We start from the raw sequence: 115,343 nt of genomic DNA, 5'->3' as shown, positions 1-115,343 counted from the left end.
ATGTGAGGCAGCTGTACTTGAGAGTGATCGCGATCGATCGCTGGGGCGGGAAGCGGTATCTGCTTCTTGCTTCGAATATGAACAGAGAATCCTGGGAGCCGCGCTACGCAGAAGCGCTGAGCCAGCTTCGAAACGGCGATGTGCCGCCATCCTTGGCAGCCTCGCTCAATTTAACTTTTACGAATCTTTGGCAGAAGCAGTTCAGCAGTCCGTGAAACGGTTAAAATAGTAAGTGACAGGCATGTACGTGCCCGGAACATGTGTTATAATAGATTGGATTGTTGGCTCAATAGACCATAGAACATCAAGTGCACGGAGGCTGAGGATGAAACCGTATCGCGTACCAGAACTGGCAGAGAAATATATAAATTATGATATGATCCAGAATCACACGGAACTACCGGACTTTCCGGACGCCCGTGTTCATTTGCTATACATATTTTTGAAGGACTCGGGAAGAAATATTGCCGGACTCGAAGAATTATACGCGCTGGTCGCCTCGCTGGTTCAGATGGGTCTTGATACGCATGAGAGCATCGACGTTGCCGAGGGCAACCAAGGGGAGGCCATGATGCGCTCCCGTCAATTAAAGGTGCTCGCCGGGGACTACTTCAGCAGCCGGTTTTACCAGCTTCTTGCACAGAAGGGCGAAATTGCGGTCATCTCGCTTTTGAGCCGGGCGGTAAGCAGTGTTAATGTGATGAAAATGAACCTGTATGGCAAAATGAAAGATACGCTGGTGCCTTCTGAAGAATATTTACGGCAAACGGTACAGCTGAATATGCAGCTGTTTCTTTCTTTTACCCCCCTGCTAGAAAAATCGGTTCACGAGACATGGAGGACGCTGCTGAAGGAATTCACGCAGTGCGAAACCCTGGTTCAAGAGATGAAGCGCTGCGTCTCTCCGGATTCGGGAAGATGGAGCTACAGTTATTGGCACTTGATCGAAACGGCAAGCGAAGAGGAACGCAGGCTGCTGGTCGGGAAGAAGGCGGACCCGAAGGATTGGAAGAAGCTGATTCTGAAGTACAAGGCTGCCGAGCGGCTCCTGGACAAGCTGCGGGAGACGGTGGCCAACCTGCAGCAGCTGCTTGCGGGACGGTCTGGGGATTGCCCGTACAGTTGCTTGCTGGAGCCGTTCCTGCACCGGCTTGGCACCGTTTCGTCTGTTGTAAGGGGAGGATAGGTGATGTCAGTGGATAAACAAACGATGACGCCGGATTCCCGGCGTAACGGCAGCACGCCGAAAGAGGAGCATGTCCATTCCGTATTTGAGAGCATTGCCGGCAAATACGATATGATGAATGACATTCTCAGCTTTAGAAGACACAAGGCCTGGCGCAGGTTCACGATGAAGAAGATGAATATGCGCCAGGGCGATACCGCAATTGACTTGTGCTGCGGAACTTGCGACTGGACGATTAGCATGGCCCAGGCAAGTGAAACTGGACACATAGTCGGGCTGGATTTCAGCGAGGGGATGCTGAAGGTCGGCCGGGAGAAGGTTGCCAGGAACGGTCTTGAGAGGCAGATTAGGCTTGTGCAAGGCAATGCGATGGAACTGCCGTTCGAGGACAATCAATTCGATTATGCGACGATCGGTTTCGGACTGCGGAACGTTCCGGATTATATGCAGGTTCTTCGCGAAATGCAGCGTGTGGTGAAGCCGGGCGGGATGGTTGTATGTCTGGAACTGTCCAAGCCGACCTGGCAGCCGTTCAAAGGACTTTATTATTTCTATTTTCAACAACTGCTGCCACGCATGGGACAACTGGTGGCGAAGCGCTATGAGCAGTATAAATGGCTGCCCGACTCGCTGAAGCTGTTTCCCGGCAGAGAGGAGTTAGCCGAAGCTTTCCGTCAGACCGGACTTAAGGAGGTCCAGGCCTATCCCTTGACTGGTGGCATCGCAGCCTTACACATTGGGATCAAGGAGAATCGGAATGTTTAAGAAAATTGGGACTTATCTGGAAATGATCAAAGTGGAGCATACCTTGTTTGCTCTGCCTTTCGCATTTATGGGGGCGATTCTGGGGTCGGCCGTGGTGTTCGATCACCTGCCTTCCTGGGGAGACATCGGATGGATTTTTCTGGCCATGTTCGGAGCGCGCAGCGCCGCGTTCGGACTCAACCGGCTAACCGATCAATATATTGACGCCAAAAACCCGCGGACAGCAGGACGGGCCATCCCGGCTGGACTGCTTAAACCGTTTGAAGTCATCATTTTTATTATTTTATCGTTCGCCGTCTTTTTCTGGGCGACCTATGAGCTGGACCCGTTTGCTTTCCGGCTGCTGCCGATCGCTATCTTTTTGCTTATTATTTATTCCTTTACGAAGCGCTTTACCTGGCTGTGCCATGTCGTGCTTGGCTTGACCACCGCGCTTGCGCCGCTGGGAGGCTGGGTCGCCGTTACAGGTCAGGTGGATTGGAAGGCGCTGCTCTTTTATGTCGCGCTGGCGTTCTGGACGGCCGGATTCGATGTGATCTATGCATGCCAGGACCAGGAGTTCGATGAGAAGGAAGGCTTGTATTCGATCCCTTCCCGTTTCGGCTTGCATCACGCGTTATGGTTCGCCCGCGGCTTTCATGCCGTTACTGCCTTGGGCTTTATCGTTCTATTTTTCATCACACCGCTCAGCTGGTGGTATCTCATCGGGATGATTATCGCTCTTGGCATTCTGTTCTATCAGCATTACATTCTGTCGCCGAACGATATGAGCCGCCTGCAGACCGCCTTCTTTACGATGAACAGCACGCTGAGCATCGTCCTGTTCGTCTTTACTCTGATTGATTTGGTGGTGCGTTACCTGTGATGGAGGCCGTGCGGAGAAAAAGCTGGGTTGTCGGAATAACGGGCGCAAGCGGAAGCATATACGGCGTGCGTCTCACGGAAAGCCTGCTGTCGCTTGGATATGACGTTCACCTCGTCATTACGAATGCCGGATGGCGTGTGCTGAAGGAGGAGATGGGCTTCGAAGCGGCGAGCCGGGAGGCTGCCGTTCTCGAGCGTTTCGGAGGGTACGAGGGACAGATCGTTTATCATCCGATCGCTGATATCGGGGCCACCATTGCCAGCGGCTCCTATCTGGTCGAGGGCATGATCATTATGCCATGCTCCATGGGCACATTATCTTCCGTGGCCCACGGCGCTTCCGATAATTTGATGGGACGGGCCGCCGACGTCATGATGAAGGAAGGGCGCCCGCTCGTGCTCGTTCCGAGGGAAACGCCGCTGCATGCGATCCACCTGGAGAACATGCTGACGCTGGCCCGGCTCGGGGTGAAGATCATTCCGGCGATGCCGGCATTTTACTTCGGGCCGCAAACGCTCGATGATATCGTGAATTTTATGGTGGGCAAAGTACTGGACAGCTTGAGAATCGAACATCATTTGTATAAAAGATGGGGTGACTAATATGCCGGGGGAAGACAACAAAACCATCATCGGCAAGATCAGTTATACCAACGCTTGGCCCGTGTTTCATTACGTGGATCCTGCAGCGCTCGGCACGCCGGCGGATATGGTCGCGGCCGTTCCGGCCGAGCTCAACCGGAGAATGCACGAGGGCAGCATCCAGATCGGCGCATTATCCTCATTCGCCTATGCGGAGGTAGCGGATCGCTTGCTGCTTCTGCCGGATTTATCCGTGAGCGCGGACGGGGCGGTTAACTCGATCTTCTTGTTTACGAAGGTGCCGCTTCAGCAGCTGAAGGAAGCTAAAGTCGCGCTTACGAATACGTCGGCAACGTCGATCAACTTATTGAAAATATTATTGGAGAAATCGCTCGGCGGTACTTACTCCTACATCACCTGCGAGCCGGATCTGACCGAAATGATGGCCCAAGCGGATGCGGCCCTTCTGATCGGCGATCATGCGATCCGGGCTTCATGGAGCAATACGGAATATTACAGAACGGATCTTGGCCAGTGGTGGAAGGATTGGACGGGATGCAGCATGACGTTTGCCGTCTGGGCGGTCAACCGGGACGCCGTGGAGCGCAACCCGGAGGGCATGGCGGAAATCGCCGATATGTTCCTTGAGAGCAAGCGACGAAGCTTGAGCGATTTGACCCCGATCGTTGAGGAGGCTGTCAGCCGGATCGGGGGAAGCGCGGCATACTGGAAGCATTACTTTACGAACCTGTGCTACGATTTTGATGAACGACAACAGGAAGGACTTCGCTTATATTTCAAATTCGCTTATGAGCTCGGCCTGCTGGATCATGTCGTCGTGCCGGAGCTGTGGAATGAGAAACGAAGCGTGCGGGTGAAGAAATGAAACGATTTGATATATTCGGAACTCTTAAAAAAGATATGGATGTCATCGAAAAAGAGCTTTACCGCAGTGTCGAAGGCGACAGTCCCGAACTGACGGAGACCTCGCTGCATCTGCTCCGGGCGGGCGGCAAGCGGCTTCGTCCCGTATTTGTTCTGATGGGCGGCAAGTTCGGCAGCTATGACATTGAGAAGCTGAAGCATGTCGCCGTGCCCCTGGAGCTGATTCACAGCGCTTCTCTGGTGCATGACGATGTGATCGACGATGCCAGCACGCGCCGTGGAAAGCCGACGGTGAAGGCGAAATGGGACAATCGGATCGCTATGTACACCGGTGATTACATATATGGCAAAGCGTTGGATTTGACCACCCGGCTAAAGCAGCCGGAAATTCATCAGATTCTGGCGAAAGCGATGGTGGAGATGTCTATCGGCGAGATGGAGCAAATCCGTGATTTCTTTAACGTCTCGCAGGATGTCAGAAGGTATCTGCTGCGTATCCGGCGCAAAACCTCTCTTCTGATCGCGATCAGCTGCCAGCTTGGAGCGCTGGCTGCCGATGCGGACCGGAGAATCGCTGCCAGTCTGTACCGTTTTGGATACAACGTCGGGATGGCTTTTCAGATCCAGGACGACCTGCTGGACCTGTGTGGCAGCGAGAAGCAGATCGGCAAGCCGCCGGGAAGCGACATGCGCCAAGGGAATATTACGCTCCCGGTCATCTATGCCCTCGAGGATCCCGAGCGCAGGGAGCCGCTGCTGAAGGAGCTGGACCGCATTCATGCGATGAACGGCCAGTGCGATGTCTCCGAGGCCGTTAAGCTTGTGACGTCGAGCAGCGGAATCGCCAGATCGGAAGCGCTGGCGGACCGGTATATTACGAAGGCGCTTGACGCCTTGTCGGACCTCCCGGACATCAAGACGAGAAAACAGCTGAAGGATATCGCACATTTTATAACCAAGCGGTCATATTAGTCATATCGACACGAGAAGCTTTCTGTTAAAATAAGGGTACACATGTAACATCACATGAGCATGATAAGATTGTTCAATATCCTGGCAGGAGAGGAAAGTGATGAGGGCTATGGAACGTACTTTTTTAATGATTAAGCCGGATGGTGTCCAGCGGGGACTGATCGGCCGCATTGTCGGCCGTTTGGAGGATAAAGGCTTCAAAATGGTCGCGGGCAAGTTTCTGCAGATATCGGACGAGCAGGCGAAGCGCCATTATGCCGAGCATGAAGGTAAGGATTTTTACGATAACCTCGTCGGCTTTATTACGTCGGGACCGGTATTCGCGATGGTATGGGAAGGCGATGACATTATTGCCCTGTCCCGTCAGGTCATCGGCAAAACGAATGTGAAGGAAGCGCAGCCGGGAACGATCCGCGGCGACTTCGCCTCCCACACGCCGCATAATCTGATCCACGGATCGGATTCGCCTGAAAGCGCTAAGCGCGAGATCGCCAACTTTTTCGATGAGTCGGAGCTCGTTCAATATGAGAAAACGCTTGCTCCTTGGCTGTAGCCGATAAGCGGAAGTTAAGCAAATTATAATAATTTACAGTAACAGGATGATAAGATGACGGAACATGGATTATTGCCGGAGGACCAGGATTATGTCGGCTTTGTTCGCAGCATCGAGCGGAGCACGGGAATTAATCTGGCGGATTACAAAGAAGCGCAGATGAAACGGCGGCTGACGACGCTGCGCAACAAGAAGGGCTACTCGACCTTTGCGGCATTTTATGAAGCGATGATGAAGGACAAGCCGCTATTTCATGAATTTCTGGACAGGATGACGATCAACGTGTCAGAGTTTTGGCGGAACCCGAACCGGTGGGAAATTTTGAAAGAGAAGATCCTGCCCTCGATTACCGAGCAGAACCCGGGTACGCTTAAGCTGTGGAGCGCTGCCTGCTCCACGGGCGAGGAGCCGTATACCCTGGCGATGATCTTGGCGGAGAAGAAGCTGCTGAACCGGGCGCGCATTATGGCAACCGATATCGATGAGGGGGCGCTGCAGAAGGCGAAGGAAGGAATGTATCTTGAGCGCTCGTTAAAGGACGTGCCGCCGGAGGTAGCCTCACGGTATTTCACGGAAGAAGGCGCCTTGTACCGGTTCAGCGACAGCTTGAAGAAGGAGATCGTTTTCCAGAAGCAGAACCTGTTGACGGACCGGTTCGAGACCGGCTTCGATCTGATCGTGTGCCGGAATGTCATGATTTATTTTACAGAGGATGCCAAGCATAAGCTGTATATGAAGTTTGCTGCAAGTTTGAAGCCCGGCGGATTTCTGTTTGTGGGCAGCACCGAGCAAATCTTCAATCCGGGCCAATACGGCTTGGAGAGCAACGAAACGTTTTTTTACCGGAAGCTCTAGTTCACTGTGTGCGAAGCGGCAGCCGGAGCGAACAGCCGGCATAAGGATCGATAACATCCAATCATGGCCCGCATCGCTATTGCGAGCAGGCTGACCGTATAGGCGAAGCGCTTTTCCATCCGGGGATGAGAGGCGCTTTTGCTGTATAGAGGGATTCTTGTCAAAGCGTATTAGCTATACTATAATGATCAGAAGATATTTACGGATTTTAGCGTTTTAACGCTTAAAAGTTTAAAGGGGGAAAAGCATCATGAGTTTACGTTTTCTAACGGCGGGAGAAACGCACGGGCCTCAGCTGACTACGATTATCGAAGGGCTTCCGAGCAATATGAAGATCGATTTCGATGCGCTGAATTTTCAGCTGCACCGGCGCCAGAAGGGGTACGGCCGCGGACGCCGCATGCAGATCGAGAAGGATACGGCCCAGATTCTCGGGGGGGTGCGCCACGGATATACGACCGGTGCGCCGGTTGCGCTTGTCGTGGAGAACAAGGACTGGACGCACTGGAGAAACATCATGAACGTGGAGCCGATCGAAGGCAATGACGAAGCGAAGCGGCGTGTGCACCGCCCAAGACCCGGCCATGCGGATCTGAACGGCGGGCTGAAATATAATCTGAAGGATTTGCGCAACGTGCTGGAGCGCTCCAGCGCGCGGGAGACGACCGTACGGGTAGCCGTCGGCGCCATCGCCAGACAGTTTCTGGAGCAGTTCGGCGTGAAGGTAGCGGGACAGGTCATCCGAATCGGCGAGATTGAGGCGCCTCCGCACAGTCTCCCCATTGACGAGCTGATCGAGCGCACGGAGGCCTCCTCGGTCCGTGTCGTCGACGCTGAGACGGAGAAGAAGATGGAAGCCTACATCGACCAGATCAAGCAGGAGGGCGATTCCATCGGCGGCGTTGTCGAATGCATTATCGAGGGATTGCCGGTCGGTCTTGGCAGTCATGTGCAGTATGACCGCAAGCTTGACGGCCGCATCGCCCAGGGCGTGATGTCGATTAATGCCTTTAAGGGCGTCGAGGTCGGCATCGGATTCGAAGCCGGAGAGCTTCGCGGTTCCCAAGTGCATGATGAGATCATGTACAGCGAGGAGCGCGGCTACTACCGCGCAACCAACCGCTTGGGCGGCTTCGAAGGCGGGATGACCAACGGCATGCCGATCGTTGTCCGCGGCGTCATGAAGCCGATCCCGACGCTGTACAAGCCGCTTCAAAGCGTGGATATCGATACGAAGGAGCCTTTTACCGCCCAGGTGGAACGCTCGGATGCATGCGCGGTTCCTGCGGCTAGCGTCGTCATGGAGCATGTGGTGACTTGGGAGGTAGCAAAAGCGTTCCTGGAGAAATTCGGCGGCGATTCGATGGAGGAGATCCATGCGAATTACCAAAACTACCTGAAGCAGCTGGAGAGCTACTAAGATGAGGACGCTGCGAGTTGAATTGGGAGAGCGCTCATACCCCATTTACATCGGCTCCGGGATTTTGGATTCGATCGGTGAACTGAGCAGAAAGCACGGCATTAGCGTCAAGAGCCCCCAGCTGATCGTGACGGATGACAAGGTGGCGCCTCATTACTTGGCCCAGGTAGAACAAGCGCTGGTGTCGGAAGGCTATTCGGTTGTTACGCATACCGTACCGTCCGGGGAATCCTCCAAATCGCTGCAAGTGTATGAAGAGGTCATGACGACCGCGATCCGCGGTAAGCTGGACCGCAGCTCGGCGGTGTTTGCCCTCGGCGGAGGCGTCGTCGGCGATCTAGCCGGCTTCGTTGCGGCTACGTATATGCGCGGAGTCACGTTCGTGCAGATCCCGACGACCATTCTCGCCCATGACAGCAGCGTGGGCGGCAAGGTTGCGGTCAACCACCCGCTTGCCAAAAACATGATCGGTGCCTTCCACCAGCCGGCGATGGTGCTCTACGACGTGGATACGCTGAAGTCACTCCCGCCGCGCGAGGTCTCGTCCGGGCTCGCCGAAATGGTGAAGCACGGACTCATTTTGGACCGTGATTTCGCGTATTGGTGCAGGGAGCATGCCGAGGAGCTGCTCGCCCTTGTACCGGAAACATTGATCTACGGCTTGGAGCGTGGCTGTGCCATTAAAGCCGATGTCGTCTCCAAGGACGAGCGGGAAGGCGGCCTTCGCGCCATTCTGAATTTGGGCCACACGATCGGCCATGCGATTGAAGCAGTCGGCGGTTACGGGCGTTTCCTTCACGGGGAGGCGATTGCGATCGGAATGGCCGGCTCGGCTAAGCTGGCCGGCATGCTGGGAAGAGACCAGAGCCTGTATGCCGAGACGGTCGGCATGCTGCAGGCATTGAATCTCCCGGTGACGCTTCCTGCCGATATCAAGGTCGAGGACATTATGGACGCGATGCAGCACGACAAGAAATTCGCCGAAGGCCGGATGGTGTTTATCGTCCCCGAGGCCATCGGGTCAGTCAGCATCGTCAAGGATGTACCGGTCGATGCTGTTCGAACGGTCGTTGAACAGCTGAAGGGAGAGGTTAATACATGATGAATCGGGGAATCCGGGGAGCCACGACGGTGACCCGCAATGAAGAGCAGGAGATTTTGCAGGAGACGCTCCGCCTGTTGGAAGAGATCGTTAGGCGCAACGACCTTCAGCCGGAATATATAAGCAACATCTGGATTACGATGACGCAGGATTTGGACGCGGCGTTCCCTGCTCGCGCCATCCGCCAGCTGGAGGGCTGGGACCTCGTGCCTTTGATGTGCTCCGTCGAAATACCGGTGAAGGGCAGTCTTCCGCGCTGTATCCGCTTCATGGTGCAGGTCAATACCGACAAGAGCCAGAGCGAGATCAAGCATGTGTATTTGAACGAAGCGAAGCGGCTTCGCCCGGATTTGTCCGGCGCGGGCGCCGACAAGCAAAATTAAGGGTTGCAGATTACCGCCATCATCCTGTATAGTGGTATCAGAATATAGCTGAGTAGAGTTTAGGTTTCACAGATGAGTTGAGTTGAGAAGAGCAGAGTTAAGCATCCTAGGCAATTTCATATCGGGATTAGGAATCCGTGGTTCATTGATGATGATTGGGCTATTCTACCTTGTGCGGAAGGGATGCCGGCAGATGCCGTATTCTATGACGCGTCAGGTATACGAACAGCACGGCATTGGATTTGGTGAAGCCTTTGGGGATTTCTGTACCGTGCTCTTAATAAACAATTCTCATATGCAGACGAACCAAACCTCTACTTCGGTAGAGGTTTTTTTTTGTATTTGATAATCATGAAGGAGGGTTTGGCATGGCACATCCATCGATGGAGCAAGTGGTGGCAATGGCAGGCGAATATAATCTGATTCCGGTAGCGATCCGGCTGTTGGCCGACATGGAGACGCCGATTCGCTTATTTCAGCGGTATGCGGAGCGGAAGCGGGCATTTTTACTTGAAAGCGTAGAGGGCGGCGTGCAATGGGCGCGCTATTCGTTCATCGGAACAGATCCCTTCTTGATGATTCGGGGCAAAAAAGGCGGCATCGAAATCGAAATGAACGGCGAGCGTTCCGTGCTAAAGGGAAAGCCGGTAGAGGAGCTCAAGGCGCTTCTGCGAAAGTACCGCAGCCCGCAGCTCAAGGATATGCCTCCGTTTACAGGCGGGGCGATCGGATTCTTCGGATACGATCTCCTGCAGTACTACGAGAAGCTGCCGGCCCATGCGCTGGACGATTTGGGCATGGATGATATCAGGTTCATGTTCTGTGACCAGGTGATCGTGTTCGACCACGTGAAGCAGCAGATCATGCTCATCGGCAACGTGCACATCAAGCCTGGAGATACGGACGAGGACATCCGTCAGAAGTATGACCATGTACGGCGCAAGCTCGAGGCGGCAGCGGAGCAGCTGCAGGAAGACGGGCCGAGGGAGAATGTAAATTCCAGAAGCATCCCGGCAGATATCGAGCTGGGAGATATTCAATCGAACATGACCAAAGAGAAATACATGGACAACGTAGAGAAGGCGAAGGAGTATATTCGGGCGGGCGATATTTTTCAGGTCGTGCTGTCCCAGCGGTTTCATATTGAGACGGACGTATCGCCGCTTCACGTCTATCGCGTGCTCCGCACGCTGAACCCTTCGCCGTATATGTATTACCTCAAATTGGACGATGACATTATCGTGGGAACCTCCCCGGAAGCTCTGGTCAAGGTTGACGGCCGGCGCGTAGAGACGAGACCGATTGCAGGAACCCGGCCAAGAGGCATCGACGAAGCCGAGGATCAGCTGCTGGCGGAGGAGCTGCTGCAGGACGAGAAGGAGCGGGCGGAACATCTGATGCTGGTGGATCTGGGGCGAAACGACCTCGGGCGCGTGTCGGAATTCGGCTCGGTGAAATGCGACACCTTTATGGAGATTGAAAAATACTCGCATGTGATGCACATGGTATCCGGGGTCTCTGGACGCCTCGGCGAGAATAAGGACTTCTTCGATGCGTTCCTTTCGTGCCTTCCGGCCGGAACCGTGTCAGGCGCGCCGAAGCTGAGAGCGATGGAGATCATTGCGGAGCTGGAGCGGGAAGCCAGGGGCGTTTATGCCGGAGCGATCGGATATCTCGGCTTTGGCGGCAACATGGATTCCTGCATTACCATCCGGACGATTATATTCCGCGGGGGAAAAGCATATGTTCAGGCCGGCGCCGGCATCGTATGGGACTCCATACCCGAGAAGGAGTATGAGGAGACGGTCAATAAAGCCAAAGGGATGCTGAAAGCGATCCGGGTGGCGGAAGCGATGTTCCCGGCAAACAGCGGCGCTGAGGATTTCATTAACCAGGATTATCTGTATCAATACACACCTTAACTCAGAGGAGGAGAATGAGATGAACGTTATGGAACCGATGCAATCCAGCATTTCCAAGCTGATTGAAGGCCAAGACCTGAGCCGTGAAGAAGCGCGCGGGGTGATGCAGTCCATTATGGACGGGCTGGCCACTCCTTCTCAAATCGGAGGACTGCTGACCGCCCTGCGGATCAAAGGGGAGACTGTCGATGAAATCACCGGCTTTGCCGAGGCGATGAGAGGAGCCGGCGGGCGAGTCGTCACGGAGCGCAACCGGCTGCTGGACACTTGCGGAACCGGGGGATCGGGCATTCATAAATTCAACATTTCAACGGTATCGGCCATCATATCCTCCTCGGTATCGGTCCGGGTGGCGAAGCACGGCAACCGCTCCGCCTCCGGGCGGGCCGGGAGCGCGGACGTGCTGGAAGCGCTGGGGGTAAACATTCACCTGACGCCGGAGCAGGCCAAGGCTTGCCTTGACGATATCGGCATCTGCTTCCTGTTCGCCCAGATCTACCATCCGTCGATGAAGCATGCGGCCGCGCCGCGGAAGGAGCTGGGGGTCCGGACGGTGTTCAATATGCTGGGGCCGCTGACGAATCCGGCAGGGGCGGACCGGCAGATGCTCGGGATATATGACATGAGCAAGACGGAAACGATCGCCCATGTGCTGAAGGAGCTCGGATTGAAGAGAGCGATGGTTGTCACAAGCCATGACGGTTTGGATGAAATCAGCGTTTCGGCTCCGACCCGAGTATCCGAGCTTCGGGGCGGAGAAGTGCGGACCTATGATATACATCCTGCCGACCTTGGTTTGCAGGTCCATCCGATGGACGCGATTCTCGGCGGTGACGCCAAAGAAAATGCCGCGATTATCGGCTCGGTGCTCCGTGGAGAGAAAAGCGCGTACCGGGATATCGTCCTGGCGAATGCGGGAGCCTGCATCTACGTATCCGGGCTCGCCGACAGTCTGAAGGAAGGTGTGCAGCAGGCTGCGCACGCTATTGATTCAGGGCTTGCCCAGGCAAAACTGGAGCAGCTTATTATACGGACGGGGGAATTAAGCTATGTATCTTGATCGAATCGTAGCCACGAAGAAGCAGGAGGTCGCGAAGCTGCGCGAAACATTTTCCGCTGCGGAAGCGGAAAGCCGGATTCAGGAGCTGCCGCCGACTCGCGGATTTGCTAGGGCGCTTGCGGAAGGACGCAAACGCAGCATGGGCTTGATCGCCGAAGTGAAAAAGGCTTCGCCGTCCAAGGGGTTGATCCGGCCCGATTTTGATCCGGTCATGATCGCGAAGGCCTACGAGGCCGCCGATGCCGATTGCCTTTCCGTCCTGACGGATCGGGAGTACTTTCAGGGGAGCGGAGAATATTTAAAGGCCGTTCGCGAGGCCGTCCGTTTGCCTCTGCTTCGCAAGGATTTCATTATCGACGAGACGCAAATTTATGAAGCGCGCTTGCTTGGCGCCGATGCGATCCTGCTCATTGCTGCAATTCTTACGCAGGAACGAATGGCGGATTTTATGGACCTGGCCGCTTCTCTAGGAATTGACTGCTTGATTGAGGTCCATGACCGCGAGGAGCTCCAGACGGTCCTTAAGCTGAATCCGTCTTTGATCGGCATTAACAATCGGAATTTGCGTACATTCGAAACCTCGCTGGAAACGACGGCCGATCTGGCAGGCGAGGTGCCTAAAGGCGTGACGCTTATCAGTGAGAGCGGCATATCGCGGCCTGCGGATATCTCGTATTTGCATTATGTTGGCGCGCATGGCGTGCTGGTCGGAGAACATTTCATGAGACAGCCGGATGTTTTCCGTGCCGTGAATGATTTGATGGGACCGCTGCCGGTGGCCGCTGACTCGGAGTAAAGGGGAGCAGCTGGATGAAAGATACGGCCGTAAAAATATGTGGACTTCAAAGCGTTGAAGTGCTAAAATCTATGATAAACTTACCTGTGGATTATATCGGATTTGTATTTGCCAAGAGCCGGCGGAAGGTGACGCCTCAGCAGGCCGGGGAGCTGATCGGCATATTAAAGGAGTGGAGCCCGGGACAGGCACCCGCCGCCGTCGGCGTGTTGGTTAATCCTGATTGGAGCGAGCTTGAGGAGCTGCTTTCGCATGCCCCGCTTGACGTCATACAGCTGCACGGTCAGGAAACGCCGCAATTTTGCCGGGAAGTGAAGGAGCGCTTCCCGGTTTCCGTTTTTAAAGTGGTATCGATCGGCGGGGAGAAGAGCGATGAAGCACGAATGGCTGCGCTGGACTCGTATGCAGGCTGCATTGACGGCCTGCTCGTCGATACCTTCGATCCGGAATATGGCGGGGGATCGGGCAAGACATTCGCCTGGGATATCATTCCACCATACCAAGACTGGGCCAAGAAGCATGGAATTCCGCTCTTCGTGGCCGGAGGGCTCGATGCGGATAATGTACCGCAATTAATCAGCCGGTACGCTCCCGATGGCGTGGATGTATCCAGCGGCGTCGAGAGAGAGCCGGGCGTGAAGGACATACAGAAAGTGAAAGCATTCGTGGAAAGGGTGAAGGGCATATGAGAACAAAGCTGCCTGACGTCAATGGACGTTTCGGGGTATTTGGCGGACGGTTTGTGCCGGAAACGCTGATGAACGCCTTAATCGAGCTGGAACAGGAGTATAACCGCTATGCGGAGGATGCTGATTTCAAGGAGGAGATTGCCTATCTGCTGAAGCAGTATTCCGGGAGGGAGACGCCGCTGTATTACGCCGAGCGGTTCAGCCGTCATCTCGGCAAGGCGAAAATTTATTTGAAGCGGGAGGACCTGAACCATACGGGCGCCCATAAAATTAATAATGCCATTGCCCAAGGCGTACTTGCCAAACGGATGGGCAAGACGAAGGTAATCGCAGAGACCGGCGCCGGCCAGCATGGAGTGGCGACGGCCACCGTGGCTGCGCTGCTTGGACTGGAATGCAAAGTGTTTATGGGCGAAGAAGACACGAAGCGGCAGCAGCTTAACGTGTTCCGAATGAAAATGCTCGGAGCCGAGGTTATACCGGTAACGTCCGGCAGCCGCACGCTGAAGGATGCCGGCAACGAAGCGCTCCGATACTGGGTCAGCAACGTGGAGGACACGTTCTACGTGCTCGGATCGGCTGTGGGACCGCATCCGTACCCGATGATGGTTCGCAATTTCCAGCGAATCATCGGAGACGAGACGCGCAGGCAGATTCTGGAGAGCGAAGGCCGGCTGCCGAGCATGATTTTGGCACCGGTCGGCGGCGGCAGCAATGCAATCGGTATGTTCTATCCGTTCCTGGAGGATAGCGAGGTCCGCCTGATCGGCGTCGAGGCGGCCGGCAAAGGGGTTGAGACCGAGTTCCATGCGGCTACGATGACCAAGGGGACCCAGGGCGTATTCCAAGGCTCGATGAGCTATCTGCTCCAGGATGAGTACGGCCAGGTTCAGGAGGCCCATTCGATCTCGGCCGGCTTGGATTACCCGGGCGTCGGCCCGGAGCACTCGTATTTGAAGGATATCGAGCGGGTTCAATATGAGCCGATCACGGACGCGGAGGCGCTTGAAGCCCTGCAGCTGCTGTGCCGGACCGAGGGGATCATTCCGGCGCTGGAGTCCGCGCATGCGCTGGCGCAAGCCGTGAAGATGGCCCCGCAATGGACCGAGGAGGACCTGATCGTCATCAATTTGTCGGGTCGCGGGGACAAGGACGTAGAGTCCATTATGGCATACACGGGAGGGAAGACGATATGAACCGGATCGATCAGACGTTTGAAACATTGAAATTGCACAACAAAACGGCGCTCATCCCATATCTGACCGTTGGCGATCCCGACCCGGAAACGACCCTGGACATCATCGCCGAGCTCGAAAGCGCCGGCGCCGACATCATTGAGCTGGGCGTGCCGTATTCGGATCCGCTGGCGGACGGACCGGTGATCCAGCGGGCTTCCGAGCGGGCGCTCAAGAACAAAGTCACGATCCGGACCTGCATGGACATCGCGCTGAAGGCTCGGGAACGCGGCAGCCAATTGCCTTTCATCCTGTTCACTTATTATAATCCGGTGCTGCAGATGGGGCTGGGCACATTCTTCGAGGAGGTGCTAAAGCACGATATCAGCGGCCTGATCATACCGGATCTGCCCGTGGAGGAATCGTCGGAGATCCGAACCCGTGCAGCGGCGGCGGGGGTTCACCTCATTCCGTTAGTTGCTCCGACCTCCCATGAGCGGATCGCTACCATCCTGTCGGAGGCGACCGGTTTCGTATATTGCGTATCCTCGCTCGGAGTAACGGGCGAACGTACGGATTTCTATTCCGGCGTAGAGGCGTTCCTTGAGACGGTAAAGGAATACAGCCGTGTGCCGATCGCGATCGGCTTCGGTATTTCTACGGGGGAGCAGGTGGCCAGATTCTCCAAGATCTGTGACGGCGTCGTTGTCGGCAGCGCCATCGTGCGTACGATCGAATCGAATATTCCGCTGCTGGATTGTGAGGAGACCCGCAGCCAAGGGCTTTCGCAAATCGGACAATTTGTGGCACAATTAAAAGGTGCGAAGCTTGCCCTTGACCGATAGGGTGTTTACAGAGTTAAGTTGTAGAGATAGATATGAAAGGTGAGGCGAATATCAAATGAAACCAAAAGCGCAAATCGTGGATCTTCCCGTCTATCAGCCGGGAAAACCGATCGAAGAGGTGAAGAAGGAGCTTGGGCTGGATCGCGTGATCAAGCTGGCTTCGAACGAAAATCCATACGGCTGCTCGCCGCTTGCTAGAGAAGCGATCACGGCGGAGCTGGAAACGCTCAGCCTGTATCCGGACGGCAGTGCAGCGGAATTGACAGCTGCGCTGGCGGAGCATTTGAACGTTGCAAGCCCTCAGATTATTTTCGGCTGCGGCTCCGATGAGATCATCGCGCTCATTATCCGGGCGTTCCTCGTTCCCGGCGACGAAACGATCATGGCCGATCAGACTTTTTCGGTATATAAAACCAACGCCGAGATTGAAGGTGCCGTCAGCATTGAAGTTCCGCTTGTCGATGGAAAGCACGACCTCCAAGGCATGCTTGACGCGATCACGGATAAGACCAAAATCATCTGGGTATGCAATCCGAACAACCCGACCGGCACCATTGTTTCGGAGACGGAGCTTGTACAGTTTCTGGACTCCGTTCCTGAGCACATTATGGTCGTTCTCGATGAAGCTTATTTCGAATATGTTACCGACGCTTCGTACCCGAACAGCATCCCGCTGATGGGTCGCTACCCGAATCTGGTCATCCTTCGCACCTTCTCCAAGATTTACGGGTTGGCGGCGCTGCGGATCGGATATGGGGTTGCTCAAGAAGAGGTGATCTCCCTCATCAACCGTGTCCGGGAGCCGTTTAATACGGGTCGTCTTGCCCAGGCAGCGGCTAAGGCTGCACTGAAGGATCAAGCGTTCGTGGCCGAGTGCCGCAAGCGGAATGAAGAAGGGATCAAGTATATTCAAGGAGAACTGGACCGTCTCGGGCTGTCGTATTTCCCGGCACACGGCAACTTCATCATGATCGATGTGAGAAGATCCGGAAAGGATGTCTTCCAGTCCCTCCTCAGAAAAGGCATCATCGTCCGCCCGGGATTCGAGCGGTATCCGAATTGGATTCGGGTGACGGTCGGGTCGAAGGAACAGAACGATGCCTTTATCGGGGCGCTTGAGCAGGTAATCGCTGAAGTGAGTCCTGTAGTATAACATTTAAGGAACAGATTGGAAATAACCATAATCAGCTAAACATCGCAGTTTGAAACGAGTGAGAGAACATGACCATGCATATATCCATATTTGGTGTCGGCTTGATCGGCGGATCGTTGGCATTATGCTTTAAAGGCAAGCCGGGGATCACCGTTACGGGTTACGCGCATACCGAAGCTTACGCCGATCAGGTAAGGGCCAAAGGCGTAGTAGACCATGTTACGTTATCAGTGGAGGAGGCAGCCCGGGACGCAGACGTTATATTCCTCTGCGTTCCGGTGGGCAGCCTGGAATACTATCTGAAACAGTTGAACGAAATTCAATTAAAGCCCGGCTGTATCATAACCGATGTGGGAAGCACCAAAGCAAGCATTGCCGAGTGCGCCTCACAGCTTGAGCTAAAGGATGCCTGCTTTATCGGCGGACATCCGATGGCCGGTTCGGAGCGCTCCGGCGTCGGGGCGGCTTCGACGCTGCTGTTCGAAAATGCGTACTATGTGCTTACCCCGGCGGATAACGTCCCGGAGGAGAAACTGGATACTCTTGCACGTCTTCTGGCACATACCCGGGCACATATCGTACGGGTAGAGCCTCGGCTGCATGATGAAATTGTGGGCGCCATCAGTCATCTGCCTCATATCATTGCCGTTGCGCTTGTCAATCAGATCAGCGCTTATAACGACGATAATGCGCTGTACCGCACACTGGCTGCCGGAGGCTTCCGCGATATTACGCGGATTGCATCGAGCGACCCGGTCGTTTGGCGGGATATTCTGCTGAATAACCGAAGCGTCATGCTGCCGCTGCTGCGTGATTGGAACGAGGGAATACAGCGCTTTATGGACATGCTGGAGGTTGGCGACGGACCTGCCATAGAAGAGGCCTTCCGCAGAGCGGGCGAATTCCGCAGCGTGCTGCCGGAAAGACGTAAAGGCATGATTGTATCCCAATATGACTTGTATCTGGATGTGCCTGACCATCCGGGAATTATCGGACGCATTGCGACCGAGCTCGGGGCCAACAGCATCAACCTGAGCAATATTCAAATCATCGAAAGCCGGGAAGACGTGCCGGGTGTAATGAGGCTGTCCTTCCGGAACGAAGTGGATCAGGAACGGGCGAAGGAGCTGCTGTTATCGAAAGGGCATCCCGTTTATCAATAGCTGCTGCGGTTGTTTTTAAACAACCGCAAATAAATACGTTTACAGTATTGACAAAATGAAAACGTATACATATAATAAAAGTACAGTATGGTTTCTCTCCACTCCTATCCAAAATATTGCACTATGTGCGGCCGTCTTCGGATGAAGGCGGTTTTTTTTTGTCATTTTCCTGGTCATGCCATGAAATCTGGCATAAAACTGATTCTTTCTCCAATATGTGCTATAATGCTAGAGTGCTAGTGTAGAAGATTTGGGGAAATTGCCAAATACATAGAATAGTCAGTCACCAAGAGGCGTAACTATATATGGTTTGACGGTACTTTTACAGATCCTAATTGATCGTTTCCTTGGACATTCAAGGAAGTTGAGGCACCGATGGGAGAAGGAGGAACGAAAAATCATATGACGGATTCCCAGTTAATACAAGAAATTAAGCAGGGCAATACCGAATTGTACTCGGAGCTTATGCGGCGTTACCAGAGAAAAATATTGGCATTTGTCTATCATATGTTAAAGAGCTCCAACATGGAGCTGATGGCGGAGGATTTATGCTCCGAAACATTCTATAAGGCTTTCCGCAGCCTGCATTCGTTTCGCGAGGTGGATGCATCGTTCTCGACATGGCTGTATACCATTGCGCGAAATACGGTGCTGAGCGAGCTCCGGAAGCATCGCAGCGGTACGCTGCCGCTGGAGGAGAGCGGTGTCGTTCCCGTGGCCCCGATTGAGGTCGCACCCGAACAGGCGATTTTACGAAGCGAACGCGTACATATGGTAAGGGAAGCAATAAATAATTTACCGGAGAAGCAGCGGTCAGCGCTGATTCTCCGGGAATACGATCAGCTGGACTATCAGGAAATCGCAGACATATTAGGTCAAAGCGTCAGCTCCGTCAAATCCCTTCTATTTCGAGCCAGAGGCAGTGTCAAAATTCAGCTCGAGCCTTATTTCTATGAACCGGTCATGGAAGAGCTGAGAGGGATGAAGAGCAATTGAATTGCGAAGAAGCCCGAGAGCTGATGGAAAGTGTCTGGGATTTGCCTGACGAAGATCCGCGGCGACAGCGGCTGAATGGGCATGTAAAAACCTGCAGCGCGTGCGCGGCGGAGTACGAATTGTGGCTTCAGAGCTTGAACATGGTCCATGCTTTGGAGGAGGAGGATATTCCGGGGATCGATAGCGAACGAATCAACCGCAATGTCATGGACCGTATTTATCGGGATTTTCCTTGGCTGGTGGAGGAAACCTCAAAGAGCCGCGCAGTAAGCCGAGTGTTTCGCAAGCGTTTGACCTTATGGATTGCCGGATTTTTGGCACTGTTCGTGTGCAGCTTCATCTATTTTGCCGTCATAGGAAGTCCGGCCGAGCCCAAGCCCGAGGCAGACGCAACCGGAATTATCCCGACAGGGATCGCCGATACCGGTCAAAGCCTGACAGCGAAGGATTATAACATTCCGAAGACCAACAGCGGAATTATCGATCCGTTTGTGGTTGGAATGAGTCCTACCGAGCCGCAGTATTGGATGCTGCTGTCGCTTTTGGGTGTGGGGCTGGCCATGTATTTCCTGATGCGGCTGAATCGGGTCAGACGATAGCGAATGCATTGAAATATACAAGAGGAGGAAGATCATGCTGATAGGGTTGGTTCGCCACGGTTTAACGGACTGGAATGCGATGGGCAAAATACAGGGACAGACGGATATTCCGCTGAATGAGGAAGGACGGCGGCAGGCACGGCTGCTTGGCGAGCGGCTTCGCCAGGAGCCCTATCATTGGGACTTTGCGATCAGCAGCGGCCTTTCCCGTGCGGAAGAAACCGCGCAGATCATCGCGTCCATGCTCGGCATTCCGGTAGCTGATCCGGATCCCCGTGTAAGGGAGCGGAGATACGGCCAGGTAGAAGGGCTGACGGCGGAGGAGCGGGAGGCCCGGTTCGGAACCGACTGGCATCAGCAGGATTTGGGCCAAGAGTCCGATGTGGAGCTGATGTCCAGAGGACTTGTCTTTTTGGACGATATGGCGATCAAGCATCGGAACAGCAATATCCTCGTTGTAAGTCACGGCGGTTTTCTGGCACAGCTGTATAAGCTCGTCTGCCGCGGTCAGCTCAGCCAGCGCATCGGCAACCTGTCGCTGACGATCGTGGAACGCAAGGACGATGACTGGTCGCCGCTGCTCTATAACTGTACCAAGCATTTGTTGACGGAGCCGGCGGAAGGCCAGGGAACGAATGTGCTGCCGACGAAGTAATAACCCCCGATACAGAATATGCCCCTGATCCGATGATTCAGCAGATCATCGATCAGGGGCGATTTTTTATTTAAAATGAGTTCAGCCGGGGGAAACCTTCCACAATATCAGATTACAACGAGGCAATCATAATAAAACGATGCTGCCTTACCTCGAAGTAGCCCTGCAATTGGATCCACTCGTGTATGTGATTCAGCTCATCCCTATAACGATCCACCGTAAAATCCGGGACCTGCCACGGAATGGCTGTAAGATAGTAAATAAGCGCACCGACATCGTAAAACCGCTGGACGGGGTAATCCTCGCGCGCGAACGTGACGTTGAACCCGTGATTCCGAAGCTCTGAGGCTGCGTAATCGAGGTTCCAATGGGCAAACTCGGCATTGAGCGGAACGCCGAACAGATCATTGATCTGGTAGCAATCGGTTCCGCCGACCTGCTGGGTAATAAAAACGCCCTGATCGGCCAGGATTCTCCGAATCTCGGACGGCGCATACGATTCGTGCTGGTTCATGACCACATCGAACAATCGATCAGGCAGCGGAAGCTTCTCATCGTCTTCTACATATACGACTTGAACGCCAAGCGGCTCCAGCTTGCGGCGCGCAACGGGCACATTCGGTGGGTACCCTTCCGTGGCATAGGTGATCTTCGGGAACGGCTGCAGCGTCGATAAAAATTCACCGCCTCCCGTTCCCATATCAAGCAAGCTCTTCGCGCAGCGGATATAAGGGATCAGAATGCTTCCCAGCGACCAAGGGAGCAGCTGCAGCTGCATGCGGCCTGATCCGGTAATATAGGAGAAGTCCCAACCGGAGAATGCCTGCCGGGCTTCATTGATATAGTGTTCAAAACGATCATCGACCTTCATTTTATTCGAACCTCCATATGTTCATTTGTTGATAACGATCGGCTTGTCGCCTTATGGAATACAAAGCGAGTGCCGTCAATCGGAGGTCCTCGAATCCATAATCCGCGTTGTTATGTTTCGTGTTCCCGGGTCGTCATGACCGATCACCTCTTTCGTTCGCTAACCGTATCCGTGCATCTCATCGTTAACCATTCGTTGAGACAGATATCCGTTACATGCACGAGCAGACGTTGTAATCCAGTTTAACATATATTCCCTTTCATTGAGAATATCGCAGATTCTATCATGGATTAAGAGGGCATAGAAATAGTATAAAAAAATACGCAATCTCACGTTTATGGAGCCGCTATTCCGTTAAAGATGATAAAACCACCATGCAGATCAGTTGATTCCGACGCTTACTAGGGACATGAAACTTCATGAAACGAGAGAGAACAGGTATCAAATGATCGAAACATTCCCATAATGGATGTAAAACGGCGAGGCGATGAACGATGAATCTAGCGGATATGCTCACTTATGCCGATATCGGTCAGCTCAGCAGCATCGCGAATCACTATCAATGCGACGCCAAGAGAAACTCGAAGCATGAATTAATCCAGAGTATCTTAAGCAAGCTTGGAGGAAGGGAATTTTTAGAGGAGCAGATCGGCAGCTTGTCCCCGAGCGATCTTCGCTTTCTGAACCATCTGGTATTTGACTCCAGGAGTGGTTACAGTCTGGAAGAGCTGACGGCGGCTATCCGCCAAGCTGCGGAGGTCAACAGCGACAATCAGAAGGGGAAGAGCTCTGCGGGACAAACCGAAAGCCCTCGCGAAGCCGTAGCGCGCTACCGCAGAAGCGGCTGGCTGTTTAACGGATTCACCCATTCCACGAAATATATGTTCCAGGTTCCTTCCGATCTAAAGCTGCGCTTCAGGGAAGCGCTGCGCGAACGCCTTCTTGAACCGCTGCAGCGATTGCCGGGTGATCCGGAGGCCTACCGGGACGAGCAGGGACTGATCGTGGAAGATTTGCTGCTGATGCTCAAGTATATCGGCCGCCATGACATCGAGCTGAACCTCGAAGGTTTTATGTATCGGCGGAACCAACAACAGCTAATGGGCATGCTCCACATTGATGAACCGCTCATAGCCAAAGGGGCGTGGAGGTTCGGATACGGCCGATCCTGCATTGCCTATCCCGACCGGCTAGCTTTGTTATACGATTATGCGTATGCAAGGCAATGGGTCAGGGAGAACGGCAGCCGGCTGGTGCTTACCGACAGCGGGGCCTCGCTTCTCGATGAAGGAAATCAAGTTAGCGTGATGCAGATATTCCGCTTTTGGTTAAGACTTTATAAAGGCGCAATTCCCAACATTACCTCGCTCGTATACTGGATCAGTCAATGCGCGCGCGATTGGGTGAGTGCCGCGTCGCTCTACGAATCACTGGGATGGCTCGTCCGCCCGTTCTATTATGACAGCCCGCAAAACATCCTCGAACAGCGGCTGATTCGGATGCTGATGCATCTGGGCTTGCTGCGGATCGGGGAAAGCGCGGCGCACGGCACAGCGTACAAGATGACAGCGCTCGGCTTAAAAGCAGCGGAGACTTGCATCCACATCAACGATTCGAAAGAGCTGAAGTAAAGGCAGCAAATGGCCGTCCGGGTGACGCATGATATGGTGGTTGAAGGAAATGAGGAAAGCGAAACACGAGGCAAGCTACTTAGTTAAAATTTGGTTTGGAGGTGCATCCTAATGGATAAAATGAAGGTTACTTACGAAGTTATGTTAGGTCTGGCTGCTGAAATGGTATGGGACGAGGCATTGCGTAAGCATCGGAGTGAAGAACTGTATAAGGAAATTGACGCAGCGCTGGCATCCGGAGATGAAGTGGCTTTCAAAAACCTGACGGATGAACTGAGGACTTTGAACTGAAGAAATGCCTTCATGCATTTCTTCTTTTTTTTGCCTTATCCGGGCTCTCACTCGTATAATGATGTAAAAAAGCGATTGGCGTGAGAGAAAGGATGTAACGTTACATGAAATTTAGTGAAGTGGACGAGCAGACTTGGCCGGAGCTGCAGCCTTATTATGACACCTGTTTAATACCGTTCACCGGTTTGACCGGCCAGGAGCCTCCATGGGAAGCGACCAGCGCGCTCGAGAGATTGCGAGACTTCATGGATTTGGCTGAAATTCCGTTTAAGGGCAGAATCGTTACATATCCTGCCGTGCAATATGGAAAGACTGAGGATACGACGCTTTTAAATGAAGTATGTCACAATGTTAAAAAGGCCGGATTTAAATATGTCGTCGTTATGACGGCGGACGGTGATCTTAGCCCGGAGGATGTCCCCGAGAGCACGCTTGTGCTGTCCCGGCGCAGGATTGAGGCGGATGGAAGCAAGGCCTCCGCAGCCGTTTCAGCGGGCATCAGTGAAATGTGGCAGGGGTAGTGAAAAACGGTGCATGAAATTGTGACAAAATACCAACAATTTATGAGAGGCCTGTTGGAAGCGAACCCATTTTTGGCCTTCACATTCTTGACGGTCTTGGGTGCCTAATATATTATTAGTATGTCCTAGTACGTCGTGTGATTTTAATCATTGATGACACTTAAGAACGGTTGACAAAGGGGGTTGAACACAGAATGAGCAGCAACCACAATGACGAGCATGAAGAATCGCACAATCCACCCCGCCGGAAAGAGATGTCCCGCAGACAATTTCTTACATACACGTTGGGCGGTGCCACAGCTTACATGGCTGCTGGGGTAGTTTTGCCAATGCTCCGTTTTGCCGTGGATCCAATTCTTCAGAACAAGGAAGAGGGAGCTTTCGTTAAGGTCGTAGAGGAGAGCAAAATTACCAACGAACCACAAGAGTTCCATTTTGAGCTTCAGCAGCAGGATGGCTGGTACAACAGTACAGCTACGCTGACGGCGTGGATTCGCAAGAATGATCAGGGTGAGATTATAGCGCTTTCGCCGATTTGTAAGCATCTGGGATGCCTTGTCGGATGGAACAGCAACAAGAATTTCCCGGATGAGTACCACTGCCCTTGCCACGGCGCACGTTATACGCCGGACGGCAAGAACCTTGCAGTCGCGCCGAAGCCGCTTGACCAGTACGAGACGAAAGTGGAGAACGGCTGGATTTACCTCGGCGAAATTGTACCAAATACCGTAGTATCATAGGAGGCGTAGATTCGGATGTTGAAGAATGTCTACAACTGGATTGACGAGCGTCTCGATATCACGCCGATTTGGAGAGATGTTGCGGACCATGAGGTCCCTGAGCACGTAAACCCTGCGCACCATTTCTCCGCGTTTGTGTACTGTTTCGGCGGTTTGACGTTTTTCATCACAGTCATCCAGATTTTGTCGGGAATGTTCCTGACGATGTATTATGTGCCCGATATCATCAACGCGTACAACAGTGTTGAATATCTGCAGACGCAGGTCGCCTTCGGGCAAATCGTCCGTGGTATGCACCACTGGGGCGCGAGTTTGGTTATCGTCATGATGTTCCTGCATACGATGCGCGTGTTCTTCACAGGCTCTTACAAAGCGCCTCGTGAAATGAACTGGGTAGTCGGCATGCTTATTTTCTTTGTTATGCTTGGCCTCGGCCTGACAGGCTATCTGTTGCCATGGGATAACAAAGCTTACTTTGCAACAAAGGTTACACTCGAAATTGCGAACTCCGTGCCTTGGCTCGGTCCGATCATTAAAGAATTGCTGCAGGGCGGTACCATTGTAGGCGCCGAAACGCTCACACGTTTCTTCGCCATCCATGTATTCTTCCTCCCGGCTGTGCTCCTGGCCCTACTGGTAGGACACTTTATCATGATCCGCAGACAGGGTATTTCCGGACCACTATAAGAAGAAGGGAGGCGCAAATTTATGGCACATGGTCATAAATCTGATGAGAAAGTTGTTTTTGTCGGTGATTCCCGTGTACGCAAGGGCAACGGCTGGGTCGTACCGCCGGATTACACCGCTTACCCTGGCAAATCAGAAGCGTTCATTCCCAACTTCTTGTTGAAGGAATGGATGGTTGGTGTTGTCGTTCTGGTCGGTTTCTTAGTGCTGACCATCTCGGAGCCGGCTCCGCTCGGTTATCCGGCTGATCCGGGGGCATCCGTAATCCCGATGCCTGACTGGTACTTCTTGTTCCTTTATGAGTATTTGAAGCTTCCGTACGCTTCCGGCGATTATGTGGTGCTCGGAACGATCGGCGTGACCGGTATCGCATTCGGCTCGCTGCTGCTTGCGCCATTCCTGGATACAGGCAAGGAACGCCGCTTCTATAAGCGTCCGATCGCTTCGTCGCTCATGATTTTGTCACTGATTTCCATCGTCTATCTGACGAACTCGGCTTGGACGCACTATCAGCACGAGCTGAAAGAATCCGGTCAGAAGCCTGAGCATATTCAGCGGGAAGAAGAGGCTGAAGAGAAGCATGCCGCAGGACTGCCGACTTCGAATGCGAAGCAGCCTGAGGACAGCGTGGTTGCGATCGTCGATAAGGACAATCCGGCCATGGAAACGTTCAAGACGGCTACATGCATCTCATGTCACGCAGCCGACTTGAAGGGAGCATCCGGTCCATCGCTGCGCGGTGTCGGTGATACCCATACGAAGGAAGAGATCGTTGCCATTATTGAGAAGGGTCAAGGCTCGATGCCTCCGATGAAAGACACTGCACTTAATGCTGGTGTAACGGAAGAGGAACTCGACCAATTGGCCGAATGGCTTGCAAGCCAGAAGGCTGAAGCGGCTGAATAGCAATAGCCAGAACCTGATCGCATCTTGCGGTCAGGTTTTTTCTTTAGAGGCAGGTTAGAAGAATCGTGCAGCTGAATCGAACACGCTTTTACTACAGATGAAAAAGGCAGTAATTTAGGTTATAATACGCGTTAGTCGCGAACAGCGAATGAACGTTAACGATTTGAGGGGGACGGAGTTTGTCATTATCATATTTTTGGAGCAGGGAATTCATCGGAAAACGGCCGTTCCTGTGGCTGCTGCTGATATGCAATGTGCTCGGTACGATTTATGGATACATATGGTATGGCCATCAAATTTCCGACACGGTGAGCCGGGGCCAGTATTGGCAGGTCATCTTCGTGCCCGACAGTCCGACGGCCAGCTTGTTCTTCAGCATTGCGATCTTGCTGCTGCTTTATCCACCTAGGACGGCTTTAGGCGCGATGGTGCAGCAATGGATCGAGGCGCTGGCGGTCGTTACGTCGGTGAAGTACGGGATCTGGGCGGTCGCGATCATCTTCGCGGGACAAGCCCAAGGGGATGTGCTGGTGTGGCAGGACTGGATGCTGGTTGTATCCCATACGGCGATGGCGGTGGAAGCGCTCCTGTTCGTAAGGCTGTTTCATTATCGTTGGACCGCCCTTACCGGGGCGATTGCTTGGACATTCCTGAACGATACGGTGGATTATTCTTACGGCGTCTTCCCTTGGCTGCCGGGTCAGCTGTACGACAACTTGTCGGCCGTTGAGCTGTTCACCTATCTGCTTACGCTGGTCAGCGGTCTAGCCGCCTGGCTGTCCAGGAAATACGCATTGCATAAATCAAGCATGTAACGCACATTACCTTTCGGGTTCTATGGACATCCCTCCTGCCATAACATATACGGTAGGAGGGATGTCCCATGTTACGAAACATGCCCAAACTGAGCCGATACGTGCCTGCTGTTCTTATATTGCTCATATTAGCGATCGGTACGGGGAATCCGATATGGGCGGGGTCGGCCGCTGTAAAGGATGCAGACGAATCCTCACCCGCTGCCCCGATACAAGCGAAGGCATTCAATAAGGAAGTAGAACTGCTGTACCGCTACGTTGAGGAGGGCAATATCCAGGCGGTATTGGAGCAGGTCAGGAAAGTCTCCGGCATGTTCGAGGCCTCATCCTTTCAGGGCTTAACCGGAGTCGAAGGCATTCATGTGCTGGCCGAGAGCATCATTGAAATGAAAGAAGCGACGGCGCATGCCTCCCAGGATCCGCAGCACTGGATGTTGACCGCGGGGAAGCTTCGGTTGGCCGCGGACAGCCTGACCCATACGAAGGACGCGCTGTGGCTGCAGTATTTTAAGGTTGTGAGAGAAGACTTGGATAGGATGAGGGAGCATGCGGGTAAACAGGATAAGCAGGGAATGTCGAGCGCATTCGAGAGCCTGCAGGGCCATTATGAGCTGATTCGTCCTTCGCTCATCATTCAGCGCAAGCCGGATGAAGTCAATATGGTCGAGTCCTGGCTATCTTATGCGGGCGGACTCGTGTCGTCCGGCGATACCGAGGGGGTTCAGCGGATCGTGCCGCAAGGGGAAGAGCTCGTGAATACCTTGTTCGGGAAAAAGAGGGATGAGCCTGCCCTGGCTCCGCTTGGCCAGGTAAAGGAGCCGTGGACCTGGCAGGTCATCATAGGCGCAATCATCCTGGCTGCTTTAATCTTTGCAGGGTACCGCAAATATCGGGGACAGCTGAACAGTTCGAAGTCGCTGTTTCCGCCCAAGGCTTAAAAGCCTGGGGGGCGGGGGCAGGATGATGCAGCAAATCAAGAATAGCCCGGCGAAAGCCGGGCTATTCTTCTTTAAATCCTTCCCCATGCACATCATTGACATCGTTTATGATCATAAATGCTTGCGGGTCGACGGATTTGACAATCCCGGACAACCGCCTGATTTCTTGCCTGGAAACGACGCAGTAAATGATGTGCTTTGCTTCTTGGGAGTATACGCCAATAGCCGGGATCAATGTGACTCCCCGCTCCATGTCAACGGTGATGCGATCGGCGATTTTCTCCGCTTGATCACTGATGATGGTAAAGGCTTTCGCGGCATATGCCCCCTCCTGGATAAAATCGATCACCTTGGAAGCGATGAATACGGCAACCAGGGTGTACAGAATCCGTTCAAGCGGGATAAAAAACAAGGACAATCCGATGATGAGGATATCCAGACTGAGGATCACCTGCCCCATGCTAAAACCAAATTTGCGGTTCACGATTCTGGCAATAATATCGGAGCCCCCGGTCGTTCCACCGAAACGAAAAACGATACCGAGCCCTGCCCCGAGCGTGACTCCGGCGTAAAGGGAGGCGAGAATATAATCATGCTCCGTTCGGAAGGGGATCATCCAGCCCTTGTCGATCAGAAGCTCGAACAGCCAGAGAAACAGCGTTAAGGAAGCGATCCCGAGCCCGGTATAGATGGATTGGCGCTTGCCTAGAATTTTCATCCCGAGCAGAAACAGCGGGATGTTGATGACCATCGTAGAGATGGAGGGGGCGATATTGAACGCATAATTAAGAAGTACGGTAATGCCGGTAACGCCGCCTTCCATCAGTTCGTTCGGAATGATAAAGTACAGCAATCCGAAAGCATAGATCGCCGTCCCGAACATAATCGGGATGATCAACTGAAGCTGTTCAAGCCATTTGCTTGATCTCATATTACCCCTCGCATTCTGGTCTGTAATGTTCCGATATGTTCAGGTTTCCAGATTAACCCGACTAGTATGTACCGATCAGGGAAGGGATAAAAAATATTTGTTTTCAAAACCGCTTTACGATAACATAGGTTTAAAACAATCTTGGGATCCCTTCATGGAATGGGGCGGATTCGGGGAGATTGGGGCAAAGCCTGGAAGAAAACGAGCATTGAAGGGAGTTAATGATCTTGGGAAAATCAATGGCTGAAATGCAGCAGGAAGTCGATCGCTACATCTCGCAATTCAAAGAAGGCTATTTCAGCCCGTTGTCCATGATGGCCCGGATGTCGGAAGAGGTTGGAGAGCTGGCGCGGGAGGTTAACCACCAATTCGGCGAGAAGCCGAAGAAAGCGGATGAAGCGGACAATTCCATTGAGCTCGAGCTTGGCGATATTTTGTTCATCACGATCTGCTTCGCGAATTCGCTTGGCATTGATTTGACCGAAGCCCATAATAAAGTGATGCACAAATTCACGACGCGTGACGCCGACCGGTGGACGAAAATAAACACCGATTAGGCCGCTGTTACATATGCTGTACCAAAACCCGCTGCGGGGGAGGGACAGCCAGTGAAATCGGAAACTTATATACAAAAAGCATACCGATGCATACTTCAAAATGATTTCGAAGAGGCGCTCCGCTGGTTCGAGGAAGCGATCCAGGCCAATCCCGGGGATGCTGAGGTTCATTACCGCTGCTCGATCACGTACGGCCGGAGCAACCGACTGGAAATGGCAATCTCCCACGCGGAGGAAGCGGTGCGGCTTCAGCCGGACAAACCTGAATACACCCTTCATCTGCAGCATATCAAGGCTGCCGAGCTGGTTCAGAAGGCGAGAAAAATGGTTGAGGGACGTACGGATGTCACCAAGTCGGAACTGTATCAGGCGGTTTCGCACCTGAAGTCCGCTGTCGCGATGGACCCGCTATACGCGCAAGCCTATGTATGGCTGGCCCTCGTTTATAGCGAGCTGAATGAACATGCCATGGCCATTGCCACCTTGAGGGAAGTGATTGCTTTATATCCGCAGGAGAGCAGTCTGCAGCATATTATGGAAGAGCTTAAGCAGCGTCTGAAATCATATTTGCAAGAACCGGCATCGGACGGAAAGAGAGGACATGAAAATGGCAGATAAAATATCGGTAATCGTTGTCGGCGCCGGCGGTCGGATGGGTAAAGAGGTTGTGAAGCTGGTGCTGGGGGATCCCGAGCTCGAGCTGGCGGCAGCCGTTGGGCGGTCGGATGCGGGCAAGGACGCGGGGACCCTGGTAGGTCTTCCGGCCTGCGGTATTCAAGTGACGTCGGATTTGGAAATGGCGCTGGTGGAGTCGAAGCCTGACGTTATGGTTGATTTTACGGCGCCTCAGTTCGCATACAGCAATACGGCGCTGGCGATTAAGCACGGTGTCCGCCCCGTCATGGGCACTACCGGCTTCACGCCGGAGCAGATCGAAGAGCTGGACAAGCAGTGCGAGGAGCGGGGAATCGGCGGTTTGATCGCGCCGAACTTCTCGATCGGGGCCATTCTGATGATGAAGTTTGCCGCCCAAGCCGCCAAATACCTGCCGCATGTTGAAATCATCGAAACGCATGGCGATCAGAAGCTGGACGCACCATCGGGAACATCGATCAAGACGGCCGAGATGATAGCCGCTAACCGCGAGGAAATCCGGCAAGGCAATCCGAAAGAGGAAGAGGTTATCGAAGGTGCAAGAGGCGGTTATTACAAAGGCTTCCGCATCCACAGCTTGCGGCTCCCCGGCGTATTTGCGCAGCAGGAGGTCATATTCGGCGGTTACGGACAAAGCTTGAAGATCCGTCACGATTCCTATGAGCGTGCAGCCTATATGCCGGGCGTGAAGATGGCAATCGAGAAGGTAATGGGCTATTCAGGATTAATCTATGGTTTTGATCATTTTATCGACTAACATAGGGGAGAAATCAGATGAATATTGCATTTATCGCACATGACCGTAAAAAAGAAGAGATGGTCAACTTTGTTATCGCCTATGAGGGCGTTTTTAAAGACCATAAGCTATATTCTACCGGCACGACAGGTACGCGCATTATGGAGCAGACCGAGCTGAGCATTCACCGTTTCGCTTCGGGCCCGCTTGGCGGCGATCAGCAGATCGGGGCGCTCGTTGCGGACAACGAGATGGATCTTATCATCTTCTTGCGCGATCCTTTAATGGCTCAGCCTCATGAACCGGACATTAACGCGCTGCTTCGCTTGTGCGATGTCCAGGGAATTCCGCTTGCAACGAATGTGGCGACGGCTGAAATTTTGGTCAAAGCACTGGACCGTGGAGATTTCGCTTGGCGGGAGCTCGTTCACAAGTATAAGCCGGGCGTGGACGGACAATGAGCGACAAGCTGGATATTTTAATCTTCGGCGCGCATGCGGATGATGCGGAGATCGGCATGGCCGGCACGATCGCGAAGCATGTCGCGGCAGGACGGTCTGTCGGCATATGCGATCTGACGCAGGCGGAGATGTCGTCCAATGGAACGGTGGAGATCCGCCGGGGGGAAGCGGAGCAAGCAGCCGAGGTGCTGAACCTTAAGGTCCGGACAAACTTGGGACTGCCGGATCGCGGTTTATTCGCAACGCCCGAGCATGTCGAGCGGATAACGGCCGAGATTCGTAAGCATGCTCCGTCCATCGTGTTTGCTCCGTACTGGGAAGACCGCCATCCGGATCACGTGGCTGCCAGCCGGCTTGTTGAGGAAGCGGTGTTTAATGCGAAGCTGCGGCGGTATTTGCCTGAGCTTCCGCCAGTCAAAGTGGACGAGCTCTATTTTTACTTCATTAATGATATCGGCAGAACGGATCTGATCGTGGACGTGACCGAGCAATACGGGACGAAGGAACGGGCACTCTCCTGCTACCGCTCGCAATTTGAGAAGACGGACGAGAATGCGGTGTCCACTCCGTTAACCGAGGGTTATATCGAACGTGTGCGGGCCAGGGATTCGTTATTGGGCGCGCGCAGCCTTATTCCTTATGCGGAAGGCTTTGCCTCGAAAAGTCCGTATACCGTTCATCTATTCGGCTCCAAACAGGCATAATATACAGAAGGTGACGTTGAAGGAGGCCTTATATGAAACAGCAACCATTAAAAATAGGGATTACCTGCTATCCTTCATTGGGCGGGTCTGGCGTGGTGGCGACGGAGCTTGGGAAGCTTCTGGCGGAGCAAGGCCATCAGGTTCATTTTATAGCACACAGCATTCCGTTTCGTTTAGGCTCCTTTCATAAAAATATTTTTTATCATGAGGTAGAAGTAAACGATTATTATGTATTCCGGTACCCGCCTTATGATCTGTCGCTGGCGACCAAGATGGCGCAGGTGGCGAACATGCAGCAGCTTGACGTGCTTCATGTTCATTACGCGGTTCCGCATGCCGTCTGCGCTTTCCTCGCGAAGCAGATGGTGGGGGATCAGCTTAAAGTCGTAACAACGCTTCACGGGACCGACATTACGGTGCTGGCCCAAGACGAATCGCTGAAGGACTTGATCCGATTGGCGATCAATGAGAGCGATGCCGTAACGGCGGTTTCGGAGGATCTGATCCGGGAGACAAGGGAGCTGCTCGACATTACCCGCGACATTGATCTGACCTATAATTTCGTTGATCCGAGAGTGTATTACCCTCGACATTCGGAATCGCTCCGAAGGGATTACGCCAACCCGGCGGAAAAGGTTCTGATGCATATCTCCAACTTCCGCCCGGTTAAACGGGTAGGGGACGTGCTGGATATATTCGATCGGGTCCAGCGGAACATGCCTGCGAAGCTGCTGCTGGTAGGGGAAGGGCCGGAGCTTCCGAAGATCCAATGCCGCATCAAGGAGATGGGGCTGGAAGATAAGGTTCATTTCCTCGGCAAGCAAGACGAAATAGCGCATGTCATCTCCATGGCCGATGTGCTGCTGCTTCCATCCGAGAAGGAAAGCTTCGGCCTCGTTGCACTGGAGGCGATGGCCTGCGGCGTGCCGACGGTAGGCTCTACGGCCGGAGGGATTCCAGAACTGGTTACGCACGGCGAGACGGGCTTCTTGGCCCCGATCGGCGATACGGCGGCGATGGCGGAGCATGTGCTTACCATATTCAAAGATGCGGAGCTTGCGGAACGGATGCGCAAGGCTTGCCTGCAGCGCGCGACAACGATGTTCTGCAATGAGTTGATTCGCGGCAAGTATGAGCAAATCTATTACCGAGTATTGGGGCGGGAGGTCAACGAGCTGAAGCCGATATGCGGCTGAAGCTCAGATCCTCTCGTCTATTTTTCGGATAAAGAAGGAACGTCAAATCATGAGAAATGGGCAGAAATCAATACAATGGCAATATGCGGATCAGGCGATGGCGGATCGGAGCGCGGAAGTCATCCGGACGCTGCTTCAGCATGGCTATGAGGCATATTGGGTCGGCGGTTGCGTTCGCGATGAGTACATGGGCCGCCGGGTCAGCGATATGGACATCACGACCTCTGCCCGGCCGGAGATAACGGCCTCGTTGTTCCCCAAAGTCATTCCGACCGGCATCCAGCACGGAACGGTGACGGTTCTGATGGAAGGGGAGGCCTTTGAGGTGACGACCTTCCGGATCGAAGGCGGATACGAGGATCACCGTCATCCGACGGAGGTGGCTTTTGTCGGAGATGTCGAGCAAGATTTGAGACGGCGGGATTTTACGATGAATGCGATGGCGATCGGGCTCGACGGTACATGGGTGGATCCGTTCGGCGGCCGGGCGGATATCGACCGGCGCAGGATCCGCTGCGTGGGCGAAGCATCCTTGCGCTTTCGGGAAGACGCGCTCCGCATGGTTCGGTGCATTCGGTTCGCTTCGGTATTCGGCTTCTCGATCGCGCCGCGAACGTGGAAGGGGATCCTTGCGGAGAGAGATACGCTGAGCTTTATCGCCATGGAACGGATCCGGAGCGAATTTGAAAAAATCATGACCGGTCCTTCGCCGCTGCGGGGCTTGAGCATGTTCGTCCGCAGCGGGCTTTATTCACGGATGAAGGCGCCGTTCCCTTATACCGGCCATGATGACAGCATGTTATCGGCGATCCCGCTCATAGACCCGGAGCATGCGTACATCCGTTGGTCGCTCCTCCTGCTGGCTTGCGATATCCGGTCCCAAGCCGCGGATGAGCTACTGCGGGGATGGACGTTCTCCAACAAGCAGCGGCAGGAAATCGTGAGTCTGATGTCCATTCAAGAAGAGTGGCTTAAAATCACCGGAGCCGATAAAGATGGAATGGATAAGCTTCCATGGGTTCGCCTTGTGCTCACCCATGGGAAGGCGTCGGCTGGAGGCTGGCTGCGACTGCAGCAGGCGCTCCATCATTCCGGTGCCGCAGCGACGGCGGAGACTGCAAACAGGCAGCTTGCCGAATGGCTGGAGGAGATGCAGATCCAGAGCCTGAAGGATTTGGCAGTGACCGGCAATGAGCTGGTTCAGGCGCTAGGCAAACGCGGCGGCCCATGGCTTGGCGAGCTGCTCGGGCAGCTGCTGCTTCTTGCAGCGGCCGGCCAGATTAACAATGATAAAGAATCGTTGATTGATGAAGCAAAGCGGGTGGTAATGAATCATGAAGGATCATGATCAAGGGTATTCCTTGCTCCGTATGTTTCAGGAGCATCCCGGTCAGTTCCTGTCGGGAGAAGAAATCAGCCGCAGGCTGTCCATCAGCCGGACGGCGGTATGGAAACAGATCAACAAGCTGCGAAGCCACGGCTATGAGTTCGAAGCGCTTCCGAGGCTCGGCTACCGTATGGTGGACGAGCCCGACGTGCTGGATGAACAGCTGCTGGGAGCCGGAATGAAGAGCCGCTCTTTCGGCAAGCAGATCAAGCTGCTGGACCGAACCGTATCGACGCAGGAGGATGCCCGGGAGCTGGCGGAGGCAGGCGCGCCTGAAGGTACGCTCGTCATCTCGGAAGAGCAGACCGGCGGGCGCGGCCGGATGGGGCGCAAATTCCATTCGCCCCGCGGCAAGGGCATCTGGATGAGCTTGATCCTGAGACCGAAGCAGCCGCTGCATTTAACCCAGCAGCTGACCCTGCTCACGGGGGTGGCGGTATGCCGCGCAATCGGAAAATCAGCGGGTGTGCAGACACAAATCAAGTGGCCTAACGATATTTTATATGAAGGCAAGAAGGTTTGCGGCATTCTGCTGGAATCCACCGCGGAGGACGGGCGGATCCGTTATTGCGTAGCGGGAATCGGGATCAGCGTAAACCTGAAGGAGACCGATTTTCCGGAGGAGCTGCGAAGCGTGGCGACTTCGGTAAGGATGGCTGGCGGGAACGTCGTCAACCGGACAGAGCTGATTCAAACGATCATGCAGGAAATGGAAGTTCTCTACGAATTATATAATGAGCAGGGTTTTGAGCCTATCGCCTCCGCATGGGAGGCGCTGTCGGGCACGGTCGGGCGCGAAGTCCGGGTACAGTCGGGGCAAGGCGATTTCACGGGAACAGCTACCGGCTTGAATAAGGACGGCGCCCTTATGGTGCGCAGCGACGCAGGTGAAATGGTTCCGGTGTACTCCGGCGAAATTCTTTTCAATACCAGGTAAATCAAACAGGGTGAAAAAATTTTCGGACTTTGTTATACTATAGCCAGAGGCGGTATCGCGATCGATTGCGAGCTGCACTCTTGGCAAGTAGCATTAGGAATCATGCATTATTTTAGAACACCTTCATAACTGTTATGCCGGTTACGTTGGATTCTGCTCTGAGCCGAAAGGACCGAGACAGAAGGGACGATCGCGAGTGACTCTTTTTTGCCTTTCGGACCTTTTTAGCAAGCTGTGCTAAAAGGTTTTTTTGTTGTGCTTATACTTTTACGACAGGGAGGCTGTGTCACAATGACAGGCAAGCAACCATTGAACATTGTTAAGATGAGGAATATGAAGCGGGACGGCAAGCCGATCAGCATGCTGACCGCATACGACTACCCGTCCGCAAAGCTGGCGGAAGAGGCGGATATCGATATGATTCTGGTCGGGGATTCCCTCGGCAACGTCGTTCTGGGCTACAATTCAACGATTCCGGTTACGCTGGATGACATGGTGTACCATACGCGTTCTGTAGCCCGCGGTGCGGAGAATACGTTCATCGTTGCCGATATGCCGTTTATGACGTATCACGGGGGAATCGACGAAAGCCTGAAAGGCGTGCGCAGACTCATGCAGGAGGGACATGCACATGCCGTCAAGCTCGAAGGCGGCGCTGAAATCGCCGATACCGTCAAACGGATCGTTCAGTCGGGCGTGCCCGTGCTCGGTCACATCGGCCTGACTCCGCAGTCGGTCAACCAGATCGGCGGCTACCGGATTCAAGGCAAGGACGCCGAGGATGCCAAGCGGCTGATGAACGATGCCAAGGCGCTCGAAGCAGCCGGCGCATTTGCGGTCGTGCTGGAGCTTGTCACAGAAGAGGCCGCAGCCGAAATTACGAAAGCATTGAGCATTCCGACTATCGGGATCGGCGCCGGCCGATATTGTGACGGTCAGGTGCTTGTGTACCATGATATATTGAAATACGCTTCCCCCTACCGTGACAAACGGTTTGTCAAAACTTACGCGGACATCGGATCCGTCATCCGTGACGGAATCGCTCAATATGTAAGAGAAGTCAAGGACCGCTCGTTCCCGGCCGAGGAGCATGTATTCAAATCCGAGAATAAGCAAGCCTCCGAACCGGCGCTCTACGGCGGCAATAAGGAAAAGGTGGGCACTTCATGAACGTCATTCGCACCATAGCGGAAGCAAGAGCATTTATCCAAGCAAGACAACACGAAGGAAGCGGAGCCGTCGGACTTGTACCGACCATGGGCTATCTGCATGAAGGACACGCCAGTCTGATGCGCAAGGCCCGGGAAATGTGCGGAACGGTCGTTGTCAGCATATTTGTCAACCCGATCCAGTTCGGACCGGGCGAGGATTATGAGACCTATCCGAGAGATGAAGCGCGGGACCTTGCCTTGGCGGAAGCAGAAGGGGTGGATGCCGTATTCATCCCGTCCGTTGAGGAAATGTATCCGCAGCCAACGAAAACGAAGATAACTGTTGCGGAGATTACCTCGCTGCTCTGCGGCGCTTCGCGTCCGGGGCATTTTGACGGGGTGACTACCGTTGTATCCAAGCTGTTTCATATCATAAAGCCGGCCTATGCCTTCTTCGGGATGAAGGATGCCCAGCAGGTAGCCGTCATTGAGCAGATGGTTCGGGATTTGAACATGGACGTGAGCATCGTTCCTTGCCCGATTATTCGCGAACAAGACGGTCTCGCCCTAAGCTCCCGCAACGTTTATCTCAGCCCGGAAGAGCGGAGGCAGGCGCTCGTCTTGTCCGGCTCCCTGAAGGCGGCGCAGGCGATAATTGAGCAAAACCCCGAGGTGACGGCAGGCGAGATTCGTACGATGCTTCGGGAGCATATTACGCAGTCGCCGCTGGCCGACATCGATTACGCCGAAGTGCTCACGTTCCCGGAGCTTTCTCCTATTGCGGATTCTGAGCAGGCTTTAGGGACAGATCGTGGAGTCATTATGGCGCTCGCTGTGCGGTTCGGCCGTACGCGCCTGATCGATAATGCGTTAATTCAACCGAAAGTGGGGGATTCCCATGTTTAGAACGATGATGAAATCCAAAATCCACCGTGCGACCGTAACGGAAGCGAATTTGAACTATGTGGGCAGCATTACCATCGATGAGAATCTTATGGAAGCGGCAGATTTGCTGGAGAATGAAAAGGTTCAAATCGTGAATAATAACAATGGCGCCCGTCTGGAGACCTATGTCATTAAAGGAGAGCGCGGCAGCGGCGTGATTTGTCTTAACGGAGCTGCGGCACGGCTCGTGCAGCCGGGGGACAACGTCATCATTATTTCTTATGCCATGATGTCCAAAGAGGAATATGAGAACCATACGCCGACGGTCGTAATCGTTGACGAGAACAATAAGCCTGTAACGACTTCATACCGGGAAGTACACGCAGCTGTGCTGTAATGACCAAAATGTGTCGGGAACGCAAAGGGATGAAAAGGACCACTTCTACAAAAAATGAGTTCAGGTCGACGCACTGATCTCATTTTTTCGCTAAGGGTGGGATGCACGCTATGTTTCAACATGTATTCGCCGAAATGAACAACATGTTAGATGAAATTGTGAAGCATTACCCTACCGCAAATGGCCCTAAAAAGCAGGCGCTTGTACAAAACTGGAATATGCTGAAGAGCATGAGCGACGGCATTATTGAGGAATGGCTCCGTTTCGAGGAACGGATGGCCGTCTTCCGCGAAAATGCCGTATCTCCTCCGGTTTTTCCGCCGACCGAGGCGCCTGAGCTGCAGCATGATGCCTTCATCCGGGGACAAGGGTATTATAAGCTGCTGATGTTTGAGCCGGCGATCGCGCAGTTCAAGCTCGCTGCAGCCGTGTATCCGGATAGTCTCTTGATCAAGCTGTACATTGCATTATCCCAACTTCACTTGGGGGAGACTTCCCAGGCATCCGACGTGCTCATGTCCATCCTGCCGATGGCTGAAGACCGGAAGCTGCGGGCCATGGTGTATAACGCGCTCGGCTGCATTCAAGCCTTAAACGGATGCCAGGCGAAGGCAGAGGAATGTTTTACCCTTGCGATTCACAGCGACCCGACATTACCCGACCCGATAATCAATCTAGAGGTTTGCAAGAAAAACCGGGGTGATCTGCAGTACGGCAGTCAGCTGATCTCGCTGCTGTAAGCAGCAGTCTGAACAAGAAGCGATGCTAAGGCTCAGGGAATGAGCTGTTCAGCATCGCTTTTTGCCGTTGTTATAGAAGTACTGAATGCCTCTAGGGACATGCCAGAAATGTGAATTCCATGCAGGAGTCCGGGTCATGAGGAGCCGGTATTCTGTATGCCGGAATGTTCAAAAGCCGCAACTTCTGGTATGCTGTTAATTAGTCTGGAAGAAAGGGATTTTAACGAAATGAAATTTGCCGTATTGGATTTTGAAACCACGGGCAACCAGTCTGCCGATGAAATTATCCAGGTCGGGCTGGCCATCATCGAAGAGGATCGGGGCATCTCCCGCGTGTACGGCACGTACGTCAATCCCGGGATTCCGATTCCTCCGTTTATTACCGGTCTGACCGGAATTTCCGACAGCGATGTAGCCGATGCGCCGTCTTTGGAGGAAATGATGATGGAGCTCGTGCCCATGCTGGACGATGTGGTTCTGGTCGGGCACAATGTGGCTTTCGATTTTAACTTTTTGCAAAACGCGCTGGATCGCTGCGGTTATTTACCGTTCAGCGGCCGGATTTTAGATACGATGCACTTTTTGAAAATATGCTTCCCCTCGCTGCCATCTTATCAGCTCGGCATGGTTTCCTCGCATTTCGGCCTCGAGCATGACCGTCCGCACCAAGCGGACAGCGATGCGCTTGCCACAGCGAATGTGCTGCTGAAATGCCTGGAGGAGATCGATGAGCTTCCTCTGCTGACCATCCAGCGGCTGAGCGATCTGTTTGCGGAAGAGGACAGCGATTTGGCCTGGTTCTTTGACGGCATCCGTGTGGAGCGCGAGATGCAGGCCGTCCAGGATGGTAGCATTCATACCTACTACCGCCAATTCGCATTAGGCGTTGAGGATTGGACGGACATCGCTCCGGTCCGCGATGAAGCGGAGCCCAATCCGCTGGCGAACATGAGCTTTGATGAGTATATGGATGAGGTTCGGAGACGTTTGAAGGAAGTGCTTCCACAATATGAGAGCCGGGATGCGCAGGACATCATGTTCCAGGAAGTGATGCAGGCGCTTGATGAGGACAAGCATCTGTTGATCGAAGCCGGCACCGGTACTGGAAAATCGCTCGGATATTTGCTCCCGTCCATTTACCAAAGCGTCAAGCAGGAGCAGAAGGTGATGGTCAGCACGCATACGATCAACCTGCAGGAACAACTTCGAGACCGCGACATTCCTCTGCTTACCCAGGTAGTGCCGTTCCCTTTTAAAGCAGCCATCTTTAAGGGAAGAGGTCATTATTTGTGTTTGAGAAAATTTGAACATAAAATAAATAGGAGAGATTTTCATTCGCCGAAGGAGGACGTCATTACGGCGGCCCAAATGCTGGTATGGCTCACACAGACCGAAAGCGGCGATGATGAGGAGCTGAATCTCGGCGGCCGCGGAGGCGATTTCTGGGAAACGATCGCCAGCGATTCCGATTCATGCCTTGGACGAGGCTGCCCGTGGTTCCGCAAGTGCTACTACCATCGGGCGAAGCATGAGGCCGGCATTGCGGATGTTGTGATCACGAATCATTCCAAGCTGTTTACCGATGTAAAAGCGAACCACCAAATGCTTCCGAGCTACGAGCGGCTCGTCATCGACGAAGCCCATCATTTGGAGGATGTGGCCGGCAAGCATCTCGGGCTGCAGATGAAATATTTTACGGTGGTTCATACATTGACGCGTCTATACAAGGACAGCCGAAGCGGGCAGCTCCCTGCGCTGCGGCAGCTGCTCCAGGCTTCTCCCCATGAGAAATCCGGGGAATGGTCGGCGGTCATCGACCGGATCTATCCTGATCTGATCACGGTGAAAGAAACTTGGGACCGACTCAGCGACCAGCTGTTCGGGCTGCTTCCGGAACGCGGCGATGCTTCTCCTGGAGATGCAGGGCAATATACGCTGCGGCTCTCGCCTGCGAAGAAGCCGAAGGATTGGGGAGCGCTCGCCGAGCTGGAACAGCAGATTCACGTGACGCTGGGAGACGTCGTTCGCAAGGGAGACAAGCTGATCGCCGAGATGAAGGAAGAGCTTGACGATTACAGTGCGGACAGCCTGCTGACTGACCTGTCGGGCTTGTTTAAGGATCTGGCTGCGCATCGCGAGGATTTGCGGTCCTTCATGGCTCTGAATGACGAAGGAACCGTATACTGGATGGAGGCCAACGGCAATTTCCGCAGCAAGTCGCTGCAGCTCTACGCCGTGCCCGTTGATGTGAGCAAGCATTTGAAGGAATTGTTTTTTGACAAGAAGCGGAGCGTGATTCTGACATCGGCGACGCTGTCGGTCGATAAATCGTTTCAATTCATGATCGATAATCTAGGGCTCCAGGAGGCGGCGGACGCAGGGAATCTGAACACGGTTCAGCTGCCGTCCCCGTTCAATTACAGGGAGCAGGCGCTTCTTGTCATTCCGCGGGATTTTCCAAGCGTGAAGGGCTCCGTGGGGGATGCGGTATTTGTGGATACGCTTGTGAAGTCGCTCTCTGAAGCGGCAATAGCGACCCAAGGTCGTATGCTCGTCCTGTTTACGTCGTACCGGATGCTTCGTCAGGTGCACGAGCCGCTGAAGGAAGCGCTGGCTGCCAGCGATATTACGGTGCTTGGTCAGGGAATGGATGGTACGAGCCGTACGAAGCTGATACGCCGGTTCCAGGATAGCAGCGCGTCGGTTCTGCTCGGGACCAGCTCCTTCTGGGAGGGTGTTGACATTCCCGGAGAAGCGCTGACCTGCCTGGCGATTGTCCGGCTGCCGTTCCAGCCGCCCAACCATCCGCTGGTCGAGGCGAAGAGCGAGCTGCTGCAGCAGCAGAAGAAGAACCCGTTCATGAAGCTGTCGGTGCCGCAAGCGGTCATCCGCTTCAAGCAGGGCTTCGGGCGGCTTGTTCGGACCGCCCACGATAAGGGAATCGTGATCGTCTACGATACCCGGGTAATCGAATCGTATTATGGAAAATACTTCTTGTATTCCCTGCCCGGACCGAAAATGGAGCATATGCCGACCGAGGGGATCGTCCCCCGTATTGCGCAGTGGCTCGAGGAAAGGGAGAATGAAAAAGAGTGAACCTAAAGGGGAGCAAGGCTTTATATTGGAAGCGATGAACTATCATCCTATTAATAGGGGGAGCATGCATGAAATCGGATAAAATTTCAGAGGCCGTAGTCCGCAGATTGCCAGTCTATTTGCGCTATTTGAATGAGCTTCATAAGCGGGAGGTGTCCACCGTCTCCTCACAGGAGCTTGGGCAGAAGCTCGACCTGAACCCGGCCCAAATCCGCAAGGATTTGGCCTATTTCGGGGATTTCGGCCGGAAGGGCATCGGGTATGATGTCTCCTATCTCATTGAGAAAATCCGCCAAATCTTGAAGCTGGACCAGAAGATCAACGTTGCGCTGGTGGGTGCGGGCAATCTCGGACATGCGCTATCCAATTACAACGCGTTTCTGAAAGATAATATGAAGATTGTGGCGATTTTCGATTCGTATCCTCCGAAAATCGGGCTGAAGATCAATAACTTGACGGTGCAGCCGATGGAAGAGCTGGACAAGACGGTCCAGGAATACGGCATTCGAATCGGGATCATTACGGTACCGGATTTTGAAGCGCAAAACGTAGCCAATCAGCTGATCAACGCCGGAATCGAGGCGATTTTGAATTTTGCCCCGACGATTCTGAAGGCGCCGCCTCATATCCGCATTCACACCGCGGATTTTACGACGGATCTGCAAAGTCTGGCTTACTATTTGGACAATGGGAAGGAGGATGCGCAGCATGACAACGAAGTGGATGGTTAAGAACGGAACATTTGCCGTGCTTCAGGAAGGACAGCCGGTTCTCCGCGGGTATATGGTTGTGGAGGACGACCGCATCACGTATTTGGGGGAAGAGGAGCCTCAGGTCGATGCAGAAACCCAGGTGATGGACGGAACGCATCTGTTATTCCTTCCAGGGCTGGTCAACACGCATGGACATGCAGCCATGTCGCTGCTTCGCGGCTTTGGCGATGATCTGGCCCTGCAAGTTTGGCTGCAGGAGAAAATGTGGCCGATGGAAGCGAAGTTTACGGCCGACGATGTATTTTGGGGCACTTCGCTCTCGGTGCTCGAGATGCTGAAGGGCGGTACGACAACCTTCGTTGACATGTATGACCATATGGATCAGGTCGCCAAGGTTGTCCAAGACTCCGGAATGCGGGGAGTGCTGACAAGAGGCGTCATCGGGCTGTGTCCTCCGGAAGTACAGAAGCAGAAGCTGGATGAGGCGATTGCCTTTGCAAAGGACTGGCACGGTCAGGCGGAGGGCCGGATTACGACGATGATTTCGCCGCATGCGCCTTACACCTGCCCGCCAGACTTCATTGAGAAATTCGTTCAAGCGGCGCATGATTTGAATCTGCCGATTCATACCCATATGTCCGAAACGGCAGCCGAAGTGCAGCAGAATGTGAATGACTACGGACAGCGTCCGGTGGCCCATCTGGAGAAGCTCGGCGTGTTCTCGCGTCCGACGCTGGTTGCGCATGCGGTGCATTTGACGGACGAAGAGATTGAAATATTGGCTAAGCATGATGTCGCGGTATCCCATAACCCCGGCAGCAACCTGAAGCTGGCCAGCGGTGTTGCGCGTGTTCCCGAGCTGTTGAAAGCAGGTGTGACAGTGTCCCTAGGAACCGATGGACCAGCGAGCAATAACAACCTGGACATGTTCGAAGAAATGCGCCTGGCCGCCCTTATCCACAAGGGCGTCAGCGGCGATCCGACGGCTATTCCGGCAGCCGAAGCGCTTCGAATGGGAAGCGAGTATGGAGCACGGTCGGCATTTCTTGATAACGTAGGCAGATTGGCCGTCGGGATGAAGGCGGACATGATCGCACTGGATACCGATCAAGCGCATTTCCTGCCGCGCACGGACTACATTTCGCATTCAATTTACTCGGCCTCCGCCAAGGATGTGGAGCATGTATGGGTTGACGGCAAGCAGGTGGTTAAGCACGGCTCCTGCCTCACGCTGGATGAGGAACGGATCCGCCGTGAAGCCCAGCGTTCATTCGAGCGTCTTTCGACCCTTTAGGGCAGATTAAGGGGGAGGATCAGACGGTTTGAAAAAGAGAACAAAGTGGATTTTGCTTAGTATATCCGGGCTGCTGCTGGCGCTGCTATGCGTGCAGCTGTACTATTCCTATGTCATGAAGGACACGTGGAATGAGGAGAGCCTGGCGGTGCAAGCCGCTCGCCAGCATGGCGGCCTGGTGACGAAGGATAAGACCTACAAATCGGTATGGGGCGAGAACAACAATTATTGGGTCATCACGGGAACGAATCAGGACAAGCATCAGATCATGGTCTGGGTGAAGTTTACGGATGATAACCTTCCTGTTGAAGGCAAGGATGCGGTTCAGGCCGTGCTGCTCAGCAGCGGATTGTCCGAGGAGCAGATGCGCGAGCAGATTCGCAATGAGATGCCGGGTGCTGTGATCAAGCGGCTGCTCCCCGTGATGTATGAAGGCGAGTATACATGGCAGCTCCAATATGAGAATCAGGGCCAATTAGGTTATCGCTTCTATCGCTTCCAGGACGGACAGGCGATCGGAGAGGACATTATTCTTCCAAATCAATAAATCAGTTATACAGGAAAGAGGCTTTCTTGTACGCGATTGTACAAGGAAGCCTCTTTGTTTTGGGTTTGTAAGCGCTGTCTGAAAAATATGGAAAAACTGTTCTTAATATTTTCACAGGAAGGCATGAAAAAGTATAGATTATGTGATATACTCATTGTTGTACTCATTAGACAGAAAACGATCTATTAGTCATAGCATATGATACTGTATATAAATGTGATTTATTCTAATCTACAAATTACTACTACTGAAGGAGGCACTTCATGAAACTACGCATTGTCCCTATCATGCTGACGGTTGTCATTTCGGCATTGGTGCTCTTCGGCGGATGGTTTCTATATCAGCGTTTCGCTGTCCAGAGTCCGCTGGCCGATGTTGTTTCTCAATATGAAGGCGTGAAAAGTTCTCATATAGATATTAAACAGGATGCCGTATCTTTGAAACTCGATTTGGCTCCGGACACGAATTTGCAGGGCTTGGTTCAGCACATCAAGCGTGAAGGCAAATCCGTGATCGGCAGCCGGGAGCTTAAAATTCAAGTCGAGGACCACTCCTCGGAGGCGTTGGATGAGTGGTGGGAAAAGGCGATGCTGTCTGTTGCGGAGGCAATGGATAACAAGCAATACACCAACATCCAGAAATCCCTGGATCGGCTGGCCGCCGGTACGCCGAATCTGAGCGCAAAAGCGACGATCGACGACAACAATGTCTACATCAGCCTGTCGGATGGAAAGTCTGGTAAATTCATCATCCTGCCGCGTCAGCCCGGAACAATGGAGGTGTGGAGCCATGCCTAAATGGACGAAAGAAGTAGCGATCGGCTTTGTCCCGGTATTGCTGGTATTCCTGGCTTTTATCGGGGTGAATATCGTGCCGGTTATCATCGCGGTTGCTCTCGTAGGCGGATTGCTGTTCATCGCGAAGATGAGAGGCGGGATCGCCGTCGGAGCAGGAAATGAACGCAAACGCAAGAAAGCGGGCCCCTCGAAGCTGACCTTTGAGGAGATCGGCGGGCAGGACAATGCCAAGCAGGAGCTTCGGGAGGCGCTTGATTTTCTGATCCGTCATGAAGATATCAAGAAATTCGGAATCCGTCCGCTCAAGGGCATTCTTCTCACCGGTCCTCCGGGGACGGGGAAGACGCTCATGGCCAGAGCAGCCGCCCATTACACCAATTCCGTATTCGTGGCTGCATCGGGCAGCGAATTCGTTGAAATGTACGTCGGCGTCGGAGCCGGACGCATCCGGGATTTGTTTAAGGATGCCCGCACCCGGGCCGAGAAGGAGAATAAACAGAGCGCAATTATCTTTATCGATGAGATCGACGTCATCGGCGGGAAGCGTGAAGGCGGGCAGCAGCGCGAATATGATCAGACGCTGAACCAGCTGCTGACCGAAATGGATGGGATCTATTCGACCGAGGCGCCGCGTATTCTCGTCATCGCCGCCACGAACCGCAAGGAGATGCTGGATAGCGCCCTGCTTCGTCCGGGAAGATTTGACCGCCATATTCAGGTGGATCTGCCGGATAAGAAGGGACGAGCCCATATTCTAAGACTGCATGCGGCCAACAAACCGCTGCATGAGGATGTGGACCTTGAGAAAATCGCCGAGGAAGCGTACGGCTTCTCGGGCGCCCAGCTGGAAAGCGTCATGAACGAAGCGGCGATTTACACGATGCGCGAGAATGAGCAATTCATTCACCAGCGCCATCTGTCCATGGCCATCGATAAGGTCATGATGGGTGAGCGGTCAGACCGCGAATCCAATATCGAAGAGAAGAAGCGGGTGGCGATCCATGAGCTGGGTCATGCCATTATGGCGGAGCTCGTACGCCCCGGCAGCGTGAAGCAGGTGGCGCTCAGCCCCCGCGGCAAAGCTCTTGGCTATGTGCGTCACAATCCGCAGCAGGAGCAGTATCTCTATACGAAATCGTTCCTGGAAGAGCAGATTATGATCGCGCTTGGCGGAGCTGCCGCGGAAGAAATCTATTACGGCGGGCGGAGCACCGGCTCCAGCAATGACTTTGAGCAATCGCTTAACATTGTGGAGACGATGATGAAATCCGGTTTAACCTCGCTTGGCATCATCAACATGAATATGGTTACGACCGAGGAATTGATGCGCGAGAATAATATGATCCTAGAAGAGCTCATGTCCCGGACGAAAGGCCTGTTGGAACGGAATCGGGCGATATTCGACAATTCGCTTGACATCCTGATGAAAGAGGAAATTTTGTCCGGAGAGCAATTTCGTTGTCAATTTCGTGAAAACGCGCTTTTACCAGCATAATTTGTTATGCTGGTTATTTTTTTTTACTTTTTTCTCATGCTAAGATATTATTATATTTTGTGCTCTAAAAATGCATGTTCAAAAAAATCGGGTTTTCAGCACCAAGAAGGTTGGAAGAAGCTAGGGATTGAGGAGCGGAGCGTACGTACTGGGTACGTGAGCACCTGAAATGTTTTCGCAGAAAACATGCTTCGGAAGCTGCTACTTAAGCCCGGCTGAATTCAAGATTCGATGCCGAGTTTCTTCTTGAATCACTTCGTGATCAAAAGACGATTTTTTGGACAACCTCTAAAAATGCATTTTTCGACAAATAGGGGTACAATACTGTATAGAGATAAGGAAAGGGTGGAGTAGAAACCATGTACTTCAAAAAAATCGGCGTTGTCGGCGGCGGTACGATGGGGCAGGGCATTGCGGAAATGCTCGCCGCCAAAGGGCTCGACGTGCTGCTCGTTGAGAAATCTCCAGAGAGATTGGACTATTCATACCGCATGATCGAAACCAGTCTGGATAAACAGCTGGAGAAATGGGGCATCACGCAGGCGGAGAAGAAACTTATACTTAGCCGGATTCAGAAAGTGACGCATATCAAGGAGCTTGGCACCTGCGATATGGTCATCGAGACGATTATAGAAGATTTGGATGCAAAAAAAGAAGTATTTGAACAGCTTGACCAAGTATGTCCGAGCAATGTCATCTTGGCGAGCAATACATCCACGCTCAGCTTGACGGAGCTTGCCAGCTCCACGAAATATCCGGAGCGTGTTATTGGCATGCACTTTATACATCCCGTATCCAAGGTGGATCTCGTTGAAATTATTCGCGGCTTGAAAACGTCCGAACAGACGTTTACCGAAACGAAGCGTTTTGTCGAGGAAGTGGCTGACAAGAAGGGCATCATGGTCTATGAATCTCCGGGCTTCGTAACGACGCGCATGATTACGCTGATGATCAACGAAGCGCTGCATCTGCTACAGGAAGGCGTTGCGTCCGCGGAGGATATCGACGACGCGATGCGAATCGGCTACAACTTCCAGCACGGGCCGCTCGAGATGGCGGACCGTTTCGGTCTTGACTCCATTCTTGCCGCGCTCGAACGCATGTTCCGCGAATACGGCGAGCTGAAATACCGTCCGTCCATCGTGCTTAAGAAGATGGTGCGTGCCGGACAGCTTGGCGTGAAGACCGGCGAGGGCTTTTTCAAGTACGACAAGGATGGTGACCGGATATGAATATTCTCGTAATTAACGCGGGCAGTTCCTCGCTTAAATATCAGCTGTATAACATGACGGATGAATCCGTGCTGGCCAAAGGCCTGGTGGAGCGGATCGGGATGGATTCCTCGATTCTGACCCATAAGCCGACCGGGAAACAGGAAGTGACCGAGGTCAGTGAAATATTGGAGCATACGACCGCGATCCGCAGAGTGCTCGGCATGCTGACGAATGAAGAGCATGGCGTCATCGAATCCATCGACAGCATTCAGGCCGTCGGCCATCGGGTCGTACACGGCGGTGAGTCCTTCAAGGAATCGGCCCTGGTGGACAGCGAAGTCAAGGCGGAAATCCGCCGCCTCTTCGACCTGGCTCCGCTTCATAATCCCGCTTCCATGATGGGGATCCGGGCAGCGGAAACGAATATGCCGGGCGTTCCGCAGGTCGTTGTGTTCGATACCGCCTTCCATCAGACGATGCCGGAAAAATCATACCTGTACGCTATCCCGAGAGTTCTTTATAATAAATATAAAGTACGTCGTTACGGTGCGCACGGTACGTCCCATGCTTATGTCAGCCAAGCGGCAGCCGAGTTTCTGAACCGTCCGATCGAAGAGCTCAAGATCATTACCTGCCACATTGGCAACGGGGCTTCGCTGACTGCCGTTGACGGCGGGAAGTCGGTCGATACATCGATGGGGATGACGCCGCTTGAAGGCTTGATGATGGGGACGCGCAGCGGCGACCTGGATCCTGCCATCGTTCCTTTTGTCATGAATAAGGAAGAGCTTACCGTCAATGAAGTGAACTCGATGCTGAACAAGCACAGCGGTTTGCTCGCGATTTCCGGAATCAGCAGCGATATGCGTGAAATTACGGAAGGCATGGAAAAAGGCGAGCCGAATACGACCTTGGCATTCAATATGTATGAGTACCGGCTCCGTAAATATATCGGGTCCTACGCTGCCGCAATGAACGGCGTGGATGTCATCGTATTTACGGCAGGCGTAGGGGAAAACTCGATCGTCCTCCGCAAAAAGGTGCTTGAGCAGCTTACCTATCTCGGCGTAGAATTGGATGAGGAGCTGAACAGCATTCGTTCCGGCGAGCCTCGCCGCATTTCCACGGCGAATTCAAAGGTCGAGGTGCTTGTCATTCCTACCAATGAGGAATTGGTTATCGCTCGGGATACGCATCGTATCGTACAAGCTTTATACCGTTAATTCGCAGTGATAAAGGGAGAGATTTTAGCATGGCCACCAAAAGTGTGATTCGTCACGTCAGCCAGCATGTCGGTGAGACGGTAACCATCGGCGCCTGGATTAACAACAAGCGTTCCAGCGGCAAGATTCAATTCCTGCAGCTTCGGGACGGTACCGGATATATTCAAGGCGTAGTCGTTAAGAATGAAGTGTCCGAGCAGGTATGGAATGATGCAAAAAGCCTGACGCAGGAGAGCTCGCTCTATGTAACGGGCGTGATCCGCGAGGAGCCCCGCAGCCAATCCGGTTATGAGATGACGGTAACGGGCATCGAAATCATCCATCTGACAGAGAATTATCCGATTACGCCTAAAGAACACGGCGTCGATTTCCTGATGGATCATCGCCATCTGTGGCTTCGTACGCAGAAGCAGCGCGCGATTATGGTCATCCGGGCGGAAATTATCCGTGCGATTCAGGAGTACTTTGATACGAACGGATTTACGCTGGTGGATCCGCCGATTTTGACGCCGACATCCGCGGAAGGAACGACGAACCTGTTCCATACGAAGTATTTCGACGAGGATGCCTACCTGACGCAAAGCGGACAGCTGTACATGGAAGCGGCCGCCATGGCGCTCGGCAAGGTCTATTCCTTCGGTCCGACATTCCGGGCAGAGAAATCCAAAACCCGCCGTCACCTGATCGAGTTCTGGATGATCGAGCCGGAAATGGCCTTCACGGATCACGAGGAGAGTCTGAAGGTACAGGAGCAGTTCATCGCTCATGTCGTGCAATCGGTCGTTAAAAACTGCCGCCAGGAGCTGGAGGCGATCGGCCGCGATATTTCCAAGCTGGAAGCGATCCAGGCTCCGTTCCCGCGGATTACGTATGACGAGGCCATCGAATTCCTGCACACGCAAGGCTTCGATATTCCTTGGGGTGAGGATTTCGGCGCGCCGCATGAGACGGCCATTGCCGAAAAATACGATAAGCCGGTCTTTATTACGCATTATCCGGCCGGCATCAAGGCCTTCTACATGAAGCCGGATCCGAACCGTCCGGAAGTCGTGCTGTGCGCGGACATGATCGCCCCGGAAGGCTATGGCGAGATCATCGGCGGTTCGCAGCGGATCGACGATCCGCAGCTGCTGGAAGAGCGTTTCAAGGAGCATGACCTGTCGATGGACACCTATCAGTGGTATATGGATCTGCGTAAATACGGAACGGTTCCACATTCCGGCTTCGGGCTTGGACTGGAGCGGACGGTAGCCTGGATCTGCGGTCTGGATCATGTGCGTGAAACGATTCCGTTCCCAAGAACATTGTATCGGTTGTATCCATAAGCCGTGAGAGGTGAGTCTATGGATCACGGCAACGCCGGAGGCAACCGGGGATCGTGGGCCGATGGCGCGGCAGCGGGAATGAGCCAGGGCATGGCGATTATTCCGTATTCGCTCCTTCGCCACTACCGGAAGCTGGGCCTGACGGACCGGGAGGCGATGCTGCTGATCCATTTGATCGGATTTCAGCAGGTCGAATTCAAGGCATTTCCGTCCCTGGAGGAGCTGTCGGATGTAACCGGCATTCCGGCCGCGTCGATCGCGCCCAGCCTGCAGCGGCTCATGAAGGATGGGCTGCTCGGTATCGATGAGTACGTCGACGGAGCGCAAGGAATCCATTATGAGCGGTACAACCTGAACGGGTTGTACAAGAAGCTGGCGGATTGCATGGCCGAAGAGGATATGACCCCTCAGCCGGACCGTATCAAACCCCAGTCCCCGCTCTCGGGCCGGGGAGGGTCCGCGCCGATGGATCCCGCAGGAGCCCGGACGGTTCCGGAGAAGGAAGAGCGCAATCTGTTCACCATTTTCGAGAAGGAGTTCGGCCGCCCGCTGTCTCCGATGGAACTCGAGACGATCTCCGGGTGGGTGGATGCGGACCGTTATCCGGATGAGCTGATCCTGCTGGCCTTGAAGGAAGCGGTGTTTGCCGGAAAGCTGCATTTCCGCTACATCGACCGGATTCTGCTGGAATGGAGCCGCAATCGCGTGCGCACGGCCCAGGATGCTAAAGCCTATACGCAGAAATTCAGAAATATCGGAAGATAGACAAGCAGCACGTCCTTAGCGGGCGTGCTGTTTTTGTTTTGTGCGGGTAATCGATGCATTATTGGGGGTGGAAGTACAATTTCTTGAAAGAGCCGCCACATTCGTTTCATGAACCATGCATGGCACATGTGTTGATCCCGAGCAAGCCGTCTCAATCACTCATGTGTACTTCGGGCACGGATTTCGCTATAATGAACGTAACCTGTCGGAATTCCATTATCTTGAAGGGAGGGGCCAAATATGAAGAAGTTGACAGTGTGCTCTATGCAAAGTCTATTTGATGAACAACGGCGGTTGTTTGCATGGAGCGAGAAGATGGTTACCGCCTGATTTCCTCTTGGTGAAAAGAGGCCGTTTATCACGTGGACTTTGCATCCTTAAAATTTCGAATTTACATTTTAAGGAGCAAGGATGCCATGAAATATATAAACGCGGATATTATACTTCCTGAGGAGCTGTTGAAGGAAGTGCAGAAATATGTGCAAGGCAAGATGGTGTACATCCCGAAGCCCGAGGGGCTGCGGAAGAAATGGGGAGAGAACTCCGGAAGCAGGGCCTATTTGAAAAATAGGAACGAGGAAATCCGCCGGAAATTCACGGAGGGTGCTTCCATCGACGATCTGTCCTCACAATATTGCTTGTCGTGCGATTCGATCAAGAAAATCGTTTATACCAAAAACAACAAGTAAGCGCAAGTCACATTAGATCCACGTTCTAATGTGGCTTTTTTGTGTTTACATTGGTTCAACTCATTTGCTGCATATCCCTGGGCATGGTTGGCCGGTTAGAATCGATGATGAAGAACCGGGACGAAGAGGTGTAGATATGGAGCATGATATAAAAGTGGGGGCGGAAGAAACACAGGCAGCTTTACTGAACCAGGCTCAGAAGCTGGCAGGGTCCGCGTGCAAGCATTATGAATTGGAAGGCGCCGATGTGGAGTTTATCGGATTTTCCGAGCATGCAACCTACCGTATTCGTACGGCAGGGGAGGACAAGCATCTATTGCGGATCCACTTGGATGAGCGAAGCCAAGCGGAGATCCAGTCGGAGCTGCTCTTTCTCGAAGCATTACAAGGAGTCGAGGGCATACACGCACCCTCAGGCGTTCCTGACCGAAACGGAGAAACCGTGATAGAGCTTCGTACGGACGATGGCAATGCCTCTTCATATATAACGCTGATGAAATGGGTTGATGGGCAACCTGCTGAAGGGAGGCTCACGGATCGGCAGGTGCATAACATCGGTAAATTGCTTCGCAGCCTTCATCAGGCTGGAGAGCAGTTCGTTCCTCCATCCGGTTTTATCCGGCCGCACTGGGGAAGACAAAGCTTTGACATGGCAATGACCAGACTCTCGCGATACTACAGCAGCTTTTTAACGAAGCCGGATTGGCGTTTGTATGGACAAGCTGCAGCAAAGATCCAAACAGAGCTGGCAGGGATGAAGAAGGACAGGCATAGCTATGGACTGATCCATGCCGATCTGCACATTGGAAATATCGTATTCGACGAGGATGACCCTCGTCCGATCGACTTCGGAAGATGCGGCTCTGGATATTTTCTGTACGATACGGCAGCAATCCTGCTCGCACTGGGGCCCGAACAGCGACGGGATTTGCTCCGGGCATATGATGAAGCCCGCGAAGTGCGCCAGGATGAAGTGAGGAAATTGGAGTGCTTTTTTATCATGACGATGATGGAGAACTATAGTCACCACGCTCCCAATCCGCTGGAGTGGGAAGGCATGCGGGCTGAACAGCCGTACGCCTTGGCCTATATTCAGGCGTTTCTAAAGGGTGAGTCCTTTCTGTTCCGCAAGCTAGAACCGGTGAGAAGGCAGGATCACTAATTTTTACATGAAAATATATCCAAAATGGCAGGTGTTATTGCGGCTCTATTCCATATAGAATAGGTGGCGTAATACACTGTCGTTCTTTTTGGCAAGCGCTTTCAATTTATACTGCGCATTTGGATTTCAACCAGTCATGAATGGCGCAATAAGAGGGGGGAGCATCGAACCGATTCAACGAAAAGTTATCGAAAGGCTCGCAGTTTATGGTCGTCTACAACGGTACAGGAGGGATTTCATGTTCAAAAAGCTATGTAATATCACCTTAGCCGCTTCGCTGACATTCTCGATCGGTGGGGCTGCTTTCGCAAGCTCGCCGGGAGATCAGGCCAAGGAAGCACCAGGAAGGAAAGGCATCCAGGAACAAGCTTACAGCTGGGACCGCGCAAAAGTGGTCGGCGGCGGCTTCATTCCGGGCATTGTATTCAATCCGAGCGAGAAGGATCTCATCTATGCCCGTACCGATATTGGCGGTGCTTATCGCTGGAATCCGGAGACCGGCTCCTGGATTCAGCTAATGAATTTCGTAGGCTTCGACGAATGGAATATGCTCGGTGTGGAAAGCTTGGCAACGGACCCTGTGGATCCGGACCGATTGTATATCGCGGCCGGTACATACACGAACGACTGGACGGATATGAACGGTGTGCTGCTTCGATCGAAGGACCGCGGCGACAGCTTCGAGCGTACAGCGCTTCCATTCAAGCTTGGCGGCAATATGCCGGGCCGGTCAATGGGCGAGCGGCTCGCGATTGATCCGAACGACAATCGGGTCCTGTATTTGGGGGCGCGCAGCGGAAACGGGCTGTGGAGAAGCACAGATTACGGGAAAACCTGGGGCAAGGTGGCCAGCTTCCCGAATGACGGCAGCGCAAAGGATTATTATGGCGATATCGTCGGACCGGTATGGATTACATTCGACCCGACAACGGGCAGCCGGGGAAAAGCAACGCAGACCATTTACGTCGGAGTTGCCGATACGGTCAACAGTATTTACCGGAGCACTGATGGCGGCCAGTCATGGGAGCTGCTTCCCGGGCAGCCGCGGCAAAATTTCTTTCCGCATCACGGCGTATTAAGCTCAAATGGGAATTTGTATATTACGTATAATGAGTTTATCGGTCCATATGACGGCGGAACGGGAGCCGTATGGAAGTACAATACGAAGACGGGCCAGTGGACGGATGTCAGCCCGACAGGCAGCACCGAGCATCCGTATGGAGGCATCTCGGTGGATGCCAGACATCCGGATACGCTGATGGTGGCGACGATGAACAAGTGGTGGCCGGACGAGTTCATCTACCGCAGCACGGACGGTGGCAAAACATGGACATCGCTATGGACGCTTGACTATTCGAAGGATCCGGTAAGAGAAAACCGATTTACGATCGATTACGCGATATCTCCATGGCTGGACTGGGGAGAGAAGAAAGCGCTGCCCGAAATTTCGCCTAAGCTGGGCTGGATGATCGGCGATCTGGAGATCGATCCGTTCAATTCGGACCGCATCCTGTATGGTACGGGGGCGACGCTATACGGGACCGATAACATGACCGCACTTGATCGGGGGCAGAACGTCAACATTTCCGTGCAGGCGAACGGGATCGAAGAAACGGCGATTCTCGGCTTGATCAGTCCTCCATCGGGAGCCCCGCTGCTGAGTGCGATGGGGGATATCGGGGGCTTCCGGCATGAGGATTTGACGAAAGCGCCGCAGATGATTACCAATCCATATCTCGGTACGAGCACCGATATCGACTATGCGGAAATGAACCCCAACATCATCGTTCGGGTAGGGAATGCGGAAGGAACGGCCCCAAGAATGGGCGTTTCTATGGATAACGGGAAGACCTGGACACCGGCCGCCAATGCCTGGCCATCGGCCGAGGGCGACAAAACCGAAGGCGGATGGGTGGCCGTCGGCGCGGACGGAAGCCGGATCGTTTGGAGTCCGAAGAGCAGTTCATCCGAAAGCGTACGCCCTGTAAGCTACACCAAGGACCGGGGAGTTACCTGGCATGCTTCGCAAGGGATACCGGAAGGAGCGATCATTTCTTCCGACCGGGTAAATCCGAGCAAGTTCTATGGCATAGCCAACGGCAAGTTCTATATCAGCAACGATGGCGGCGCAACCTTTACAGCCTCTCAGGCGACGGGGCTGCCGCAGACCTTGACCAGCAAATTCAAAGCGGTTCCGGGAGCGGAAGGGGAAATATGGATTGCGGCGGCCAAAGACAACAGCAACACGCAAAGCGCTTATGGTTTATGGCACTCCACGGATTCCGGCAATAGCTTCGTCAAGCTGGAGGGTATCCAGGAAGCGGCTACCATTGGCTTCGGCAAGGCTGCACCTGGACAAAACGTGATGGCGCTATACAGCTACGCCAAAATAAACAACAAGTACGGGGTTTACCGTTCGGACAACGGGGGAGCCAGCTGGATTCGAATCAATGACGATGAGCATCAATTCGGATCGGCCAATCGCGCCATAACCGGCGATCCGCGGGTATACGGAAGGGTGTACATCGGGACCAACGGTTTGGGCATCGTGGTCGGAGATATCCAGTCCGATTCCAAGGGAAACGCGAAGCCTGGCAAACAGGATAAAGACAAAGACAAGGATAAAGATAAAACAGAAAAGCAGGATGATAAAAATAACACGGACAATAAGAACAATAAGAACAATAAGAACAGTAAAAACAATCAAGGGAATAAGAACAACGGCAAAAACAACAACGGCAATAAGAACAACTAGCAATAAGGTCTTCAGCAACATTAACAAAAACAGTTGAGCGTGAGACGAAACGTCTACGCGCAGCGGGCCGGGAAGGGATCCTTCTCGGCCTTTATTTTTGGCATCGATTCGAATTAAGGTTTCGTTTTTCTCTAAACCTGCTTCATCCAATCTATGAATACGTAAGCTCCTGCCTGATTGGAGAAGGCGTATGCTAACTTAGTGTATTGAATATGAGCCGTTTCAAGCGTATCATGAAAAGACGACAGTATTTCGGATGGGGAGAACAGTTTGCTGCATAAGAAAATATCAGGCGAATGGACCGCCTGTTTGTTATTGATGGTTATTACGGTTATTACCATCATAGGTGCACAGATGGCTGCACCTGGAATGGCATGGCTATGGGGACTGGGCCTCATTCTGGCGGGTAATGCTCTCCGTAACGCCTCGGAGGAGTTAGGCAGAGCCGCGATAACAGCTGCTTGCATTACGTTTGGATACCGGATGTACAGCGCGCTGGGAGACTACATAAAAGAATGGCTCGCCGATGACATGGGACTGGCAGTGGGGTTGTCAAGGCTAAGTTTAATCGCGTTCATTCTGCCCGTGGCCATCTTCAGCTGCTTCCAAAAAAGCAAGCCCCGTTATATGGCCGTAGGGAAATGGAGCAATCCGATCTATTTCCCATGGATCATGCGAGGGTTATACAAGGAACCGATCTGGCGATTTATCCTCATATTTACGGCCGTAACGGGAGCCGTGTTTGCCTTCCTCATCGATTGGGGGCAGCCTGGACTCATCGCTCTGATCGGATATGCGCTCCTATTCGCATCCATCAATGCCGTTCTGGAGGAGCTGCTGTGGCGCGGTTATATTCTAAGCCGCCTAACGGAAGACTTCGGCGAAATCCAAGGACTGGTGATTGCCGGAGCTGCCTTCGGTTTCTACCATCTGCACTTGGGCTTCCCGTGGATCGTCTGCTTGTTATTTTCCTTCTTTGGCATGATGATGAGCGGCGTAGCCATCCGCTCACAGGGTCTGGCTCCGGTCATCACCATGCATTTCGTCATGAATATGTGGTTTGTTCTCAGCGGGATGATCCTCTGACGGCAGCCGGTGCAAGGAATAGACGGTTAACAGCTGCGGCCGGAGATCTCAAATCGAACGATTCTCCATTTCATGCCATTGTCATTGTCACGGACAAAATGCTTGCGGAATCATCCGGCAATTGAACAAGAATTAACCGAAATCGAAAATAGCGGCAGACCTAGGGCGCCTTCGGGCCGCCCTCTTTTTATGGAGTCCGGACTCTGCGTCCAAGCACATCCTGCAATATGGTCGATTCCGTCTGTCTGAGACAAACTAGGCGCTTACTGGCAGTGCAAGCTTCTGCTTCCACGCCAAAGGGGAGACTAATTTGCCCTGTCTTGACGCACGATTCTTAGGAGTAACGAAATTTTTTTTCAAAAGTTGCAGGGGCGGGCATGCAGTCTTGCGTCTATTGATATTGGGAAGGAGGGGAGAGTTATTGAAGCTGAACGATTAATAAGACGCATCCTTCAAGGCGAGCAGGAGGCCTTTCGGGAGCTGGTTGATACGTACAGCCAGCATGTGTTCCATACCGCATTCTCGGTGCTTCGAGATGTCAAGGATGCGGAGGATGCGTCGCAGGAAGTCTTCATCCAAGTCTATAGAGCTCTCCCCCAATACCGTTCCGAAGGCTTTAAGACCTGGATCACCCGCATTGCCTTAAATAAAGCGATCGACATGAAACGTAAGCGGGATCGTAAACCGCCTGAGCATGGTGCGGGCGGAAGTGAAGAACTATTAGACAAGCTACCCTCCGCGGAAGAAGATACCGTTACTTTGCTCATTCATAAGGAGCGTAGGGAGACGCTTCGAGCGCGGATTGATGAGCTGCCTGCCAATCACCGGGAGATCATATCGGCTTTTTATTTGGAAGAGAAGAATTATGAGCAGATTAGCTCCGAGCTGAACGTGTCGGTCAAAACGGTGGAATCAAAGCTGTACCGGGCCCGGCAATGGATCCGGACGCACTGGAAGGAGGAAGAGTGGAAATGACATGGTCGATTCAAGAGCGCAAAGCAATGACAGAGCGTTATATAAAAGGGGAAGCCGCCCCGGAAGAACGGGCTTTGTATGAAGAGCGCCTGTTGTCGGACGATTCGTTGCTTGGGCTCTATATGGAGGCGCTTAGCCGCCAAGACGGATTGCCGGATCTGCCGGACCCGGCCTTATTCGCGGATCGAGTCATGAATCACGAAAAGATTAAGCCGTATCCGCGAAGAGCAGCCGCATACGCATCGGACCGGCCGAAGCGATGGTATGAGAAGGCGATCGTTCACTATGCGATTGCCGCATCCGTCACACTGCTGTTCCTGTTTACCGGTGCGTTCGAAAGACTGCAGTCGGTCAGTCCGGAGCAAGGGGCGCCGCTTTCCCAATCGCCGTCCTACAGCGATCAGCTGATAGAAAAAACATCGGGCTGGATTGACAGCCTGCTGCCCAAATAAGGATTTTTGGAAAGGAAGATGAACTGTGCAACCGCAGCGTAGCAAAATGCTTGCATTCATATTGAATTTTGTCCCTGGCCTCGGCCACTATTACTGGGGGAGAAACGGACGGGCAGTCCTCTATCCGCTGCTCTTCTTCGGCGGCTTGTTGGGAGGATTGGTGCTCACGTTTATGGCTGGCTCCAATACCGTGTTTGTCATGAGCATCCTTGGCGCATTGCTGATCTGGGGCATCAGTATGCTCGATTTACTAATGGCTCTGCTTCGTTACACGCCGGTTTCCTACGTTTATGATGAATATGGCCGGCCCATGGAAGTGCCGAACGAACGAAGCGACGATTCCGAACGCTTCTTCACGATCCTGCTGTCGTTTATACCCGGGCTGGGACATTTCCAGCTTGGCTTGATGCAGCGCGGATTGTCTTTTCTGATCGCATTCTTCGGGCTTGGCACCATCCTGGTGTTTCTGACCGGATTGACGCACGAGTCGGTATTTCTGCTCTTTCTGGGCATCTTGCCGGTGATCTGGCTGTACTGCATGTTCGATGTCGTTCAGCTCCTTAACCGTAAGCAGGCAGGAGAGTTCTTGATGGACCGGACGCTGTTCGAAGAGCTGGAGAGCGGTCGTGAGAGCGGACGACGCAGCAAAGTGTTTGCTACGATGCTGTCTGCATTCCCTGGAGCGGGGCAAATGTACCTCGGACTGCAGAAGCGGGGCCTCCAGCTGATGATCCTGTTTCTGGGCAGCATCTATGTGCTGGATGTGCTTAGACTGTCCTTGTTTCTGTTTATGATTCCGCTGATCTGGTGCTATGCCTTTTTCGACGGCCTGCAGCAGGTCAGCCGCTACGGCCGGGAGCCGCTGCGCGACCGGCCGATCATCGCCAGCACATCCGGCCAGCAGCGCTGGCTCGGTTTAGGACTTGTGCTGCTGGGCATTTACTTCGTATTTTCCAGTGTGGTCCTGCCGTATCTCGAGACGCTGTTCCCGAATCTGTACCTGGATTCCCGGATCCGGGATTTCATGAAGACGGCGATCGTTACGGTGCTGCTGATCGGCGGCGGCATCAAGCTGATGATGGCACCGAAGCAGGGAGCACGGTTCGAGGACCGGCCTTACGATGATTTCGACCGCGATTAATCGGCGGAAGGGATGAGGAGGAGATATTTGTGGTTAAAAATTTGGCGTATGTGCTGTACATTTTATTGTTTGTGGTGACATGCCTGTTCGTCGTAAACCATTACCTGCCATCGGATCCGGAGCCGTATGCGAGGATTTCCTACGTAGAGTATGAGCAGGGACATTTATAAAGGCATCCGTTAGTCATATCCAAGAAGCAAAAAACATGTAAAACGATCCTGGAGAAGGATCGCTTTACATGTTTTTTAATTTGCGTTCAACCAGGATGTAAATCAGGATAAACACGACGAGCGTTGCAATACCCGTAGCCGTAAAGCTGCCGGTCAGCCTCGCGATGGCGAGCAGGACGACCCCGAAGATCATGAGCAGCAGGCTGACGTAGGCGTTGGCGACTTTAAAACGCCGCTCGCTTTTAAGCGAAGACGTTGTTTTGTAGGCATAAAAGCTCTTGGTGCTCTTGGGGGGAACCAGGTATAGGAGCAATCCATACAAAATAAAGATGATGCCTATGGCTAATCCTTGAATCACGGAATACACACTCCTCAGGAGATGATGCCCGCTATGTGCCCCGAGCGCCTAGAAACAATCGGGGGCGTAGCGGACTTAGTTTAAAGCGGTTGCCCGGCGCCCGGGCTCGCTCACTTAGGGTTAGGGTTTACCTTGCCTGGTTACTGCCTGCAGCGTTCAGGAGAAGGCGGCGGTAGGTGTATTCAAAAATAAATTCAAACGCCTCCAGATGCTTCTTCGCCTCGAAGGCGTTCCGCCCCCAGGCATAGATGCCGTGATTCCGCAGAAGGATCCCGGGCACGGAGGGATCAAGAGCATCCGGGACAAGCGCCGCGATTTTCGGGATGTCCGCATAGTTGGGCAGAATCGGTATGGAGATGGCGGCATCCTCTTCCCAAATATTGAACGCCTTGATCAGCTCGATGCCCTGCGCAGGAACGAAGCCCTGATCACCATACCATTCGCTGACCAGGTTGTTGTCGATCGTATGCACATGGAAAATGGCCCCGCAGCCGGTCTTGCGATAAATTTCGCAGTGGATCAAGGTTTCGGCGCTAGGCTTGAGCCCGGTCGTCTCGCACGGCTTCCCGTTACGGTCAACAAACAGATAATCCTCCGGCGTATGTACGGACTTGTCCTTTCCGCTCGCGGTTATGGCAAAGTAAAACTCCTCGGGCGTAAAGTCGCCGACGCGGACCGAGAGATTTCCGCTTGTTCCGGGAAACCAGTTGCGCGAGGCAAAAAGCTCCTTGACGCCGCGCAGGTCGTCAAGGGCTGCTTGTTTTTGTTCCAGCAGGATATCGGCAAATGCCATATCACAGCACCCCCTGTTTCAGCTTGTCGTTCAGATCGGCATAGATGTCGGTAAAGGTCTCGAACGGCACATGATGCACGCCCAACTTCCGGCACTGCTCCGTGAGCGTGGAGCGCGAGTACACCAGATCGGCCTGCTTGGCCCCTTCGAAATCGGTGAGGCTGTCTCCGATCAGAATCCGGTAATATTGATCCGCCGGGAATCGGTCCATCACGGTAACCTTGCACATGCCGCAATCGTTCGTGCACGAATCCTTGCATGGATGCGGCCATGTAATCTCGATCGTGTCCCCCTCAAAATTGGAGCCGTTGCAGAATATATGGTCTGCCGGAATGCCGTACGGCTTCAGGATCGGATCGACGAAGAAATCGATACCGCCGCTCGTGACGAAAAACTCGATGCTTTCTTGCTTCAGATACTCAAGAAAAGCGCCGAAGCCTTCGCGGATGCCGGCATGCTCGAGCACGAAGGATGTAATCTCCTCTTTCATGGAGGAAGGGAAGAGGGCGAACATCCGCCCGACCCCTTCCCGGATCGAGATCGTCCGCTCGATCGTATCCTTCATGATTCCCTCATAGCCTTCCGGTTTGAAATGCTTCATAATGGCTACAATATTGTCGTTGTTCGTGATCGTTCCGTCAAAATCGCAAAAAATGACGGGCGTTTTTCCTTGAGCTGTCATGCTTCTCCTCCCCAGATGTCCAGCGCGGCTTTCAGTTCTTCATGCTCCTCCGCATAGTGGGCAAGCGGCACGGATTTCATCGTCGCTTCGATCGCCTGAACGAAGGCTCTTCCGCCGGCTTCAGTGCCCAGCGGATGACCATGGATGCCTCCGCCGGCATTCACCACGACATCCATACCGAAGTCGCGGATAATACGCGGCACGAGTCCAGGATGGATGCCTGCCGACGGAACCGGCATGCTCCGCTTGACGCCGAGCTTGACGGTATGAAGCTCGTCCCGAATGCCGAGATTCTCTTCCCGCGGCATCGTGACCGAGCCGTAAGGCGACGGGAACAGGACCAGGTCGGCGCCGGCGATCCGCATCAGCTGGCCGAGCAGAACCGGCGCGGCGATTCCGTGATACGGAGACGGGTAGATGGCCCCCGCCAAAGCCGGATGGGCGGCGATCGGCACGTTGATGTCCGGATCGGAGCCGAGCTCGTGCAGGACGTCATACCCATAGGACAGGACGTTGAACAGCAGCGCGTTGGCGCCCGCGTCGATCGCTCGCAGCGCCTGATCCCGCAGCTTCGAAGTATGTCCTGTCAGGTTAGCTGCATACAGCAGCTTTTTGCCCGTCTGCTGCTCGACCTCGCGGGCAGCTTCGATACATAAGCGAACCCGTGTCTCGATCGGGGTCAACTCATTTTCGAACAGGATTTCATCATCCTTAATCAGGTCAACGCCGCCGAGGGCCTGGCGAATGAATTGCTCCCTAAGCTCATCTGCGCTTAGCCCGATCACCGATTTGAAGATGCTCATCAAGAGCGGACGGTCATGAACCCCGAGCAGATCGCGCACGCCGTCGATCCCGAACTTCGGACCCGGGAATGCTGACAGGAATTCCGGCGAAAGATCCAGGTTGGTCAGCTTGATGCGGCCGTCCATGGATATCTTGCCGAATACCGTCACGAGCAGGGCAGGAATGTCCCGGCTGAAGTTGATATCCGGATAGGCGATGCTGATATCGGCATAACGGCTGCCGGGCTCCCAGCCTTCATGGACCTGGATGTCCACCACTTCGCCTAGATGCTTCTGCATGGCTTCCTGCTTGGCCGCAGGCAGCTCGGTCCAGCTCCCGACCGTCATGCCAACGGCGATGGAGGTCGCCTTTTTACGAAAATCCGCCTGGTCGTCATAAATTCTGTAGGTTGCGATTGAACGGCTCATAGGGCTTGCTCCTTCAGCATCGCGCCCATTTCTTTGGAGCGCTCTGCGCAGCGGTTGACGGCAGCGATGACCGTCTCGAAGAAATCGCCGCGGTCCAGCGTTTCAAGGGCTGCTTGCGTGGAGCCGTTCGGCGATGTGATTTTTGCCCGTAGGGCTGCCGGCTGCTCGCCGGTTTGCTGCACCATTCGGGCTGCGCCCAGAATCGTCTGGAGCGTCAGGTCGCGGCTTTGTTCAGGCGATAAGCCGCCGCGGATGCCGGCAGCCGTCATCGCTTCCATCATATAGTAGAAGTAAGCTGGACCGCTTCCCGAGATGCCGGTAAGAATGTCCATTTTCTCCTCTTCAATGACGGTCACCTGGCCCACCGCTTCAAATAATGTAAGGACGAGCTGGCGCTGCTCCTCGCTGATTTCCTTGGAGAAGGAGATGCCGGTCGAGCCCAGTCCGATCGAAGCGGACGTATTCGGCATCGTGCGTGTTATTGGCTGATTCGTGCCGAGCAGCGTTTGGGTCGTATGAATCGAGAGGCCGGCAATGACCGAAATGATCAGCTGATCGGCGGACAGCATCGACCCTAGCTCCTTCAATACCTTTGCAGCATCCTTTGGTTTCATGGCCAGCACGATGACTGGGGAGGTTTTGAGAATTTGATGTTTCGCGTCCGCATCGCTGTTAAACTGGACGCCGTAGCGTTGACTGAGCTCCTCGAGACGCTGGACATTGCTGCGGTTCAGCATCGTAATGCGCTCGGGCTGTACGACATGGCGGGTTACAAGGCCCTTCACGATCGCTTCAGCCATCGAGCCCGCCCCGTAAAATGTAATGGCTTTATCGATCAGCGGGCGGTTCTGTGGGGTTTGGCACATAGTAGGTTTCCTCCTTCATGGATGATATGAATGAATGTATTTTTATTCTCGTATTTGGCCACTACCGATAATAACATATTTGGAGGAAGTAAGCGCAGGAAGGCCCATAGGTCCCCGGGCGTGCAGCTTCTGGGTGCTGATACCGATTTCGGCCCCGAAGCCGAATTCGAATCCGTCGGTAAAGCGCGTCGACGCATTATGATACACGGCGGCGGCATCGACTTCCTGAAGGAAGCGCTCGGCATTCTGCCCATTCTCCGTCACAATGCATTCGGAATGCTTGGTGCCGTATTCTGCAATGTGCGCGAGAGCCTGATCGAGATCGTCCACGATTTTAACATTTAAAACATAGTCGTTGTACTCGGTCGCATAATCCTCGGAAGAGGCTTCGCGGGCCCAAGGTGCATAAGACAGCGTGCGCGCGCAGCCGCGAAGCTCTACATTCCGTTCCTTGAAGGCTTCGGCCAAGGAATGAAGATGGGATTTGGCAAACGCCTCATGGACGAGCAGCGTCTCCATCGCATTGCAGACCGAAGGGCGCTGAACCTTGGCATTGAGGCTGATCGCGGCAGCCATGTCGGGCTGAGCCGACTCGTCGATATACGTATGGCAGATGCCGGCACCTGTTTCAATGACGGGCACGGTGGAATTCATAACGACATTCTGAATCAGCGAGCTGCCTCCGCGAGGAATAATGACATCGAGCAGCCCGTTCAGCTTCAGCATCTCGTCAACGGACGAGCGGTTCGCGTCCTCGATGAGCTGCAGGGATGCCGCAGGGAGCGCGGTCCGCTCCATCGCTTCGTGGAGGACCTCCACGATTTTGCGGTTGGACGAGAGAGCGGAGGAGCCCCCGCGGAGCACGACGGCGTTGCCCGTCTTTAGACAGAGTCCCGCCGCGTCCACCGTTACATTCGGGCGGGCTTCATAGATGATGCCGATGACGCCGAGAGGGACGCGTTTCTTTACAATATGCAGGCCGTTCGGACGCTCAATCGTCTCGAGCGTGTCGCCGATCGGGTCCGGAAGCTCCACGATCTGCCGCAGCCCCTCGGCAATGCCGAGGATCCGTTCTTCATTCAGCGCAAGCCGGTCCAGCAGGGAGGAGGACGTTCCGTTCTCCTTGCCGCGCCGGAGGTCTTCGGCATTCGCCTCCATGATATCACTGGCGCGCGCGATCAGCGCGTCGGCCATTTCAAGCAGAGCCTTATTCTTTTCATTCGTGGTCAGCTTGCCGAGCACGGCGGCGGTTTGTTTGGCAAGCTGTGCTTTTTCCCTTACTTCACTCACGGTTCATTCCTCCTTATAATCAAGCGATCGTTATGATCCAATCATCGTTATTTCAGGGTAATCCATTCGTCCCGGTGAATCACCTCAAGCCGGTGCACGTCGCCGATCAGCTCGAACACGCGGCTGCTCGGCAAGCCGATGACGGCCTGCAGCTGCTCCTCGTCATAATTGACGATGCCCCTTCCGAGCCGTTCCCGGTTCATGTTCAGCACTTCGACGACATCTCCGGCATGGAAGCTGCCTTCCAGCCGCTTGATGCCGACCGGCAGCAGGCTGTGCCCGCCGTGAAGGAGCGCTTCCTCCGCGCCCTCATCGACGATGATCCGTCCCAAGGGAGATGACATAAAGCCTAGCCACTGTTTTTTCATCGGCAGAGAGGAGAGTTGTGTTGCGAAATACGTGCCCTTCCCCTGATGCTCGTAGGCCAGCAGCAGATCTCCCGCCGCGTCCGCTCTTCCGATGAAGACCGGAACGCCGCCGCGCGTTGCGATTTTGGCTGCGTCGATCTTGGAACGCATCCCGCCGGTACCGACGCTGGTGCCTGCGCCTCCGGCCATGCCGTATATCTCTTCGGTAATTTCCTCGATCTCCTCATACCGGGTGGCATCGGGAGATTTGCGCGGATCCGCCGTATACAACCCGTCGGTATCCGTCAGGATGATGAGCTGCTGCGCTCGAACGAGGTTAGCCACGAGGGCGGAAAGCGTATCATTGTCTCCGAATTTCAGCTCATCAATCGAGACGGTGTCATTCTCGTTAATGATCGGTATGATGCCCTGCTTCAGCAGCTCCGAAATGGTCATATTCGCATTGTTCATGCGCTTCCGGTTCGCAAAATCAGTCCGGGTCAGCAAAATCTGCGCCGCCTTCAGCCGGTGCTCCGCTAGGGCATTCTGGTATGCCCTCATCAGCAGCGCCTGGCCGAGCGCAGCCGCGGCCTGCTTCTCATGAAGCAGCTTCGGCCTGCTCTCATAGCCGATCTCCCGGAAGCCTGCGGCAACCGCGCCGGAGGTCACGAGGAGAACCTCATGGCCGGCACCGCGCAGGGCTGCCAGCTCGGCAGCGAAGAAGGCGACGGAATCCAGATTCAAGCCGCCTTCCTCGGTTGTGAGGGAGCTGCTTCCGATCTTGACGACGATGCGTGAGCTCATCGCAATCACTTCCTTGTACGTATTTTTAGTCTCTAGCATTGATGGATGCATGATCATAGAAATAAAAAAACTTCCGTCCTTGAAAAAGGACGAAAGCTAGTCTTCCGCGGTACCACCTTTATTGATGAGCTATTTCATGCCCATCCGGCTTTGGCCTTGTAACAGAAGGCGCTGTCCTGCTTGAAGCAGGCCGCTCGGGGGTAGGTTTCGGAAAGGGGCCGCGCCGAGCCCTCTCAGCCAGTGGAGCTCGTTCTCTGGTTTGCGCGCCGTATGCTTTCGTACTGGTCCCGTCATCGCGTTTGACGATTCAATGTTCATGTATTGCAAGAATATCATATTGATGCCGTTTTTTCAAAGCAAAAACGAAGCTTCTAGAAGAGGCCCAGCTTGCCGATCCGATATGCCGCTTCCTGCATCCGCTCCTCGCTGCTCAGCAGACCGACGCGGACATACCCTTCGCCGTGATCGCCGAAACCGACTCCCGGGGCAACGGCAACCTTGGCTTCCTCAAGGAGCAGGTTTGCAAACGCAACGGACGTATAGCCCTTGGGAACAGGCAGCCAGCTAAAGAACGAGCCTGCCGGCTTCGGCGCATCCCAGCCGATCTCCGACAACGCTGCGAAGAATGCGTCCCGCCGGCTTTGATAACGGCTTACCAGCGTTTGGACGCAATCCTGGGGGGCAGTCAGGGCAGTAGCCGCTGCTGCCTGAATTCCTCCGAACAAGCTGACGTAAATATGGTCCTGAAGCAGGTTGATCAACGAGATGATCTTCGCGTTCCCGAGAGCGAAGCCAACCCGCCAGCCGGCCATATTATACGTTTTGGACAGCGTATAGAACTCCACGCCGACGTCCTTGGCTCCCTCAGCCTGCAGAAAGCTGACAGGCTGCTTGCCGTCGAAGCCGATCGCGCCGTAAGCGAAATCGCTGGCCACAACGATTCCGTGCTTTGCGGCAAAGTCCACGGTCTCCTCGTAAAAGGACAGGGGAGCTACCGCCGAGGTCGGGTTGTTCGGATAGTTCAGGAACATCAGCTTAGCCCGCTCCCGGTCGGACGGGGCGATGCGGCTATAATCGGGAAGAAAGCCGTTGTCCGCCGTAAGCGGCATAAACTTCATTTCAGCGCGGGCAAGAGCAACGCCGGACCAGTAATCCGGATAACCCGGATCGGGCACGAGACAGACGTCCCCGGGATTAAGGAGCACTTGCGGGAGCTGGACGAGCCCGGTCTTTCCGCCGAACAGAATGGCGACCTCGGTTTCCGGATCCAGATCCACGTTATAATCCTCCTTATAACGATGGGCAATCGCTTCCTTAAGAAACGAATAGCCGGTAAACGGCGAGTATTTATGATATTGAGGATTGTCGGCTGCCTCCTTCAGGCTTGCCACGATATGAGGAGGCGTCGGCTGATCGGGATTCCCCTGGCCGAGATTAATGACGTCGTGACCCTGGGCCACCTGCCTGTTGACATTCGAGACCAGCGTCGCGAAAAACTGGGTCGGCAGCGTCGGCATTATCTCGGCCGGCTCGATATGGAATGGTTGATTAGGTTTGCTCATGGCGGATTCATCACTCCGGTTATTGAATTGCGCTTGATTCCCCTTCATTATGCATGGTTGTATCAGCGGTCTTAAAACAATTAGCATTAATTTATCACGATTTATCCGGGGTGTATAGAGGGAAATGGCGTACAGGGTTGCGGCGGCAGGCCCTTCGGGGCTATGATGATGTCAAGAACAGCCGAGGGTTCGTTTGGACAAGGACCGCTTGCGCTAAACCATGAGTATTTGACCTGATTCCTAATTCAAAAGAATATAGGCATGACAAGGGGGAACCGAAAGTGACTGGAGGAGCTAAGCCTCAATTGAATATCGCGCTCATTCAAGCTTATATCGAGATAGGCGAACCGGGCGCCAATACGAACCATTTGGCGGCGATGATGGAGAAGGCCGTATCCGCAGAAGAAAGGCCGGACGTGATCGTGCTGCCGGAAATGTGGAATACCGGGTATGCGCTGGACCGGATTGGAGAGCTTGCCGACCCGAACGGGGAGGAGACGAAGCGGCGGCTGAGCGACTTCGCCAAGCGGCATGGCGTTCATATCGTAGGCGGATCGGTAGCGGAGAAGATCGGCGATCGGATATACAACACGATGTACGTATTTGGAAGGGATGGCGAGATTACCGCAAGGTATTCGAAAATGCATCTGTTCCGTTTGATGGATGAAGAGAAGTTTCTTCATGCCGGAGAGGAAGCGGTCACCTTTGATCTGGAGGGCTTGAAAGCCGGGGCATCGATCTGCTATGACGTCCGATTTCCTGAGCTGTCCCGTACGCTGGCGCTGGCAGGCGCGAACGTGTTGTTCGTTCCGGCCGAGTGGCCGCATCCGAGACTCCATCACTGGAGGACGCTCCTGACGGCCCGGGCTATCGAGAATCAAATGTATGTCGTTGCCTGCAATCGGGTCGGCCGCAGCGGAGAGACGGAGTTTTTCGGGCATTCCTTGCTGATCGATCCTTGGGGTGAAGTGATTGCCGAAGGCGGTGAAGAGGAATCCATCGTCACCGGCACGCTGGATTGCACCCTACCAGGTGAAGTGAAGGGGCGGATTCCGGTGTTCGAGGACCGGAGGCCTCACTTGTATTTTAAGTAAGGTTTTTGCAAAAATCCAAAGCAAAAGAAAGCAAGGATGCGCACCTGAAATTTCAGTTTCATATGCGGTCAGGCGGGTATACTATGGGTAATCCGACTGAGAGGAGGTTTTCGAACGCATGGCAGAGAACAACCAATTCGACAGCCGCGGCATTGAGCAGGAAGATCAGAAGGCGCAGTTTCGCAGCTTCGTCGAGCAAGTAACGGGCGGCGGAAGCAACAGCAGGAACGAGTCCTTACAAGATCAATCGCGCACGGCGGATGAGCAAAATCGGATGATCGACCAGCACAATCTGCGAAAATAGCTCGCCGATCAAAATTCACGGCAGCTGACGCTCTTTCGCAGGTTAGGATGGCAGGCACGGTACTAGGACAGAGAAAAATAAAAAAAGCAGGCCCTTGTTATAGGTCATTGACCTTGGCAAGGGCCCTTTGCTGCGGGTTTATACGAATAGAAGGAACCCGTTTCCGATTTCGGATGAATCAGGACGGACTCCCGATTACTCACGTACGCTTTCCACCACGAGTTTATCCATGACCTGCTTGAAGGTATCGATGAAGGCGTCCGCCGCCTTCGACAAATACCGTCCATTGCGGAAGGCAACGACGAGCGTCCGGCTGGGGACCGGCTCGGCAAGCGGCAGATAGACGGGGATAAACTCGCTTCGCTTCGCTCTGGCAATGAATCGCGGGACTAGCGTAACCCCCATGCCCGTCGCGACCAGGGACTGCAAGGTTTCGATGTTATTGCTCTCGAACACCACCTTCGGCTCGAAGCCTGCTTCGCGGCAAATATCGAATGTAAGCTTCCGAAAGCCCTGACCCTTCTTCAGCACCACGAATTCCTCGTCCCGGATTTCATCAAGGGAAATCGGCCGGACCGGGTCATGCGCCGCCCGCCGTGCCAGCTTATGCTGCGGCGGAACCGCGAGATCGATCATCTCTTCGCCGATCGGAATCCAGGATAGCGAAGGCTCGGTGAGCGGGAGCGCCAACAGGCTCAGATCAGCCTTGCCGCTCGCCGTCAGCTTCTCCAGGTTCATGGAGGAGTCCTCCAGGAGCGTGATTTCAATATCCGGATACCCTTTCTTGAACGCCGGCAGCACCCTTGGCAGCAGATGGGACCCCGTGATCGGCATGCTGCCGACGACGACCTTGCCTTTGCGAAGCTGGGAAATGTCGGACATCTCCTGCTTCAGCTGCTCGACCGCGTCCATGATCTTCTGGGCATGCTCCACAAAGCTTGCGCCTGCGTGCGTCAGCTCGACCGAGCTGGTGTTGCGCTGAAACAGCAGAACGCCAAGCTCCTTCTCCAGCTTGGACAGCTGCTGGCTCAGCGAGGGCTGGGCGATGTGGAGCTTCTCCGCGGCCCGGGAAAAGTTCTTGTCCGCTGCGATTTGCAGCGTATATTGCAGTTGTCTAAGTTCCATGAAGATCATCACCCCGTTATAGCTGTATCCTATTACATCTATAGTTATTATATCTTGGAACAATGAAGATGGAAATGATATATTACTATCAACGTAAGGATGATGCGCTGCAAAGCTTGTACCACAAGGCGATCAAGGGCGGTCATCCTGTCAATGGACGATAGAACAATGGGGTGATATTGATGGGTAAGAAGACAATGTTCGAGAAGATTTGGGATAATCACGTTATTCATCAGGAAGAGGGTAAACCGGGCATTTTGTACATCGACCTGCATCTCGTTCACGAGGTGACTTCGCCGCAGGCGTTCGAGGGACTGCGTCTCAGCGGCCGCAAAGTGCGCCGTCCGGAGCTGACATTCGCTACGATGGACCACAACGTGCCGACTAAGGACCGCTATAACATTACGGATCCGATCTCCAAGCAGCAGATCGATACGTTGACCAAGAACTGCCAGGACTTCGGCGTAACGCTGTTTGATCTGGACACCATCGATCAGGGCGTCGTTCACGTCATGGGACCGGAGCTGGGACTGACGCATCCGGGGAAAACGATCGTGTGCGGCGACAGCCACACCTCCACGCACGGGGCATTCGGAGCGCTAGCTTTCGGGATCGGCACAAGCGAGGTTGAGCATGTGCTTGCAACGCAGTGCCTTCAGCAGGCGAAAGCCAAGACGATGGAAGTGCGCTTTGTAGGCAAACGCAATCCAGGCGTAACGGCTAAGGATATGATTCTTGGCGTCATCGCAAAATACGGAACGGATTTTGCGACCGGATACGTCATTGAATACACGGGCGAGGCGATCCGGGAGCTGTCGATGGAAGAGCGGATGACGGTCTGCAACATGTCGATCGAAGGCGGAGCGAGAGCAGGGATGATCGCACCGGATGAGACGACCTTCGAATATTTGCGCGGACGTCAATACGTGCCGCAAGGCGAAGCCTTTGATGAGGCTGTAGCAGCTTGGAAAGAGCTCGTAACCGACGAGGGTGCCGAGTTCGACAAGGTTGTGGAATTCGACGTTGAATCGCTGATTCCGCAAGTAACCTGGGGAACAAGCCCGGGCATGGGAACCGACATTACGTCAACCGTTCCGAATCCGGCCGATTTCAAGACGGAAAACGAACGGAAAGCTGCTGAAAAGGCGCTTGAATACATGGCGCTCGTTCCTGGTACGCCGATGTCGGAAATTCCGATCGATTACGTGTTCATCGGCTCCTGCACCAACGGACGCATCGAAGACCTGCGTGCAGCGGCGGCGGTTGCCAAAGGCCACAAAGTGGCGGATAACGTGACGGCAATCGTCGTTCCGGGCTCGGGACGCGTCAAGCTCCAAGCCGAGAAGGAAGGGCTTGACAAAATTTTCATCGAAGCCGGTTTTGAATGGCGTGAAGCGGGCTGCAGCATGTGTCTTGCGATGAACCCGGACGTGCTTCAGCCAGGACAGCGCTGCGCTTCGACGTCGAACCGGAATTTCGAAGGACGTCAAGGCCGCGGCGGCAGAACGCATCTCGTATCTCCTGCCATGGCGGCAGCGGCGGCCGTGAAAGGCCATTTCGTTGATGTTCGCGACTGGAATTTTGTTGCTGAAGAAGTTGTAAGCTAAGAGGACGGAGGAGAAACGTATGCAAGCATTTACGAAATTAACCGGTATCGTGGCGCCTGTCGACCGCGTGAATGTCGATACCGACGCAATTATACCTAAGCAATTTCTGAAACGGATCGAGCGCACAGGGTTTGGGCAGTTCCTGTTCTATGAATGGCGCTTTGACGAGCAGGGGGAGGAAATTGAAAGTTTCCCGCTTAACCAGCCGCGTTATCAAGGCGCTTCGATCCTGATTTCGCGGGCAAACTTCGGCTGCGGTTCCTCCCGGGAGCATGCGCCTTGGGCAATCCTGGATTACGGCTTCCGCGTTGTCATTGCACCGTCGTTTGCCGATATTTTCTATAACAACTGCTTCAAGAACGGCATTCTGCCGATCAAGCTTTCCGAGGAGCAGGTGGAAGAGCTGTTCCAGCGCACCGATGCCAATGCCGGTTATCAGCTGAACGTCGATCTTGAGAGCAAGACGATTACCGATAATCAAGGATTTCATATCGACTTCGACCTTGATGAGCACCGCCGCCAGTTTCTGCTTCAGGGCTTGGACGATATCGGCTTGACGCTCCAGCACGAGAGCGAGATCGACGCTTACGAGAAGAAGCACGCATCCCGTCTGTTTGCCTAATTGCGAAGGTTTGCTCGTCAAAAGATTACAAGATTATTAAACTTCCATTTCTTATGTAGGAAATGGAAGTTTTTTTTGGTATGATGGAAGTAATATGCAGCAATTGTTCACAGAAGAGCGTGAATGTCGGTATTTGTCCGGTACATTTTTTCTCCGAAAATGCCGATTTACATAAATGATAGATTGTAAGTGGCGGTTTGTCGGTATGTCGGTTCTATATGTAGAAAATTCAATCATGGGATGATCGAGGTGGATTCATGAAGAAGTTAGGTTTTTTGTTGGCGCTGATTCTATGTTTGCTGGTGTTTCCTAAGTCCGTGGACGCGGCTTCTTCCGGCGCAGCCATTTATCTGGACGGACAGCAGCTGAATTTGTCGTCCGGCGTCAAAGTCGACAACATCAAGGGAAATGTGATGATACCGATCCGGGTCGTATCGGAGAACCTCGGATTTGACGTGCGCTGGGACAAGTCCTCGCGGTCGGTGACGGTGTCGAGTAGCGACAAGAGCGTGCGCATGGTTGTCGGCAACGCTCAAGCGGAGCTGGACGGCGAACTGGTCGATTTAAATCTTCCTCCGGTATTAAGCGGGGACACGACGCTGGTCCCGCTGCGCTTCGTCAGCCAACAAATGGGCCTGGACGTCAAGTGGGACAACGCAGCAAAAGCGGTCTACCTGACATCGCCCGTTCCTTCGTCTCCGGATGCAGGTACCTCGCCGGGGAGCGGAGGAGGTTCGGGGACGGACTCGTCTGCTCCTGGGAATAACGCCGATTTATCGACCTTGACTGGGATTTCTTTCAGCGACAATCGTTTGATGATCTCCACAGAGGGAACGGTTGCTCCGAGTGTATTTCCGATGAAGGGGCCGGACCGCATCGTGGTGGATTTGCCGAATACGGCATTTTCCGAAGCCTTTCTGGCCGATCACGTAATGAATCCCAGCAGCGGCGGCGAGATGGCCGTAACGGATTATCCCGACGTAGCCAAGATCCGGTTTGCGCTTTTCAGCCATAGCCCGTCAACAGTACGGGTTGTCATTGATTTGAACGGACCCGCGAGCTACGGGGTGACTCATGAATCGGGGCTGACGATCGTGGATCTGAATGCAGAGGGAGATATGGTGATACCGCCTGTTCCTCCGGTATCCGGAAGCGGCAAGAAGATTGTGGTCATCGACGCCGGACATGGCGGCAGTCAGCCGGGGGCGACCAGCGTGACGGGCAAATCGGAGAAGGTCATGAACCTTGACCTGGCACTCAAGGTTGAGGCCCTGCTTAAGAATGAGAAGAACATTGAAGTCGTGATGACGCGCAGCAATGATTCCACGCTAGGACTCAAGGATCGGGTGAAGATCGCCAACGATTTGAAAGCGGACATTTTCGTCTCGATCCACGGCAACAGCAGCACGTCCAGCAGTCCGAACGGCACGGAAACATATTATACGAGAGATGCGAGCAAACAGCTCGCCAATGTGATCCACAAGCATTTGGCCAAAGCGACTGGGCTGTTCGACAGGGGCGTTAAATACAGCAGCCTGCATGTAACCCGGGAAACGAAGATGCCGGCGGTCCTCCTCGAAATCGGCTTCCTGAGCAATAAGGGTGATGAAGCCCAGTTGTTTAACGAAGATTTTCAGAATCGTGTTGCACAAGGTATTGTTGAGGGTATAAAAGAATATCTTAAGTGAGGTTTTTACTTGAGGCTCATCGAACCGCAGCTACTTACATAGGACGGATAAAAAAATGATGAGACCTGAATACTTCCTTCACGTACAATTACCTGTACAAGATTTTATGAACCTAGAGGGGGACACAACGATGAACAAGAAATATTGGATGACAGGAATGCTGGCGCTGCTGCTTGTTTTTAGCGCAGGCTGCGGCCAGAAGCCGGCTGCAGCCCCCGCCGATACTCCGGAACAGACCGTGGATGCGGATCAGGCGGATCCAGGCGATCAGGCGGCTGGCCAAGATAACGAGGATGAGGCAGTAGAACCGGTTAACGCTGGAGTACCGGAGGGAACAGGCCAGACTGCGTCCGGCGGGGAAAGCACAACACCACCGGCCAGCGGAAAGGATACGCCTCCGACTGAACCTGAGAAGGTAGATGCTGCCGTCAACCCTGAGAATAAGTCGAGCATCAAGCTCTACTATACCGACCCGGAGGTAATGGAGCTTAAAGAGGCAAGCCGTGAGATCACCTACTCGGGTGACGAGGATAAGTATAAAAAAGCATTCGAGGCTCTCCAAACGAGCTCTGACGCATCCCTTAACCCGTTATGGTCGGATAAAATTACGTTGAAATCGTTAAAGTTCGATCAAGGTGCATTGACGCTCGACATCAGCAAGCCGGCTGAGGCGAATCTGGGCGCGGGAGGTGAAATGTTCGCCATTGACGCCTTGCAGAAGACCTTTTTCCAATTTGAAGAGGTCAAATCGATCGAACTGCTGGTCGACGGACAGCAGATCGAAAGCTTGATGGGGCATGTGGAGATTGAACATCCTATGACTCGAAAATAATACTGTTGAACTACTTGGTTTCTCATATATGAAAGCCGAAACTCCTATTTCAGTGATGAAGTAGGAGTTTTTTTTGGTAATATGGGAACAATTTCGCAACTTTCAGCCAGGGTCAGCGTCTAAAGTTTGTCAGGTAATGTCGGACAGGCCGATTGCAGAAACGCCAATCTATGGCAAAATAATAGGATGGTAGGGGTGAAGGATGAAGAAGTTCGGTTTTTTATTGTTTCTGGTTGTCATGATGATTGCGTTTCCTAAGATGGCGGATGCAAGTTCGTACAGCGCAAAAATTTACCTGGACGGTCAACAAATCAATGTGTCATCGGGTGCCAAGGTGGAAAACATCAATGGGACGGTCATGGTGCCGATTCGAATCGTATCCGAGAATCTTGGCTTTCAGGTTGATTGGAGTAAGGCAACCAAAACGGTAACTGTCCAAGACGGATCCCAGAAAGTAACGATGACTATCGGAAGCCAGTATGCCGACATCAACGGGCAGCGGGTCCAAATGACCAAAGCGCCGGTTCTTCGAGGCGGGACGACGATCGTTCCGATTCGATTTGTCAGTGAACAGATGGGGATGCAGGTTCGATGGGACAACGGGACAAAATCGGTGCATTTGACTTCCGGCAATGCAGGAAGCAACCCGGATGGAGCCGATGGGGCCCACACGGCCACGGTAGACGGCATAAGCTTCAGCGACAATAAACTGATGGTTGCTGTCACAGGCAATGCCAAACCGAGCATTTCGAAGCTGGGCAATCCGGACCGTATCGTCATCGATATGGTCAATACGGAGTTTTCTGACAGCTTCGGCACCATGAACGATTATGACGAAGTGAACAAATTCGGACAGATGGCGGTGTCCGGGTACTCCGACGTGAAGTCGGTTCGTTATTCGCTCTATAACAGCAGCCCTCTCACGGTTAGGATCGTGCTTGATCTGAACCAACCGGCAAACTATACGGTTTCCGGGCTTGAGAACGGCTCCGGGATCTTGACCGTGGCACTGACTGCTGCTACAGATCCATCACCGGGTACAAGCGGCAAAAAGATCGTCGTGATTGATGCCGGTCATGGGGATCATGATCCGGGGGCAATCGGCGTCACGAAGAAGAGGGAGAAGGATTTCAACCTTGCCATGGCGCTGAAGGTCGAGAAGCTGCTTGCGAATGAACCGAATATTGATGTTGTGTTGACCCGAAGCACGGATAAATTTCTCGAGCTGAAGGATCGCGCAAAATTGGCGAACGATCTGAAAGCGGACGTTTTCATATCGATACATGCGAACAGCGGCCCTTCCGCCGCAACGGGCACGGAAACGTATTATTACGACCAATCCGACAAAGCGCTGGCAGCCGCCTTGCACAAAGAAATCGTCAAGGCCATGGGCTTGAAGGACCGCGGAGTAAGATACGGCAATTTCCATGTCATTCGCGAGACGAAGATGCCGGGAGCGCTGCTGGAAGTCGGCTTCATGAGCAACAAGACCGATGAGAGCAAGCTGTTTGATCCCGCAACCCAGGATCGTGTGGCAGCGGCCATTGTTCGCGGTATTAAAAATTATTTGAATGTGAATTGATGAGACGAGTCCAGTGTAATTTGCAGGAGGTGGCGATTTTGAACAAAAAAATATGGTCGGCCGGATTTCTGGCAGCCGTCATGCTGATCGGCGCCGGCTGCGGACAGAAGCCCGGAGCTGCGCCGGACGACACGCCGGAGCAGGTAACTCCTGCACCCGAAGATCAGACAGGCCATGGAAGCGGCGGCGTGACGAACGGCTCGGGCGGGACGTCAGGAGCCGGAAACGAAGCGACTGCGCCCGAAATGAAGACGGAGAGCATCAAAGCGTATTATACCGACCCCGAGATGATGGAGCTGGTCGAAGGTAGAGCTGAGATTTCCTATAAGGATGAGCTTGGGAAATACGAGGCCGCATTCAAGACGCTCCAGCAGAGCAGCGATGCGGACAAGCTTCCGCTGTGGGAGAAAATCCAGCTTCATTCGGTACAATTCGAAAGCGGCAAGCTGACGATTGATGTAGCCGTTCCGGACGAAGCCAATCTGGGGGCCGGCGGAGAGTCGTTTGCTGTCGATGCGCTCAAGAAGACATTTTTCCAGTTCGACGAGGTGGAATCGATCCAGCTTCTCGTCGACGGACAGCAGACGGAGTCCTTGATGGGGCACGTCGATATGGAAAATCCGATGACTCGGTAATGATGGTTGAAGGAGATCACGATCTGCTGTCGAATAGTAGTATATGATGAAGCAGTAGTTAGGAGAGGGGAAAGAGAATGGTACTTAGACACAGCAAACATATTCATTCCAAAAAAGTGGTCTCCGCCGTCATGGCCGGACTTATAGCATTGGGGGGCGGCGCTTCCGCCGTATCAGCAAATGAAACGTCGGGAGGCACGGCAGCAAGCACAACGCAATCAAGCCTAAGAGCATTCAGTGATGTCGCTGCAGGCTATTGGGGAGAAAAGTACATTTATCAGTTGGCGGCACAAGGGATCGTTACGGGGAGTAGCGGAAAGTTCAGACCGAATGATCCGGTTACACAGCAGGAAGCTGTGACGATGGCGATCCGCTTTTTAAGCATGCAGGATCAGCTAGGCAGCGGCGCTGCGACATTACCGACAAATATTAAAGTTAACGATTATTTCACGCAGTACGTTCAACTGGCTTTTCAGCAAAGCCTGCTCGACAAGCAAAAGGAGTCCGGTTATTCGGACGAAAAGGTCATCTGGGGTGCGCAGAAAGCATCGCGGGAATGGGTTACCGAAATGCTGGTGCGTTCCATCGGACGTACCGCGGAGGCAAATGCCGCCAAGAATAATGCGACAGGCTTTGCAGATAATGCCAAAATTTCTCCGGATCGCCTTGGCTATGTGAACGTAGCGGTAGAGTTAGGGCTGGCCCAGGGCGTCAACGGCAATAAGTTCGATCCGCAAGGAGCTGTGACGAGAGCCCAGCTGGCAACGTTCTTCAGCCGTGCGCAAGCGTATATCGATACGAAATATGTCAACCAATACGAAGGCTATATCGCTTCCTTGGATAATGGCAAGCTCGAATTGTACGTTGACGGCAAGCTGCACTCGTTCAAGCTGGATGCATCGACCGCGTACTTTACTTCGGATTCCGCGAAGAGACAGCAATTCTCCGATCTGAAACCTTATACGAAGGTTGTGGTCGTAGCGAATAACGGAACTGCGGCTTATGTGGAAACCAAGGATCCTGCACAGCAAGTGGAGCGTTTCGAGCGTACATATGCACGACTGTCGCCAAATCATGTCATTTGGTTCGATACAGGCAGCACCTTTGAGGAGCTGAGCTATGATGCCAATACGCTGTTCCTCGATCAAAACGGGAATAAAATTGATCCGAAGACCCTTGCAGCAGGCAGCCTGCTTACCATTGAACGCGAAACCTTCAGCCCGCAAAAACGAATCGTATCGATTCGCGTTAAGAGCGGGCTGGTGAATAAGTCGTCTGAGGGCGTCATCACGAGCATCGACACCGTAAATAAGACGATCACTCTGAAGGACAGCACAGGATACGAGGATACGTTTGCCTGGGACGAGAAGACCGTGATCCGTTACCAGAATCAAATTCTGACTCCGGCTGAGCTGAAGGCGGGCTACACGGTGAAATTCTTGGTGGAGAACAGCGTTCTTCAGTCCGTGGAAGTTGCGCAAAGCGTAGAACGTACCGTTCAAGGCATGCTGTATGCGGTTGAAGAGAACGGCAAGACGATCACCTACAAGCGGAATGGCAGCACGCAGCTCGAAACGAAGTTTTTGGCTGACAAGCCTGAGATTATCGTCAGCGGCGTAGCGAAGCCGGTTCTCTCGGATCTGCTGGCAGATGCCGTTTCCGGAGACAAGGTTTTGCTGACGATCAATGGGGAAGAGCAAGTGACCAAGATTGAGGTAACCGGCCGGCAGATGGAACAGCTCGATGCCGCTACCATCGTGAACTATGATCCAAAGACGCGTTGGTTGACCGTTCGTGATGCGAATAACCAGCCGCGGGTCATCATTTTGGATGAGAAGACGAAGCTCGAAGCAAGCACGGGAACGACGCTCGATAAAGTGGAGCCGCTCTTGGGCGCAGGACGCAAAGTGAGCGTGTCGGTTATCGGGACCCGGGCACTGTCGCTGGAAGTTGTATACAAGGTCGAAGGCAAGGTCAGCAGCATCAATACGTCCAAGAAAATCATCTCGATTGTGGACGCGAACGGTAAAGTGGAAGAAATTCCGTATAACACCACGCTGATCGTTGAAATTTTCGGCAAATCTTCCGCATCGCTGGCGGATGTCCGAGTAGGTGACGAAGTGTCAGCTCAATTGTCGACTAACCAGGATTATCTGCAGACGTTAAAAGTGAAGACGGCAGCCCAGTTCGAGGTTGTCTTTACGGAGCCTTCGAAGAACCGGATTCGTGTAAAAGCAAACGGAACGACCAGCGATATTTATACCGATAAAGCAACGCTGACGGGCGAGAGCGGACAAGCTATCCTGCTTGCCGACCTCCGTCCGGGCACGCTGGTCAACATATCCCTTCAAGGTAACACGGCCGTGGCCATATCTGAAGTGAAGCTGACGCTTGGCGAGATCACGAATGTGGACGCATCCGGTAATGTGGTGACCGTGAAGGATTATGCCGGCAACAGTCAAGCCATTGGGGTAAGCGCAGGAGTGAAGGTCGTCCGCAACGGCTCGACGGCTACGAACTTGAGCACGCTTGCCGCTTCAGATCGCGTTGAAATCCGTAAGGATATTCAAGGCGTGACGATTATTAATGTGATGGAAAAGCTGGAGCGCTCCTTCTGGCAGTCCAGCAATTCCGAAATCCAGGTGAAGCGCAAATCGATCAACGATAACTATCGCTTCGCCCTGTCGGATAAAGTATTTGTTCATCAAGGTGACACGACTTTATCCGTGCAATCCCTGAAGGAAAATGATAATATTGTACTGTACCTGAACAACGGTGTCGTTGTGGAGATTGTAAAACAGTAGGATTTATCATCCGGGGATTACTTGAGACACACCGTCTTGATGCGGGGGCTTCTTCGCATCAAGATTTTTTTTTGCGGGAGGGAATTCATATTATGAATGCGGCAACGGTACGTCATATTCTGGATACAATGGCAACGATGTTTCCGGATGCACACTGCGAACTGAATCACAGCAATGCGTTTGAGCTGACCATCGCTGTGCTGCTGTCCGCCCAGTGTACGGATGAAACCGTGAATAAAGTGACCAAGGATCTGTTTCAGAAATACAAAACTCCGCTGGATTACGTATCGGTGCCGCTCGAGGAGCTGGAGCAGGATATCCGGCGGATCGGCTTATACCGTAATAAGGCGAAGCATATTCAGAACCTGTGCGCGATCCTGATCGAGCAGTACGGCGGCGAGGTGCCGGAAGCTCATGACGAGCTGGTCAAGCTGCCGGGCGTTGGACGGAAGACGGCGAATGTCGTCGTATCGAATGCTTTCGGCGTTCCGGCCATCGCTGTGGATACGCATGTCGAGCGAGTGTCCAAGCGTCTTGGTCTGGCTGCGTGGAAGGACTCGGTGCTGGAGGTGGAGAAGAAGCTGATGAAGCGGGTGCCTCGTGAGGAATGGACGATAACGCATCATCGGATTATTTTCTTCGGCAGGTACCACTGTAAAGCACAAAATCCGCAGTGCCAGATTTGCCCGCTCCTTGATGTCTGCCGTGAAGGAAAGAAGCGTATGAAAACATCGGCAGTCAGGAAGAATAAGGAACAGCCGAGAGTAAGCAAGACATAGACAAGATAAGAGGATGGGATAACACATGAAATGCATCTCCGTTTATACCGACAACTTTGAATTGTTCTCCGATATTTTCGAGCATGTGGTGGAGAGCCAAAACCAACTGAACGAGAATGAAGAGCAAGAGGTGGAAGGCGTGACCTTCAGCCATTCCGGGGACGCGCCGGAACACTATTTGGAAAGAATGTCGCAAAAGCCCGAAGTCGTGGTTATGCGCGACAAATCCCGCGGTTTAACGATTCTGCAGCACGGCAGCGTGTTTGAAATTTTGATTCCGGCGGAAGACGGAACCGTAGTATCGTAAAGCTCGTTTGACTGCGCTTCGCAATTTGGTTCATTTAAGCTGAGCACAGCGGCACGGATTTTCATAAGCGATACTTCTTCAGGACCTCAGGAAGGCGCCTGAGAGAACTTCGGGTAGCGAAAGGCGGCAGGGCATTGCTGCTAACCGTTCCCGATGTTTACGAGTGAGGTATCCAATCGATCCGATGTTTGACAAGAGGCTGTCCCGTAAGGTCTATGACCCGGGGTAGCCTTTTCGTATGTTGAGGAAGCAACGGGGGAAATGCTTGCGGGGGATATGACGTATCGTTCACCCGATGACGTAATCTCGAAGAAGCAAACGGGCACGGGGAACGAGAGGAGCATGTCGGTTAATTAGAGTCCTCTCCGGATGCGTTGTTTTCTTTCATTAATATAAGAATATAATAAGATGATCTCTGGACCGAAGGAATCGTAAACAACGGACATGTGGATAGAAAGCCGGATACATACACATCGAACAGGAGATCGGAAGACGATGAGTTAGAACCATACGAATGATTATAACGAACGGTAAGCGAGCACTGTATCTGAAGAAGGGAATAGCTTTTCCGTCGCATTCCGAACAGAAGGCAGCGACCGGAAGCATAGACTTTCGTTCGCTTTTGCAGGCGGATATCCCCACCTCCGTAACAACAGGAATCGGAAGAACCATTCATGCATCTCCTTAACATAGGGGAGTGAAATCAACCACCGCATGTAGTGCATTGTACTTTAAAGTCACAAGCAAGTAGTTCACCCACCATCCACGGGGGATCAGGCTGCATAATTTTTGATAACGAGGCATGTCCGCTTCACGAAGCATGAAAGGATGGATTCGGGGAGGAGCTTAACGTGTTCTTCGCTCATGAAATGTCGCAAAATCGCAGCGGGATCGAAATGCGATGATTCCTTTAATGCCCAAGCGATGATACAATAAAAAGATGTGAATAGAATGTGTCAGAAATATAAGATTCATGGATTGGAGCGAGAAAGGACATTGAAGATAGCCGAACGTGAACTGGGAGCCCATGAGCTTAGCAAGACGATGACAACGGTTAAGGACCGCTTTTTGGATTGGAATGACGAATCATCAGCGGCTCTAGCCGAGGATTTGATACGCAAGGGAGCGAGCGGGGAGCTGACGCTGGCGTTTTGCGGCCACTTCTCGGCCGGCAAGTCCAGCATGATCAATGCGCTCTGCGGCAAACCAGTGCTGCCATCCGGTCCGGTGCCGACCAGCGCCAATATCGTCACGATCCGCAGCGGCACACCGAAAGCCCTCATTCATCGCGCAGCCGATGATCATGGCGAGCCGATGACGGTGACGATTGAGGAGCTGGCTGATTATTGCAAAGAGGGCAGAGCCTATTCAGCCATTGAGGTATGGGAGGACATTCCGCTGCTCGGGGAATCCGGCGTTCTGATGGATACGCCGGGGGTAGACTCAACGGATGACGGTCACCGTTTGGCTACCCACTCCGCGCTTCATATGGCCGATGTCGTTTTTTACGTGATGGATTATAACCATGTGCAGTCGGAGAGCAATCTCTTGTTTGCGAAAAGCTTGTCGGATTGGGGAAAGCCGCTGTATCTTATCGTGAATCAGGTCGATAAGCATCGGGACCAGGAGCTGTCGATAACGGATTATTTGCAGGACGTGAAAAAGGCCTTTGCGCAGTGGAAAATTGCCTATAAAGGACTTCTCTGCACGTCGCTTAAGGTGAAGGAGCATCCTTATAACCAATGGGAGCGGCTCAAGTCGCTGATTCGTGAACTTATCGCGATTAAAGATCCGCTTCTTGGCTACAGCGTATCCTGCTCCATGCATCATGCGGCGGATCAGCATGTGGACGCTTTCGCCCGCTCTCTCCAGCCCGAGAAAGAACGGCTGCTTGAGGAAATCGGCGGTGAGGAGGCGGCAGCGGCCCTTAAGGCGCGCCTTGAAGAGCTGGAGTCACGGAAGCGGGAGGCGGAATCGCTGCCCGGAACTGCCCGCCAAGCGCTTCGCAGCGAGGCGGATTCTCTTCTTGCCAATGCGAACTTAACGCCGGCGGATGTGCGCGAGCTCGCCCGCCTGTTCTTGGAGAGCCGCCGCAGCGGGTTCAAGGTCGGCTTCCTATTCTCGGGCGGAAAGACCGAAGAAGAGAAGCGCCGCCGTCTGGAAGCGTTCCATGCCCGATTGAAGGAACAGATCTCCGCTCAGGTCGATTGGCATGTCCGACATTTGTTCCGTAGCATCACCGAGAGCTATACGGAGTGGAATACGGAATGGGAAAGCATGCTGGATCATGAGCTGCCGACGGTTCAGGAGGATATGGTTACAGGCGGGATCCAGTCGGATGCGATTGTTTCCGGGGAGTATGTGCTGAACTATTGCCGGGAGCTGGCCGAGCGCATCAAGGCCAGCTATCGCCGTGCCGTGTCGGAGCTGGCCGACCGGCTGCAGGCGGTGCTGACGGACGCTTCAGCCGTTCGTCTGCAGGAGCTGGGGCGCCAGCAGGAGGAGCTGCTGGCGCAATCAGCGGCTTCCGCCCGCTATGCTGCGCTGCAGCAGGCGGAAGCCGCCCGCGCGGCGGAGCTGGCGCAGCTGCTCCCGCCGCGCGCCTCCCTCACCCCCGGCCTCCTGCCGGAGGTGAGGGAGCCGGAAGGGCAGCCCGCCCAGGCGGCTGCCCAAGGCGGCGCCCCGGCTGCGCAGCCGGGGCAGGGGCGCACCGCTCCGCGCCGCAGCAGCGCTGCGCCGGGGGCGCCCCAGCGGCGCCAGCAGCTTGACGCTGCGGCAGCGCAGCTGCAAGCGGCCGCCGCGCTGCTGGCGCCGTACCCCGCGCTGGGCTCCGCCGCGCGGGATTTGACCGCCCGCGCCGAGGCGCTCGCGGGCGGCTCGTTCACGATGGCGCTGTTCGGAGCGTTCAGCGCCGGCAAATCCTCCTTCGCCAACGCCTTGCTTGGCGAAGCGGTGCTGCCGGTTTCACCGCACCCGACGACGGCCGCGGTGAACCGCATTCTCGCGCCGGCTGAAGGAAAGCCTCATGGGACCGCAGCCGTGCGCATGAAGAGCCGCGAGATGTGGTGGGACGATCTGAAGTATTCCTTCAGCGTGCTGGGATTGCCAGAGCCGAGCCCGGACCGCTGGAGGGCGGCAGCGGAACAGCTGACACCATCGGGGCTGCATCCGGCAGCTTTGCCGCATTACGGATTTCTGAAGGCGGCGGCTGCCGGCTGGGAAGAGATGGAGGGCAGGCTCGGGACGACGGAGCTTGTGCAGCTGCCGGAATACCGCGGATATGTCGCCGATGAGCGGAAATCCTGCTTCGTGGACGGGATTGATCTGTATTACAGCTGCCCGCTCACCGAGCAGGGGATCGTCCTGGTCGATACGCCGGGAGCAGACTCGCTGCATGCCCGGCATACGGGCGTCACGTTCAGCTATATTAAAAACGCCGATGCGATTGTCTATGTGACGTATTATAATCATGCCTTTTCCAAAGCGGACCGCCAGTTCCTGTCCCAGCTCGGACGGGTGAAGGACAGCTTCGCGCTTGATAAAATGTTCTTTATCGTAAATGCCGCCGATCTTGCCCAGTCTGAAGAGGAGCTGGGGGAAGTCATCAAGCACGTGCGCAGCAATTTGACGGCGAACGGCGTCGGCAGTCCGCATCTTTATCCGGTGTCGAGTCAATCGGCCTTAACCGGGAAGCTGCAGGACGATGCCGGAATCCTCGCCGCATCGGGGTTTCCGGCATTCGAGGAGGCGCTTGGGCGCTTTGCCGCGGTTGAATTGCCGAAGCTGTCGCTGCGCGCCGGGTATGATGAGGTGGCTTCCATCCGGGACCGGATTCGGACATGGGCCGAGCTTGCCGCTCAGGACGCTACGACGCGCCAGCAGAAGATCCAAGCGATGGAAGAAGTGCGAAGACAGGCGCTTGTTCGGCTAGAGCAGTTAACGGAGGATACGATGGCCCGCGATATAACGCAGGAATGCAGCGAGCTGTTGTTCCATGTGCGGCAGCGGCTCGATTACGCGATGAACCGATTCTTCCAGGAATCGTTCAACCCGTCCGTCCTCCGCGAAGACAGCGGAAATATGAAATCGGCTTTTGCCGCGTGCGGCCAGGATTTGCTGCGTACGCTGTCCCTGGAGCTGGATCAGGAGCTGTGGGCGACAACGCTCCGTTTGGAGCAGGCGGGACGCAAGCTGTCCGAAGGCGCAGCCGGAAAAGCGGCAGCCGATATTCAAGCGATGGAGGAGGGATTGGCGCTCACCCTCCGGCGGGAGCCGGATTGGCCGTCTCCGGAGCTTGCCGAAACGGAGCTTTCGATCGACGGAGGCTGGCTGGCATTCTGGTCCTTGTTCAAAAATCCGAAGCACTTTTTTGAGGGCAGCGGCAGCGTCAAGCTCCGCGAAGCGGCCGAGCCGAAGGTGAAGGAGGCGATCGCCGCCGTCGTCAGCAAGCGCGAGGAGCAGCTGGCGGAGCATTATGCCCGCATGGTCGCCAACTCCTTGCGCCATCATGCAGGAGCGCTTGAGGAACAGCTTCAGGAGTCGGTTGAAGCCATCATCGACTCGCTGAAGGACGGGCAATCCCCGCAAGTGTGGAATAAGCTGGCTGACGATTTGCAGGAGCTGACGGCGGCCGGACCTCTTCAAGGCTGATTCCGGCATCCTTGTTTCAACCGAGTGGGGACGATATTCCTAATCCAATTGAACAAATACGGGTCACGGATAAATCCGCGCCAAGTATGTTCCAGGTTTTGAATGGATGACAGTAGGTTCGTAAAAACGTTACACGCACCGAACGGAACATGCAAAGGTGCGTAAAAACGGTCCATTGCTTTGCAGAATAAACATCCATAGCGCAGACGTCTTCCGAGCCATGCATCATGGCGGCGGAGGCGTCTCTTTTTATGGAACCGTGAATTACCTTTTTATGTAACTTTATTTCGCGTGATTGAAGAGCAATGGCTGCACAAACCCCATGTATTTGGCGCCTGCCCCTGCACTTGCCATGTTCTAATGATGACTGCTGCCGATTAACAGCGTCGACTAATGACTGCTGTACGATCAACAGATCAACAGCGTCGACGTTCGGACGACAAGCATAGATGCAGGCTCCTGGGGACAGAAATCATAGAAAACCAACCTTCCGATACCCTTCTCCAAAAAGTCCGGAACCGGGACGAAATGCACAGTGGCTGCCCGAAGCGGTCGCTTCCGGGAGAAAGAGTAGCATAGGTGAGAATTAACGATTATTTAATCAGTAAACAAAGATAAGTTTAACTATTTGCCTTCATTAGGTCCTTTTGGCTCATTTATGACCGTTATTTCTCTTTGCCGCCCGTTCAGGTCGATGATAAACTTCATAAATGCTACATAACCTGAACGAAAAAAATCCTACGGAGGAAAATCATGAATGTTCTTAGGCAACTGCAGGGCTTCTTTTGGGAGAAACGGAGTTATCTCTTTCTCTCCATTCTCTGTCTGGCGATTGCAACGGCGCTGGGACTTGTGTACCCGTACCTCTTGCAAGTCCTGATTGACGATGCGATCAAGATGGAGAACTTCGGCATGGTTCCGCAGCTGGCACTGACCGTATTGGGGGTTGTCATCCTCAAAGCCTCCATGCAGTTTCTGCACGGCTTTTTTGGAGGGAGGCTGGGCAACTACCTCGCCTACTCGCTGCGTAACGCCTGCTACGAAAAATTGCAATTTTTATCGTTCCGTTACTATGACACGGCACGCACCGGGGACTTGATGTCGCGGCTGACCGGCGATCTGGAAGCGATCCGGATGTTTATCGGCTTCGGCTTCGCACAGCTGCTCAATCTGGTGCTGATGGTCACCTTCGGGTCCATCATGATGTTCACGATCAGCTGGAAGCTGACGCTGATCACGCTTGTCGCGATGCCGTTTCTCGTCGTCGCCGCACTCAAATTCGAATCGAAAATTCATCCGGCGTTCCAGGAGATGCGGCTTGCGCTCAGCTCGCTGACCACGGCCGTACAGGAGAACATTACGGGTGTCCGCACGGTCAAGTCTTTCGCCCGCGAGCCGCATGAAGTCGAGAAGTTCTCGGAGCGCAACGAACGCTACAAGACGAATCAGATCTTTGCATCTTCCTTGTGGGCACGCTACTTCCCGATGATGGAGCTGTTCGCAAACATCAGCGTCGTTATATTGCTCGGCGTCGGAGGAAGCCTGGTCATTAACGGATCGATGTCGGTCGGACAGCTGGCGGCATTCTTTACCCTGATTTGGTACATCATTGGACCGCTGTGGGGGATCGGCTTCCATATCAACAACTATACGCAATCGAAGGCGTCCGGCGAACGGGTGCTGGAGCTTCTGAATCAGCCGATTGACGTGAAGGACCGCGAGAATGCCGTGGATTTGGTGCCTAGCGAAGTGAAGGGGCATGTCGAATTCAACGAAGTGACTTTCGCATACGGAAACAAAATGGCGGCTGTCAAAGACATTAATTTGAATGCGCCTCCAGGCTCGGTAATCGGCCTGCTGGGCGGAACCGGATCCGGCAAATCGACGATCATTCAGCTGCTTATGCACGCGTACAACGTGAACCAGGGGACCATCACGCTGGACGGCATCAATATTAATGACATCAAGGTGCGCAGCCTGCGAAGCCAGATCGCTACCGTATTCCAGGAGACCTTCCTGTTCTCGTCGAGCATTCGCAACAACATCGCTTACGGCATGAAAGACGTGAGCATGGAGGATATCATTCGGGCTGCAAAGCTGGCGAAGGCGCATGATTTTATTATGGAAATGAAGGACGGCTACGATACGATCGTAGGCGAGCGGGGCATGGGGTTATCCGGCGGCCAGAAGCAGCGGATCGCGATTGCCCGCGCCCTGCTGAAAAATCCAAAGATTCTGATACTGGACGATGCGACGAGCGCGGTCGATATGGAGACCGAGCATGAAATCCAATCCGGTTTCCAGGAAGTCATGAAGGGAAGAACGACCTTTATTATCGCCCACCGCATCTCCTCGCTGCGCCATGCCGACGAAATTCTCGTTCTCGACGAAGGCCGGGTCGTTCAGCGCGGCAAGCATGAGGAATTGATTGCAGTACCGGGGCCATACCAGGATGTATACAAAATACAATATGCGGACCTTATCGCGAGGCAGGCTCAAGCGGGAGGGAAGCAAGGGCAGGTGCAAGCATGAACGCCAACGTAAATACAGAACCCCATCATAGGAGAAAGGCTCCCAAGTCCGAACAGGACCCGGGGGCGAAGAACGAACGCTTTGTATACAAGGATGACGATGCGATCGAGAAACCGTTTAACTGGAAGCAGCTGACGCGGCTGATCTCGTACATGAAGCCTTACGCTAAGCAAATTTTGCCGCTGGTCGGGCTGATGATGATCATCGGAACGATCACGAAGCTGGCGATTCCTTTTCTGACAAGTCAGGCCATTGACCATGCCATCGAGCCGGAAAACGGAAGTCCGAGCCTGACGCTGCTCTATCAGATTACGATAGCCGTGCTGGCCATGTACGTGATTCAATGGATCGCAGGCATCTTCCGGATCAAGTACACGAATATTATCGGGCAGCGGGTCATTTACGATCTTCGCGCCGACTTGTTCAGGCACATTCAGCGGCTGTCCTTTAACTTCTTTGACAAACGGCCGGCAGGATCGGTGCTCGTGCGGGTGACGAATGACGTCAACTCGCTGCAGGATCTGTTCACGAACGGGGTCGTCAATCTGATCATCGACTGCGTTCAGCTCGTCGGCATTGTCGTTATTCTGCTCGTTATTAACTGGAAGCTCGGTCTTGCGGTAATCGTTACGGTGCCGATCATGTTCTTCATTTCCACGAAGCTTCGCGTACGGATCCGCCGGGCGTGGCAGGACGTGCGCATCCGGAACTCCCGCATCAACTCCCACTTGAACGAGTCGATTCAAGGGATCCGGGTGACCCAGGCATACACGCAGGAAGAAGAGAACATGAAGTTCTTCGATCATATGAACCTGGACAGCAAAAAGTCTTGGGATAAGGCCTCGGCCATGAACCAGTCCTTCGGTCCGCTGATTGAAATTACGGGCGGCTTCGGAACGCTGATTCTGTTCTGGCTCGGTGCAACGCTCATACAGCAAGAGGAGCTGACGATCGGTCTCTTGATCGCCTTTACCCAATATGTCGGAAACTTCTGGGAGCCGATCAACCGACTTGGTCAAATGTATAACCAGCTGCTGGTTGCCATGGCTTCCTCGGAGCGAATCTTCGAGTTTATCGACGAGAAGCCGAGCATCGATGATAAGCCGGGCGCAGTCAAGCTGCCGAAGATTCAAGGGGACATCAAGCTTGAGAACGTTGTGTTTGAATACGAGAAGGGCCGACAGGCGCTGAAAGGAATCAATCTGGACGTAAAGGCCGGGCAATCGATCGCCCTCGTCGGACACACCGGCTCCGGCAAGAGCACCATTATCAATCTGCTGAGCCGTTTTTACGACATTACGGACGGCAAGCTTACCATCGACGGCTATGATATTCAATCGGTCACGGTGGAGAGTCTGCGCAACCAGATCGGCATCGTGCTTCAAGATACGTTTATCTTCTCCGGAACGATTCGGGACAATATCCGTTTCGGCCGGCTGGATGCAACGAACGAGGAGATCGAGCAGGTGGCCAAAGCGGTCGGCGCTCACGAATTCATCGTTCAAATGCCGAGCGGCTATGACACCGAGGTCGAAGAACGCGGGAACATGCTGTCCATGGGTCAGCGCCAGCTGCTGTCCTTCGCCAGAGCGCTCCTTGCCGATCCGAGAATCCTGATTCTGGATGAGGCGACGGCGAGCATCGATACGGAAACCGAGCTCAAAATCCAGGAAGCGCTAAAAGTCCTGCTTAAAGGCCGCACCTCCTTCATCGTGGCGCACCGTCTCTCGACGATCCGGCATGCGGATCATATCGTCGTTCTGGACCACGGACGGATTATCGAGGAAGGGAACCATAACCAGCTTATGCAGAAGCAGGGAACCTATCATGGACTTATTGAAGCGCAATACCGCTTTTTGTAAAAACGTCTTAACAAAGGTTTAACAAAACCGACACAAATGTAAAAAAAATGTCGCCTGACACTTGCAATCTTCTTCATAAACTTACAAAATAGAAATAGAGTGATTCAAGAATTTCATAGAAGAAGGGAAGCATGAGGGTATAATGAGCATCGAAAGCGTATTGTCTGCGCCTGCACTGCTGATTCGAAACTTTGAGAAGAATGATTTGGAAGCTGTCACATCCTTGATGCGAGAACTGAATTATCCGACCACGCTGAATGTGATGCGTGAACGGATGGAGAACATGTCGTGCAATCCGCTGTACTGCAACATGGTTGCTGAATTGGACGGAACCGTCGTCGGCATGATCATGCTTCGTCAAGTCAAATCCTTCGTTATGACCGAACCGGTCACTCAAATTACTTCGGTTATTGTAACCTCAAGCTGCCGCCGCCAAGGCATTGGCAAACGATTAATTCAAGCTGCAGAAACTTGGGCAAGACAGCAGGGCAGCGACCTCTTGTTTCTCACGAGCGGCAACCGGGAAGAATTAGCCCCGGCACATGCATTTTATGAACATATCGGATTTGAAAAGGCAGGCTATCAGTTTAACAAAAAGCTGTAGCCGCATCCCTTTTGTTAACCCATCCCGGGCACGGGATGGGTTTTTTCTTGTTTGATCTGAAGGATTTCCAACAATTGTGCACTTGTCGCGGGTATCAATTATGTTACAATGTGTTCGTAGATGGTTACAAAAATGTTACCAACGCTTGATCCTCTGACACCAAGAACTCACCCTCTAGAATCTATGAGGATCAAGCGGCCCAACAACAAGACTACAGGAGATGATGAATTTCATGAATAAGCAATGGATGAAGAAAGTCGCAGGCGGCAGTATCGCCGCGGTAATGGCCGTAGGCATCATGCTTCCTACAACAGCTTCCGCTGCACCGGCTGAGAACAGCCATGTTGTAAGCTGGCAGCAAAAGATTCAGCAGTTTCTGGAGTCCCAAGGCTGGGAAGGACAGTTCAAATGGGTAACTCAAATGCCTCAGGCAGAAAAGCCTGAAACCTCGAAACCAGCGGTGCCTAAACCGGAAGCGTCCAAGCCGGAAGACGAGAAGCCGCAAACTCAGCAGCCTGCGGAGAAGCCGCAAACGAGCAAGCCGGAAACAAGCACGCCGGCGAAGCCGTCCGAACCATCCGGATCGACGGGCACGAGCGAGCAATCGAGCTTTGCTTCCCAAGTTGTCGAGCTCGTTAACCAAGAACGCGCGAAGGCAGGCTTGAAGCCACTTACCGTACATGCCAAGCTGACGACAGTTGCGCTGGATAAAGCGAAGGATATGAACAATAACAATTACTTCAGCCATACTTCCCCAACCTACGGCTCGCCGTTTGATATGATGAAAGCTTACGGAATCTCTTACGGCTATGCCGGCGAGAATATTGCTAAAGGCCAGCGTTCGCCGCAAGAAGTTATGGATGCATGGATGAACAGCCAGGGACACCGTGAAAATATTTTGTCTCCGAACTTTACGATGATCGGGGTAGGATACTACAACGGTTACTGGGTGCAAGAATTTATCAGCCAATAATACGGAATAATCTACAGGGGACTGTCCTGATCGCGAGAGCCTGCTCTTGCGTTTCGGGACGGTCTTTTTTTGGCTTTATGATTTGCAAATTTTTGAAAGAAGTTTTATGGTAGAGTACATGAGGATTTTTGCAGGGGGAGAGTCATGAGAACATCGTCATGGATATGGAGGATTACCGCTTGCGCCTCGGCATTGGCAACCATTGTGCTCGTCATTGGCTTTATATATGCATGGAATGATATCAACTATCCACAAGGAGAGCCTCTTGCAGCAGGGAGCGATTCGGGATCCGAATCACCCTCAGCGCCTGGTGCCGTGCCGGGGAATGGATCCGGGGCGGATCAGGAGGAGCAGGCGGGCAAGGACGAAGACACGACGACTGCACAGCCGCTGCCGGATCACCTGAACGTCACGGCGATCGGCGATTCTCTTGCCAAGGGAACGGGGGACAATACCGGGAGCGGGTTTGTCCGGCGGAGCATCGATCAGCTGAACGGTGACGGGCGATCGGCCAAGCTGCTTGCTAACTTGGCGATCAACGGGATGACAACCGAGGCGCTTCTGCCCAAGCTCGACGACAAAGGCATCCGTTACGCCCTGCAGCGGGCAAACGTAATCATGCTGTCGATCGGCGGCAACGATTTGTTTCAGAACAGCGGCCTTTTGAGCGAAGAGACCGACCCGGATGCGCTCGAGATCGACCCAGTCAAGCTGATGGCTTTGCTGCCTGAGGCCTCCGAGCGCCTGCAGTCGATTCTGCAGAAGCTTCGGGCGATTAATCCGGATGCCCGCATCATTTATGTCGGGCTGTACCACCCGTTCGCTGATTTGAAGGAATTGCAGATCCCGGGGAATATCGTTGTGTCGACATGGAATCATAGCGTAATGGAAATCGTGAATCAGGACCCGAATATGACGCTGGTCCCCACGTTTGATCTGTTTCAGCACAAGCTGGATGCCTATTTGTCATCCGACCATTTCCATCCGAATGGTGCGGGATATCAGGCCATTGCGGACCGGATCGTACAGGGCTTGAAGTAAAACGGGGATACAGGGAACCCATCGATTCATAGAAGGAGTTGGGGTCGCTTGAATGACCATTTCTCGGAAATCGTGTTATCTGTAAAGAATGTGACGAAGAAAATCGGACGAAAATGGATTATACATGATGTGACCTTCGACGTTCGCAAAGGGGAAATTTTCGGATTTCTTGGCCCGAACGGAGCGGGGAAGACGACAACGATTCGGATGCTCGTCGATCTGATCAAGCCGACCTCAGGAACGATCAAGGTGTGCGGCTATGATGTCAACCGGCAGCAGGAGCAGGCGCTGCGTCACATCGGTTCCATCGTTGAGAATCCCGAGATGTATTCTTTTCTGACCGGCTGGGAGAATCTCGAGCATTTTGCGCGCATGCAGCCGGGAATCGACCGTCAGCGGATCGCCGAAGTGGTGGATATTGTCCGGCTGGAACGGAGAATACATGATAAGGTAAGCACGTATTCGCTCGGCATGAGGCAGCGGCTTGGAATCGCACAGGCACTGTTGGGAAGACCGAAGCTGCTTATCCTGGACGAGCCGACCAACGGGCTGGATCCGAAAGGCATTAAGGAGATGCGCCATTTCATTCAACAGCTGGCGGAGGAAGGCCTCGCGGTATTCGTTTCAAGCCACCTGCTGAGCGAGATCCAGCTGCTGTGCGACCGGGTTGCCATCATTAGCGGAGGACGAGTTCTCGCCGTCGGCGAAGTCGATGCACTGATCTCCGGGAGCAACGATTATGTCGTATGGGAGCTGAAACCGGCTGCGCAAGGGAAGCGGATACTGTCGGGGCTGGAATACTGCGACATCGTGGAAGAGCCTGAGTCGGTGCTCGATGATAACCTGCTGGCAGGCATGTCGGCTGAGGCGATCGTAACGTGCATTTCTCCCGAGCATACCTTCCGCGCGGTCGAGCGGCTGGTTGCCTCAGGGGTAGAGGTTCGGGAAGTCCACCGCATGAATCCTACACTGGAGCAGCTGTTTCTCCAAATGACGGAGGGGGAGAGCCTTGAGTAACCTTGTCCCGTTGATACAGAACGAATGTTTGAAAATTATGAAAAGGAAGCGTTTTTACGTCGTCCTGCTCGTCCTGCTCGTTCTGGTGCCGATGTTTACCTATGCGCAGATGAAGGCGGCGGAGCGGAGCCAGGAGAAGTTCAACAGTGACTGGCGCCTGGAGCTTCAGCAGCGGATCACGGACAATGAAAACTCGCTCAGCAGCGATCGGGTGCCGGATGAATGGAAGAGATACCGGCAAATTTTTATTCAGCAAATGCAGTATTATTTGGAGCATGATGTGAATCCTAATCATCCAAACGGGGTTACCTTTACCCGGGAGTTCCTGAATAATGCGATATCATTATTCATTCCGCTATTGATTATGGCGATCGCATCGGATATCGTATCCGGAGAGCGCACGTCCGGAACGATCAAAATGCTGCTTACACGGCCGGTCAAACGGTGGAAAGTGCTTCTCAGCAAGCTGGTCGCCCTGCTGATGTTCGTGTCGTTGATCGTCTTATCAACGTTTATCATCGCCTATCTCATTTCGGGACTGGCTTTCGGATATAAAGGCTTTGACATCCCTGTATTTACGGGTTTTCGGATTGTCGGCTCGGAAGTGGATATGACCGGGGTGCATGCGGTGCCGCAGTGGATGTATCTGCTGATGCAAGGCGGCTTGGTTTGGTTTGTCGGCATTTGCGTGGCCATGCTGGCGTTCATGGTTTCGGTCCTTGTCCGGAGTACGGCAGCGAGCATCGTCATCATGATGGCCGCCCTGATCGCCGGCAATATACTGACCAATATGGCCTCTGCATGGAGCAGCGCAAAATATTTGTTTATGGTAAACCTGAATTTAACGGATTATTTGGCCGGCAATTTGCCCCCGATCGAAGGAATGTCGCTGAATTTCTCCCTTGCCGTACTGGCGGTCTGGGCAGTCTGTGCGGTGATCGTTTCATTCAGCGTCTTTACGAGAAGGGATATCTTGAATTAAAATGGACAAAGCACGAAACATTTGTTTGCATTTTTACGTGAGGATATTGCAAATATCCAAAGCACGGTTTCAATCCGCAATATATACACGAATTGGTTTGGTTCGTCTGTATATTGTACACTGGAGCGGCTGGATTCGAATTTTGCATGATCCTGACCGAAGCATTTAAAGCTTGGTGTAAACGGATGGCACAATGAAAAGAACTGAACATGATACGCGAAAATTTGAAGGAGGAGCATGAATGGTCGAACAGATCGATTTGTTTGCAGAGTCATCACCGAATGGCGGTGGAAGCCGTTCAGGATACGATGCTGACGACATTCAAGTGCTCGAAGGCCTTGTTGCGGTACGCAAACGGCCAGGCATGTACATAGGGAGCACAAGCTCGTCGGGCTTGCATCATCTAGTGTGGGAAATTGTAGATAACGCTGTCGACGAGCATTTGGCCAAGTACTGCTCGAGAATTGAACTTACATTGCATAAAGACGGGTCCGTTACCGTGTATGATAACGGACGGGGCATTCCGACCGGCATGCATAAGACCGGCATTCCGACGCCGCAGGTCGTATTTACGATCCTGCATGCGGGCGGCAAGTTCGGCGGCTCCGGATACAAGAAATCCGGCGGCTTGCACGGTGTTGGCGCGTCGGTAACGAACGCATTATCCGAGTGGCTGGAAGTGGAGATTTACCGGGAGGGCAAGATCCACCGCCAGCGTTTCGAATATTGGCAGGACAAGAAAGGGAAAGAGCATGTCGGAGAGCCGGTTACCGGACTTGAGGTGCTTGGCAACACGTCGAAGACCGGAACGAAAGTTACGTTCAAACCGGATGCGCGCGTTTTCTCTTCCGGCATCCAATTGAATTACGACACGCTTGCGGAGCGGCTGCAGGAGATTGCGTTCCTGAACTCGGGTCTTCGCATCGTCTTGAAGGATGAGCGCAGCGGGAACAGCGACGAGTTTTTCTACGAAGGCGGGGCCAGCCAATTCGTTCAGTTCCTGAACGAGGGCAAGGATGTGCTGCATGACGTCATCCATTTCTTTGCCGAGAAGGACGATATTGAGGTGGAAATTGCGCTTCAATATAACGCTGGTTATACGGAGACGCTGGCATCGTTCGTCAACTCGATTCCAACGCGCGGCGGCGGTACGCATGAGACCGGCTTCAAGACCGCATATACCCGCGTGATGAACGACTATGCCCGCAAGAATAATCTGTTGAAGGAAAAGGATAAGAACCTTGAGGGCAACGATCTGCGGGAAGGCATGATGGCCGTCATCAGCGTGAAGATGGCCGAGGTGGAATTCGTCGGGCAGACGAAGGACCAGCTCGGGAGCGCTTCGGCGCGCAGTGCGGTTGACAGCATCGTCACCGAGAAAATGCAAATCTTCCTCGAGGAGAATCCCCAGGTTGCCCAGACGCTGCTCAGGAAGGCCATCCAGGCTTCGAAGGCTCGCGAAGCGGCGCGGAAAGCCCGGGATGAAATGCGAAGCGGCAAGAAGCGGAGCGAAAGCTCGAATCTTGGCGGCAAGCTGACGCCGGCGCAGTCGAAGGATTTCTCAAGAACCGAGCTGTTCATCGTCGAAGGCGATTCGGCAGGCGGTTCGGCGAAGCAGGGGCGCGATTCGAAGATCCAGGCCATCCTGCCGCTTAAAGGAAAGCCGATGAATCCGGAAAAATCAAAGCTGGCCGACATTTTGAAGAATGAAGAGTACCGGGCCATCGTTTCGGCGATCGGCTCAGGAATCGGCAATGAATTTTCCTCGGCGGACAGCAATTATTCCAAGATCATTATCATGACGGACGCGGATACGGACGGCGCCCATATTCAAGTGCTGCTGCTGACGTTCTTCTACCGGTACATGAAACCGCTGATCGACGAAGGCCGTGTCTACATCGCACAGCCTCCGCTGTATAAAATCGCCAGCAAATCCGGCAAACTGGAAACGGTCCGTTATGCTTGGACCGAAGAGCAGCTTGCGAACTACTTGAAGGAATTCAAAAATTACGAGCTGCAGCGTTATAAGGGACTTGGCGAGATGAATCCGGAGCAGCTGTGGGAAACGACGATGAATCCCGAGACGCGGACGCTGCTACAAGTGCAGATCGAGGATGCGGCCAAGGCGGAAAGACGTGTATCAACCCTGATGGGAGATAAGGTCGATCCCCGCAAACGTTGGATCGTAGAGAACGTTAATTTTGCGGAGTTTGAGGAATAGAAGGTGGAAGCATGAGTTTATCTGAACAATTTTTGCCGGCTTACCTGGAAGAGGTTGTAGGGGACCGCTTCGGCCGGTATTCGAAATATATTATTCAGGACCGGGCGATCCCCGATGTTCGCGACGGCCTGAAGCCGGTTCAGCGCCGCATTTTGTATGCGATGTACGACTCCGGCAACACGCCGGACAAGCCCTACCGCAAATCCGCCAAGACCGTCGGTGACGTCATGGGTAATTATCACCCGCACGGTGATTCGTCCATTTACGAGGGTATGGTCCGGATGGCCCAGCCTTGGAAGATGGGGCATGTACTGGTCGACGGACATGGCAACTGGGGCTCCCAGGACGATGACCCGGCTGCAGCGATGCGTTATACCGAGGCGCGGCTCTCGCCGATCGCGATGGAGCTTCTGCGCGATATCGAGAAGCGGACCGTGCTGTTCAAGGATAATTTCGACAATACGGCGAAGGAACCGGTCGTTCTGCCGTCCCGGTATCCGAATCTGCTTGTCAACGGGGCAAGCGGAATCTCGGCGGGCTTTGCGACGGAGATTCCGCCTCACAACTTGCGGGAAGTAATCGATGCCTGCATTGCGGTCATGCAAAAGCCCGAGATCGAGCTGTCGGAAATTATGACCTTTATCAAGGGACCGGACTTTCCGACAAGCGGCATCATCATGGGCGGCGAAGGGATCCTGGATGCCTACCGCACCGGCAAAGGCCGCGTTTACCTTCGCTCCAAGACGGAGATTGAATCGCTTCGCGGCGGCAAGCAGCAGATCGTCATTACGGAGATTCCGTATCAAGTCGTCAAGTCGAGACTGGTTACCGCGATGGAAAACATCCGGCTGGAGAAGAAGGTTGAGGGCATTGCCGAAGTGAGAGACGAGAGCGGACGCGAAGGGCTCCGCATCGTGGTTGAGCTGAAGAAGGACGCCGATGCGAACGGCATTCTTGCTTATTTGTTCAAGAAAACCGATCTGCAGATTACGTACAATTTCAATATGGTTGCGATCGTAAACAAAACCCCTCAACAGCTGGGCCTTAAAGCGATGCTGGAGGCATACATTGAGCACCAGCGCGAGGTCGTCACGCACCGAACGCAGTATGAGCTGGAGAAGGCGGAGGACCGGGCTCATGTATTGGAGGGCCTGGTTAAGGCGCTGAACATTTTGGATGAGGTCATCGCGGCGATCAAAGCATCCAAGAACCGCCAGGATGCACAGAATAACCTGCAGTGGATGTTCGGCTTTACGGAGCGCCAGGCGGACTCTATTCTAACTTTGCAATTATATCGCCTAACGAATCTTGAGATCCATTCGCTGCAAAAAGAGCTGGACGAGCTCATGAAGAAAATCGACAACCTGCGCGGCATTCTCGCCAGCGACAAAAAGCTGATCGGGGTAATCCGCAAGGAGCTGCTCGAAATTCGCGAGAAATACGGTGTGGACCGCCGCTCCGTCATCCAGGAAGAAGTGGAAGAGATCAAGGTGAATCTCGAGGTGCTCGTCAATGCGGAGGACGTGCTTGTTACGATGTCCCATGACGGGTACATTAAGCGGACCAGCATGCTCTCCTTCACCCGAAGCGGTGGCGAGCTGGAGAGCTCTGGTATCAAGGAAGGGGACCACATCACCCGTTTATTCGAAGTGAACACGCTGGACAACCTGCTGCTGTTCACAAGCCGCGGGCAGTATTTCCTGCTGCCGGTTCACCAGATACCGGAATATAAGTGGAAGGATGCCGGAACGGCGATCGTCAATGTCATCCAGCTTCCGAAAGAGGATTCGATCGTATCCGTCATTCCGGTAACGAATTTCGAAGAGCCTGGAAAATCGCTCGTCTTCGTTACCCGAAAAGGGCAGGTGAAGCGAACCGAGCTGAAGGATTATGTCACCAAACGATCAGGAGCCGTCGCCGCAGCGAAAGTCGCAGCGGATGACAGCGTCATCCAGGTCGTGATGAGCGACGGAACGAAGGATATTGTGCTCATCTCCAAAGACGGCATGAGCATTCGCTTCAAGGAGCAAGAGGTGAACCCGATGGGACGCGTGTCCGGGGGCGTCCGGGGGATCCAGCTCCGTGAAGGGGACGAGGTGGTTTCCGCCCTGTGGGTGGAAGAGGATGAAGGCGAAATCTTGACGATTACCGATCTCGGTTACGGCAAACGAAGCCTGCTGATTGATTATCCGGTCCAAAGCCGAGGCGGCAAAGGAATCGCTACATTCGAGTTCAAGGAAGGCAAGCGGGTGAAGCCGAACGGCAGCGCCATCGCCGGAGCATTCTATTGCAGAGAACCGATCGATATTACCGCCTACGCTGATGACGGGCAAGCCTATCCGATTCATTCCGAGAAGGTTCCGATCGCTGAACGGAAATCGACAGGCAAGCTTCTGGCCGATGTCGGCAAAAAAGGACAGATTGTGAGTCTGGTCCATTTGCCTAACAACGGACAGGACAAAGAAGTTTAGTTTCGCTAAGCTTATGATGTGGACAAAGCATCCCTTGCGGGTCACATGTGCGTCTCTATGCGCAAGTGCGATTCGTGAAGGGATGTTTTTAATATTTTGATTTGAAGCACCGAGCGCACCTAGGGAGTATGGACAGGGGATAACTAGATAGCGGAAAAGTTACTCGCTGTGGCTTTTAATTTATACTTTTTGACATATGTCTTGCCATGTCGAAGGAATGTGATTATTGATAAATGCCGTCATACCAAGGCTGGTGGGTTTTGTCGCATCGTTGGAAATTATATTTTTTAACGAAAAAAGAAGGATATTGGTAGGCGATCCGCGAACAATTAATCCAATAAACGACTTAGGAGAGTTGGCAGCCCGCACCTAACAACCGGCGGTCCATGGAGATGAGATGCAGATATCGAATGATTTCGAATCAGGTTCGATCAGACATAGCAGAAGGGATGGATGAACATGCATACTGCTGAATTCGCGAAGGTATGGTCCAAGCTGGCCAAGGATTATAAGCTTCATATGGAGGCCGGACTGGCGCCTACGTTGACCGAAGCGCAATTGACCGTGCTGGAGGTGCTTCAGGAACAGGAGCGGATGAAGCCCTCGGATTTTATCCCGTATATGGCCACCAGTCCGGCTGCGGTCACGATGCTTCTTGATCGCATGGAGAAGAATGGCTTGATCAAGCGGGAGCGTGATGAGCATGATCGGCGCATTGTGTGGGTTACAATTTCTTATAAAGGAAACGAGGAATACAGCCGGGGCATGCGGGTGCGGGATGAGTATTTGTCACAGGTGTTGAATCGCATTTCATCGCATAATCAGCAGCTGCTGGTATATTTGCTCGGTAAGATCAGCACGTCTCCGCAGGAAGCTTTAGTGGAGGTTTAGCGGCTAGCCTATCATTCGGATGATGCTATCATCCGGATGATCCTCACGCCGGCTGAAATGAAAGCAGCCCCACCCGTGTCGAGCCGAAAACGGTTCGCGAATGGGGGGCTGCTTCTTTTTTGCGCTATGCGCTGCCAGATTTTACTCTAGCAGGCCATTTAGCATCCATTATTTCAGGAGCCATAAAGCAGGGACATTGGCTGGCTCCCAGCCCGGAAGAGACGTATGGGCCTGGCGGCATTCATACGTTCTCCCGTCATAGGTTACAAGCGCCCCCTGCTGATAGGAGGTATTTGGAGCCCATGCAGGGACTTCCGGTGCCGACCCGTCCAGCGTCGTTACCTCCAGCGCATTGCTGGCGGCCGATACATTGCCGGCAGCATCGCGTGCTTTCACGGTAAACGTATAGGCTGTACTCGGCGTCAGGCCGGTGACCGTGTAGCTGAGGGCGGTGCCGGAAACGGTCGTAACCAAAGCGACTCCGCGGTAGACTTCATAGCCGGTTACACCGACATTGTCGGTTGCCGCATTCCATGCCAGCGATACGCTGGTCGATGTAAAGCCGGCGGCTCTCAGATTGGCTGGTGCGGAAGGAGCCTGCGTGTCGGGGAGCGGATCGCTTGTCGAGGCGGTCAGCGGAGCGCTTGCGGCCGAGACGTTGCCTGCCCCGTCGTGCGCCTTCACGGTAAACGTATAGGAGGTTCCTGCTTGTAACCCCGTAACCGTATGGCTCAGGGTAGTCCCGGATACCGTGGCGACCCGGGAGGAGCCTTGGTAGACTTCATAGCCGGTTACACCGACATTGTCCGTTGAGGCGTTCCAAGCGAGCGAGATAGAACTGCTGGTCGCTCCGGTCGACCGAAGGCCGGTCGGGACGCTCGGAGGCTGTGTATCCTGATTGCCACCGCCATTGTTCAAATTCACGTCGATGACGTTATAGAAGGCGTTGCCCGTATCGGCGATTTCCCATACGGCGAGAATCAGATAGTAGCCGCTGCGGTCGTTCGGAACGTTGCATGTATGCGTTACCGTGTTCGGCGGTCTTTTGCCTCCGTCATTGAAGGAGCAGAACAGCTCAAGATCGGCTCTTGCCAGCGGCTTGTTGGAATCCCAGCCCTTCTTCGTAATATAATACTTCCAATCGGATGTCGCATGCGGGGCAGTCAACACCCATTTAAAAGTGTTCGGACCGCCGTTCATGTTCACTTTGCTCCAGCGGGTCGGGGTTTGCTCATAGAGCTCGGTAAATATGCCTGCGCCCGTGATTTGCCCGTCAGCCGGTCCGCCCGTCGGGAAATTTCCTTTCCCTTCCAGGGACTGCGGTTCATAAATAATCCGGCCGCAATTTTTATTCTCGCCGAGCTTGCATTTGTAGGCACGACTGGCAGGCGATTCAATATAGCCATGTGCGGATGCAGTATTCGCCGTGATGACCATCACGAGGAAGAACAGCAGCAAACTTCCGAGAAAAATCCACAGCGGTTTCAACGACAGGCGGCGTGAGGCTTGAACGTGAACGTTTTGAATCATGAAAATCCCTCCTTCAACATGTGTACTTCTTTATGAATAGTCTGGTTGCAAGCTTCAGCCATTCTTAGGTCATGTGCAGCGCTTTGATAACGACCAACGATGCAAATGACAGGCTGACTTCGGATCTCTCACCTCCTTAAAAATTGAATTCTATATAAACTCAAAGGGAATGAGTTTATACCATGATTGTACAAATTAACTAAATAATGTTAAACTATTCTGATTACTATTCTTCGGTATTCCTCGGGTCGTGTAAAGGATAATATTGTATTTTTGAGGGATAAAATATTTGAGTCTGATTGGGTGGCCATATATAAAGACGAGATCCGCTTCGAAGTGAGCAGCGGATCTCGTCTTTTATGTCCAGCATGGAAAGCCGTTGGTCATGCTGTTGGTTATCATCAAATATTTCTTGTCCAACGATTCAAACGAAAGGAAATGAGCTTGATAGAGCTCCTTCTTACGATCATTGGCTTTGGAGCGTTCGCATCAACGCATCCATGGAGAACTGGGACCATGGATGAACGGCAGGAGGCGTCGATAAAATATTAATCTCGTCTTTGGTGGTAGGGTGGGGGAATCCGACCCGTACAGACCAGAGCGCAATTTGCTGCCCGGCTTGATTCACCTTGCTGCCGTATTTTTGATCCCCATAGAGGGGGGTTTCCGCATGGCTGAATTGCACGCGGATTTGATGCGGCCGGCCCGTGTGCAGCTCGATCAGCACAAGACTTAGGCCATTCTTGGATTCAAGGACGGTGTAATCCAATAGCGCTTCCTTCGCTCCATCCGTGCCTTTGGGAACGACCCGGACCGTGTTTGTCTTCGTATCCTTCAACAGGTAATCGTGAAGCCTTCCGGAAGGCTTTGACGGTATACCGTGAACGATGGCCGCATACTGCTTATGAAAGTTCCTTGAGCGGACGGCTTCCGATAAACGGGAGGCTGCCTTGGAGGTTTTGGCAAACACCATGGCTCCTCCGACCGGACGGTCCAAGCGGTGCACCAATCCCAGATACACATTGCCCGGTTTGTTGTACCGTTCTTTGATGTCCTGCTTCAGGATGGTCAGCATATCGGGATCGCCCGTAGCATCCTCTTGGGACGGCACATTGACCGGCTTGGCTACACCGAGCACATGATTATCCTCGAAGAGAATCGGTACGCTCGGGTGCACGCGGTTAGAATCCCGGTTACTCATCGCATCAGGACTCCCATCTGCCGAGAATGCCGCATGGGAGGTTCAGTCCGGAGCGTGTGATCGGAAGACCGATTTCACCGGCGCTGATCGTACCGCCATACTTGGGCTTCATCGTCATGGAGAGCATATTGTGCAGAACGGTCGGTGAAATGCCGGTCGTATAGGAATTGATCAGCATAAACAGCGGCTGATCGGAGACGATGCTCATGCAGCTTTCGAGGAACGGGTACAGGCTCTGCTCAAGCTTCCATGTTTCGCCTCCCGGTCCGCGGCCGTAGGACGGCGGGTCCATAATGATCGCATCATATTTGTTGCCGCGGCGCTGTTCCCGCTGCACGAATTTAAATACATCATCGGTGATGTACCGAATCGGCTTATCGGCAAGGCCGGATAGAGCGGCATTTTCTTTTGCCCACTGGACCATGCCCTTCGCCGCATCGACATGCACGACCTGGGCGCCGGCATAGGCTGCCGCTACGGTTGCACCGCCGGTGTATGCGAATAGATTAAGCACCCGAATCGGCCGCTTGGCCGCTTGGATTTTGTCCATCATCCAGCGCCAGTTCGCCGCTTGCTCCGGGAACAGGCCCGTATGCTTGAAGTTCGTCGGCCGGATGTGAAATTTTAATTGATCATAGGAGATCGTCCAGCGTTCCGGCAGCTGCTTCTTCATCTCCCACTGGCCGCCTCCGGACGAGCTGCGGTGGTAGTGGCCGTGCACGTTCCGCCATAATCCGTCCTCCCGTTCGATAGGCCAGATGATCTGCGGATCCGGGCGCCGAAGAATAACATCGCCCCAACGCTCCAGCTTCTCGCCGCCGCCGGTATCAAGAACCTCGTAGTCTTGCCAATCCTGAGCTACATACATGTTGAAATCCATCCTTCAAATAGTCATTTAGATTTTATTGTACAACAAACCGGAAGCCGAATGCCACCTAGTACAGCCGGTGAGCGTGAAGGGATAGTGCTTGCTTTTACGGCCTGCTGGAATAGACGGCGCGATCCTGTCCGGTGCGCGGCTTCCGTGCTTTTTTTAGCCGAGTCCTTCGAATGAAGAGTGGAAACGAAATTCCCCCTGCATCGATTCAAGAGCGCCTCGTTGAAGCTCTGCTACCATAAAGACCTCGTCGGGCACCGTAAATTGGCGGATCTCGAAGCCGTGGGCTCTGGCCTGAACAAAGCCAAACCGCGGGTAATAGTCCTTGTGGCCGAACAAGAAGACGAGCGGATAACCGTGTGCGCCGCATCGTTTCTTGCCTTCTGCGATAAGCTGTCGGCCGACGCCCCGCTTCTGGTATTCGGGAAGAACCGCAAGCGGTCCGAGGGCGGCCACCTTATGCATCGTCCCCCCGTCATCCAAGGTGGCAGGACTGAACATAATATGGCCGACCACGATGCCGTCATCTTCAGCAACGATGGATAGCTCGGGGTCTATTTCGGGATCCTTGCGCAGCCGTTCCATTAATATTATCTCCTGCTGGCCGCCAAAGGCGCGCAGCAGAAGCTGGTGGACGCTTTCGATATCGCCTTTGTTCTCCGTTCGAATCATCATATCAAAATCTCTCCCTATCAGCGTTGGAATCGGTTCAATGTTCTATACTTGGTTGACGGTAACTCCGCCGGCATATTTATATCTCATCCGGCTTTGTCTCGATTGTAAGTCCATCAATATGTTTCCGTTTCATTAAATTTCGTTTCTTGCGGTTCTCTTTGCTCTCAAATACGATGTCGAGATCATAATCATCCGGATACAATTCTTCAGCGGCGATGAACGGCTTCAGCCGCTTGTGGTTGATCCGATGCTTAGCCTGCTGGATCATTACGCCGACATTCCCCTTGGCATCCATCGTCTCATACACGGTGCCGCTTCGCTTCAAATAAGGCACATAGACCCGGTCGCCGAGGCGGAAAAGGGGAGGAGAGGCGGCCTCTACGTTCTCCGTTGCTGTCGCTCTAGTGCCTGAACCCGAGGACGCTGGGGCCGTAGTCGAAGCTTCATCTGCCTCTGCAATCTCCGGAGCCTCTGTGGATGCCGAGCCTGCTTGTGGCAAGGCAGCTGCAGAGTCGATCTCAGCGGCTTTAGCGCTCGTCTCCCCGGCTTCCGCGATGCGGGCCGTTACCGCTTTGGCCTCCGTAATTTCACGGGATCTCGCGATAATCGATTCCGGAATCCCGAGTTTTGCCGCGATAACAAAGGCATAGCTGTGACCTGCCTCGCCAATGCGCAGCCGGTACAGCGGCTCCAGCGTCTCGGTATCGAATTCCATGCGCGCATTTTCAAATCCCGGGGTGCGTGCGGCAAAGTTTTTAATCTCGGTAAAATGGGTGGTTACGACTACAGTTGATTGACGCTTATGAAGTTCCTCCAATATGGCGATCGACAAGCCGACTCCTTCTCCGGGATCGGTCCCTGAGGCCATTTCATCCAGTAAGATCAACGTGGAGCGGCCGGCGGTTTGGAGGATCTCCCGGATGTTGCGAATATGCGCAGAGAAGGTGCTGAGCGCATGCTCGAGGCTTTGCCCGTCTCCGATATCGACCGCAACCTCGTCGAAGACGGCGCACTGGCTGCCTTCTCCAACGGGAACGAGCAGCCCTGATTGCACCATCAGCGTAATGAGTCCGACGGTTTTAAGCGCCGATGTTTTTCCGCCGGTATTGGGGCCTGTAATGATTAACGTCTTATACCGATCGCCGATCGCAAAATCCAGCGGCACCATGGAAGCGCCGATCAGCGGATGCGTAGCGCTCCGGAGCCGGATCAAGCCTTCCTGATTGATGCCGACGTTCCTGCCACCGATGGACAATGCATATTTGCCTCTGGCGATAATGAAATCATATATGCCGACGGTATCCGCATTCATTCTCAGCTCGTGCTCATACTGCTCGGTCATCGAGGTCAGCTCGCTCAGCACTTTGGTCTCCTCACGGGCTTCATCGGCATGCAGCAGATTCAGCTCCATCTGCAGCGTTTGGAGCTCGGAGGGCTCGATAAACACCGTTTGGCCGCTCGCGGATTCATCCAGCACGCTGCCATTCAACATTTTCCGGAACTCCTTCTTGATCGGCAGGACATACCGGTCGCCGCGCTTACTGATGACATGCTCCTGCATGATCCCTTTATAACGGCTGACAAGACTGTCGAGCTTGCGCTTGATCCGTTCTTCGGCAACAAGGATTTTCTTGCGGATTTTGGCCAAATCTTTGCTGGCGCCGTCAACTACCCGGCCGGCATGGATGCTGCGCTCAAGCTCGGACAGCAGCGGCTTCAGCTCATGCATGGAGGAGGCGTAAGAGCTGACGGTCGGTGCGATGGCGCTCTTGTTCTCCATATATTTGATCAGTTGACGGCAGCTGCGAAGGAACTGGATCAGATGCCCGAAATCCCGTTCGGTTAGCACATACCCGGTACCGATCAGGTCGAGAATCAGCTCGATCCCTTCAAGCGACGGTATGGGTACGCTGGCACCCGCATTCAGCAGCGCACGGGCTTCCTCGGTTTCATCCAGCCTGTGGCGAATGGCTTTCAATTGCGTGAGCGGAGTCATGTTCCGGATATGCTGGATACCCAGATACGACATGGCGAAGCGTTCAAGCTCGCCCAGGATCCGGTAATACTCTAATTTGTTTAATGCGGCAGGATTCATGTTCTTCGATTCTCCTTTTTTGTTCATAATGGCTAGGCAATAGGCTTGGTGATCGTCTCATGGGAAACGCAAATAGGGCGGAAAGTGAACATGGGGTTCACTCTCCGCCCGGGCGTGAGGCTATTCCGATTCGGTATGCTCTTAAGCTGCGCCTAAATAACCCTTGGCCTAGGCAAGGGATGACGAACCTAAAAAATCCGCGCCAAAACTGCAGCGCGGATGAGCATAGCATATCTGAATAAAGCCTAAAGGGGCTTCAATTGATATCCGCAGTTCTTAACTAATTCACCGGAGGAAATGTAGATACGCATCAAGAAATAAACATTAACCTCTACAGGTTATGTCCATTATTTACCAACCTTGACGATCATGCATTCCATCCATATGAAATTGGCTTAGTTAAGAACAACCACCGACATCAAAATCTCTCCTTTAGATAAGGTATGGTCCTACTATAAACATATTCCAGATTAATTGTCAAGGGGCAGGAGGGAAATGGCTGTGTTGGTCGAAACTGTGATATGATGAAAATGGTTTCTTAAACGAAAGATGAACAGACGGGATCCATTCGATCGCACAACATGTGAGAGGAGCTGTAGCCATGGGGAAAATGCTGGCTAGAAATGAGGTTAAAGTCGAAGCAACCTGGAATCTGGACGATTTATTCGCGTCGGAGGAGGAATTCGAATCAGGCTTGCAGGACGTAGAAGCGCAGGCAGCCCGATTGACGCGGTTTAAAGGGAGACTGGGCGAGGGGGCGCATGTGCTTCTTGAATGCTTGAACGAGCATGAAGCGCTTATGGAGCGAATCGGGAAGATATCGGCCTATGCCCATCTCCGGCAATCGGAGGATGGGACCAATCCGGCGAATCTTGCGAGAGCTGCCAAGACGGGCGATTTGGTATCGCGGATCAAATCCTCGCTGACATTCCTTGAATCGGAGCTGCTGGAGCTAGAGGAAGGCGTCATCGATACATATATCCATCAGGAGGAAGGGCTTAAGTCGTATGCTCGCAGCCTGGGGCTGCTCCTGGAAACGAAGCCGCACCGGCTCAGTCCCGAATCGGAGCGCGTTCTTGCATCGCTTAGCGAAGTGCTTGGAGCCCCGTACCGTATTTATTTGCGGGGCAAGCTGTCGGATATGACGTTCGACGATATTTCGGTACGGGAAGAAACGATGCCGGTTTCGTTCCGTTTATACGAGAACGCGTATGAGATGTCGGAGGATACCGAGCTCCGCCGTGAAGCGTATGCTTCGTTCACCAAGTCGCTCCTAGGCTCCCGGCACACATTTGCCGAAGCTTACGCGACCGAGGTGAAGAAACAGGTCGTGCTGTCCCGCTTGCGCGGCTACGAGTCCGTGACGGACATGCTCCTGCAGCCGCAGCAGGTGACCAAGGAGATGTACAATCATATCCACGATACGATTCTTTCCGAGCTTGCTCCCCATATGCGCAGGCTCATGGCCCTGAAGAAGCGGGTGCTCGGTCTGGACCGCATGCTGTTCTGCGACTTGAAGGCGCCGATGGATCCGGACTTCAATCCAAGCATAACCTATGAGGAAGCATGTGCTGCAATTACCGATTCCCTGGCGATTCTGGGTTCTGAATATACGGATATCGTCGAGACCGCATTTGCGAACCGCTGGGTGGATTATGCCGACAACATCGGTAAGTCGACGGGGGCCTTCTGTTCCTCGGTTTACGGCGTGCATTCCTATATTCTGGTGACGTGGGCGGACAACATGCGAGGCGCCTTTACGCTGGCGCATGAGATCGGCCATGCCGGCCATCTGATGCTGGCGGCCCGCAACCAGCGCATGACCAATGCTCGGCCTTCCATGTATTTTATCGAAGCCCCGTCAACGATGAACGAGCTTCTGTTGGCAGACCATCTGATGAGCAAATCCCAGGATAAGCGGATGCGCCGCTGGATCATTCTTCAGCTGCTCAGCACCTACTATCACAATTATGTTACGCATCTGCTGGAAGCTGAATTGCAGAGAAGAGTATATGCGCATGCGACGGCGGATCAGCCGATCACAGCAGATACGCTCTCGTCTTTGAAAGGCGCCGTGCTGTCCGACTTCTGGGGAGATGCACTGGAGCTGGACGAAGGCGCTAAGCTGACCTGGATGAGGCAGCCGCATTACTATATGGGCTTGTACCCGTATACCTATGCGGCAGGTCTGACGGCTTCGACGGCCGCGGCACAGCTCATTCGCGAGGAAGGGCAGCCTGCGGTCGATCGCTGGCTGCAAGTGCTTAAGGCTGGCGGCAGCATGACGCCGCTGGAGCTGATGTCACTCGCCGGAGTCGACATGACGACATCCGAGCCGATCTCTAGAGCCGTAGCCTATGTCGGATCGCTGGTGGATGAGCTGGAGTCCTTATACGCTTAAGCTATCACAAAAAAAGGGAGAACCGAAGGCGCGTCTCATGCCAATCGGTTCTCCTTTTTATTCATATGCTTCCTCAACGGGAGTGAGGGACGTGTCCTTTGGCTCTACGGCCCGTGTCGGTATGGAGAAATAGAACGTGGAGCCGCCGAATTCCCGGCTGTCTACCCCGATGATACCGCCCATGAGCTCGACAAGCTTCTTGCTGATCGCGAGTCCCAGCCCGGTGCCGCCGTACTTGCGGTTTAACGATGGATGGAGCTGTGTGAAGGAGAGGAACAGCTGATGCTGACGGTCGGCCGGAATGCCGATCCCGGTATCCGTAACTCGAATCGTCAGCGTAAGCTCACGGGTGCCGATGCGCCGGACGGCGTCGGCAGTCAGCGTCACGCTGCCTTGCTCCGTAAATTTGATGGCATTGCTGATCAAATTGACGAGCACCTGTCGCAGCCGCAAAGGATCCGCAACAATGACATCAGGGACGCTGTCTTCGTTCACGCTCCATGAAAGGGTTAGTCCTTTCTCGCTGGCTTTGGCATTGAACAAGTCTACGACGCTTCCCAGCAGGCTGCGGACATCGATCGGTTCCTCGCCAATCGACATTTTACCGGTCTCGATCCGGCTAAAATCGAGGATATCGTTCAAAATATGCAGGAGCGATTCACCGCTCTCCTTAAGAATGTCCGTATAATTTGCCTGTTCTTCATCGAGGTCGGTCGTCTTTAGGAGATCGATCATCCCCATTATGCCGTTCATCGGCGTACGAAGCTCATGGCTCATCATCGTCAAAAATTCCGTCTTGGCCTGATCTGCCCGCTCAGCCGATTCTTTGGCGCGTATGATCTCTTTCTCATCGGTAATATCGCGGAATACCATCACGGCACCTTTGCGCTCGCCCCGATCCCAAATCGGATTGACTTGGTAATTGGCCAGGAAGCTGGTTCCATCGCGCCGCCACAGCACGATTTCGGTTCGAAGGAGAGGCGTTCCTTGCAAGAGAGCCATCTCAAGCGGGGAGTTCCTCCCGCGGTAAAAGCTGCCGTCATGCCGAATCTCCCTGATGATTTGATCGCAGGATCTGCCGATGACATCACCCGCATCTTCCCCCAGCATGGACGCACCGGCCGGATTGATGAAGGCGACTTTGCCGTTAATGTCCAGCCCGATAATGCCTTCGGACACCGTGTTCAGCAGCAGCGTGAGCTCGCGACTCAGCTTCTTGATCTCCTCCATCGAACGGTTGCGCTCCGTAATGTCCCGGGTAATTCCATAAACGCCGACAACTTCTTCATCTACGATGATCGGAATGTTAACGGTATTGATTTCGATCGGATGACCATCCTTGTGAATGATCGACAGGTCATAGCTCTGCGGGTTTCCTTCCTTCGCTTGGTTAAAATGGTACTGCGTCCGCGGCAGATCCTTATCCGCCACGATGGGACCGTAATACATGCCGACAAGCTCGTCCAGCGAATAACCGGTTAATTTCTGCAAATTCGGATTGGCCGTCAAATACTCGCCTTCCAGATTCATGGAGTAGACGGCAAGCGGATTGTACTCGAACAGCGATCGGTACCGCTGCTCGCTTTCCTTCAGCTTGAATTCGATACGCTTCCGTTCGGATATATCGCGGGCGATGGAGATGATTTCACGATGCCCGTCCTGTCCCGTAATGAACTTGCAGTTCACTTCGAACCAAATGTGCCTGCCGTCTTTATGTAAGTAACGGAAGGTGATCGGGGTAAGGGAGGTCTCGTCTAAGGTTCGCTGCAAATACGCTTTGAGCGGCCCGATGTCCTCCGGATATACGTAATCGAATGCACTGGTCCCCACAAGCTCTTCAGGACTATAACCGAGGAGCGAATAACAGGAAGGCGAGCAATATAGAAAGGTACAGTCGTCAATCGTATTCCGCGATATGAAATCCAGCGAATTTTCCGTGATCAGCCTGTATTTCTTCTCGTTCTCAACCAATTGCTGCGCGATCAGTGATTCTTCGGTAATATCCTGGGCCATTCCGACCAGTTCGATCGGTTTGCCTTCGCTTCGGGCCGATACTTCCCACTGTGCCCGGAGCGTACGAATGGTGCCACCTTCAACCTGAATCCTGTAAATAATCTCGTCGGGCTGTCCCTTGATTGCCGACAGGATCGCACGCCGGAGACGTTTGCGGTCTTCGGTGACAACCGCGGAAAGAAGGGATTTATGATCACGCTCAACCGGCTCCAGTTGGTAGCCGTAAATTCGGCGTATTTCTTCACTGAAGGATAATGTCCGGGTCACAAGATCCCATCTCCAGGAACCGATTTTGGCGATCCGCTGGGCACGGGCGAGCGTGTCTTCATCGATTTTGCGCTTGGTAATATTGCGTGCGATCGCCAGCACCTTTGTTATTTGACCTTCGGCCCCCCGGATGACGTGGAAGGAGGTTTCAAACCATAGATAGTGTCCGTCTTTATGGCGGATACGCCTATTGAATATTTCGCTATCCGAGAACAGCTTTCCGGGCTGTTTCATTTCTTCGGAGTCGGCCGAATGGTAAAACTCGGCGCGATGCCTGCCAACCATCTCTTCCTGACGATATCCTAACAAGTGGGTTGCGGAAGGGGAGATGTATTCAATGATTCCATCGGCATTGCTGATCGAGATGAGATCTTGTCCGCTCTTCAGGATGAGCGCAAGCAGCTCCTCCTGACGGATCATCGGCAAGGGGGCTTCCTTGATCTCCGCTCGGTCAATGCAGCACAGGATGAGCGGTTCTTTCCCGTTTGCCGGTGACGCCAAGAGAGAGAACTCCGCGGTTATGGACATTGCCCGTCCATCCGCGGACTGAAATGAAATCTTCTCCTGAAGTCCATTGGCGACATCATAGCTTTCAATTCGCTGCAAAGCTTTTTGGGAGAGGCCCTTCAGAACCAGGAGCTCGCGAGGCTTTCGCGTCAGCAGCTCGGAACGCGTGGATCCAAGGATTTCGCAGAAGCGTTCGTTCATCATCACAATCTGCTCTGTCTTTAAGGATATCAAAACCGCCCCGACAGGCAGTTTGTTAAACATGGGTTCCCAGAACCAATCTTCCGTAAAATTCCTCATATCATAGGCTGCCTCCCTGAGAAATGCTCTACCACTTGATCATAGTGGATCGTTCATTGTTCTAGCAATAGATAAAAGGATACAAATCAACATGACAAAACTTATGCGAAAGAGCTTACCGGTAAGCCCTGCGCGTACGAGGTTTGGTGCAAATATGTAGGATGGTACCGAACATGCTCGCCTTTAGCGGGTATTGACACATTTTTATGGGAACCTCCGGTTTCCGCCCTTCAGAAAACAGCTCCTGCGTCTTGTGATAATCCCGCATATGTGTGCTTATACAATTCGTAACCTCCTTGTTTGGTTGTACTATACCCGTATCATTCTGCGTTTAAACTGCTTTTCAGTTGTAGGCTAACACCCTATGCGGGATAATTGCATACTATGCAGGGTAGAAGATAACGAAGGAGGAAGTTTCATGAACACATATCCATCTCAACAACAAATGCTGTTTCAATGCGATCATCATATGGCCCATTCCATGAAAAAGCATAAGGAGAACGCCCATGCTGCCTTGAAAAAGGCGATGAAGCACAAAGTTCGCGTAGAGACGCTGGATGATGAAGTCTTCGAGGGGGTCATCATCAATGTAGACGCCAAATACGTATATATCCAGATCGAGCAGGAAGGAAGCAGAGGCTTTTATCCCGGCTATCCATATCCGAGACCGCCGTTTGCGCCGTATCCGTACAATCCGTATTACAGCAACGTTATCCTGCCGCTCGCACTGTTTGACCTGCTGGCCGTCAGCCTGCTGTGGTAATTATTCATTAGTGCGCGGGGTGCTCCTGAAGGTTCTTGGACCAGGTGCACCCCTTATTTGATAGAGCGATGAAGATCGGCACCCCGCGTGTCAGTGAATAATGGCATTGACGAAAAATACGAGAAAACTGCCGTTGGTTCACGCAGCTTCTCCTCCATCTAGCGTCGATTTTTTGAAGGGAGCGGAAAAAATAATTTCAGCTATTTACATACATGCTGTATGTATGTTAGATTTAAGCCAATCATGAATAAGGAGTTGTTGATCCAGTGAACGTACAAGGCTTTTACCCGGTTATTATGTCCGGGCACATGGAGGAGAGTAAGGATTTTTATACCCGTTTATTTGGCTTTGAGGTTGTCTTTGAAGCGGACTGGTACATAAGCTTGAAAAGAAATGCCGGACCGGACAAGCTGTATGAGCTCGCCGTATTGTCTTGGAATCATGAAACGGTGCCGGCTGCTTTTCAGAGAGAGGTGCAGGGATTGATTCTCAATTTTGAGGTGGACAATGTCGACGCTGAATACGACCGGCTGATCAAGCAAGAGGGTCTCCCGCTTCATTTGGACATTCGCGACGAGGCGTTTGGCCAAAGGCATTTCATCACAAGCGATCCGAGCGGCGTGCTGATCGACATGATCCAGATTATTCCGCCATCCGAGGCCTTTGCGGACAATTACAAGGAAGACGTATGGACCGATCCGGAACCCAAGGCCGTCCAATGACACATTCCCAGCCCTTAAAGAATTATTTCGGGAGGGAGCTTGCCCTGACCCTATCGGATTTGATTCAGCCGCTCGTGGCCCGGTTTCCTGTCGACTCCTTCGTGGAGGCCGTAACCCGGCAATCCGAATCCCTTGAGCTCAAAGGGAGAGTTGCGATGATCGCGGCCGAGCTTCATCAAGCGTTGGCCATGCCGTATGAGGGCAGTTTGGAAGTGCTGCTTGACATCCTCGGCCCGGAAAATGAAACCGAGCAGGGCATGTTCACGAACGGCTATTTTTTAATGCCGGTTGCGTACTATGTCGAGCGTTACGGACTTCAGCATTTTGACCTGTCCATGCATGCCTTATATGAAATCACGAAGCGGCATACTTCGGAGTATGCCATCCGCCCTTATTTGCTGAAGTATGAGGATCAGTGCCTTGAACGATTGAAAGCGTGGAGAACGGATTCCAGCCTGCATGTCCGCCGACTCGTCAGCGAGGGGACACGTCCCCGTCTCCCTTGGGCTAAGCGGATTCCGGTTATAAAGGGGGATCCTTCGCATCACCTTGCTTTGATCGAGCCGCTGCTGAATGATCCATCGTTGTATGTCAGAAAATCCGTGGCCAATCATCTGCACGACCTAAGCAAGGATTACCGGGATTTCGTCATTACTTGGCTGGCGGAGCGACAGCACAGCGGCGGGGAGCATTTTCCTTGGATCGTCCGGCATGCGTGCAGATCATGGATGAAGGGCAGCGAAATGAAGAGCATGCACGAGCTTTTCTCTTCTGCTATATTTACAACATAGAATGAAGATTTGAAGAGAGGCATTTACGATGAAAAGAAGCAAGACGGAAGCGCAGGAGACGATGGAACGTCTGCTGCAGGTTGCAAGAGAAGAGTTCGCGGACAAAGGCTATGCAGACACCGCACTGGAGATGGTCGCGGATATCGCCCAAGTAACCCGGGGCGCGCTCTATCATCATTTTAAGAATAAAAAAGGGCTGTTTCTCGCCGTCCTGGATCTCGTACAGCGCGAAGTTTCAGAACGCGTCGCCTCGGAGGCGGGCCGTTCAAGCGAACCCTGGGAGCAGCTTCTGCTGGGCTGCCGGGCTTTTATCGCCGCGGCGGTAGAACCGCAGAACATGCGGATCATGCTGATCGATGGTCCGGCAGTCGCCGGCTGGGAGACTTGGCGCCAGATGGACGAAATCCATTCGATGCGTCATCTGCGGGAACAGCTGGATGGGATGCAGCAGAAGGGGGAGATGAAACAGCTGCCCGTCGATGCGATGACCCATGCGTTATCTGGCGCAATGAATGAATGCTCGTTGTGGGTGGCGGAAGCGGAGGATACGGCTCAGGCAGCTGATGATTCGATGCGGATTATTGAAACGATGCTGACGGGATTTAGGCGCTGACAGGCCATACTCCGATCGCGGATATCGAAATAGGAGATAAGCAGCCGGCCGGCAAGGAAAAAGCACCCGAATGGAGGGGTTCTCCAAAGTTCGGATGCTTTTTTTTAAAAAAAATTTATGCTCAGCAGAATTATGTGTGCTGCGAGGGAGGCTCAGGTCTGCAGCGTTCGAAAACCTCCTGCTGCCCTTCATCCATCCGGTCGATCAGCTTAACGATAGAGGGAGTTGTTCGCTCGTAAGATCAAGCCAATCCAATTCTTCCCGCGTCAGCTTGATCTTCGCTCCCTCATCACAGGATTTTAGTTCTTCCGCGTTTTGGGCGCCGATCAGCGCGCAGGTCGGGAAGGGCTGATTCAGGACATAAGCGAGTGCGATCTGAATCGTCGTAACCTGCTTG

The 115,343-nt window shown here is 53.5% G+C and carries 106 protein-coding genes (2 of these 106 running past the window's edge); 88 read left to right on the top strand and 18 right to left on the bottom strand.

Going from position 1 to position 115,343, the window contains the following annotated elements; all coding sequences use genetic code 11:
- The 23 genes from NST44_RS24925 to NST44_RS24815 form a co-directional block, all read left to right on the top strand.
- On the top strand, positions 1-215 hold the 3' portion of the coding sequence (locus NST44_RS24925; protein ID WP_007129817.1) for a hypothetical protein. The gene continues 328 nt to the left of window position 1, outside the view; the window shows 215 of its 543 coding nt (coding positions 329-543); the start codon falls outside the window, past its left edge; its stop codon occupies positions 213-215.
- A gap of 110 nt (positions 216-325) precedes the next feature.
- On the top strand, positions 326-1,186 hold the full coding sequence (locus NST44_RS24920) for a heptaprenyl diphosphate synthase component 1 (RefSeq protein ID WP_007129818.1): 861 nt from the start codon (positions 326-328) through the stop codon (positions 1,184-1,186).
- A 3-nt stretch (positions 1,187-1,189) separates the two neighbouring features.
- Positions 1,190-1,951, top strand: coding sequence for a demethylmenaquinone methyltransferase (locus tag NST44_RS24915; protein ID WP_007129819.1), 762 nt, complete (start codon positions 1,190-1,192; stop codon positions 1,949-1,951).
- Positions 1,944-2,816, top strand: coding sequence for a UbiA-like polyprenyltransferase (locus NST44_RS24910; protein ID WP_007129820.1), 873 nt, complete (start codon positions 1,944-1,946; stop codon positions 2,814-2,816). The genes NST44_RS24915 and NST44_RS24910 overlap by 8 nt, the downstream gene beginning before the upstream one ends.
- On the top strand, positions 2,816-3,418 hold the full coding sequence (locus NST44_RS24905; protein WP_007129821.1) for a UbiX family flavin prenyltransferase: 603 nt from the start codon (positions 2,816-2,818) through the stop codon (positions 3,416-3,418). Before NST44_RS24910 ends, NST44_RS24905 begins: the two co-directional genes overlap by 1 nt.
- Position 3,419: 1 nt before the next feature.
- Positions 3,420-4,283, top strand: coding sequence for a menaquinone biosynthesis protein (locus NST44_RS24900; RefSeq protein ID WP_007129822.1), 864 nt, complete (start codon positions 3,420-3,422; stop codon positions 4,281-4,283).
- Positions 4,280-5,254, top strand: a complete 975-nt coding sequence (locus NST44_RS24895; protein WP_007129823.1) for a polyprenyl synthetase family protein — start codon at positions 4,280-4,282, stop codon at positions 5,252-5,254. Before NST44_RS24900 ends, NST44_RS24895 begins: the two co-directional genes overlap by 4 nt.
- A 109-nt stretch (positions 5,255-5,363) precedes the next feature.
- Positions 5,364-5,807, top strand: a complete 444-nt coding sequence (gene ndk / locus NST44_RS24890; RefSeq protein ID WP_028403634.1) for a nucleoside-diphosphate kinase — start codon at positions 5,364-5,366, stop codon at positions 5,805-5,807.
- A 54-nt stretch (positions 5,808-5,861) separates the two neighbouring features.
- A complete protein-coding gene (locus tag NST44_RS24885) occupies positions 5,862-6,662 on the top strand; it encodes a CheR family methyltransferase (protein WP_007129825.1) in 801 nt (266 codons plus the stop codon).
- A gap of 250 nt (positions 6,663-6,912) precedes the next feature.
- Entirely contained in the window at positions 6,913-8,082 is a 1,170-nt protein-coding gene (gene aroC / locus NST44_RS24880) for a chorismate synthase (protein WP_007129826.1), read from the top strand.
- Between the two features lies 1 nt (position 8,083).
- Complete coding sequence (gene aroB, locus NST44_RS24875; RefSeq protein WP_007129827.1) at positions 8,084-9,184, top strand: 3-dehydroquinate synthase; 1,101 nt, start codon at positions 8,084-8,086, stop codon at positions 9,182-9,184.
- Positions 9,181-9,567, top strand: coding sequence for a chorismate mutase (aroH, locus tag NST44_RS24870; RefSeq protein WP_007129828.1), 387 nt, complete (start codon positions 9,181-9,183; stop codon positions 9,565-9,567). Before aroB ends, aroH begins: the two co-directional genes overlap by 4 nt.
- A gap of 368 nt (positions 9,568-9,935) precedes the next feature.
- A complete protein-coding gene (gene trpE, locus NST44_RS24865; protein ID WP_007129829.1) occupies positions 9,936-11,489 on the top strand; it encodes an anthranilate synthase component I in 1,554 nt (517 codons plus the stop codon).
- A 19-nt stretch (positions 11,490-11,508) separates the two neighbouring features.
- Positions 11,509-12,549 (top strand): anthranilate phosphoribosyltransferase, encoded by a 1,041-nt coding sequence (trpD, locus tag NST44_RS24860; protein WP_007129830.1) that lies wholly within the window; start codon positions 11,509-11,511, stop codon positions 12,547-12,549.
- A complete protein-coding gene (gene trpC / locus NST44_RS24855) occupies positions 12,539-13,345 on the top strand; it encodes an indole-3-glycerol phosphate synthase TrpC (protein ID WP_007129831.1) in 807 nt (268 codons plus the stop codon). The genes trpD and trpC overlap by 11 nt, the downstream gene beginning before the upstream one ends.
- Positions 13,346-13,359: 14 nt before the next feature.
- Positions 13,360-14,034 (top strand): phosphoribosylanthranilate isomerase, encoded by a 675-nt coding sequence (locus NST44_RS24850; RefSeq protein WP_007129832.1) that lies wholly within the window; start codon positions 13,360-13,362, stop codon positions 14,032-14,034.
- Complete coding sequence (gene trpB, locus NST44_RS24845) at positions 14,031-15,230, top strand: tryptophan synthase subunit beta (RefSeq protein WP_007129833.1); 1,200 nt, start codon at positions 14,031-14,033, stop codon at positions 15,228-15,230. The genes NST44_RS24850 and trpB overlap by 4 nt, the downstream gene beginning before the upstream one ends.
- Entirely contained in the window at positions 15,227-16,054 is an 828-nt protein-coding gene (trpA, locus tag NST44_RS24840) for a tryptophan synthase subunit alpha (protein WP_007129834.1), read from the top strand. Before trpB ends, trpA begins: the two co-directional genes overlap by 4 nt.
- 55 nt (positions 16,055-16,109) lie before the next feature.
- A complete protein-coding gene (gene hisC / locus NST44_RS24835; RefSeq protein WP_007129835.1) occupies positions 16,110-17,207 on the top strand; it encodes a histidinol-phosphate transaminase in 1,098 nt (365 codons plus the stop codon).
- 74 nt (positions 17,208-17,281) lie between these two features.
- Positions 17,282-18,370 (top strand): prephenate dehydrogenase, encoded by a 1,089-nt coding sequence (locus tag NST44_RS24830; protein WP_208604295.1) that lies wholly within the window; start codon positions 17,282-17,284, stop codon positions 18,368-18,370.
- 402 nt (positions 18,371-18,772) lie between these two features.
- Positions 18,773-19,366 carry an RNA polymerase sigma factor gene (locus tag NST44_RS24825; protein WP_340900900.1) on the top strand — a complete coding sequence of 198 codons (594 nt, stop codon included), beginning with the start codon at positions 18,773-18,775 and terminating at the stop codon, positions 19,364-19,366.
- Positions 19,363-19,965 (top strand): anti-sigma factor family protein, encoded by a 603-nt coding sequence (locus NST44_RS24820; RefSeq protein ID WP_007129838.1) that lies wholly within the window; start codon positions 19,363-19,365, stop codon positions 19,963-19,965. Before NST44_RS24825 ends, NST44_RS24820 begins: the two co-directional genes overlap by 4 nt.
- 34 nt (positions 19,966-19,999) lie before the next feature.
- Entirely contained in the window at positions 20,000-20,620 is a 621-nt protein-coding gene (locus NST44_RS24815) for a histidine phosphatase family protein (protein ID WP_007129839.1), read from the top strand.
- 112 nt (positions 20,621-20,732) lie between these two features.
- Here the strand turns inward: NST44_RS24815 and NST44_RS24810 are convergent, their stop codons facing one another.
- Complete coding sequence (locus NST44_RS24810; RefSeq protein WP_007129840.1) at positions 20,733-21,491, bottom strand: class I SAM-dependent methyltransferase; 759 nt, start codon at positions 21,489-21,491, stop codon at positions 20,733-20,735.
- A 494-nt stretch (positions 21,492-21,985) separates the two neighbouring features.
- Here NST44_RS24810 and NST44_RS24805 point away from each other — a divergent pair, with 494 nt between their 5' ends.
- From NST44_RS24805 to NST44_RS24770, 8 genes are all read left to right on the top strand, one after another.
- Entirely contained in the window at positions 21,986-23,122 is a 1,137-nt protein-coding gene (locus tag NST44_RS24805) for a hypothetical protein (protein WP_007129841.1), read from the top strand.
- Between the two features lie 111 nt (positions 23,123-23,233).
- Entirely contained in the window at positions 23,234-23,413 is a 180-nt protein-coding gene (locus NST44_RS24800) for an IDEAL domain-containing protein (protein WP_007129842.1), read from the top strand.
- A gap of 104 nt (positions 23,414-23,517) precedes the next feature.
- Positions 23,518-23,934 carry a DUF2487 family protein gene (locus NST44_RS24795; protein ID WP_007129843.1) on the top strand — a complete coding sequence of 139 codons (417 nt, stop codon included), beginning with the start codon at positions 23,518-23,520 and terminating at the stop codon, positions 23,932-23,934.
- 194 nt (positions 23,935-24,128) lie between these two features.
- Positions 24,129-24,674 carry a ubiquinol-cytochrome c reductase iron-sulfur subunit gene (locus NST44_RS24790; RefSeq protein ID WP_007129844.1) on the top strand — a complete coding sequence of 182 codons (546 nt, stop codon included), beginning with the start codon at positions 24,129-24,131 and terminating at the stop codon, positions 24,672-24,674.
- Between the two features lie 15 nt (positions 24,675-24,689).
- Complete coding sequence (gene qcrB / locus NST44_RS24785; RefSeq protein ID WP_006209500.1) at positions 24,690-25,361, top strand: menaquinol-cytochrome c reductase cytochrome b subunit; 672 nt, start codon at positions 24,690-24,692, stop codon at positions 25,359-25,361.
- 21 nt (positions 25,362-25,382) lie between these two features.
- Positions 25,383-26,267 carry a menaquinol-cytochrome c reductase cytochrome b/c subunit gene (locus tag NST44_RS24780; RefSeq protein WP_007129845.1) on the top strand — a complete coding sequence of 295 codons (885 nt, stop codon included), beginning with the start codon at positions 25,383-25,385 and terminating at the stop codon, positions 26,265-26,267.
- A 179-nt stretch (positions 26,268-26,446) separates the two neighbouring features.
- The gene (locus NST44_RS24775) at positions 26,447-27,082 is read left to right on the top strand and encodes a DUF1405 domain-containing protein (protein ID WP_007129846.1); all 636 of its coding nucleotides are present in this window, start codon (positions 26,447-26,449) and stop codon (positions 27,080-27,082) included.
- A 68-nt stretch (positions 27,083-27,150) separates the two neighbouring features.
- Entirely contained in the window at positions 27,151-28,020 is an 870-nt protein-coding gene (locus NST44_RS24770) for a sporulation protein YpjB (protein WP_007129847.1), read from the top strand.
- 61 nt (positions 28,021-28,081) lie between these two features.
- Here NST44_RS24770 and NST44_RS24765 read toward each other — a convergent pair whose 3' ends face one another.
- Complete coding sequence (locus NST44_RS24765) at positions 28,082-28,951, bottom strand: YitT family protein (protein ID WP_007129848.1); 870 nt, start codon at positions 28,949-28,951, stop codon at positions 28,082-28,084.
- 221 nt (positions 28,952-29,172) lie between these two features.
- On the opposite strand from NST44_RS24765, the gene NST44_RS24760 reads away from it, so the two are divergent.
- From NST44_RS24760 to NST44_RS24615, 30 genes are all read left to right on the top strand, one after another.
- Positions 29,173-29,508, top strand: coding sequence for a nucleotide pyrophosphohydrolase (locus NST44_RS24760; protein WP_376773065.1), 336 nt, complete (start codon positions 29,173-29,175; stop codon positions 29,506-29,508).
- A gap of 51 nt (positions 29,509-29,559) precedes the next feature.
- Entirely contained in the window at positions 29,560-30,126 is a 567-nt protein-coding gene (locus NST44_RS24755) for a tetratricopeptide repeat protein (protein WP_007129850.1), read from the top strand.
- Positions 30,116-30,919: a 4-hydroxy-tetrahydrodipicolinate reductase gene (gene dapB / locus NST44_RS24750; protein ID WP_007129851.1), complete on the top strand. Its 804-nt coding sequence runs from the start codon at positions 30,116-30,118 to the stop codon at positions 30,917-30,919. The genes NST44_RS24755 and dapB overlap by 11 nt, the downstream gene beginning before the upstream one ends.
- A 17-nt stretch (positions 30,920-30,936) precedes the next feature.
- Positions 30,937-31,359, top strand: coding sequence for a methylglyoxal synthase (gene mgsA, locus NST44_RS24745; protein ID WP_007129852.1), 423 nt, complete (start codon positions 30,937-30,939; stop codon positions 31,357-31,359).
- Positions 31,356-32,063 carry a bacillithiol biosynthesis deacetylase BshB1 gene (gene bshB1, locus NST44_RS24740; protein WP_007129853.1) on the top strand — a complete coding sequence of 236 codons (708 nt, stop codon included), beginning with the start codon at positions 31,356-31,358 and terminating at the stop codon, positions 32,061-32,063. Before mgsA ends, bshB1 begins: the two co-directional genes overlap by 4 nt.
- Positions 32,064-32,095: 32 nt before the next feature.
- Complete coding sequence (bshA, locus tag NST44_RS24735; protein ID WP_007129854.1) at positions 32,096-33,259, top strand: N-acetyl-alpha-D-glucosaminyl L-malate synthase BshA; 1,164 nt, start codon at positions 32,096-32,098, stop codon at positions 33,257-33,259.
- Positions 33,260-33,308: 49 nt separating this feature from the next.
- Complete coding sequence (locus NST44_RS24730) at positions 33,309-34,607, top strand: CCA tRNA nucleotidyltransferase (protein WP_007129855.1); 1,299 nt, start codon at positions 33,309-33,311, stop codon at positions 34,605-34,607.
- The gene (locus tag NST44_RS24725; protein ID WP_007129856.1) at positions 34,594-35,583 is read left to right on the top strand and encodes a biotin--[acetyl-CoA-carboxylase] ligase; all 990 of its coding nucleotides are present in this window, start codon (positions 34,594-34,596) and stop codon (positions 35,581-35,583) included. The genes NST44_RS24730 and NST44_RS24725 overlap by 14 nt, the downstream gene beginning before the upstream one ends.
- Positions 35,584-35,874: 291 nt before the next feature.
- Positions 35,875-36,753, top strand: a complete 879-nt coding sequence (gene panB / locus NST44_RS24720) for a 3-methyl-2-oxobutanoate hydroxymethyltransferase (protein ID WP_007129857.1) — start codon at positions 35,875-35,877, stop codon at positions 36,751-36,753.
- Positions 36,750-37,640, top strand: a complete 891-nt coding sequence (gene panC / locus NST44_RS24715) for a pantoate--beta-alanine ligase (RefSeq protein ID WP_007129858.1) — start codon at positions 36,750-36,752, stop codon at positions 37,638-37,640. Before panB ends, panC begins: the two co-directional genes overlap by 4 nt.
- Complete coding sequence (gene panD, locus NST44_RS24710; protein ID WP_007129859.1) at positions 37,633-38,016, top strand: aspartate 1-decarboxylase; 384 nt, start codon at positions 37,633-37,635, stop codon at positions 38,014-38,016. Before panC ends, panD begins: the two co-directional genes overlap by 8 nt.
- Positions 38,017-38,126: 110 nt before the next feature.
- Complete coding sequence (locus NST44_RS24705) at positions 38,127-38,756, top strand: hypothetical protein (RefSeq protein ID WP_007129860.1); 630 nt, start codon at positions 38,127-38,129, stop codon at positions 38,754-38,756.
- A 228-nt stretch (positions 38,757-38,984) separates the two neighbouring features.
- Positions 38,985-41,852, top strand: a complete 2,868-nt coding sequence (gene dinG / locus NST44_RS24700) for an ATP-dependent DNA helicase DinG (protein WP_210094617.1) — start codon at positions 38,985-38,987, stop codon at positions 41,850-41,852.
- Positions 41,853-41,920: 68 nt separating this feature from the next.
- Complete coding sequence (locus tag NST44_RS24695; RefSeq protein WP_007129862.1) at positions 41,921-42,583, top strand: redox-sensing transcriptional repressor Rex; 663 nt, start codon at positions 41,921-41,923, stop codon at positions 42,581-42,583.
- On the top strand, positions 42,561-43,859 hold the full coding sequence (locus tag NST44_RS24690; RefSeq protein ID WP_007129863.1) for an amidohydrolase: 1,299 nt from the start codon (positions 42,561-42,563) through the stop codon (positions 43,857-43,859). Before NST44_RS24695 ends, NST44_RS24690 begins: the two co-directional genes overlap by 23 nt.
- Positions 43,860-43,887: 28 nt before the next feature.
- Positions 43,888-44,406, top strand: a complete 519-nt coding sequence (locus NST44_RS24685; protein ID WP_007129864.1) for a cell wall elongation regulator TseB-like domain-containing protein — start codon at positions 43,888-43,890, stop codon at positions 44,404-44,406.
- Between the two features lie 263 nt (positions 44,407-44,669).
- Positions 44,670-45,203: a hypothetical protein gene (locus NST44_RS24680; RefSeq protein ID WP_007129865.1), complete on the top strand. Its 534-nt coding sequence runs from the start codon at positions 44,670-44,672 to the stop codon at positions 45,201-45,203.
- Positions 45,196-46,698: an AAA family ATPase gene (locus NST44_RS24675; protein ID WP_007129866.1), complete on the top strand. Its 1,503-nt coding sequence runs from the start codon at positions 45,196-45,198 to the stop codon at positions 46,696-46,698. The genes NST44_RS24680 and NST44_RS24675 overlap by 8 nt, the downstream gene beginning before the upstream one ends.
- Positions 46,699-47,057: 359 nt before the next feature.
- Positions 47,058-47,930 carry a 3-hydroxyacyl-CoA dehydrogenase family protein gene (locus NST44_RS24670; RefSeq protein WP_007129867.1) on the top strand — a complete coding sequence of 291 codons (873 nt, stop codon included), beginning with the start codon at positions 47,058-47,060 and terminating at the stop codon, positions 47,928-47,930.
- The gene (locus NST44_RS24665; RefSeq protein WP_007129868.1) at positions 47,927-49,135 is read left to right on the top strand and encodes an acetate/propionate family kinase; all 1,209 of its coding nucleotides are present in this window, start codon (positions 47,927-47,929) and stop codon (positions 49,133-49,135) included. The genes NST44_RS24670 and NST44_RS24665 overlap by 4 nt, the downstream gene beginning before the upstream one ends.
- A gap of 29 nt (positions 49,136-49,164) precedes the next feature.
- Positions 49,165-50,460 (top strand): asparagine--tRNA ligase, encoded by a 1,296-nt coding sequence (asnS, locus tag NST44_RS24660; protein ID WP_007129869.1) that lies wholly within the window; start codon positions 49,165-49,167, stop codon positions 50,458-50,460.
- A gap of 18 nt (positions 50,461-50,478) precedes the next feature.
- Positions 50,479-51,225, top strand: a complete 747-nt coding sequence (locus tag NST44_RS24655; protein ID WP_007129870.1) for a DnaD domain-containing protein — start codon at positions 50,479-50,481, stop codon at positions 51,223-51,225.
- Positions 51,226-51,641: 416 nt separating this feature from the next.
- Entirely contained in the window at positions 51,642-51,914 is a 273-nt protein-coding gene (locus tag NST44_RS24650) for a CD3324 family protein (RefSeq protein WP_007129871.1), read from the top strand.
- Between the two features lie 136 nt (positions 51,915-52,050).
- On the top strand, positions 52,051-53,076 hold the full coding sequence (locus NST44_RS24645; protein WP_007129872.1) for a phosphotransferase enzyme family protein: 1,026 nt from the start codon (positions 52,051-52,053) through the stop codon (positions 53,074-53,076).
- 238 nt (positions 53,077-53,314) lie between these two features.
- Positions 53,315-55,831 carry a WD40/YVTN/BNR-like repeat-containing protein gene (locus tag NST44_RS24640; RefSeq protein ID WP_007129873.1) on the top strand — a complete coding sequence of 839 codons (2,517 nt, stop codon included), beginning with the start codon at positions 53,315-53,317 and terminating at the stop codon, positions 55,829-55,831.
- A gap of 270 nt (positions 55,832-56,101) precedes the next feature.
- Complete coding sequence (locus NST44_RS24635; RefSeq protein WP_007129874.1) at positions 56,102-56,917, top strand: CPBP family intramembrane glutamic endopeptidase; 816 nt, start codon at positions 56,102-56,104, stop codon at positions 56,915-56,917.
- A 363-nt stretch (positions 56,918-57,280) separates the two neighbouring features.
- The gene (locus tag NST44_RS24630) at positions 57,281-57,892 is read left to right on the top strand and encodes an RNA polymerase sigma factor (RefSeq protein WP_028403598.1); all 612 of its coding nucleotides are present in this window, start codon (positions 57,281-57,283) and stop codon (positions 57,890-57,892) included.
- A complete protein-coding gene (locus NST44_RS24625) occupies positions 57,889-58,344 on the top strand; it encodes a hypothetical protein (protein WP_028403597.1) in 456 nt (151 codons plus the stop codon). Before NST44_RS24630 ends, NST44_RS24625 begins: the two co-directional genes overlap by 4 nt.
- A gap of 25 nt (positions 58,345-58,369) precedes the next feature.
- The gene (locus NST44_RS24620; protein ID WP_028403596.1) at positions 58,370-59,485 is read left to right on the top strand and encodes a hypothetical protein; all 1,116 of its coding nucleotides are present in this window, start codon (positions 58,370-58,372) and stop codon (positions 59,483-59,485) included.
- Between the two features lie 29 nt (positions 59,486-59,514).
- Positions 59,515-59,655, top strand: a complete 141-nt coding sequence (locus NST44_RS24615; RefSeq protein ID WP_007129878.1) for a hypothetical protein — start codon at positions 59,515-59,517, stop codon at positions 59,653-59,655.
- 64 nt (positions 59,656-59,719) lie between these two features.
- Here NST44_RS24615 and NST44_RS24610 read toward each other — a convergent pair whose 3' ends face one another.
- The 8 genes from NST44_RS24610 to NST44_RS24575 form a co-directional block, all read right to left on the bottom strand.
- Positions 59,720-60,013, bottom strand: a complete 294-nt coding sequence (locus NST44_RS24610; RefSeq protein WP_028403595.1) for an SdpI family protein — start codon at positions 60,011-60,013, stop codon at positions 59,720-59,722.
- Between the two features lie 127 nt (positions 60,014-60,140).
- Complete coding sequence (locus tag NST44_RS24605; RefSeq protein WP_007129880.1) at positions 60,141-60,806, bottom strand: methylthioribulose 1-phosphate dehydratase; 666 nt, start codon at positions 60,804-60,806, stop codon at positions 60,141-60,143.
- 1 nt (position 60,807) lies between these two features.
- A complete protein-coding gene (locus NST44_RS24600) occupies positions 60,808-61,488 on the bottom strand; it encodes a 2-hydroxy-3-keto-5-methylthiopentenyl-1-phosphate phosphatase (RefSeq protein WP_007129881.1) in 681 nt (226 codons plus the stop codon).
- Positions 61,485-62,699 carry a 2,3-diketo-5-methylthiopentyl-1-phosphate enolase gene (locus tag NST44_RS24595; protein WP_028403594.1) on the bottom strand — a complete coding sequence of 405 codons (1,215 nt, stop codon included), beginning with the start codon at positions 62,697-62,699 and terminating at the stop codon, positions 61,485-61,487. Before NST44_RS24595 ends, NST44_RS24600 begins: the two co-directional genes overlap by 4 nt.
- The gene (gene proC, locus NST44_RS24590) at positions 62,696-63,565 is read right to left on the bottom strand and encodes a pyrroline-5-carboxylate reductase (RefSeq protein ID WP_210094615.1); all 870 of its coding nucleotides are present in this window, start codon (positions 63,563-63,565) and stop codon (positions 62,696-62,698) included. The genes NST44_RS24595 and proC overlap by 4 nt, the downstream gene beginning before the upstream one ends.
- 42 nt (positions 63,566-63,607) lie before the next feature.
- A complete protein-coding gene (locus tag NST44_RS24585) occupies positions 63,608-64,855 on the bottom strand; it encodes a glutamate-5-semialdehyde dehydrogenase (protein WP_210094614.1) in 1,248 nt (415 codons plus the stop codon).
- A 47-nt stretch (positions 64,856-64,902) separates the two neighbouring features.
- Complete coding sequence (gene proB, locus NST44_RS24580) at positions 64,903-66,006, bottom strand: glutamate 5-kinase (protein ID WP_245255921.1); 1,104 nt, start codon at positions 66,004-66,006, stop codon at positions 64,903-64,905.
- 371 nt (positions 66,007-66,377) lie between these two features.
- Complete coding sequence (locus NST44_RS24575; RefSeq protein WP_210094612.1) at positions 66,378-67,568, bottom strand: pyridoxal phosphate-dependent aminotransferase; 1,191 nt, start codon at positions 67,566-67,568, stop codon at positions 66,378-66,380.
- Between the two features lie 281 nt (positions 67,569-67,849).
- On the opposite strand from NST44_RS24575, the gene NST44_RS24570 reads away from it, so the two are divergent.
- Together NST44_RS24570 and NST44_RS24565 are read left to right on the top strand one after the other, a co-directional pair.
- Positions 67,850-68,662 (top strand): carbon-nitrogen family hydrolase, encoded by an 813-nt coding sequence (locus NST44_RS24570; RefSeq protein WP_028403590.1) that lies wholly within the window; start codon positions 67,850-67,852, stop codon positions 68,660-68,662.
- 118 nt (positions 68,663-68,780) lie between these two features.
- On the top strand, positions 68,781-68,966 hold the full coding sequence (locus NST44_RS24565) for a hypothetical protein (RefSeq protein ID WP_007129888.1): 186 nt from the start codon (positions 68,781-68,783) through the stop codon (positions 68,964-68,966).
- Between the two features lie 195 nt (positions 68,967-69,161).
- Here NST44_RS24565 and NST44_RS24560 read toward each other — a convergent pair whose 3' ends face one another.
- Positions 69,162-70,091 (bottom strand): LysR substrate-binding domain-containing protein, encoded by a 930-nt coding sequence (locus NST44_RS24560; RefSeq protein WP_028403589.1) that lies wholly within the window; start codon positions 70,089-70,091, stop codon positions 69,162-69,164.
- A gap of 182 nt (positions 70,092-70,273) precedes the next feature.
- Between NST44_RS24560 and leuC the strand changes: the two genes are divergently transcribed.
- From leuC to NST44_RS24460, 20 genes are all read left to right on the top strand, one after another.
- Positions 70,274-71,698, top strand: a complete 1,425-nt coding sequence (leuC, locus tag NST44_RS24555; protein ID WP_028403588.1) for a 3-isopropylmalate dehydratase large subunit — start codon at positions 70,274-70,276, stop codon at positions 71,696-71,698.
- 19 nt (positions 71,699-71,717) lie between these two features.
- A complete protein-coding gene (gene leuD / locus NST44_RS24550; RefSeq protein ID WP_028403587.1) occupies positions 71,718-72,320 on the top strand; it encodes a 3-isopropylmalate dehydratase small subunit in 603 nt (200 codons plus the stop codon).
- 257 nt (positions 72,321-72,577) lie between these two features.
- Positions 72,578-74,008 (top strand): N-acetylmuramoyl-L-alanine amidase family protein, encoded by a 1,431-nt coding sequence (locus NST44_RS24545; RefSeq protein WP_007129892.1) that lies wholly within the window; start codon positions 72,578-72,580, stop codon positions 74,006-74,008.
- A 130-nt stretch (positions 74,009-74,138) separates the two neighbouring features.
- Complete coding sequence (locus NST44_RS24540; protein ID WP_028403586.1) at positions 74,139-74,840, top strand: GerMN domain-containing protein; 702 nt, start codon at positions 74,139-74,141, stop codon at positions 74,838-74,840.
- Between the two features lie 202 nt (positions 74,841-75,042).
- Positions 75,043-76,422 (top strand): N-acetylmuramoyl-L-alanine amidase, encoded by a 1,380-nt coding sequence (locus NST44_RS24535; protein ID WP_028403585.1) that lies wholly within the window; start codon positions 75,043-75,045, stop codon positions 76,420-76,422.
- Positions 76,423-76,460: 38 nt separating this feature from the next.
- Positions 76,461-77,057 carry a GerMN domain-containing protein gene (locus NST44_RS24530; protein ID WP_028403584.1) on the top strand — a complete coding sequence of 199 codons (597 nt, stop codon included), beginning with the start codon at positions 76,461-76,463 and terminating at the stop codon, positions 77,055-77,057.
- Between the two features lie 77 nt (positions 77,058-77,134).
- Positions 77,135-79,861, top strand: a complete 2,727-nt coding sequence (locus NST44_RS24525) for an S-layer homology domain-containing protein (protein ID WP_028403583.1) — start codon at positions 77,135-77,137, stop codon at positions 79,859-79,861.
- A 92-nt stretch (positions 79,862-79,953) separates the two neighbouring features.
- Positions 79,954-80,640 carry an endonuclease III gene (gene nth, locus NST44_RS24520; RefSeq protein ID WP_007129897.1) on the top strand — a complete coding sequence of 229 codons (687 nt, stop codon included), beginning with the start codon at positions 79,954-79,956 and terminating at the stop codon, positions 80,638-80,640.
- Between the two features lie 25 nt (positions 80,641-80,665).
- Entirely contained in the window at positions 80,666-80,947 is a 282-nt protein-coding gene (locus NST44_RS24515) for a hypothetical protein (RefSeq protein ID WP_007129898.1), read from the top strand.
- A 996-nt stretch (positions 80,948-81,943) separates the two neighbouring features.
- On the top strand, positions 81,944-85,597 hold the full coding sequence (locus NST44_RS24510) for a dynamin family protein (protein ID WP_340900852.1): 3,654 nt from the start codon (positions 81,944-81,946) through the stop codon (positions 85,595-85,597).
- A 753-nt stretch (positions 85,598-86,350) separates the two neighbouring features.
- Positions 86,351-88,129, top strand: coding sequence for an ABC transporter ATP-binding protein (locus NST44_RS24505; RefSeq protein WP_007129900.1), 1,779 nt, complete (start codon positions 86,351-86,353; stop codon positions 88,127-88,129).
- On the top strand, positions 88,126-89,991 hold the full coding sequence (locus tag NST44_RS24500; RefSeq protein ID WP_007129901.1) for an ABC transporter ATP-binding protein: 1,866 nt from the start codon (positions 88,126-88,128) through the stop codon (positions 89,989-89,991). Before NST44_RS24505 ends, NST44_RS24500 begins: the two co-directional genes overlap by 4 nt.
- Before the next feature lie 142 nt (positions 89,992-90,133).
- Positions 90,134-90,595, top strand: coding sequence for a GNAT family N-acetyltransferase (locus NST44_RS24495; RefSeq protein WP_007129902.1), 462 nt, complete (start codon positions 90,134-90,136; stop codon positions 90,593-90,595).
- A gap of 232 nt (positions 90,596-90,827) precedes the next feature.
- On the top strand, positions 90,828-91,568 hold the full coding sequence (locus NST44_RS24490) for a CAP domain-containing protein (RefSeq protein ID WP_007129903.1): 741 nt from the start codon (positions 90,828-90,830) through the stop codon (positions 91,566-91,568).
- A 144-nt stretch (positions 91,569-91,712) separates the two neighbouring features.
- Complete coding sequence (locus tag NST44_RS24485) at positions 91,713-92,609, top strand: GDSL-type esterase/lipase family protein (RefSeq protein ID WP_007129904.1); 897 nt, start codon at positions 91,713-91,715, stop codon at positions 92,607-92,609.
- Between the two features lie 48 nt (positions 92,610-92,657).
- Positions 92,658-93,626, top strand: a complete 969-nt coding sequence (locus tag NST44_RS24480; RefSeq protein WP_007129905.1) for an ABC transporter ATP-binding protein — start codon at positions 92,658-92,660, stop codon at positions 93,624-93,626.
- Positions 93,619-94,608 (top strand): ABC transporter permease, encoded by a 990-nt coding sequence (locus tag NST44_RS24475; RefSeq protein WP_007129906.1) that lies wholly within the window; start codon positions 93,619-93,621, stop codon positions 94,606-94,608. Before NST44_RS24480 ends, NST44_RS24475 begins: the two co-directional genes overlap by 8 nt.
- Positions 94,609-94,849: 241 nt before the next feature.
- The gene (gene parE / locus NST44_RS24470; protein WP_007129907.1) at positions 94,850-96,829 is read left to right on the top strand and encodes a DNA topoisomerase IV subunit B; all 1,980 of its coding nucleotides are present in this window, start codon (positions 94,850-94,852) and stop codon (positions 96,827-96,829) included.
- 11 nt (positions 96,830-96,840) lie between these two features.
- The gene (gyrA, locus tag NST44_RS24465; protein ID WP_007129908.1) at positions 96,841-99,300 is read left to right on the top strand and encodes a DNA gyrase subunit A; all 2,460 of its coding nucleotides are present in this window, start codon (positions 96,841-96,843) and stop codon (positions 99,298-99,300) included.
- 459 nt (positions 99,301-99,759) lie between these two features.
- The gene (locus tag NST44_RS24460; RefSeq protein ID WP_040738635.1) at positions 99,760-100,191 is read left to right on the top strand and encodes a MarR family winged helix-turn-helix transcriptional regulator; all 432 of its coding nucleotides are present in this window, start codon (positions 99,760-99,762) and stop codon (positions 100,189-100,191) included.
- 168 nt (positions 100,192-100,359) lie between these two features.
- On the opposite strand, the gene NST44_RS24455 is transcribed toward NST44_RS24460, so the two are convergent.
- The 5 genes from NST44_RS24455 to NST44_RS24435 form a co-directional block, all read right to left on the bottom strand.
- Entirely contained in the window at positions 100,360-101,721 is a 1,362-nt protein-coding gene (locus NST44_RS24455) for a lytic polysaccharide monooxygenase (protein WP_007129910.1), read from the bottom strand.
- 466 nt (positions 101,722-102,187) lie between these two features.
- A complete protein-coding gene (locus NST44_RS24450) occupies positions 102,188-102,922 on the bottom strand; it encodes an RluA family pseudouridine synthase (protein WP_007129911.1) in 735 nt (244 codons plus the stop codon).
- Positions 102,923-102,926: 4 nt separating this feature from the next.
- Positions 102,927-103,790, bottom strand: coding sequence for a class I SAM-dependent methyltransferase (locus tag NST44_RS24445; RefSeq protein WP_007129912.1), 864 nt, complete (start codon positions 103,788-103,790; stop codon positions 102,927-102,929).
- A gap of 165 nt (positions 103,791-103,955) precedes the next feature.
- Positions 103,956-104,474: a GNAT family N-acetyltransferase gene (locus NST44_RS24440; protein ID WP_007129913.1), complete on the bottom strand. Its 519-nt coding sequence runs from the start codon at positions 104,472-104,474 to the stop codon at positions 103,956-103,958.
- A 76-nt stretch (positions 104,475-104,550) separates the two neighbouring features.
- Positions 104,551-106,569 (bottom strand): endonuclease MutS2, encoded by a 2,019-nt coding sequence (locus NST44_RS24435; RefSeq protein ID WP_007129914.1) that lies wholly within the window; start codon positions 106,567-106,569, stop codon positions 104,551-104,553.
- Between the two features lie 601 nt (positions 106,570-107,170).
- On the opposite strand from NST44_RS24435, the gene pepF reads away from it, so the two are divergent.
- Positions 107,171-108,970 (top strand): oligoendopeptidase F, encoded by a 1,800-nt coding sequence (pepF, locus tag NST44_RS24430; protein WP_007129915.1) that lies wholly within the window; start codon positions 107,171-107,173, stop codon positions 108,968-108,970.
- Positions 108,971-109,027: 57 nt separating this feature from the next.
- On the opposite strand, the gene NST44_RS24425 is transcribed toward pepF, so the two are convergent.
- Entirely contained in the window at positions 109,028-112,057 is a 3,030-nt protein-coding gene (locus tag NST44_RS24425) for a PAS domain-containing protein (RefSeq protein ID WP_007129916.1), read from the bottom strand.
- 418 nt (positions 112,058-112,475) lie between these two features.
- Here NST44_RS24425 and NST44_RS24420 point away from each other — a divergent pair, with 418 nt between their 5' ends.
- From NST44_RS24420 to NST44_RS24405, 4 genes are all read left to right on the top strand, one after another.
- A complete protein-coding gene (locus NST44_RS24420; protein ID WP_007129917.1) occupies positions 112,476-112,820 on the top strand; it encodes a hypothetical protein in 345 nt (114 codons plus the stop codon).
- Between the two features lie 266 nt (positions 112,821-113,086).
- Positions 113,087-113,542, top strand: coding sequence for a VOC family protein (locus NST44_RS24415; RefSeq protein ID WP_007129918.1), 456 nt, complete (start codon positions 113,087-113,089; stop codon positions 113,540-113,542).
- Positions 113,509-114,333, top strand: a complete 825-nt coding sequence (locus NST44_RS24410; protein WP_232239199.1) for a DNA alkylation repair protein — start codon at positions 113,509-113,511, stop codon at positions 114,331-114,333. The genes NST44_RS24415 and NST44_RS24410 overlap by 34 nt, the downstream gene beginning before the upstream one ends.
- Before the next feature lie 28 nt (positions 114,334-114,361).
- The gene (locus NST44_RS24405; RefSeq protein ID WP_007129920.1) at positions 114,362-114,946 is read left to right on the top strand and encodes a TetR/AcrR family transcriptional regulator; all 585 of its coding nucleotides are present in this window, start codon (positions 114,362-114,364) and stop codon (positions 114,944-114,946) included.
- Positions 114,947-115,150: 204 nt separating this feature from the next.
- Here NST44_RS24405 and NST44_RS24400 read toward each other — a convergent pair whose 3' ends face one another.
- Positions 115,151-115,343 carry the end of an aldo/keto reductase gene (locus tag NST44_RS24400; protein ID WP_007129921.1) on the bottom strand. The gene runs 761 nt beyond the window's last position, so only the last 193 of its 954 coding nucleotides appear in the window; the start codon falls outside the window, past its right edge — the gene reads right to left on this strand; its stop codon occupies positions 115,151-115,153.

It is taken from the genome of Paenibacillus sp. FSL W8-0919, from assembly GCF_038003785.1.
GTDB lineage: Bacteria > Bacillota > Bacilli > Paenibacillales > Paenibacillaceae > Paenibacillus_AQ > Paenibacillus_AQ lactis.
The sequence above is the reverse complement of the archived record's forward strand: the minus strand, read 5'-3'. Positions and strand labels throughout refer to the sequence as shown.

Coding starts and splice junctions, on each gene's coding strand:
- NST44_RS24915 (WP_007129819.1), top strand. CDS start 1,190: ATGTCAGTGGATAAACAAACGATGACGCCGGATTCCCGGCGTAACGGC.
- nth (WP_007129897.1), top strand. CDS start 79,954: ATGAATGCGGCAACGGTACGTCATATTCTGGATACAATGGCAACGATG.
- NST44_RS24885 (WP_007129825.1), top strand. CDS start 5,862: ATGACGGAACATGGATTATTGCCGGAGGACCAGGATTATGTCGGCTTT.
- NST44_RS24645 (WP_007129872.1), top strand. CDS start 52,051: ATGGAGCATGATATAAAAGTGGGGGCGGAAGAAACACAGGCAGCTTTA.
- NST44_RS24765 (WP_007129848.1), bottom strand. CDS start 28,951: ATGAGATCAAGCAAATGGCTTGAACAGCTTCAGTTGATCATCCCGATT.
- NST44_RS24505 (WP_007129900.1), top strand. CDS start 86,351: ATGAATGTTCTTAGGCAACTGCAGGGCTTCTTTTGGGAGAAACGGAGT.
- leuD (WP_028403587.1), top strand. CDS start 71,718: ATGCAAGCATTTACGAAATTAACCGGTATCGTGGCGCCTGTCGACCGC.
- NST44_RS24575 (WP_210094612.1), bottom strand. CDS start 67,568: ATGAGCAAACCTAATCAACCATTCCATATCGAGCCGGCCGAGATAATG.
- NST44_RS24540 (WP_028403586.1), top strand. CDS start 74,139: ATGAACAAGAAATATTGGATGACAGGAATGCTGGCGCTGCTGCTTGTT.
- trpB (WP_007129833.1), top strand. CDS start 14,031: ATGAGAACAAAGCTGCCTGACGTCAATGGACGTTTCGGGGTATTTGGC.
- NST44_RS24560 (WP_028403589.1), bottom strand. CDS start 70,091: ATGGAACTTAGACAACTGCAATATACGCTGCAAATCGCAGCGGACAAG.
- NST44_RS24500 (WP_007129901.1), top strand. CDS start 88,126: ATGAACGCCAACGTAAATACAGAACCCCATCATAGGAGAAAGGCTCCC.
- bshA (WP_007129854.1), top strand. CDS start 32,096: ATGAAACAGCAACCATTAAAAATAGGGATTACCTGCTATCCTTCATTG.
- panC (WP_007129858.1), top strand. CDS start 36,750: ATGAACGTCATTCGCACCATAGCGGAAGCAAGAGCATTTATCCAAGCA.
- NST44_RS24675 (WP_007129866.1), top strand. CDS start 45,196: ATGCCTAAATGGACGAAAGAAGTAGCGATCGGCTTTGTCCCGGTATTG.
- NST44_RS24690 (WP_007129863.1), top strand. CDS start 42,561: ATGACAACGAAGTGGATGGTTAAGAACGGAACATTTGCCGTGCTTCAG.
- NST44_RS24780 (WP_007129845.1), top strand. CDS start 25,383: ATGGCACATGGTCATAAATCTGATGAGAAAGTTGTTTTTGTCGGTGAT.
- aroH (WP_007129828.1), top strand. CDS start 9,181: ATGATGAATCGGGGAATCCGGGGAGCCACGACGGTGACCCGCAATGAA.
- NST44_RS24450 (WP_007129911.1), bottom strand. CDS start 102,922: ATGAGTAACCGGGATTCTAACCGCGTGCACCCGAGCGTACCGATTCTC.
- NST44_RS24905 (WP_007129821.1), top strand. CDS start 2,816: ATGGAGGCCGTGCGGAGAAAAAGCTGGGTTGTCGGAATAACGGGCGCA.
- NST44_RS24895 (WP_007129823.1), top strand. CDS start 4,280: ATGAAACGATTTGATATATTCGGAACTCTTAAAAAAGATATGGATGTC.
- NST44_RS24525 (WP_028403583.1), top strand. CDS start 77,135: ATGGTACTTAGACACAGCAAACATATTCATTCCAAAAAAGTGGTCTCC.
- parE (WP_007129907.1), top strand. CDS start 94,850: ATGGTCGAACAGATCGATTTGTTTGCAGAGTCATCACCGAATGGCGGT.
- NST44_RS24445 (WP_007129912.1), bottom strand. CDS start 103,790: ATGTATGTAGCTCAGGATTGGCAAGACTACGAGGTTCTTGATACCGGC.
- NST44_RS24515 (WP_007129898.1), top strand. CDS start 80,666: ATGAAATGCATCTCCGTTTATACCGACAACTTTGAATTGTTCTCCGAT.
- NST44_RS24725 (WP_007129856.1), top strand. CDS start 34,594: ATGAAGGATCATGATCAAGGGTATTCCTTGCTCCGTATGTTTCAGGAG.
- mgsA (WP_007129852.1), top strand. CDS start 30,937: ATGAATATTGCATTTATCGCACATGACCGTAAAAAAGAAGAGATGGTC.
- NST44_RS24900 (WP_007129822.1), top strand. CDS start 3,420: ATGCCGGGGGAAGACAACAAAACCATCATCGGCAAGATCAGTTATACC.
- NST44_RS24545 (WP_007129892.1), top strand. CDS start 72,578: ATGAAGAAGTTAGGTTTTTTGTTGGCGCTGATTCTATGTTTGCTGGTG.
- aroC (WP_007129826.1), top strand. CDS start 6,913: ATGAGTTTACGTTTTCTAACGGCGGGAGAAACGCACGGGCCTCAGCTG.
- NST44_RS24910 (WP_007129820.1), top strand. CDS start 1,944: ATGTTTAAGAAAATTGGGACTTATCTGGAAATGATCAAAGTGGAGCAT.
- NST44_RS24730 (WP_007129855.1), top strand. CDS start 33,309: ATGAGAAATGGGCAGAAATCAATACAATGGCAATATGCGGATCAGGCG.
- leuC (WP_028403588.1), top strand. CDS start 70,274: ATGGGTAAGAAGACAATGTTCGAGAAGATTTGGGATAATCACGTTATT.
- trpE (WP_007129829.1), top strand. CDS start 9,936: ATGGCACATCCATCGATGGAGCAAGTGGTGGCAATGGCAGGCGAATAT.
- dapB (WP_007129851.1), top strand. CDS start 30,116: ATGGCAGATAAAATATCGGTAATCGTTGTCGGCGCCGGCGGTCGGATG.
- NST44_RS24485 (WP_007129904.1), top strand. CDS start 91,713: ATGAGAACATCGTCATGGATATGGAGGATTACCGCTTGCGCCTCGGCA.
- trpC (WP_007129831.1), top strand. CDS start 12,539: ATGTATCTTGATCGAATCGTAGCCACGAAGAAGCAGGAGGTCGCGAAG.
- NST44_RS24625 (WP_028403597.1), top strand. CDS start 57,889: ATGACATGGTCGATTCAAGAGCGCAAAGCAATGACAGAGCGTTATATA.
- qcrB (WP_006209500.1), top strand. CDS start 24,690: ATGTTGAAGAATGTCTACAACTGGATTGACGAGCGTCTCGATATCACG.
- NST44_RS24440 (WP_007129913.1), bottom strand. CDS start 104,474: ATGATGATTCGAACGGAGAACAAAGGCGATATCGAAAGCGTCCACCAG.
- NST44_RS24600 (WP_007129881.1), bottom strand. CDS start 61,488: ATGACAGCTCAAGGAAAAACGCCCGTCATTTTTTGCGATTTTGACGGA.
- NST44_RS24490 (WP_007129903.1), top strand. CDS start 90,828: ATGAATAAGCAATGGATGAAGAAAGTCGCAGGCGGCAGTATCGCCGCG.
- NST44_RS24920 (WP_007129818.1), top strand. CDS start 326: ATGAAACCGTATCGCGTACCAGAACTGGCAGAGAAATATATAAATTAT.
- NST44_RS24760 (WP_376773065.1), top strand. CDS start 29,173: ATGATCTTGGGAAAATCAATGGCTGAAATGCAGCAGGAAGTCGATCGC.
- NST44_RS24640 (WP_007129873.1), top strand. CDS start 53,315: ATGTTCAAAAAGCTATGTAATATCACCTTAGCCGCTTCGCTGACATTC.
- NST44_RS24655 (WP_007129870.1), top strand. CDS start 50,479: ATGGATCACGGCAACGCCGGAGGCAACCGGGGATCGTGGGCCGATGGC.
- NST44_RS24705 (WP_007129860.1), top strand. CDS start 38,127: ATGTTTCAACATGTATTCGCCGAAATGAACAACATGTTAGATGAAATT.
- NST44_RS24435 (WP_007129914.1), bottom strand. CDS start 106,569: ATGAATCCTGCCGCATTAAACAAATTAGAGTATTACCGGATCCTGGGC.
- trpA (WP_007129834.1), top strand. CDS start 15,227: ATGAACCGGATCGATCAGACGTTTGAAACATTGAAATTGCACAACAAA.
- NST44_RS24605 (WP_007129880.1), bottom strand. CDS start 60,806: ATGGCATTTGCCGATATCCTGCTGGAACAAAAACAAGCAGCCCTTGAC.
- NST44_RS24800 (WP_007129842.1), top strand. CDS start 23,234: ATGGATAAAATGAAGGTTACTTACGAAGTTATGTTAGGTCTGGCTGCT.
- NST44_RS24410 (WP_232239199.1), top strand. CDS start 113,509: ATGGACCGATCCGGAACCCAAGGCCGTCCAATGACACATTCCCAGCCC.
- NST44_RS24680 (WP_007129865.1), top strand. CDS start 44,670: ATGAAACTACGCATTGTCCCTATCATGCTGACGGTTGTCATTTCGGCA.
- NST44_RS24695 (WP_007129862.1), top strand. CDS start 41,921: ATGAAATCGGATAAAATTTCAGAGGCCGTAGTCCGCAGATTGCCAGTC.
- NST44_RS24650 (WP_007129871.1), top strand. CDS start 51,642: ATGAAATATATAAACGCGGATATTATACTTCCTGAGGAGCTGTTGAAG.
- NST44_RS24805 (WP_007129841.1), top strand. CDS start 21,986: ATGAATCTAGCGGATATGCTCACTTATGCCGATATCGGTCAGCTCAGC.
- NST44_RS24810 (WP_007129840.1), bottom strand. CDS start 21,491: ATGAAGGTCGATGATCGTTTTGAACACTATATCAATGAAGCCCGGCAG.
- NST44_RS24535 (WP_028403585.1), top strand. CDS start 75,043: ATGAAGAAGTTCGGTTTTTTATTGTTTCTGGTTGTCATGATGATTGCG.
- NST44_RS24425 (WP_007129916.1), bottom strand. CDS start 112,057: ATGAGGAATTTTACGGAAGATTGGTTCTGGGAACCCATGTTTAACAAA.
- panB (WP_007129857.1), top strand. CDS start 35,875: ATGACAGGCAAGCAACCATTGAACATTGTTAAGATGAGGAATATGAAG.
- gyrA (WP_007129908.1), top strand. CDS start 96,841: ATGAGTTTATCTGAACAATTTTTGCCGGCTTACCTGGAAGAGGTTGTA.
- trpD (WP_007129830.1), top strand. CDS start 11,509: ATGAACGTTATGGAACCGATGCAATCCAGCATTTCCAAGCTGATTGAA.
- NST44_RS24565 (WP_007129888.1), top strand. CDS start 68,781: ATGGCAGAGAACAACCAATTCGACAGCCGCGGCATTGAGCAGGAAGAT.
- NST44_RS24850 (WP_007129832.1), top strand. CDS start 13,360: ATGAAAGATACGGCCGTAAAAATATGTGGACTTCAAAGCGTTGAAGTG.
- NST44_RS24825 (WP_340900900.1), top strand. CDS start 18,773: ATGACGGATTCCCAGTTAATACAAGAAATTAAGCAGGGCAATACCGAA.
- NST44_RS24790 (WP_007129844.1), top strand. CDS start 24,129: ATGAGCAGCAACCACAATGACGAGCATGAAGAATCGCACAATCCACCC.
- panD (WP_007129859.1), top strand. CDS start 37,633: ATGTTTAGAACGATGATGAAATCCAAAATCCACCGTGCGACCGTAACG.
- NST44_RS24460 (WP_040738635.1), top strand. CDS start 99,760: ATGCATACTGCTGAATTCGCGAAGGTATGGTCCAAGCTGGCCAAGGAT.
- NST44_RS24770 (WP_007129847.1), top strand. CDS start 27,151: ATGTTACGAAACATGCCCAAACTGAGCCGATACGTGCCTGCTGTTCTT.
- NST44_RS24495 (WP_007129902.1), top strand. CDS start 90,134: ATGAGCATCGAAAGCGTATTGTCTGCGCCTGCACTGCTGATTCGAAAC.
- ndk (WP_028403634.1), top strand. CDS start 5,364: ATGGAACGTACTTTTTTAATGATTAAGCCGGATGGTGTCCAGCGGGGA.
- NST44_RS24455 (WP_007129910.1), bottom strand. CDS start 101,721: ATGATTCAAAACGTTCACGTTCAAGCCTCACGCCGCCTGTCGTTGAAA.
- aroB (WP_007129827.1), top strand. CDS start 8,084: ATGAGGACGCTGCGAGTTGAATTGGGAGAGCGCTCATACCCCATTTAC.
- proB (WP_245255921.1), bottom strand. CDS start 66,006: ATGAGCTCACGCATCGTCGTCAAGATCGGAAGCAGCTCCCTCACAACC.
- pepF (WP_007129915.1), top strand. CDS start 107,171: ATGGGGAAAATGCTGGCTAGAAATGAGGTTAAAGTCGAAGCAACCTGG.
- NST44_RS24670 (WP_007129867.1), top strand. CDS start 47,058: ATGTACTTCAAAAAAATCGGCGTTGTCGGCGGCGGTACGATGGGGCAG.
- NST44_RS24795 (WP_007129843.1), top strand. CDS start 23,518: ATGAAATTTAGTGAAGTGGACGAGCAGACTTGGCCGGAGCTGCAGCCT.
- NST44_RS24420 (WP_007129917.1), top strand. CDS start 112,476: ATGAACACATATCCATCTCAACAACAAATGCTGTTTCAATGCGATCAT.
- bshB1 (WP_007129853.1), top strand. CDS start 31,356: ATGAGCGACAAGCTGGATATTTTAATCTTCGGCGCGCATGCGGATGAT.
- dinG (WP_210094617.1), top strand. CDS start 38,985: ATGAAATTTGCCGTATTGGATTTTGAAACCACGGGCAACCAGTCTGCC.
- NST44_RS24405 (WP_007129920.1), top strand. CDS start 114,362: ATGAAAAGAAGCAAGACGGAAGCGCAGGAGACGATGGAACGTCTGCTG.
- NST44_RS24830 (WP_208604295.1), top strand. CDS start 17,282: ATGCATATATCCATATTTGGTGTCGGCTTGATCGGCGGATCGTTGGCA.
- NST44_RS24595 (WP_028403594.1), bottom strand. CDS start 62,699: ATGAGCCGTTCAATCGCAACCTACAGAATTTATGACGACCAGGCGGAT.
- NST44_RS24815 (WP_007129839.1), top strand. CDS start 20,000: ATGCTGATAGGGTTGGTTCGCCACGGTTTAACGGACTGGAATGCGATG.
- hisC (WP_007129835.1), top strand. CDS start 16,110: ATGAAACCAAAAGCGCAAATCGTGGATCTTCCCGTCTATCAGCCGGGA.
- NST44_RS24665 (WP_007129868.1), top strand. CDS start 47,927: ATGAATATTCTCGTAATTAACGCGGGCAGTTCCTCGCTTAAATATCAG.
- proC (WP_210094615.1), bottom strand. CDS start 63,565: ATGTGCCAAACCCCACAGAACCGCCCGCTGATCGATAAAGCCATTACA.
- asnS (WP_007129869.1), top strand. CDS start 49,165: ATGGCCACCAAAAGTGTGATTCGTCACGTCAGCCAGCATGTCGGTGAG.